This window comes from Actinoplanes sp. M2I2 (assembly GCF_023544445.1).
GTDB lineage: Bacteria > Actinomycetota > Actinomycetes > Mycobacteriales > Micromonosporaceae > Actinoplanes.
Genome location: NZ_JALPVJ010000013.1, coordinates 1 through 111067, shown reverse-complemented (window position 1 = coordinate 111067; position 111067 = coordinate 1). Strand labels below are relative to the sequence as shown.

The 111067-nt window shown below is 70.1% G+C and carries 113 protein-coding genes and 3 pseudogenes (1 of these 116 cut by a window edge); 50 read left to right on the top strand and 66 right to left on the bottom strand.

Annotated features, from left to right (window positions below; genetic code table 11):
• Both HJC40_RS26605 and HJC40_RS26600 read right to left on the bottom strand, forming a co-directional pair.
• Positions 1-681 carry the 5' portion of an epoxide hydrolase family protein gene (locus tag HJC40_RS26605; RefSeq protein ID WP_250004794.1) on the bottom strand. 450 nt of this gene lie to the left of the window's left edge, so 681 of the gene's 1131 nt are visible here — the first part of the coding sequence; the start codon lies at positions 679-681; its stop codon lies off the left edge, out of view.
• 293 nt (positions 682-974) lie between these two features.
• The gene (locus tag HJC40_RS26600; RefSeq protein WP_250004791.1) at positions 975-1946 is read right to left on the bottom strand and encodes an aldo/keto reductase; all 972 of its coding nucleotides are present in this window, start codon (positions 1944-1946) and stop codon (positions 975-977) included.
• A 126-nt stretch (positions 1947-2072) separates the two neighbouring features.
• Here HJC40_RS26600 and HJC40_RS26595 point away from each other — a divergent pair, with 126 nt between their 5' ends.
• The 3 genes from HJC40_RS26595 (at position 2073) to HJC40_RS26585 (ending at position 4373) form a co-directional block, all read left to right on the top strand.
• Positions 2073-2675 (top strand): TetR/AcrR family transcriptional regulator, encoded by a 603-nt coding sequence (locus tag HJC40_RS26595; RefSeq protein WP_250004789.1) that lies wholly within the window; start codon positions 2073-2075, stop codon positions 2673-2675.
• A gap of 56 nt (positions 2676-2731) precedes the next feature.
• Positions 2732-3841 carry a Gfo/Idh/MocA family oxidoreductase gene (locus HJC40_RS26590; protein WP_250004787.1) on the top strand — a complete coding sequence of 370 codons (1110 nt, stop codon included), beginning with the start codon at positions 2732-2734 and terminating at the stop codon, positions 3839-3841.
• A gap of 97 nt (positions 3842-3938) precedes the next feature.
• Entirely contained in the window at positions 3939-4373 is a 435-nt protein-coding gene (locus HJC40_RS26585; RefSeq protein WP_250004784.1) for an SRPBCC family protein, read from the top strand.
• A gap of 458 nt (positions 4374-4831) precedes the next feature.
• On the opposite strand, the gene HJC40_RS26580 is transcribed toward HJC40_RS26585, so the two are convergent.
• A complete protein-coding gene (locus tag HJC40_RS26580; RefSeq protein WP_250004783.1) occupies positions 4832-5530 on the bottom strand; it encodes an alpha/beta hydrolase in 699 nt (232 codons plus the stop codon).
• 144 nt (positions 5531-5674) lie between these two features.
• Between HJC40_RS26580 and HJC40_RS26575 the strand changes: the two genes are divergently transcribed.
• From HJC40_RS26575 to HJC40_RS26560, 4 genes are all read left to right on the top strand, one after another.
• A complete protein-coding gene (locus tag HJC40_RS26575; RefSeq protein ID WP_250004781.1) occupies positions 5675-6097 on the top strand; it encodes a MarR family winged helix-turn-helix transcriptional regulator in 423 nt (140 codons plus the stop codon).
• A gap of 49 nt (positions 6098-6146) precedes the next feature.
• Positions 6147-7130 (top strand): zinc-binding dehydrogenase, encoded by a 984-nt coding sequence (locus HJC40_RS26570; RefSeq protein ID WP_250004779.1) that lies wholly within the window; start codon positions 6147-6149, stop codon positions 7128-7130.
• Positions 7131-7189: 59 nt separating this feature from the next.
• Positions 7190-7369: a hypothetical protein gene (locus HJC40_RS26565; RefSeq protein ID WP_250004778.1), complete on the top strand. Its 180-nt coding sequence runs from the start codon at positions 7190-7192 to the stop codon at positions 7367-7369.
• A 122-nt stretch (positions 7370-7491) separates the two neighbouring features.
• Entirely contained in the window at positions 7492-7857 is a 366-nt protein-coding gene (locus HJC40_RS26560) for a MarR family winged helix-turn-helix transcriptional regulator (protein ID WP_250004777.1), read from the top strand.
• Between the two features lie 172 nt (positions 7858-8029).
• On the opposite strand, the gene HJC40_RS26555 is transcribed toward HJC40_RS26560, so the two are convergent.
• From HJC40_RS26555 to HJC40_RS26545, 3 genes are all read right to left on the bottom strand, one after another.
• A complete protein-coding gene (locus HJC40_RS26555; protein ID WP_250005139.1) occupies positions 8030-8362 on the bottom strand; it encodes a hypothetical protein in 333 nt (110 codons plus the stop codon).
• Between the two features lie 190 nt (positions 8363-8552).
• Positions 8553-9440, bottom strand: a complete 888-nt coding sequence (locus tag HJC40_RS26550) for a carbon-nitrogen hydrolase family protein (protein WP_250004776.1) — start codon at positions 9438-9440, stop codon at positions 8553-8555.
• 343 nt (positions 9441-9783) lie between these two features.
• A complete protein-coding gene (locus HJC40_RS26545) occupies positions 9784-11379 on the bottom strand; it encodes a heme peroxidase family protein (RefSeq protein WP_250004775.1) in 1596 nt (531 codons plus the stop codon).
• A 363-nt stretch (positions 11380-11742) separates the two neighbouring features.
• Between HJC40_RS26545 and HJC40_RS26540 the strand changes: the two genes are divergently transcribed.
• Positions 11743-12408, top strand: coding sequence for a hypothetical protein (locus HJC40_RS26540; RefSeq protein ID WP_250004774.1), 666 nt, complete (start codon positions 11743-11745; stop codon positions 12406-12408).
• A 150-nt stretch (positions 12409-12558) separates the two neighbouring features.
• Here the strand turns inward: HJC40_RS26540 and HJC40_RS26535 are convergent, their stop codons facing one another.
• The 5 genes from HJC40_RS26535 to HJC40_RS26515 form a co-directional block, all read right to left on the bottom strand.
• Entirely contained in the window at positions 12559-13986 is a 1428-nt protein-coding gene (locus tag HJC40_RS26535; RefSeq protein WP_250004772.1) for a carotenoid oxygenase family protein, read from the bottom strand.
• Positions 13987-14377: 391 nt separating this feature from the next.
• On the bottom strand, positions 14378-14884 hold the full coding sequence (locus HJC40_RS46250; RefSeq protein WP_308200952.1) for a helix-turn-helix domain-containing protein: 507 nt from the start codon (positions 14882-14884) through the stop codon (positions 14378-14380).
• 224 nt (positions 14885-15108) lie between these two features.
• Positions 15109-17772, bottom strand: coding sequence for a LuxR family transcriptional regulator (locus tag HJC40_RS26525; RefSeq protein WP_250004768.1), 2664 nt, complete (start codon positions 17770-17772; stop codon positions 15109-15111).
• A 70-nt stretch (positions 17773-17842) separates the two neighbouring features.
• On the bottom strand, positions 17843-18226 hold the full coding sequence (locus HJC40_RS26520) for a hypothetical protein (protein ID WP_250004767.1): 384 nt from the start codon (positions 18224-18226) through the stop codon (positions 17843-17845).
• Entirely contained in the window at positions 18223-18921 is a 699-nt protein-coding gene (locus tag HJC40_RS26515; RefSeq protein WP_250004764.1) for an SDR family NAD(P)-dependent oxidoreductase, read from the bottom strand. The genes HJC40_RS26520 and HJC40_RS26515 overlap by 4 nt, the downstream gene beginning before the upstream one ends.
• 100 nt (positions 18922-19021) lie before the next feature.
• Here HJC40_RS26515 and HJC40_RS26510 point away from each other — a divergent pair, with 100 nt between their 5' ends.
• Positions 19022-19936 (top strand): helix-turn-helix transcriptional regulator, encoded by a 915-nt coding sequence (locus tag HJC40_RS26510; protein ID WP_250004762.1) that lies wholly within the window; start codon positions 19022-19024, stop codon positions 19934-19936.
• 219 nt (positions 19937-20155) lie between these two features.
• Positions 20156-21118 (top strand): AraC family transcriptional regulator, encoded by a 963-nt coding sequence (locus HJC40_RS26505; RefSeq protein ID WP_250004759.1) that lies wholly within the window; start codon positions 20156-20158, stop codon positions 21116-21118.
• Positions 21119-21140: 22 nt separating this feature from the next.
• Here the strand turns inward: HJC40_RS26505 and HJC40_RS46245 are convergent, their stop codons facing one another.
• The 5 genes from HJC40_RS46245 to HJC40_RS26480 form a co-directional block, all read right to left on the bottom strand.
• Positions 21141-22646: a GGDEF domain-containing protein gene (locus HJC40_RS46245; protein WP_250004756.1), complete on the bottom strand. Its 1506-nt coding sequence runs from the start codon at positions 22644-22646 to the stop codon at positions 21141-21143.
• A 356-nt stretch (positions 22647-23002) separates the two neighbouring features.
• Positions 23003-24190, bottom strand: coding sequence for an ABC transporter permease (locus tag HJC40_RS26495; protein ID WP_250004754.1), 1188 nt, complete (start codon positions 24188-24190; stop codon positions 23003-23005).
• Complete coding sequence (locus tag HJC40_RS26490) at positions 24187-24843, bottom strand: ABC transporter ATP-binding protein (RefSeq protein ID WP_250004752.1); 657 nt, start codon at positions 24841-24843, stop codon at positions 24187-24189. The genes HJC40_RS26495 and HJC40_RS26490 overlap by 4 nt, the downstream gene beginning before the upstream one ends.
• Complete coding sequence (locus HJC40_RS26485) at positions 24840-25874, bottom strand: peptidoglycan-binding protein (RefSeq protein WP_250004750.1); 1035 nt, start codon at positions 25872-25874, stop codon at positions 24840-24842. Before HJC40_RS26485 ends, HJC40_RS26490 begins: the two co-directional genes overlap by 4 nt.
• Positions 25874-26401 carry a hypothetical protein gene (locus tag HJC40_RS26480; protein WP_250004747.1) on the bottom strand — a complete coding sequence of 176 codons (528 nt, stop codon included), beginning with the start codon at positions 26399-26401 and terminating at the stop codon, positions 25874-25876. The genes HJC40_RS26485 and HJC40_RS26480 overlap by 1 nt, the downstream gene beginning before the upstream one ends.
• Positions 26402-26489: 88 nt before the next feature.
• Here HJC40_RS26480 and HJC40_RS26475 point away from each other — a divergent pair, with 88 nt between their 5' ends.
• Positions 26490-27146, top strand: coding sequence for a response regulator transcription factor (locus HJC40_RS26475; protein ID WP_250004745.1), 657 nt, complete (start codon positions 26490-26492; stop codon positions 27144-27146).
• Positions 27143-28369 (top strand): HAMP domain-containing sensor histidine kinase, encoded by a 1227-nt coding sequence (locus tag HJC40_RS26470; protein ID WP_250004744.1) that lies wholly within the window; start codon positions 27143-27145, stop codon positions 28367-28369. The genes HJC40_RS26475 and HJC40_RS26470 overlap by 4 nt, the downstream gene beginning before the upstream one ends.
• A 36-nt stretch (positions 28370-28405) precedes the next feature.
• On the opposite strand, the gene HJC40_RS26465 is transcribed toward HJC40_RS26470, so the two are convergent.
• The 4 genes from HJC40_RS26465 to HJC40_RS26450 form a co-directional block, all read right to left on the bottom strand.
• Complete coding sequence (locus HJC40_RS26465; RefSeq protein WP_250004742.1) at positions 28406-28939, bottom strand: RICIN domain-containing protein; 534 nt, start codon at positions 28937-28939, stop codon at positions 28406-28408.
• Positions 28940-29076: 137 nt separating this feature from the next.
• Positions 29077-29814: a hypothetical protein gene (locus HJC40_RS26460; protein WP_250004740.1), complete on the bottom strand. Its 738-nt coding sequence runs from the start codon at positions 29812-29814 to the stop codon at positions 29077-29079.
• A gap of 292 nt (positions 29815-30106) precedes the next feature.
• A complete protein-coding gene (locus tag HJC40_RS26455; RefSeq protein ID WP_250004738.1) occupies positions 30107-31018 on the bottom strand; it encodes a 2-hydroxyacid dehydrogenase in 912 nt (303 codons plus the stop codon).
• Between the two features lie 115 nt (positions 31019-31133).
• A complete protein-coding gene (locus tag HJC40_RS26450; RefSeq protein ID WP_250004735.1) occupies positions 31134-32366 on the bottom strand; it encodes a low temperature requirement protein A in 1233 nt (410 codons plus the stop codon).
• Between the two features lie 151 nt (positions 32367-32517).
• On the opposite strand from HJC40_RS26450, the gene HJC40_RS26445 reads away from it, so the two are divergent.
• On the top strand, positions 32518-33534 hold the full coding sequence (locus tag HJC40_RS26445; RefSeq protein WP_250004734.1) for a hypothetical protein: 1017 nt from the start codon (positions 32518-32520) through the stop codon (positions 33532-33534).
• A gap of 14 nt (positions 33535-33548) precedes the next feature.
• Here HJC40_RS26445 and HJC40_RS26440 read toward each other — a convergent pair whose 3' ends face one another.
• Positions 33549-34484, bottom strand: coding sequence for a LysR family transcriptional regulator (locus tag HJC40_RS26440; RefSeq protein WP_250004732.1), 936 nt, complete (start codon positions 34482-34484; stop codon positions 33549-33551).
• Positions 34485-34891: 407 nt separating this feature from the next.
• Between HJC40_RS26440 and HJC40_RS26435 the strand changes: the two genes are divergently transcribed.
• Entirely contained in the window at positions 34892-36142 is a 1251-nt protein-coding gene (locus HJC40_RS26435) for an FAD-binding oxidoreductase (RefSeq protein ID WP_250004730.1), read from the top strand.
• A gap of 71 nt (positions 36143-36213) precedes the next feature.
• On the opposite strand, the gene HJC40_RS26430 is transcribed toward HJC40_RS26435, so the two are convergent.
• From HJC40_RS26430 to HJC40_RS26385, 10 genes are all read right to left on the bottom strand, one after another.
• Positions 36214-37467, bottom strand: a complete 1254-nt coding sequence (locus tag HJC40_RS26430; protein WP_250004728.1) for an FAD-binding oxidoreductase — start codon at positions 37465-37467, stop codon at positions 36214-36216.
• 83 nt (positions 37468-37550) lie between these two features.
• The gene (locus tag HJC40_RS26425) at positions 37551-37811 is read right to left on the bottom strand and encodes a hypothetical protein (RefSeq protein WP_250004725.1); all 261 of its coding nucleotides are present in this window, start codon (positions 37809-37811) and stop codon (positions 37551-37553) included.
• A 29-nt stretch (positions 37812-37840) separates the two neighbouring features.
• Positions 37841-38470 (bottom strand): response regulator transcription factor, encoded by a 630-nt coding sequence (locus HJC40_RS26420; RefSeq protein WP_250004722.1) that lies wholly within the window; start codon positions 38468-38470, stop codon positions 37841-37843.
• Between the two features lie 133 nt (positions 38471-38603).
• Entirely contained in the window at positions 38604-39227 is a 624-nt protein-coding gene (locus HJC40_RS26415) for a response regulator transcription factor (protein WP_250004719.1), read from the bottom strand.
• Between the two features lie 70 nt (positions 39228-39297).
• Positions 39298-39693 (bottom strand): RidA family protein, encoded by a 396-nt coding sequence (locus HJC40_RS26410; protein ID WP_250004716.1) that lies wholly within the window; start codon positions 39691-39693, stop codon positions 39298-39300.
• 36 nt (positions 39694-39729) lie between these two features.
• On the bottom strand, positions 39730-40164 hold the full coding sequence (locus HJC40_RS26405; protein WP_250004713.1) for a MarR family winged helix-turn-helix transcriptional regulator: 435 nt from the start codon (positions 40162-40164) through the stop codon (positions 39730-39732).
• A 102-nt stretch (positions 40165-40266) separates the two neighbouring features.
• Positions 40267-40881, bottom strand: coding sequence for a nitroreductase family protein (locus HJC40_RS26400; protein WP_250004710.1), 615 nt, complete (start codon positions 40879-40881; stop codon positions 40267-40269).
• 77 nt (positions 40882-40958) lie between these two features.
• Positions 40959-41747 carry an SDR family oxidoreductase gene (locus HJC40_RS26395; protein WP_250004707.1) on the bottom strand — a complete coding sequence of 263 codons (789 nt, stop codon included), beginning with the start codon at positions 41745-41747 and terminating at the stop codon, positions 40959-40961.
• Positions 41748-42144: 397 nt separating this feature from the next.
• Positions 42145-42498 carry a hypothetical protein gene (locus tag HJC40_RS26390; protein ID WP_250004704.1) on the bottom strand — a complete coding sequence of 118 codons (354 nt, stop codon included), beginning with the start codon at positions 42496-42498 and terminating at the stop codon, positions 42145-42147.
• A 187-nt stretch (positions 42499-42685) separates the two neighbouring features.
• Entirely contained in the window at positions 42686-45574 is a 2889-nt protein-coding gene (locus HJC40_RS26385) for a LuxR family transcriptional regulator (RefSeq protein WP_250004701.1), read from the bottom strand.
• On the opposite strand from HJC40_RS26385, the gene HJC40_RS26380 reads away from it, so the two are divergent.
• The 5 genes and pseudogenes from HJC40_RS26380 to HJC40_RS46670 form a co-directional block, all read left to right on the top strand.
• A complete protein-coding gene (locus HJC40_RS26380) occupies positions 45563-46909 on the top strand; it encodes an aminotransferase class I/II-fold pyridoxal phosphate-dependent enzyme (RefSeq protein WP_250004698.1) in 1347 nt (448 codons plus the stop codon). The genes HJC40_RS26385 and HJC40_RS26380 overlap by 12 nt on opposite strands.
• Before the next feature lie 215 nt (positions 46910-47124).
• A complete protein-coding gene (locus HJC40_RS45480; RefSeq protein ID WP_284043777.1) occupies positions 47125-47250 on the top strand; it encodes a hypothetical protein in 126 nt (41 codons plus the stop codon).
• Between the two features lie 148 nt (positions 47251-47398).
• Positions 47399-47845 (top strand): RidA family protein, encoded by a 447-nt coding sequence (locus HJC40_RS26375; protein WP_250004695.1) that lies wholly within the window; start codon positions 47399-47401, stop codon positions 47843-47845.
• Positions 47796-48872 carry a helix-turn-helix transcriptional regulator gene (locus HJC40_RS46240; protein WP_250004691.1) on the top strand — a complete coding sequence of 359 codons (1077 nt, stop codon included), beginning with the start codon at positions 47796-47798 and terminating at the stop codon, positions 48870-48872. The genes HJC40_RS26375 and HJC40_RS46240 overlap by 50 nt, the downstream gene beginning before the upstream one ends.
• A 12-nt stretch (positions 48873-48884) precedes the next feature.
• A pseudogene (locus HJC40_RS46670) lies at positions 48885-49343 on the top strand (ATP-NAD kinase family protein); the annotation flags it as partial.
• 258 nt (positions 49344-49601) lie between these two features.
• On the opposite strand, the gene HJC40_RS26365 reads toward HJC40_RS46670, so the two are convergent.
• Positions 49602-50144, bottom strand: a complete 543-nt coding sequence (locus HJC40_RS26365; RefSeq protein WP_250004688.1) for a DUF3455 domain-containing protein — start codon at positions 50142-50144, stop codon at positions 49602-49604.
• A gap of 96 nt (positions 50145-50240) precedes the next feature.
• Positions 50241-50771, bottom strand: a complete 531-nt coding sequence (locus tag HJC40_RS26360) for a lytic transglycosylase domain-containing protein (protein ID WP_250004685.1) — start codon at positions 50769-50771, stop codon at positions 50241-50243.
• A 239-nt stretch (positions 50772-51010) separates the two neighbouring features.
• Between HJC40_RS26360 and HJC40_RS26355 the strand changes: the two genes are divergently transcribed.
• A complete protein-coding gene (locus HJC40_RS26355) occupies positions 51011-52258 on the top strand; it encodes an FAD-binding oxidoreductase (RefSeq protein WP_250004682.1) in 1248 nt (415 codons plus the stop codon).
• A gap of 110 nt (positions 52259-52368) precedes the next feature.
• Complete coding sequence (locus HJC40_RS46235; protein ID WP_250004680.1) at positions 52369-53208, top strand: AraC family transcriptional regulator; 840 nt, start codon at positions 52369-52371, stop codon at positions 53206-53208.
• 115 nt (positions 53209-53323) lie between these two features.
• Here HJC40_RS46235 and HJC40_RS45465 read toward each other — a convergent pair whose 3' ends face one another.
• On the bottom strand, positions 53324-53746 hold the full coding sequence (locus HJC40_RS45465) for a hypothetical protein (RefSeq protein ID WP_284043776.1): 423 nt from the start codon (positions 53744-53746) through the stop codon (positions 53324-53326).
• Positions 53747-53824: 78 nt separating this feature from the next.
• Between HJC40_RS45465 and HJC40_RS26340 the strand changes: the two genes are divergently transcribed.
• Entirely contained in the window at positions 53825-54193 is a 369-nt protein-coding gene (locus HJC40_RS26340; protein ID WP_250004678.1) for a nuclear transport factor 2 family protein, read from the top strand.
• A 104-nt stretch (positions 54194-54297) separates the two neighbouring features.
• On the opposite strand, the gene HJC40_RS26335 is transcribed toward HJC40_RS26340, so the two are convergent.
• Positions 54298-56118, bottom strand: a complete 1821-nt coding sequence (locus tag HJC40_RS26335) for a carboxylesterase/lipase family protein (protein ID WP_250004676.1) — start codon at positions 56116-56118, stop codon at positions 54298-54300.
• Positions 56119-56227: 109 nt separating this feature from the next.
• Positions 56228-56827: a MarR family winged helix-turn-helix transcriptional regulator gene (locus HJC40_RS26330; protein WP_250004674.1), complete on the bottom strand. Its 600-nt coding sequence runs from the start codon at positions 56825-56827 to the stop codon at positions 56228-56230.
• A 92-nt stretch (positions 56828-56919) separates the two neighbouring features.
• Here HJC40_RS26330 and HJC40_RS26325 point away from each other — a divergent pair, with 92 nt between their 5' ends.
• From HJC40_RS26325 to HJC40_RS26300, 6 genes and pseudogenes are all read left to right on the top strand, one after another.
• Positions 56920-57891: an aldo/keto reductase gene (locus HJC40_RS26325; RefSeq protein WP_250004671.1), complete on the top strand. Its 972-nt coding sequence runs from the start codon at positions 56920-56922 to the stop codon at positions 57889-57891.
• 76 nt (positions 57892-57967) lie between these two features.
• The gene (locus tag HJC40_RS26320) at positions 57968-59059 is read left to right on the top strand and encodes a Gfo/Idh/MocA family protein (protein WP_250004668.1); all 1092 of its coding nucleotides are present in this window, start codon (positions 57968-57970) and stop codon (positions 59057-59059) included.
• A 22-nt stretch (positions 59060-59081) separates the two neighbouring features.
• Positions 59082-59836, top strand: a pseudogene (locus tag HJC40_RS26315) (SDR family NAD(P)-dependent oxidoreductase).
• A gap of 57 nt (positions 59837-59893) precedes the next feature.
• Entirely contained in the window at positions 59894-60757 is an 864-nt protein-coding gene (locus HJC40_RS26310) for an LLM class F420-dependent oxidoreductase (protein ID WP_250004667.1), read from the top strand.
• A 20-nt stretch (positions 60758-60777) separates the two neighbouring features.
• Positions 60778-61473 carry a GPP34 family phosphoprotein gene (locus HJC40_RS26305; RefSeq protein ID WP_284043775.1) on the top strand — a complete coding sequence of 232 codons (696 nt, stop codon included), beginning with the start codon at positions 60778-60780 and terminating at the stop codon, positions 61471-61473.
• Positions 61474-61570: 97 nt separating this feature from the next.
• Positions 61571-62428: an MBL fold metallo-hydrolase gene (locus tag HJC40_RS26300; RefSeq protein WP_250004660.1), complete on the top strand. Its 858-nt coding sequence runs from the start codon at positions 61571-61573 to the stop codon at positions 62426-62428.
• Positions 62429-62506: 78 nt separating this feature from the next.
• On the opposite strand, the gene HJC40_RS26295 is transcribed toward HJC40_RS26300, so the two are convergent.
• Entirely contained in the window at positions 62507-63454 is a 948-nt protein-coding gene (locus tag HJC40_RS26295; RefSeq protein WP_250004657.1) for an NADP-dependent oxidoreductase, read from the bottom strand.
• A gap of 91 nt (positions 63455-63545) precedes the next feature.
• Here HJC40_RS26295 and HJC40_RS26290 point away from each other — a divergent pair, with 91 nt between their 5' ends.
• Positions 63546-64109 (top strand): MarR family winged helix-turn-helix transcriptional regulator, encoded by a 564-nt coding sequence (locus HJC40_RS26290; protein ID WP_250004655.1) that lies wholly within the window; start codon positions 63546-63548, stop codon positions 64107-64109.
• Positions 64110-64378: 269 nt separating this feature from the next.
• Here the strand turns inward: HJC40_RS26290 and HJC40_RS26285 are convergent, their stop codons facing one another.
• The 8 genes from HJC40_RS26285 to HJC40_RS26250 all read right to left on the bottom strand — a co-directional run bounded on the left by HJC40_RS26285 (position 64379) and on the right by HJC40_RS26250 (position 71539).
• The gene (locus HJC40_RS26285) at positions 64379-64975 is read right to left on the bottom strand and encodes a hypothetical protein (protein WP_250004652.1); all 597 of its coding nucleotides are present in this window, start codon (positions 64973-64975) and stop codon (positions 64379-64381) included.
• 263 nt (positions 64976-65238) lie between these two features.
• Entirely contained in the window at positions 65239-66408 is a 1170-nt protein-coding gene (locus tag HJC40_RS26280) for an ABC transporter substrate-binding protein (RefSeq protein ID WP_250004649.1), read from the bottom strand.
• Positions 66409-66420: 12 nt separating this feature from the next.
• Entirely contained in the window at positions 66421-67164 is a 744-nt protein-coding gene (locus HJC40_RS26275; protein ID WP_250004647.1) for an ABC transporter ATP-binding protein, read from the bottom strand.
• Positions 67157-67870: an ABC transporter ATP-binding protein gene (locus HJC40_RS26270; protein WP_250004644.1), complete on the bottom strand. Its 714-nt coding sequence runs from the start codon at positions 67868-67870 to the stop codon at positions 67157-67159. Before HJC40_RS26270 ends, HJC40_RS26275 begins: the two co-directional genes overlap by 8 nt.
• Entirely contained in the window at positions 67867-68829 is a 963-nt protein-coding gene (locus tag HJC40_RS26265) for a branched-chain amino acid ABC transporter permease (RefSeq protein WP_250004641.1), read from the bottom strand. The genes HJC40_RS26270 and HJC40_RS26265 overlap by 4 nt, the downstream gene beginning before the upstream one ends.
• On the bottom strand, positions 68829-69701 hold the full coding sequence (locus HJC40_RS26260) for a branched-chain amino acid ABC transporter permease (RefSeq protein ID WP_250004638.1): 873 nt from the start codon (positions 69699-69701) through the stop codon (positions 68829-68831). The genes HJC40_RS26265 and HJC40_RS26260 overlap by 1 nt, the downstream gene beginning before the upstream one ends.
• Before the next feature lie 99 nt (positions 69702-69800).
• Positions 69801-70850: an ABC transporter permease gene (locus HJC40_RS26255; protein WP_250004635.1), complete on the bottom strand. Its 1050-nt coding sequence runs from the start codon at positions 70848-70850 to the stop codon at positions 69801-69803.
• Positions 70847-71539 (bottom strand): ABC transporter ATP-binding protein, encoded by a 693-nt coding sequence (locus tag HJC40_RS26250; RefSeq protein ID WP_250004632.1) that lies wholly within the window; start codon positions 71537-71539, stop codon positions 70847-70849. Before HJC40_RS26250 ends, HJC40_RS26255 begins: the two co-directional genes overlap by 4 nt.
• 88 nt (positions 71540-71627) lie before the next feature.
• On the opposite strand from HJC40_RS26250, the gene HJC40_RS26245 reads away from it, so the two are divergent.
• From HJC40_RS26245 to HJC40_RS26235, 3 genes are all read left to right on the top strand, one after another.
• Entirely contained in the window at positions 71628-72287 is a 660-nt protein-coding gene (locus HJC40_RS26245) for a response regulator transcription factor (protein ID WP_250004630.1), read from the top strand.
• Positions 72274-73233 carry a HAMP domain-containing sensor histidine kinase gene (locus HJC40_RS26240; protein WP_250004627.1) on the top strand — a complete coding sequence of 320 codons (960 nt, stop codon included), beginning with the start codon at positions 72274-72276 and terminating at the stop codon, positions 73231-73233. Before HJC40_RS26245 ends, HJC40_RS26240 begins: the two co-directional genes overlap by 14 nt.
• Before the next feature lie 93 nt (positions 73234-73326).
• On the top strand, positions 73327-74535 hold the full coding sequence (locus tag HJC40_RS26235) for a hypothetical protein (RefSeq protein ID WP_250004625.1): 1209 nt from the start codon (positions 73327-73329) through the stop codon (positions 74533-74535).
• Between the two features lie 22 nt (positions 74536-74557).
• On the opposite strand, the gene HJC40_RS26230 is transcribed toward HJC40_RS26235, so the two are convergent.
• From HJC40_RS26230 to HJC40_RS26210, 5 genes are all read right to left on the bottom strand, one after another.
• A complete protein-coding gene (locus HJC40_RS26230) occupies positions 74558-75436 on the bottom strand; it encodes an ABC transporter substrate-binding protein (RefSeq protein WP_250004623.1) in 879 nt (292 codons plus the stop codon).
• Entirely contained in the window at positions 75433-77331 is a 1899-nt protein-coding gene (locus tag HJC40_RS26225; RefSeq protein ID WP_250004621.1) for a bifunctional diguanylate cyclase/phosphodiesterase, read from the bottom strand. The genes HJC40_RS26230 and HJC40_RS26225 overlap by 4 nt, the downstream gene beginning before the upstream one ends.
• A 147-nt stretch (positions 77332-77478) precedes the next feature.
• Positions 77479-78309, bottom strand: coding sequence for an aldo/keto reductase (locus HJC40_RS26220; protein ID WP_250004619.1), 831 nt, complete (start codon positions 78307-78309; stop codon positions 77479-77481).
• A 75-nt stretch (positions 78310-78384) separates the two neighbouring features.
• A complete protein-coding gene (locus HJC40_RS26215) occupies positions 78385-79227 on the bottom strand; it encodes a HEAT repeat domain-containing protein (RefSeq protein ID WP_250004617.1) in 843 nt (280 codons plus the stop codon).
• Positions 79228-79289: 62 nt separating this feature from the next.
• The gene (locus HJC40_RS26210; RefSeq protein ID WP_250004615.1) at positions 79290-79775 is read right to left on the bottom strand and encodes a GtrA family protein; all 486 of its coding nucleotides are present in this window, start codon (positions 79773-79775) and stop codon (positions 79290-79292) included.
• Between the two features lie 197 nt (positions 79776-79972).
• Here HJC40_RS26210 and HJC40_RS26205 point away from each other — a divergent pair, with 197 nt between their 5' ends.
• The 4 genes from HJC40_RS26205 to HJC40_RS26190 all read left to right on the top strand — a co-directional run bounded on the left by HJC40_RS26205 (position 79973) and on the right by HJC40_RS26190 (position 83588).
• Positions 79973-80485 carry a SigE family RNA polymerase sigma factor gene (locus HJC40_RS26205; protein ID WP_250004613.1) on the top strand — a complete coding sequence of 171 codons (513 nt, stop codon included), beginning with the start codon at positions 79973-79975 and terminating at the stop codon, positions 80483-80485.
• A gap of 1 nt (position 80486) precedes the next feature.
• On the top strand, positions 80487-81470 hold the full coding sequence (locus tag HJC40_RS26200; protein WP_250004610.1) for a hypothetical protein: 984 nt from the start codon (positions 80487-80489) through the stop codon (positions 81468-81470).
• 225 nt (positions 81471-81695) lie between these two features.
• Entirely contained in the window at positions 81696-82622 is a 927-nt protein-coding gene (locus tag HJC40_RS26195; protein WP_250004607.1) for a zinc-binding dehydrogenase, read from the top strand.
• A gap of 468 nt (positions 82623-83090) precedes the next feature.
• Entirely contained in the window at positions 83091-83588 is a 498-nt protein-coding gene (locus HJC40_RS26190) for an NUDIX hydrolase (RefSeq protein ID WP_250004604.1), read from the top strand.
• Positions 83589-83615: 27 nt separating this feature from the next.
• Here HJC40_RS26190 and HJC40_RS26185 read toward each other — a convergent pair whose 3' ends face one another.
• On the bottom strand, positions 83616-84410 hold the full coding sequence (locus HJC40_RS26185) for a GNAT family N-acetyltransferase (RefSeq protein WP_250004601.1): 795 nt from the start codon (positions 84408-84410) through the stop codon (positions 83616-83618).
• 141 nt (positions 84411-84551) lie between these two features.
• Between HJC40_RS26185 and HJC40_RS26180 the strand changes: the two genes are divergently transcribed.
• Entirely contained in the window at positions 84552-85040 is a 489-nt protein-coding gene (locus HJC40_RS26180) for a cupin domain-containing protein (RefSeq protein ID WP_250004599.1), read from the top strand.
• Here HJC40_RS26180 and HJC40_RS26175 read toward each other — a convergent pair.
• On the bottom strand, positions 84969-86024 hold the full coding sequence (locus HJC40_RS26175) for a LysR family transcriptional regulator (RefSeq protein WP_250004596.1): 1056 nt from the start codon (positions 86022-86024) through the stop codon (positions 84969-84971). The genes HJC40_RS26180 and HJC40_RS26175 overlap by 72 nt on opposite strands.
• Before the next feature lie 26 nt (positions 86025-86050).
• The gene (locus tag HJC40_RS26170; RefSeq protein WP_250004592.1) at positions 86051-86686 is read right to left on the bottom strand and encodes a TetR/AcrR family transcriptional regulator; all 636 of its coding nucleotides are present in this window, start codon (positions 86684-86686) and stop codon (positions 86051-86053) included.
• Positions 86687-86760: 74 nt separating this feature from the next.
• Between HJC40_RS26170 and HJC40_RS26165 the strand changes: the two genes are divergently transcribed.
• From HJC40_RS26165 to HJC40_RS26155, 3 genes are all read left to right on the top strand, one after another.
• Entirely contained in the window at positions 86761-87483 is a 723-nt protein-coding gene (locus tag HJC40_RS26165) for an alpha/beta hydrolase (RefSeq protein ID WP_250004590.1), read from the top strand.
• The gene (locus tag HJC40_RS26160) at positions 87477-88508 is read left to right on the top strand and encodes an NADP-dependent oxidoreductase (protein WP_250004587.1); all 1032 of its coding nucleotides are present in this window, start codon (positions 87477-87479) and stop codon (positions 88506-88508) included. The genes HJC40_RS26165 and HJC40_RS26160 overlap by 7 nt, the downstream gene beginning before the upstream one ends.
• A 147-nt stretch (positions 88509-88655) precedes the next feature.
• Positions 88656-89216 carry a sigma-70 family RNA polymerase sigma factor gene (locus tag HJC40_RS26155; RefSeq protein ID WP_250004584.1) on the top strand — a complete coding sequence of 187 codons (561 nt, stop codon included), beginning with the start codon at positions 88656-88658 and terminating at the stop codon, positions 89214-89216.
• A gap of 222 nt (positions 89217-89438) precedes the next feature.
• Here HJC40_RS26155 and HJC40_RS26150 read toward each other — a convergent pair whose 3' ends face one another.
• Together HJC40_RS26150 and HJC40_RS26145 are read right to left on the bottom strand one after the other, a co-directional pair.
• On the bottom strand, positions 89439-91310 hold the full coding sequence (locus HJC40_RS26150; protein ID WP_250004582.1) for an AfsR/SARP family transcriptional regulator: 1872 nt from the start codon (positions 91308-91310) through the stop codon (positions 89439-89441).
• A 283-nt stretch (positions 91311-91593) separates the two neighbouring features.
• Positions 91594-93009: an FAD-binding oxidoreductase gene (locus HJC40_RS26145; protein WP_250004579.1), complete on the bottom strand. Its 1416-nt coding sequence runs from the start codon at positions 93007-93009 to the stop codon at positions 91594-91596.
• Between the two features lie 777 nt (positions 93010-93786).
• Here HJC40_RS26145 and HJC40_RS26140 point away from each other — a divergent pair.
• A complete protein-coding gene (locus HJC40_RS26140) occupies positions 93787-94296 on the top strand; it encodes a GNAT family N-acetyltransferase (protein ID WP_250004576.1) in 510 nt (169 codons plus the stop codon).
• 94 nt (positions 94297-94390) lie between these two features.
• Here the strand turns inward: HJC40_RS26140 and HJC40_RS26135 are convergent, their stop codons facing one another.
• The 4 genes from HJC40_RS26135 to HJC40_RS26120 all read right to left on the bottom strand — a co-directional run bounded on the left by HJC40_RS26135 (position 94391) and on the right by HJC40_RS26120 (position 97658).
• Positions 94391-95074, bottom strand: a complete 684-nt coding sequence (locus tag HJC40_RS26135) for a hypothetical protein (RefSeq protein WP_250004573.1) — start codon at positions 95072-95074, stop codon at positions 94391-94393.
• Between the two features lie 26 nt (positions 95075-95100).
• Positions 95101-95613, bottom strand: a complete 513-nt coding sequence (locus HJC40_RS26130) for a SigE family RNA polymerase sigma factor (protein ID WP_250004572.1) — start codon at positions 95611-95613, stop codon at positions 95101-95103.
• A 171-nt stretch (positions 95614-95784) separates the two neighbouring features.
• Positions 95785-96774, bottom strand: a complete 990-nt coding sequence (locus HJC40_RS26125) for an ABC transporter permease (RefSeq protein WP_250004569.1) — start codon at positions 96772-96774, stop codon at positions 95785-95787.
• A complete protein-coding gene (locus HJC40_RS26120; protein WP_250004566.1) occupies positions 96771-97658 on the bottom strand; it encodes an ABC transporter ATP-binding protein in 888 nt (295 codons plus the stop codon). The genes HJC40_RS26125 and HJC40_RS26120 overlap by 4 nt, the downstream gene beginning before the upstream one ends.
• 121 nt (positions 97659-97779) lie before the next feature.
• On the opposite strand from HJC40_RS26120, the gene HJC40_RS26115 reads away from it, so the two are divergent.
• Both HJC40_RS26115 and HJC40_RS26110 read left to right on the top strand, forming a co-directional pair.
• Entirely contained in the window at positions 97780-98442 is a 663-nt protein-coding gene (locus HJC40_RS26115) for a response regulator transcription factor (protein ID WP_250004563.1), read from the top strand.
• The gene (locus tag HJC40_RS26110) at positions 98442-99530 is read left to right on the top strand and encodes a cell wall metabolism sensor histidine kinase WalK (RefSeq protein WP_250004560.1); all 1089 of its coding nucleotides are present in this window, start codon (positions 98442-98444) and stop codon (positions 99528-99530) included. The genes HJC40_RS26115 and HJC40_RS26110 overlap by 1 nt, the downstream gene beginning before the upstream one ends.
• Before the next feature lie 42 nt (positions 99531-99572).
• Here the strand turns inward: HJC40_RS26110 and HJC40_RS26105 are convergent, their stop codons facing one another.
• Positions 99573-100715 (bottom strand): acyl-CoA dehydrogenase family protein, encoded by a 1143-nt coding sequence (locus HJC40_RS26105; protein ID WP_250004557.1) that lies wholly within the window; start codon positions 100713-100715, stop codon positions 99573-99575.
• 5 nt (positions 100716-100720) lie between these two features.
• Positions 100721-101161 carry an aldo/keto reductase gene (locus HJC40_RS26100; RefSeq protein ID WP_250004555.1) on the bottom strand — a complete coding sequence of 147 codons (441 nt, stop codon included), beginning with the start codon at positions 101159-101161 and terminating at the stop codon, positions 100721-100723.
• Positions 101162-101288: 127 nt separating this feature from the next.
• Between HJC40_RS26100 and HJC40_RS26095 the strand changes: the two genes are divergently transcribed.
• On the top strand, positions 101289-102107 hold the full coding sequence (locus tag HJC40_RS26095) for a helix-turn-helix transcriptional regulator (protein ID WP_250004552.1): 819 nt from the start codon (positions 101289-101291) through the stop codon (positions 102105-102107).
• 120 nt (positions 102108-102227) lie between these two features.
• Here the strand turns inward: HJC40_RS26095 and HJC40_RS26090 are convergent, their stop codons facing one another.
• Complete coding sequence (locus HJC40_RS26090; RefSeq protein ID WP_250004549.1) at positions 102228-102779, bottom strand: sigma-70 family RNA polymerase sigma factor; 552 nt, start codon at positions 102777-102779, stop codon at positions 102228-102230.
• 222 nt (positions 102780-103001) lie between these two features.
• On the opposite strand from HJC40_RS26090, the gene HJC40_RS26085 reads away from it, so the two are divergent.
• The 3 genes from HJC40_RS26085 (at position 103002) to HJC40_RS26075 (ending at position 105692) form a co-directional block, all read left to right on the top strand.
• The gene (locus HJC40_RS26085; RefSeq protein WP_250004547.1) at positions 103002-103928 is read left to right on the top strand and encodes a sigma-70 family RNA polymerase sigma factor; all 927 of its coding nucleotides are present in this window, start codon (positions 103002-103004) and stop codon (positions 103926-103928) included.
• Positions 103929-103989: 61 nt separating this feature from the next.
• Positions 103990-104820 (top strand): alpha/beta fold hydrolase, encoded by an 831-nt coding sequence (locus tag HJC40_RS26080; RefSeq protein WP_250004544.1) that lies wholly within the window; start codon positions 103990-103992, stop codon positions 104818-104820.
• 101 nt (positions 104821-104921) lie between these two features.
• Positions 104922-105692 (top strand): helix-turn-helix domain-containing protein, encoded by a 771-nt coding sequence (locus HJC40_RS26075; protein WP_250004541.1) that lies wholly within the window; start codon positions 104922-104924, stop codon positions 105690-105692.
• Between the two features lie 39 nt (positions 105693-105731).
• Here HJC40_RS26075 and lgt read toward each other — a convergent pair.
• From lgt to HJC40_RS26055, 4 genes and pseudogenes are all read right to left on the bottom strand, one after another.
• Positions 105732-106517, bottom strand: a pseudogene (gene lgt / locus HJC40_RS26070) (prolipoprotein diacylglyceryl transferase); the annotation flags it as partial.
• 1 nt (position 106518) lies between these two features.
• A complete protein-coding gene (locus HJC40_RS26065) occupies positions 106519-106917 on the bottom strand; it encodes a carboxymuconolactone decarboxylase family protein (RefSeq protein ID WP_250004539.1) in 399 nt (132 codons plus the stop codon).
• A gap of 16 nt (positions 106918-106933) precedes the next feature.
• A complete protein-coding gene (locus HJC40_RS26060) occupies positions 106934-107410 on the bottom strand; it encodes a MarR family winged helix-turn-helix transcriptional regulator (RefSeq protein ID WP_250004536.1) in 477 nt (158 codons plus the stop codon).
• Between the two features lie 17 nt (positions 107411-107427).
• The gene (locus HJC40_RS26055) at positions 107428-108291 is read right to left on the bottom strand and encodes an MBL fold metallo-hydrolase (protein WP_250004533.1); all 864 of its coding nucleotides are present in this window, start codon (positions 108289-108291) and stop codon (positions 107428-107430) included.
• 307 nt (positions 108292-108598) lie between these two features.
• Here HJC40_RS26055 and HJC40_RS26050 point away from each other — a divergent pair, with 307 nt between their 5' ends.
• The 3 genes from HJC40_RS26050 to HJC40_RS26040 all read left to right on the top strand — a co-directional run bounded on the left by HJC40_RS26050 (position 108599) and on the right by HJC40_RS26040 (position 110825).
• Positions 108599-109354: an SGNH/GDSL hydrolase family protein gene (locus HJC40_RS26050; protein WP_250004530.1), complete on the top strand. Its 756-nt coding sequence runs from the start codon at positions 108599-108601 to the stop codon at positions 109352-109354.
• A 157-nt stretch (positions 109355-109511) separates the two neighbouring features.
• Positions 109512-110483 (top strand): Gfo/Idh/MocA family protein, encoded by a 972-nt coding sequence (locus HJC40_RS26045; protein WP_250004528.1) that lies wholly within the window; start codon positions 109512-109514, stop codon positions 110481-110483.
• A gap of 81 nt (positions 110484-110564) precedes the next feature.
• Positions 110565-110825 (top strand): hypothetical protein, encoded by a 261-nt coding sequence (locus HJC40_RS26040; protein WP_250004526.1) that lies wholly within the window; start codon positions 110565-110567, stop codon positions 110823-110825.
• Positions 110826-111067: the final 242 nt, after the last annotated feature.

Sequence of the window (111067 nt, the reverse complement as noted above, 5' to 3'; positions counted from 1 at the left end):
CAGGAACAGGAACTGATCGCGCTGAGCCATCATCGCCTGCTCCCTGGGGTCGGCGCTCTGGCGATCCTCGGGAAGGGGGGATGCGACCGGCATCGTCAGGTGCAGGCCCACCAGACGCTCGGGCACCTGGGTGGCGAGCTCGATGGTGACGAAAGCGCCCCAGTCGCCGCCGTGCGCGGCGAACCGCGAGTAGCCCAGTTCGGTCATCAGCGTGGCCCAGGCCCGCGCGGTCCGGGCCAGTCCCCAACCGGTTTCGGCCGGCCGTCCGCTGAACCCGTACCCCGGCAGCGACGGGATCACCACGTGGAAGGCGTCTTCGGCCGAACCGCCGTGCGCGACCGGATCGGTCAGCGGACCGATCAGGTCCTCGAACTCCAGCACGGATCCGGGCCAGCCGTGGGTCAGCAGCAGCGGTACGGCCGACGGCTCGGGCGACCGCACGTGCCAGAACGCGATGTCCAGTCCGTCGAGGTGTGCCCGGTGGTGCCCGATCGCGTTGAACCGTTCTTCCAGCTTCCGCCAGTCGTGGCCGCGCCAGGCCTCGAGCAGTGTCCGCAACCGGTCCAGGGGGACGCCTTGCGAGGGATCGGTCTCGGGCTCCGGCAGCCTCACCCGGTCGAGGCGCTCGGTCAGATCCATCAGGTCGGCGTCGGGGATGCGGACGGGATAGGGCTCGATCATCCTCTCAGTGGAAACCGTGTCGTCACGACACAGTCAAGCCGGATGAGCCGCGACACCGCGCCACGCACAGAAGCGCTCAGGTCTTCGCGTGGGACGGGGAGCTGATCACCACGGTCTACGTGCACATCGCCGTGCAGGCACGCTTCCTCTGCCTGGTGCTCACCACAATCGCCCCGCCGCCTTGCGACGAGCGGCACCGCGTCGTCGACACTGTGGACGGTGAGCGCGCCACCGCTGATCAGCCCGGCTGGCTGGCGACCGGGGCGGTCAGCCGGGCAGAGGCGAAGTTTCCCTCAGCTGTCGATGGCGGCCATGGTCTCCGCATCGTAGCGCTGGCCGGAGGGCGCGGGCAGGTTGTTCAGGCGAGCGATGTGGCCGACCGTGAGCTCGATGCGGTCGGCGGCGGCGTTCTCCTCCAGCCGGGCGACGCGCTTGGTGCCGGGGATCGGCGCGATGTCGTCGCCTTGAGCGAGCAGCCAAGCCAGGGCGACCTGTGCGGGCGTGGCGTCGATCTCGGCGGCCACGGCCCGGACCTCGTCGACGATGCGCAGGTTGCGTTCGAGGTTGCCGCCGGCGAATCGATGGTTGGTGCGACGCCAGTCGTCGGCGTCGAGGTCGTCCAGGGAGCGGATGTCGCCGGTCAGGAAACCGCGGCCGAGCGGGGAGTACGGCACGAAGCCGATGCCCAGTTCGCGCAGGACGGGCAGGATCTCGGCCTCGGGATCGCGGGTCCACAGGGAGTACTCGGACTGGACCGCGGCCACCGGGTGCACGGCGTGGGCGCGGCGGATCGTGGCGGGGCCGGCCTCCGACAGACCGATGTGGCGGATCTTGCCCTCGGCCACCAGCTCTGCCAGCAGCCCCACGGTGTCTTCGATGGGCGTGCCGGGGTCCACGCGATGCTGGTAGTAGAGGTCGATGTAGTCGGTGCCCAGGCGCTTGAGGGATCCCTCGACGGCCGTCCGGATGTTGGCTGGGGTGCTGTCCGGAGCCGAGCCGCCGGTGTGCGAGATCAGTCCGAACTTGGTCGCCAGCACGACATCGGCCCGGCGCCCTCGCACCGCCCGGCCCACCAATTCCTCGTTGATGAAGGGGCCGTACCCCTCAGCGGTGTCGACATGGGTCACCCCGAGGTCCAGGGCCCGGTGGGTCGTACGGATCGACTCGCTCTCGAGCCGGCCGGCGCCGGTGTAGTAGGCCGACATTCCCATGGCTCCGAGACCGATGCGGGAGACCTCGAGGCCGCCGAGTGATGTGTTCTTCATGCTGGAACTCCCCTGCCCATAGTTAAGTACCGGTCGGTGCAGAACCGTAGCACATCAAGACCGACCGGTACCGAAGTCGGGCGGCGACGTTCCACCGACATCTGTACCGAGTGGTACTGTTGTGATATGAGCGAGACGGGCAAGGCCATGGGTCGCCCTCGGGAGTTCGACGTCGAGCAGGCACTGGAACGCGCCATGCGGGTGTTCTGGCGGCGAGGCTACGAGGGCTCCAGCCTCACTGATCTGACCGCCGCGATGGGAATCACCAAGACCAGCATGTACGCGGCCTTTGGCAACAAGGAGCAGCTGTTCCGCAAGGCCCTGCAGCGCTACGGCGCGGGGCCGGCTGCCTACGCGACGCATGCCCTCGAGGAACCGACCGCACGGGCGGTGGCCTTGGCGTTCCTCCGCGGAGCGGTCGGCACCACGACCCCTCCCGGTGGCCCTTGCGGGTGCCTGACCGTGCAGGGAGCGCTCGCGTCGAACGAGGAGAGCCGGCCCGTCCACGACCTGCTCGTCGACTGGCGCAACGACGCGGGGCTCCGCCTCGAGGAGCGCTTCCGGCGCGCTGTCGACCAGGGTGATCTTCCGCCCGACGCCGATCCCCGGCGCCTGGCCCGTTTCATCATGACGATGGGCTTCGGCATCGCGGTACAGGCCGCCAACGGCCTCGGTCCCGCTGAGCTCAATGAGATGGTCGACACCGCACTGGCCGGCTGGCCTACGTAGCGCCCGGCCCGGATCACGCGGCAACCACTCGGCTTTCCGGCGAAAGGAGCAGCTCCGTGTCTGATCTCCGCAGGCCGGTCGGCGTCGGCATCGTCGGCCTGAGCGCCAAGGGAGGCTGGGCGGCCGCGGCTCACCTGCCCGCGCTGGCGGCCGTCGACGGGATCGAGCTTCGCGCCCTGGCGGCGAGCTCCGAGACTTCGGCCCGGGCGGCGGGCGCGGCGTACGGCGTGCCCGCGTACGCATCGGTCGAAGAGCTCGCCGCTGACGAGAATGTCGACCTCGTGGTCGTCGCCGTCAAAGTGCCTGAGCATCGTGAGCTCGTGTTGCCCGTCCTGAAGGCGCAGGTGCCGGTGCTCACCGAGTGGCCGCTCGCGGTCGGCCTGCGCGAGGCCGAGGAGCTGGAGCGGGCCGCCGCGACGACGCGCGTCTTCGTCGGCCTCCAGGGACGCTCCTCGCCCACGTTCCGCTGGCTGAGAGACCTCGTGTCCGAAGGATTCGTGGGAGAGGTGCTGTCCGCCACCGTCGTGGCGTCCTCGACCGAGTGGGGCTCCCCGGTGTCGCAGCGCGCGATCTACACGCTCGACCGCGAGCTCGGCGCCACGATGCTGACCATCGCGTTCGGACACGCGATCGACCTCGTGTCGATGGTCGTCGGCGAGCTTCAGGAGGTGGTCGCCACGACCGCGACCCGGCGCCGGCAGGTCCCCCTCGGGCGCACCGGGCGGTTCGTTCCGATGACCGCCGAGGACCAGATCGCGATCTCGGGCACCGTGGCCGGCGGAGCGATCCTGTCCGTCCACCATCGCGGAGGGATGACCTCCGGCGCCGGCTTCTCGCTGGTTATCGACGGCACGGACGGACGTCTGGAGATCACCGCCGGCGAGTTCCCGCATCTCGGCCCGGCCACGGTGCGCGGCGCACGCGGCGGCGGCCGGCTTGCCGAGATGACACTGCCCGGCGGCTATGACGACTTCCCCGGCCTGTCCGGAACAGTGATCCACACGCTGGCGCACGCCTATGCGGCGATCCGGGACGACCTTGTCCACGACACCGCCGTCGCCCCCGACTTCACCCACGCCGTCAAGCGCCACCGGCTCCTCGACGCGATCGTGCGGTCCGCCGCCACGGGCCGACGAACTGCGCCCGGTCGTCAACCACCCTCCTGACCTTCGTCCACGACGTCCCCGCGTCATCCAAACGTTGATCGCGTCGGGGCATCCTCGAGGGCGCACAGAAGAGGAGCGGACCATTCTTGGTTACGACGTGAGTGCCCGGTCCGTCGCGGAGCCGGCAGTCGTTTATCGGCTGCTCGGCTCGATCGACACCTGGCCGCTCTGGCAACCGTTCATCTCGGCCACGCCCGTCGGCGGCGACGGCTCGGCGAAGGCAGGGACGACCCGCGAACCGGCGATCGGCGATGTCTGGGAACTTCGGGATCGCCTCGCGCTGACCGTCATCGAACTGGTCGAGGTGGTCCCGGACAGCAGGATCGGCTACATCACCCGGCGGCTCGTGGGCGCGCACGACTACCGGGCCGAGATCGAGGTCGCGGCCGCGCCGGGTGGCGGCTCGGTGATCCGCTGGCGTGGAAGTTACCGGCCCACGGTGGCCGGCCAAATCCTGCGATGGTGGCTGCCGCCGCACATGCGCAAGATCGTCAAGGGCCTGGCGCAGTACGCCGGTGATCTCCAGAAGTAGGCCGGCCTCCGTTTCCTCAGGCGGCCGAGCGCTCGGCGAGGGGACGACGGCGCACGCGAGCCGGCCGGCGCGACAGGCCGCGACTCTTGACCGGCGGGCGTGAGGGGAAGGTGGCCGGGTGCATGCCTGCCCGGGCACACACCCGGCCGCTGGAACCGGCGCAGCCGAGCGGCGACGACCCCAGCCGGCCGGATGCCTGCCTCAACGACACCCACCCGACCGCCGGAACCGCTCAGCCCCACGCTGCGACGGCCCCAGACGGTCGACGCGGCGGCCCGACGCGCATGCCGAACCGGCAATCTCCACCTCAGGACGAGCAAGAAGGTGTCGCGGTTCACAGAGCCGACTGCCGCGGCCGGGTTGCCCGGTTGCTTACCGTCGTTCGGCGTCCCCCCACCGGGGCAGCCGGGCGACCGGCGCCGTGAGACCTGCCCGGTTCCGGCCCGGTTCCGGCCCGGTCAGAGCAGGTCGGCGATGATGCCGGCGACGGTTTGCGGCTGCGACAGGAACGGGTGGTGGCCCGCCCGCACCTCGACCACCTTGTCGGCCCGGCGGGCGAACGTCCGTTGCGCCGCCGCCGGGGTCCCCCGGTCCTCGGTGCAGACCACGTACGTCGTGGGCAGGTCATGCCAGGCCACTGCCCGTACGGGCTGCTGCGTCACGGCCAGGGTCTGCCGGACCAGGAGGGCGGCCGAGTCGCGGACGACGTCCGGCGGGCAGTCCTGGACGAACGTCTCGGCGAACAGGTCGGGGCGGGCGCCGAACGTGCCGCCCTCGGCGTCGAAATCCAGGAACGGTGGCGGCACGGCCGGTCCGAACGTCGACAGCGACTCGCCGGGCTCGGGCAGGTAGCTCGAGACGAAGACCAGGTGGCGTACGTTCGCGACGCCCACAGCCGCCTCGGCCGCGACGATGCCGCCGTAGCTGTGTCCCACCACCACGGTCGGCTCCTCGCCCTCGGTCAGGACGGCGCGCACCGCGGCGACGTCCTCGGCCAGCCCGGGACCCTCCGGACCGGCCGGTCGTTCCCCCTCGCCGCAACTCGGCAGCGCCGGGGCGACGCTGCCGATGCCCCGCTCCTGCAGAGCCGCGGCGGCCCGGTGCCACCACCACGACCCGTCACGTACGCAGGCCCCGTGCACGAACACCACACGCATCTTCTTCTCCGTCCCGTCCGCGCGACCAGTCACTCGCAACGGTAGACGTACCGTTTGTTACGCGAAAAAGCGCCGATCGGCCACACCGGGCCGTGGTCGTACTCATGGAGAAACTCCGGGATCCAGCCGGGCTAAAGTGGGCCCATGGCGGTGGACGAGGTCGCGGCGACGTTGCTCTATCAGGTGATGGCGGTGGCCGGCCAGGTCACCGGCAGGATGCAGGAGGGCCTGGAGAGACTCGACCTGACCGGTCCGACGGCGAACCTGATCTGGACCCTGGATCCCCAAAGCGAGCCGCAGTCGCTGCGCAAGCTGGCCACTCTCCTGCACTGCGACCCCTCCAACATCACGCTGCTCAGCGCGAAGCTGGAAGAGCGCGGGCTCGCCGAGCGCCGGCCGCATCCCGGTGACGGACGCGTCCGGACGCTGGTGCTGACCGCCGAGGGCCGCAAGGTCCGCGAGCAACTGCTCACCATCGTGGCCAAGCGGTCCCCCTTCGCCGAGCTCGACGCCGAGGAGCAGCGGACGTTGCGCTCACTGCTGGGCAAGGCCCTCAGCAACGTCTAGCCCACCGGCGCCGTCGTAATTGCTTGAGAAACTCATGTACATTCTCAGCATGACAGCAGAAGCAGGCGCGCGACGCGTTCGGCTCACCTCCACCGGTGGCCCCGAGGTGCTCCGCGTGGAGCCCATGCCCGTGCCCGTGCCCGGTCCGGGACAGATCCTCATCACCATGGAGGCCGCTGGGGTGGCGTTCCACGACGTCACCACCCGGCAGGGCCTCACCCCGGGCGCTCGTCCCGAGGTGCAGGGGTTCGACGTGGTCGGGCACGTCGCGCGGGTCGGCGCCGGCGTCACGGAATTCGCCGCCGGGCAGCGGGTCGGCGCCCTGATCGGCCACGGCGGGTACGCCACCCACGTGCTCGCACCGGCCGGCCGGGCCGCCCCGCTGCCCGAGGGGCACCCGGCCGAGGAGCTCGACGCCCTGGTGCTCAACTACCTCACCGCCTGGCAGATGTTCCACCGGGTGGCCAAGCCGGCGTCCGGTCAGGCGGTGCTGGTGCTGGGCGCGGCCGGCGGGGTCGGCTCGGCGCTGGGCCAGATCGCCCACGCGGCCGGCGTCAGGGTCTACGGCACTTCCAGCCCGGGCCGGCGAGCCCGGGTCGAAGCGGGCGGCGCCACCTGGGTCCCGGATGCCGCAGCGGTGCCCGAACCGGTCTCGGCCACCTTCGACCCGGTGGGCGGCCCCTCGCTGGCCCGCTCCCGGCTGGCCACGAAACCCTCCGGCGTGGTGGTGTCCTACGGTTTCAGCTTCGCCACCGGGGCCGGATACTCCCGGATCGGCGCGCTGGCACGTACGGCCGGGGCACTTCTGCGAGCCAAGCTGACGCCCGGCGCGCGGGTGGTCGTGCACGCCGTGGAACGGATGGTCGACAAGGACCCGGCCGGCTTCCGGGCCGACCTGGCCGGCCTCGTCGAGCAGCTGGCCGCCGGCTCCATCAAGCCTGAGGTCGTCACGCTCCCCCTCGACCGGGCCGCCGAGGCACATCGCCGCCTGGAGAACCGCGAGGTCGAAGGAAAGCTCGTCCTGATCCCGTGATCAGCAACCGGTGCGGAAGCGGCCGGTTTGCCGCCGACCCCGGCGGGAACGATCAACACATGTCTTTCTGGAGCAAGCTACGCGGCAAGCGGCAGGCGCGGCTCGACGAGGTCCGGCGGGACGCGACCCTGAAAGCCGCAGCCGGTGGAGCGACGCCTGAGCAGGCCCGCAAGGCCGGGGAGCGAGCCGCCCGGCGGGGCAGCACCAACGCCGCCATCACCGGCTCGATCAACAGTTGACCCGATCGGCGACCGGCACACCCGCTTAGGGTCTCCGCGTCGCTCAGCCACCCGGGGCGATCAGATGCGCAGCCTCGCGCTCGGTCAGGGCGCTGCAGCGCGACACAAAGGCCGGGTCCGGTTTGTCGATCCCGGATTACCAGGTGCTGGCCGTGCTCAGCGAGAGCCCCGAGGGGCGGATGCGGGTCTCCGAGCTGGCCGGCCGCCTGCAATGGGAACGCAGCCGGCTGTCCCACCACGTCGTCCGGATGGAGAAGCGGGACCTGGTGTCCCGGCTCGGCTGCGCGGACGACGGGCGCGGCGCCTTCGTCCGCGTCACGGCGGCGGGGCAGGCGGCCATCGAGCGCGCCGCACCCGCGCATGTGCGGGCCGTGCGGCGGCTGGTCTTCGACTCCCTCACCGCCGACGAGGTGACCTTGCTCGGCGAGATCTTCCAGCGGCTGCGCTCCCGCGCCGCGGAGGCGGACGTCGGCGCAGACGCGCCTTAGGGCGTATCTGACCGATCACGTGGGAGTGAGGCGTGGTCCGTCAGATACGCCCTAACCACCGAGTCGGCCGATCAGCCTGACCGGCGACGGCCCGCGACCGCCGGTTGAGCAGCGGCGTCACACTGCGCGGGCCGTCCGGGGTGACGCCGTTACGGGTGCACGCCTTGTCCGCTCAAGCGGTCGGCGGGTCGATCGCCGACAGCTGCAGAATCGCGGGTAGCGGCGCGACGCCGGGCCCGCCGTCCTGAACCCACCGGGTGAGATCGTCGACGATGGCCGGCTCCCCGACCAGGCCGAACCACACCGGCCGGGCACCGGCCCGCCGCGCCGCCGGGGCCGGCTGCACCACGACGACATTGGCCTGCTCACACACGTCCAGGCAGAGACTCGTCCGGACCCGGTGCGGCCCGGGCAAGGCTTCCCGCAGCCGCCGGAGCTGGCCGTCGTGGTCGACGTGCGGATGTTTGGCGGCACTGCCGCAGCAGCAGTCCCGGCACACCGTCACCGTGCACCCCTGGGAAGAATCGATCACTTTTCACCCTCGCTCGGACGGACGTGATCAACACCGTAGCCACCGTCGCGGCGACGCTGGCAGGCCCCTCGGGGAGCCGTCCGGATGACGTGACCTGGCCCACCTCGAAGCCTGGAGCCGGTGTTGCCGGCCGGCCAGGCGCCGGCCGGCAACACCGGTCGGATCAGGGTCGGGTCCGGTCGAGGCTTCTGGGATCGTCGGGTGCCTGATGCCGGGCGTACAGGTCGCTTCGGGCGACCCGGCGCCACGGGCGGGCGTGGTTCTCGGCGGCGAGGTCCAGCTCGGCTGTCGTGATGGCGGCCGGGCCGGGCCGGCAACGGGTGATCCAGTCGCCGTTCGGGCTGATCACCCCGGACGGGGCGTTCGGGGCGTCCTGGCTGGTGCCGGCGTAGCTCACCCAGTAGCTGTTCGCGGCCGCGAGCGCCTGGGCCTGCAGGGCGAACGGTCCATTGTTGACCTGCGTTCCCGGGCCGTGGGTGGAGAACAGCACGCAGTCGACATCCAGGCGCTCGTACTCCAGGAAGATCTCGGGATAGGCGGCCTCCATGCCCAGCGCACAGCCGAAACGGACGCCGTCAACGGTGAACGTGACCGGCGCCGAGCCGGGCGTGTACATGTGGCTGACCTTGGTGTTGGACAGCATCCGCTCGTCGTAGCGGGTGGCGATCGCGCCGTCGTCGGAGATGACGTACAGGCTCATGTGCGGGCGCCGCGGCGGGGTCAACGGGTGGACCGACCCCAGAACCGTCCACAGCCGCAGTTGGGCGGCGAGCTCGGTGATCGCCTGGAGCTCCGCGGCCAGCGTCGCCCAGTCGGCCCGGCTCCAGTCGGCCGGCCCGACCGGGTCGGCACCGGAGACCGACATGATGGTCTTGTCGGGGCAGGTGAGCGCGCCCTCGGGCAGGTGCAGCAACCGCGCTCCGGCCGCGTGGGCGTCGCGCATGAGCCGGCGGATGAGCGCACCGCCGTCGCGCAGCGCCGCGGTGTCGCCCGGATCGGGCAGCACGGCGAGTTGGGCGACGGACAGTCGCATGGTCGTGTTCTTCGGCATCGATTCTCCTTGCGGAGCCGTGCGGAAGTGCCTCAGCGCAGCGGTGTAGGACTCGCCGGTCTTGGCGGCCCGGGCGCGTACCCGGCGTTTGAAATTCCTGTTGGCTGTCATCGGCCCTCCGCTGTCCCGTGCGCCGATCCCCCGCGCGATCAAGACGTCCGAGACAACGAACGAGGACAGCGACCCGAGATGACGATCCCTTTGCCTCCGTCGAGGACCGCGCAGCGGGGACGGTCACAGGAGGTTGGGCGTGGGCCACGCCTGCACGCACGCTAGCAGCAGCGGACCGACGCCGCCACCACGCCCTCGGCGTGGCCCGAGCTCACCGTGTTCCCGGCGGGGGCTAGCGGAGCCCCTGGGCGAAAGTGATCAGATCCCCCATGAGGAACGTGCCCTTGGTGGTCGCGATGGGCTGCGCCGGGACGAAGTCCGGTCGCGCGTGCAGGTACGAGGCCTTGTCGGCGTCCAGGATGCCCAGGATGACCTCGGCGACCAGACGGCCGCCGACCGCGCCCAGACGTTCCCCGTTGGCCTGCAGCTCGGATTCGCGCAGGATGTAGAACCACAGCGGCGCCTTGCCGGACCAGCCGGGATTCGCGGGGTCGGGCAGGCCGAGCTGGGTGTTGGTCAGGGCGGTGACGCCCATCCTGGTTGCGACGTCCTGGCCGGCGGGCAGCCCGAGACGCTTACCGCGGAGCAGGTTGCGTTCGGCGAGCGACGTCATGGCGTCCGCCACGACCGTTGCCGGCAGGTCGAACAGCGGACGCGAGAGCTTCGTGTCGATGCGGCGGGCCTGATTACGGGGACCGGCCGGGCGGCCGGGCACGTCGAAGAAGTGCTGCCAGTCGATTTCCAGGCGGGCGGGCAACGGTCGCGAACCACGCAGGTCGGCGCCTTCGGCACCGAAGATCGGGGCCACCACGGGCGGTGTGGTGCGAGCGTTCATCAAGTAGGCCGCCCGGACCATGCTGTGCCCGAACCGGTAGGCGGCCACCGAGTACTCGATCGGCATCATCGGCCGGTGCGGGTTCTTCGGCTTGTAGAACTCCCGCTTGACCTTCCCGCGCCCGTCCAGGAAACGGGCGACCACGTCGGCGCCGACCAGGCGCTCGAGGAAGTCGTGCACGATGATCCACTGGAAGTGCCAGCGGGTGAGTCGCTGCGCGTCGGCCAGGGTGCGCGCGACGCCCGTGTCCAGGCACCGGTTGTGGAACTTCGCGAAGAGCAGATGCAGCTGACTGATGATGAGGTTCTCGTCGTTGCGGTGGTCGCCGACGAGCGCGGTGCCGTCCGCCTGTCGCGGGAGGTCGTCGACGCCGTGCTCGTTGCGGACCACGCGCATACGCCCGGTGCCACCCGGCTCGTACAGGCCCGGGTCCCGGTCGGGGCCGCGGCCGTAGAGAGATCCCAGGTCGAACAGCGGGGTGTCGAAGTTGGTCAGCGCCAGCGGGTCGACCTCCTGGTCCGGCACGGGTGTGCGGTCGAGGGTCATGTCGTGGTCGATGAACTGACCCAGGAACGTGAAACCGGCCGGGACACGCGGGTTGTCCAGGTCGAAGGGGTTCTGACTGTCCGGCTCCCCCATCTGCGCGGCCAGCTTCGTGAGCAGGTCGTCCGGCGGAGCGAAGCCCTGGGCGTCCTTGAACATCACGCCGAAGCGACCCTCCTTGTCGCGCCCGGCCCGCACCGCCACGTCGCTGCCGCGCAGGACTCCCGCCGCGTGGGCCCACCGCTTGGCCGGTCCGGCTGCTTCGGCCGGGGACGCGGCACCAGCAACCGCGCCGGCCTCGGAACTCAGCGCCAAGCCACCCACCGACGCCACCACAGCGCCCGTGGCTCCCGCCAGCAGCGCCCGCCGCCGTACGCCGTCGGTCCCCATCGGACACTGCGACAGTGCCGTCTCGTCGGGCTGAGGAGTCTGATCGGTCTGCTCGTCCATCTCGCGTCTCCCGTAGTCACATCAGCGGCAGCGCCGCCGCCGGCATTGGCGCCGTAGGGAGGAACGTGATGACCCATAACCGGACACGGCAGACAAAACACATGTACGGGAGTTCCCCCGACTGGGGACGGCTGTCCGGCCGACATCCGGCGCCGTTACGACGACGAGTGCAGGATGCAACGGCAGCCGGGGCTGCCCGCCGAGGCCGCAACGCCGCCACAGCAGCGGGGAAGGCACCATCAGGAACGCCCGGGCGGCGGCAGATTGTTCGCCCCGCCGAAGGCAACCGGACGGCAACCGGCGTCGCACCCGATCGGCAACCGCCGGCCGAGAGGGTGGACTCCCCCACCAAGGAGACCGCCCGTGCATATGCGCCGTACCTTCGTTGCCGTCGCTCTGGCCGCCGTCGCAGCCGTTCCGGCCGTGTCGATCGTCTCCGCGCCGGCTCTCGCGGGGCCCGCTGCGGCCAAACCCGCGACCTCCGCCAAGCCCACCAAACCCGCCAAGCCCGCGGTCAAGCCGACCAAGCCCGCCGCCAGGCCGACCAAGCCGGCGGTCAAGCCGACCAAGCCCGCCGCCAAGCCGACGAAGCCCGCCAAGCCTGCCAAGGTCGCGTTCGCCGCCAACGGATCGGTCACCGCCGTCGACGCCGGTGGCGGCACGATCACGGTCGCGGTCAAGAGCGGGACGAAGGACGTGAAAGGCCGGACGGTGACCATCAGCGTGCCGTCAGGCGCCCGGGTCGTCGTGAACGGCGGGGGCAAGAGCCTCAGCGCCGTCGCCGCCGGTTACCGCGTCACTGTCACCGGCACCCGCGTCGGCTCGCTCTACACGGCGGCGAAGGTCCAGGCCCAAGGCGTACGCCCGCAGCCGACGCCCACGGCCGGCCCGACGCCCAGCCCCAGCCCGAGCCCGACGACCAGCCCCAGCCCGACGACCAGCCCGAGCCCGACGTCCAGCCCCAGCCCGGTGGAGACCGAGGACCCGGCGACCCAGCCGACCAGCGACCCGGACGAAGCCGGACAGTAGCCGGGGACTCGAGAGCCGGGGCGGCTGAGAACTCATCCACTGTGCCGGTACGAGCTCCACCGGCGACGCACCACGTCGCCGGTGGAGTCTCGGACTGCAGACCGAGGTCGTCGCGTCAGGTGGACGCGATCCTCATCGTCACCGGCCTGATCAGGGCCGCTCGAGCTCCTGGTCGGTGATCCAGGAACCGTGGAAGCCGGCCGGGACTCGCCGGGGCAGGGTGACGGATGCGACCGGCTTGCCGCCGACGTCGGTGGCATCGAGCACGAGCAGCTTGGAGCCACCGCCGTCACGGCGGCTGGCGATGCTGAGCAGCCAGCCGTCGTCCTCGGCCCGGCCCGGGCTGGCGGACGGGACGAACACCGCTTCGCTGGCCACCACGTCGGGACCCAGGTCGTGTTCGGCGACGACCCCGGCATCGGCGTCGAGTTTGACGATCGCCGTGGCGAGCGGGCCGCCGCCGGAGACGGCGTACCGGTAGCGGGCGAGGCGACCGACTCTGTCGTCGTCGATGGTGGGGAACTCGATTCCCCGGTCATCCAGCGTCGTTTCCGTCACCGTGCCGGTGGTCGGATCGAGCACCCAGCGGTGCAGGCGCGCCAGGCCCGTGTTGGCGGCCGCGGCGGCCGGGCCCTCCGGGTCCGGATGCCCGGGAATCCCGGTCCCGGCGATCGGATTGCCGACGCCTTTCCACGCCCGGGCCACGTCGTCGCCCGCATAGCGTGCGCCGTCGAGAATCACTCGCCCGGCGGCGTCGGTGTGGGCGTTGCCGACGTGGAACACGAAGGACGGTTCGACCTCGTACCACCGAACCTGCCCCGGGCTCTCCAGCGGCATGACACCGATCCGGGCGCCGTAAGACTCGTCCCAGTCGTAAGGGAGCACCTCGTCGGCCCGATTCATATTCAAAGTCAACGGAAGGTCGAGGAACACGGCGTGCTTCTCGGTGATCGCGAAATCGTGCATCATGGTCGGACCGGGGACCTCGATCGCCGCACTGGTCACCAGCTCTCCCGAGGCCGAAAGCTTGTGGTAAGTCAAGAACGGCGGTCGCACCCCATAGCCAAAGAAGTGCAGTTCGCCGGTGACCGGATCGACCTTGGGGTGTGCGGTCATCGAGGTCGTGAGCCGGCCGCCGAAGTCGCTGACGCCCACGGTCTCCAGTTCCGGGGTCATCACATGCGGCAGACCTGACTCGATCAACGTGAAAATCTTGCCGGCGTGCGCGATGACGCTGGTGTTCGCCTCGACGGCGGCCCGGTCGATGTCGCCGTCAGGGCCATATGTCGTCTCCCCGGTCGTCTTCTTGGCGAACGCCTTCGTGCGTACCCAACGGTTGCGGTACCACGTCGCCCGGCCACCCTCCAGCCGGATGCCGTGCACCATTCCGTGGCCTACGAGCCAGTGCTTGGAGGGCTCGCCGGGCAGCGGATTGGGACCGTTACGCAACAGGCGACCGACCAGCTCGGGCGGCAGTGCGCCCTCGACCGGCAGGTCGGCGGCGTCGATCTCGTCCGGGACCGGGGCAAGGTGGCCGGTCACGTGAAGGGGAGCCCCGGAGGTGTACAGGCCTGCCATGGCGGAATCGCCGGTTCGCAGATCTTGAGTCATGGTTCCTCTCTCGGTCCGGTTCTGCGGTGCAGAAGATGTCCCGGGTCGTCCAGCGCCCGGAAAGGTCGAGGTGAAAAGCAGCTCGTCGTGGCTGCTTCGCTGCCATACCGATGGGAGCAGCGCACCAGCGTGATGATGAAGGGCGGAACCAGCCAGGACGGGGGGCAGTTCGGACAACCGGCCTTCGGTGTCAGCCGGCCGGGCCCCGGCTTCCCAGATTTCTCCCGACCCGGCGAGTGCTGCGGATTGATGTCTTCAGCCTCGGACACCGGCGAACCGGGTGACCCCGGGTAACACACGGGTGAAGCCCCGTGTGACCGCACGGGAGGGTGCCGGAGGTGACACTCCCCGGCACGGCTCATCCTGCGGATCTGCGCGCCTCCGTGGGCGTTCGTCCACTCCACCGGACGTACGCCCGGCGGAACTCACGACCGTCGGTGAAGCCGACCTCGGCGGCCACGTCTTCCACCGGCATGGTCGTCCGCTGCAGCAACGAGGTGGCGTGATGCTCGCGGGCACGATCGCGGATCCCGCTGAAACGCTCCCCGGAATCGGCCAGCCGGCGGCGCAGCGTCCGTTCTGTGATGTACAGCCTGTCCGCGACTTCCCGCATCGAGGGCGGTTGCCGTAGATTGCCGCTCACCAGCGTCTCGACCGACGTCACGATATCGGGCCGGGCTTGCTCCGAGGCCAGATATCGGCGGCACACCTCCAGGGCCAATTGCCGGGTGGCCACGTGTTGCGTCGGCAACGGGCGATCGAGCAGTTCTTTCGGGAACACCATGCGGTTGGCGTCGGCCGAGAACTGGACCGGGCATCGGAACGTACGACGATAGCGTGACGCGTAGGTAGAGAAGCGCCGGATCGAGTCCCGTACCGGAGAACCAGGAGCTCACGGACCGACCCGCGCGCCGTCCGAGATCGAGCACTCCCGCCAGCAACGTCGGCAGGATGGCGGCATCACGATCCCCGGGTGGGCGGTCACCGGCCGACGCTGACTCCGTCACCATCGCCTTCCGTTCCAGGACCCCGTCCACTGTGCCACCCACCGTATCCGGCCGGACCATGCACGAACCCGCATGGGCCTTGTCAGGCCGGTCTGGGGAGCGCGTCCCGAAGAGCCCGCCGAGTGGTGATGCCGAGCTTGCCCAGGACTTTCGACATGTGCCATTCCACTGTGCGCGGGCTGATGAACAGCCGGGCTCCGATCTCGGGGTTGGTGTAGCCGTCGCGCGCCAGCGTGGCCACCTGCAATTCCTGGGAGGTGAGCGTTGCGGCGGAATCGCTGGTGGTCTCGCGCGCGACGCCGTCCGCAGCCTCGAGCTCCCGGGCCGCTCGACCGGCGAAGCCCTCGACTCCCATCGCCTTGAACATGTCGAGGGCGATCTGCAGTTGCTCGATCGCCTCCCGAAAGAGCGCTTCGGCGTGCGCACCCTCGCTGAGCAGCGCGCGCGACCGGGCCTCCACGCCGAGCGCCCAGTCGGTGCCGCTGGCTCGGGCGTCCTCGGCGAGCTGCCGCAGGGCCTCGGCCGCGACGGGACGGGATGCCGTCCGGATGCCCGCCTCGACGACTTCCGGCAGGGCCCAGTTGGACGCGCCCAGGTCCGCCGGATGGGCACCGGCGAGCAAGGCCGCGTCCAGCGCTTCGGCATGGTGTCCGGTGCCGTTGCCCAGCACCGCGCTCGCATACGCGACCGCGAAGATGCCGAGCCCCTCTCCCCTGGACCGTTCCTGCGCGGCCGCCGTGTCGATCATAGGACGGGCGTGCCCGTAGCGCCCTTGGATCGCGGCGTAGTGACATCCCGGATAGGAGATGTATTGGCTCCGCATCGCGTCGGTGGCCGCTTCGGCCTCGGCGATCAGAGATTCGGCTTCGGCAAGCTCACCCGCCAGGACGTGCACGTAGACCCGGGCGGCGAGCGCGATCGGGAGCATGCTGAAAGCCCCTGAAGCGCGGACGAGGCGGAGCTGGCGGTCAGCCAGCTCGTGCCAGCTCTCGTCGTCCCAGAGGTCGATCGCGGTCCAGGAGGCCAGATGCATCCAGCGCAAATCTTCCTCGTGGTCCGGCGGCCTCTCGCAATACACCCGGAGGGCCCGCTTGAGGATCGGCGCCGCAGCCGCATAACCGTCGATCAGACGCGTTGCCAGACCTTCCAGCAACAGGCGTACCGCGGGCGGATGGTCGCCGACGCGGACGGCCTCCCGGGCGGCGATCGCCACTTCCCGTTGCATCCCCGGCGCCCCGAGCCGGCCCGCGAACAAGGTGACCGACAACGCCTCCAGATAGGTCTTGCCGGCCAGCGAGGAGTCCAGCGGCTCGAGCCTTCGCGCGGCCTTCAACAACAGCGGAAGAGCGTCCCGGCGGCTCGAAGCGAAGGCGATCTGGCCGCGAAGCAGATCCGACTTCGCCTGGCCCAATGCGCTCATCGGGCCGGCCTCGGCCGAGCTGAGCAGGCTCAATGCGGCCTCGGCGGCTCCCGCCAAATTCTTGACCTGCGCCGCCGCCAACGCGCGCTGGGCCCGTCGGGCCGGATCCGGGGTCAGCGTGCTGGCATGGTCCAGAAACGCGGCGGCGGCGGCGAGACCACCCCGCGCCTGGGCCCGGTCCGCGGACTTCTCCAGTTCGACGGCGACGTCCTCGTCAGCGGACGTCGCGGCCTCCGCGCGGTGCCAGGCGCGCCGGTCCGGATCGGACGCGGCATCAGTCTCCTCCGCCAGCACCCGGTGCACTGCCCGCCGCTCGGCCACGTCGGCCTCGCGATAGACCACCGAACGCAGCAACGGATGCGCGAACCGCACGCGCGCATCGATCTCCACCAGCCCGTCGGCGACCGCGGGCGCTGCCGCCTCGGCACCGATCCCCAGCCGCGACGCCGCACGCCACAACAACGGCACCTGACCGACCGGCTCAGCCGCGGCGATCAGCAGCAGGAGCCGGGTCTGGGCCGGCACCTGGGCCAGCCGCCGCCGATAGCTCCGCTCGATCCGGCTGACCACGGCACCCGCCTCCGGGGTGCGGAAGCCGCCCGCCAGTTCGACCTGGCTGAGCCCGCGGGGAAGCTCCAGCAACGCCAGCGGCACCCCGCGGCTCTCGGCGACGATCCGGTCCCGTACCCGCTGATCTATCCGCCCCGGAAGCACGGTCGTCAGCAACGCATGCGCGGCATTGTCACCGAGCCCGCCCACCTGCAAGGCCGGCAACCCGTCGAGCTCGGGCTGGTTCGTCGGGTCACGGACCCCGAACACCAACGCCACCGGTTCGGCCTGCAAGCGACGCGCCACGAACGCCAGCGTCTCCACCGACGCCCGGTCCAGCCATTGGGCGTCGTCGACCAGGACCAGCAACGGCCGGGACTCCGCCGCCGCGGCCATCAGGCTCAGCACCGCCAGCCCGACCAGGAAACGATCCGGCGGGTGGCCCGGAGCCAAGCCCAGAACAACCCGAAGGGCATCCCGCTGCGGATCCGGCAACTGACCCACCAGAGACTGCATCGGCGCGCAGATCATCTGCAACCCGGCGTACGCCAGCTCCTGCTCCGACTCGGCCCCGGAGGCATGCGTCACCGTACAGCCCGAAGCGAACTCCTCCACGTAGGTCAGGAGCCGGGACTTACCCACACCGATCGCTCCCCGAACGACCAGAACCGCCCGGTGACCCCCGCGCGCCGTGTTCACCACCGAACGCAACACCTGGCACTCACGATCGCGCCCCAGAGGCGGAACCGCAGCACGACCGCCCCCGGAAACCTGCATGATTCACTACACCGTACGAGGTGTTCTGACAACCCGATCAAGCGCCGTGACCTGCGTCGGGCGGCGCAGATCACCCAGGCCGACGAGGCGACGCCGTGCAGCGGCGCAGGGCGTCGATGGTGGTTTCCGGTGAAGTGTTGAAGCAGAGGACGACACCGGGGACGAGCGTGGTGAGAACGTTGATCGCGCGTTCGAACAGCAGCGTGTGTTCCGGCGCGGTGCGCAGGCCGGCGCCGATCATCGCGCCGCCGATCGGGTGGGTGGCCACGCGCTCGCGGATGAGCGTCTCGGCCGCGGCCGGGTCGGCCGGCACCTGGCACGACACGATGTCGAAGCCGGCCGCTCGGACGGCCGCCTCGCCGGCCGCGATTCGAGCAGTGAGCGCGACCTCGTCCAGGCCGGGGTGCCGGGTGTAGTCGATCGCGGACGGGTGCAGGCCCAAGGTCAGGATCACCACGGCACGTCCCCGGCCCGGTCGAAGAATCCCGCGGTCGGGCCGGACGGTCCGATGGTGGCGAGCCGGATGATCACGTCGGTCCCCTCGGTCACGGTCTGGTGTCCGCGATGGCCGGTCAGATCGGTAGCGGTGAATCCGGGCTCGACCGCGTTCACCTGGATTCCGTCGAGCGCACGGGCGTACTGGACGGTGATCATGTTCAGCGCGGCCTTGGCGGCAGGGTATCCGAGCTGCGGCGGAACCGCGGCCCGCACGTGGGGGCGACCGGTGAAGTCGATCGATCCGAGCGTGCTGGACACCATCACGATGCGGGGATGCTCGGCGGCGCGCAGCAGCGGAAGGAACGCGTTCGTCACCCGGACCGGGCCGAGCACGTTGACATCCAGGACTGCCCGCAGGTCCGCGGCCCGGGTGTCGCCGACCGCGATGTCGGGCGTGCCGATGCCGGCGTTGTTGATGAGCACGTCGAGCCGGCCGGCCTGCCGCCGCACGGTGTCCGCGGCGGCCGCGACCGAGGCGTCGGAGGTCACGTCGAGTGGGGCGAACCGCACGTCGAGCTCGGCGGCGGCCGCGCTGCCCCGGGCCTCGTCGCGGGCGGTCAGGTACACGTCCCAGCCGAGCGCGGCCAGGCGCCGTACCGTCTCCCGCCCGAGTCCTTTGTTTGCTCCTGTCACCAGTGCGATCGTCGTCATGGCGACAGCCTGGCGGTGCACGCTCACGGCCGCCAGGACCGGACCCGCATGGGATCAGCGGTACCACCCCGGGGCGTCGGCGAACCGGCACAATGCCCTGATGGACAAAGCGCAACTCGCGGCCGTGCTGCGCGCCGCCCGGGCCCGGATCACCCCGGCCGACGTGGGGCTGCCGGCGGGGTCGCGCCGCCAGGTGCCGGGTCTGCGGCGCGAGGAGGTCGCTCAGCTGGCCGGGCTCGGGATCGACTACGTCGTCCGGCTGGAGCAGGGCCGCGGCCCGGTGCCGTCGGCGCAGGTGCTCGGCGCGCTGGCGCGGGCGCTGCGGCTCGGCGACGACGACCGGAGCACACTGTTCCGCCTCGCCGGGTCCGCTCCCCCGGCGGCGGTTCGGGTACCGACACTGGTTCCCGCCTCCACGCAGGGCCTGCTGGATCGGATCACCGGGCTCCCCGCACTCGTGCTGTCCGCGAAGTCCGACGTCCTGGCCTGGAACCCGCTGGCCGCGGCTCTGCTCGGGGACTTCTCGGCATCCCCTCCGGCGCGGCGAAATCTGATCCGGCAGCGGTTCCTGAACGCAGGGTCCGGAGGTGTGACGGTGGATTCCGGCGCCGACAGCGATGCGGCCGCGGACTGTGCCGGGTGCCTCCGGACCGCTCAGGCCCGCTATCCCGCCGATCCGGACCTGGCCCGCCTCATCGCCGATCTGCGCGCCGGCAGCACGACGTTCGACCGGCTCTGGCGGGCCGGCCGGTCCGGCCGGCAACGCTCCACCAGCATCACGATCGTTCACCCGGGCCTCGGCCGGCTGACGCTCGACTGCGAGGTGCTGCTGGTCCCGGAGGTAGATCAGAGCCTCCTGGTCTACTCCGCGGCGCCGGGAACGCCCGGGGCGTCGGCGCTGGAGCTGCTCCGGGTCACCGGCCTTCAGCGGTTCGGCACCGCGCCGGACGGCGCCGGGCTGTCCGGAGACGGCGGAGAGGAGCGGCGCGGACGCGGTGTTCGGTGGGGCGTCTGAGCACTTAAGGCCGGTGGCTTCAGCATGGATGGCCCAGCCGAAAGGGTGTTCAGCAGGTGCGGCCAGCGCCCTATGCCGGTGCCCTCCCGGAATCGGATGTGCCCATTCAACCCATCCGAGCGTCCAGAGGTGGCGTCGTCACGCCTATCGGCCGGAACCGGTCGTGCGGCCCGCGCCCGATAGCTCCCCGGGCACGGTTCTGTCAGTCAAGCTGTGATGATGCTGTTCCTGACCGAAAGCACGGGCGACCTCGACGAGGCCCGGTCGATCATCGCCCGGCACTTCTACACCAACTTCGTCGACACCCTCTCCGGGCGGCGTGGCTGGCGAGCACGCTTCGGCATCGCCCCGGCAGGCTCGGTCACGCTGGGGGATCTGAGCTTCGGCACTGACATCCGCATGCAGTTCGGCGAGCTGGGCGCCTATCACGTCGATGTACCCCTGACCGGAGCCATGACCTGGCGTCAAGGCAACGGTCCCTCCCACACCGCCACCACCAGCAAGGCGGCCGTGTTCCAGCCGGTCGGCGGGACGACCCTGGAACGGTGGAGCGGCGACTGCCGCCTGCTGGCAATCAAGATCGACAAGCAGGCGTTGGAGAACCACCTGGCCGCCCTGCTGGACGCGCCGGTACCCGGGCCGGTCCAGCTCAGGCCGACCCTGGACCTGTCCGGCGCGGCCGGTGCGAGCTGGCTGAACCTGCTCCGGCTGGTCGCCGCCGAGTCGGCCCGCAGCGGTGGCCTTTTGCATCATCCGGTGCTGGGCGCCCGGCTCCGGGAGGACCTGATCACCGGGCTGCTCCTGGCCGCGGACCACCCGTACCGGGAGGCGTTGCACCGGCCCCGGCCGGTTCTGGCCGCACCGCGCTCGGTCCGCAGGGTCGTCGAAGTCATGCGCGCCGAGCCGTCGCGGCCCTACACGGTCGTCGAACTGGCCCGCATCGCCGGCGTCAGCCCGCGGTCGCTGCAGCTGAGCTTCCGCCGCTACCTCGACATGCCGCCGCTCTCGTACCTCCGGGAGCTACGTCTCGGCGTGGCCCATGAGCAGCTCGTCCAGGCCGACCCGTCGCAAACGACGGTGGCCGACATTGCCTATCAGGCCGGATTCCCCCACCCGAGCCGGTTCGCCGCCGCCTATCGCCATCGGTACGGCGTCTATCCCAGCGAGACGCTGCGAAGCTGAATCGAACCTCGGCCTTCGCACGCTACGGGCTTCCGGGTACCACCTCACCGGCCGCGATCGGCTGATGGCGGCGCACCTGGCCTTTACCGGCGGCCTTGGCCGCGTACAGCGCGAGGTCGGCTTCGTGCAGGAGACAGTCGAGATCATGGCCGGGTCCGGCGGCGGCCGTGACGCCCACGCTGGCGCACGCCCGGATGTGACGGCCGGCGATGCTGATCGGCTCGGCCAGCTGCTCGAGGATGCGGTTGCCGACGGCCACGGCGTCGTCGGGTCCGGCGATGCCGGGGACGACGGCGGCGAACTCGTCGCCGCCGAGCCGGGCCACGGTGTCGCCCTCGCGCAGGGCGGCGGTGAGCCGTTCGGCGACGCCGACGAGCAGCGCGTCGCCGGCCGCGTGCCCCAGCGTGTCGTTGACCTGCTTGAAGCCGTCCAGGTCGAGCAGCAGCACCGCGGTGCTGCTGCTCGGCTGCGCCCGGTCGAGCGCTTCACGCGCGCGGTCGTAGAAGGCGCCGCGGTTGGGCAGCCCCGTCAAGGTGTCGTGGTGGGCCAGCCGGTCCAGGCGGCGCCGCTGCTCGTTCAGGTCGGCCAGCAGGCTACGGACCACCAGAAGGTTGAGGAACTGGCGGAACATGGCCAGCCCGACCGTTGCCAGCAGGGACCAGACCAGCACGGGGCTGAGGGTGCCGCTGCGCCCGTACGCGACGCCCACCGAGGCCAGGGCGACGGCGACCGGGAGATAGGGCAGCGTGCTCCAGGAGCCGGCGGGCAGCTCGGCGGTGGCGGTGTCACCGGGCAGGACGGCGGTCCAGCTGCCCAGCGCGATGGTGAGCCCGGCGATCAGATAGACCGCGCCCAGCCCGCCGGTGTACCAGGGAACGTCCTCGGTGTGGTTGCGGACGCTGATGAGAGCGGCCAGCGCGAACGTGCCCATGCCGGCCGCCATCACCCGCATGGATCGGTACTGTTCGGCGCCCGGGCGCGACATCAGCATGAGGGCGAGCGCAGCCGCGACGATCTCGGGCAGCATGGTGACCAGGAAGACGACGCGATCGTCGGGTGCGAGGCGGACAAGCGTGGGCGCGAGCACGAACTGCCACGCAGTGGCGAAGATCGCGCCGGCGACGGTGACCACGTCGATGGCGTACGTCGCCCGGGCCACCCGGTAGCCGAACGGCGGCACAGCCACCAGAATCGCCGGCACCGTCACCGCGGCGGCCAGGATGCCCAGGCCGCCGGCCGCGTCGTCGAGCACCGTGCCGTCGCGGACGACAGCGCCCACGGTGTAGAGCGCGTACGCGCCGCCGAGCAGCGCGGCCGACACGGCGCCGAGAAGCAGCCCCAGACGCTGCCGGCCACGCCGATCCCGCGCTTGCCGCCGGAATCCGGCGCAGGCACAGAATCCGGCGATCGCGATGGGACTGCTGGAGACGATGAGGCCGGCTCTCAGCGACAGGTACGGCAGCGCAAGCTGGAGCAGGAGCCCGGCCAACCCGACGAGGGCGTACTGCGGCGCCGTCCCTACTCTCACGCCATGGTCATCGGCAGCCTGCCCGGTGACTGAGGGCACCGCTATCCGGATACCGAAGACCGGTCCCGCTCGCGTAAGAACTTTTGCCGAGGCCACGTGACCTTCGTGCCGGCCCTCAGCCGTCGTCGCGGCGGAGCCGATGGCTGGTTCGTCAGACCCGATCACCTGGTCGGAGCATACGACAGCCGGAGGCGACCAGTGCGGAACTGGTCCGTACGGTGGAAGATCAGCAGTCTGGTGCTGCTGAGCGTTGTGCTGGCCGGCACGGTGGGGGGCGACGGCGCTGCTCAGCCGACGTGGTGGACCGCTTCCGCATCGACGCCACCGCTGAGGCTCCACCGCGTGAGGCGTCGCTCTCAATGCGCCAGCGCTTCGGTCGGGGCCAGCCGCGCGGCGCGGACGGCGGGGTAGAGGCCCGCTGTCACCCCCACCAGCAGGGTGGCCAGGAACCCGCCCACGGGCGCCCACAGCGGGATCGTCACCGGCCAGGCCTGCCACCAGGACCCGCCCGCGGTGACCAGCGCACCCATCGCCGCGCCGGCGATCCCGCCCATCGTGGACAGCAGCAGTGACTCCGTCAGGAACTGCTGGCACACGTGCAGCCCGGTGGCGCCGAGGGCGCGCCGCAGGCCGATCTCGCCGCGGCGTTCCAGCACCGAGATGACCATGGTGTTGGCGACGCCGACCCCGCCGACCAGCAGGGCGACCGCGCCCAGGCCGAGCAGCAGGCCGTTCAGCGCGGTGTCCGCCGCCCGGGCCGCGGACAGCGCGTCCGAGGGGCGGGACACCCGCACCTCGGACGGCGCGGCCGGGTTGACGGTGGCGCCGAGCACCCGCCGGACGTCCTCCACGGCCGCCTCGTCGGAGCGGGTGTACACCGTCGTCGGCGAGCCGTCGAAATCGAGCAGTTCCGTGGCCGTCGACCACTCGACCAGGGCGGCCGAGTCGAGCTCGGGCGCCAGCGGGGCGGGCGCCAGGATGCCCACCACCGAGAACCACTGCCCGCCCAGCCAGACGCGGATGCCGGGGGCGTGGACGCCGAGCCGTGCGGCGGCGCCGGAGCCGAGCACCACCGCCGGTGTGCCCGGCACGGTCGTGGTGAGCCAGCGTCCCTTGGCGGTCCGCACCTGGAGGGTCCCGAGCAGATCCGGCCGGGCGGCGAGCACGGTGATGCTCCCGTTCTGGGCGGCTGGGATGTACTCGTTGCGGTAGACCTTGGCGGTGAGCCGGCCGGTGGCGCTGACCGACCGGATCGGGCCGATCCGCCGGACCATCGCCGGCGAGTCGGGCGCGAGCTTCGCGTCCTCGCCGGTCAGGGTCTGCCCGGGGGTGGCGGTGAGCAGGTTGGTGCCCAGCTCGGCCAGGGCGCGGTCCAGCCCGGCGCGGCTGGAGGCGGAGATGCCGACCACCGCGAGCATCGCCGCGATGCCGATCGCGATGCCGGCCGCGGACAGGATCATGCGCAGGGGCCGGGCCCGCAGCCCGGCGGCGCCGAGCCGCAGCACGTCGGAGCCGGCCAGGCGGGCCGGACGGAGCGCGGTCACCCGGTCACCATCCGTCCGTCACGCAGCTCGATCCGGCGGGGCAGGGCGGCGGCGATGTCCCGGTCGTGCGTGATGACCACCATCGTGGTCCCGGCCCGGTGCAGGTCGTGCAGCAGGCTCATCACGGCCGACCCGGACGCGGAGTCCAGGTTCCCGGTCGGCTCGTCGGCGAGCAGCAGGGCCGGGTCGCCGACGACCGCGCGGGCGATCGCGACCCGCTGCCGCTCGCCGCCGGACAGCTCGTGCGGCCGGTGGTGGGCGCGATGCCCCAGGCCGACCTGCTCCAGCGCGCGGGCGGCCCGGGACCGGCGCTCGCGGCGGCGTACCCCGGTGTAGAGCAGGCCGTCGGCCACGTTGTCCAGGGCGGACACCCCGGCGGCCAGGTGGAACTGCTGGAAGACGAAGCCGATCGTGCGGGCCCGCAGGGTGGACAGCGACCGGTCGGACAGCGTGGCGACGTCGTGGCCGCCGATGCGTACCGTGCCGGCCGACGGACGATCCAGCGCGCCGAGCAGGTGCAGCATCGTCGACTTGCCGGAACCGGACGGGCCGACCACGGCGAGCATCTCGCCCGCGCCGACCGTCAGCGACACGTCGTCGAGCGCGGCGACCCCGCCCGGATACGCCTTGTGGACGTTCGTCAGCATGATCACGACGGCATCCCGACGATCAGGCCCTCGGCGAGCCCGGCACCGCGTACCTCCACCAGTCCGTCGGCGAAGAGCCCGACCTCGACCGGCAGGAAACGGCCGGCACCGTCACCGGCCGTCTCGAGCCCGTACCCGCCCTCGGCCAGCGCGACCAGCGCCGCGACCGGCACGGTGAGGACGTTCTCGCGCCGCTCGCCGACGTACGTGGTCTTGACCGGCCCCTCCCGCAGCTTGCCGAGCGGCGGGCGCGCGCCCAGCGTCACGGTGACGGGAATGGTCGGCTCCTGGCCCTCCCCCTCGGGCTCCGCCTTGGTGCCGATCGCCGTGACGGTGCCCGGCGTCTTCTTGCCGTTCGGCAGGGTGACGGTGACCTTGACGCCGGCCCGCGCCCAGCCGCCGTCGCCGGCCTCCACGTTCACGATGACCACCGACTCCGCACCCGTGTAGGTGAGCACTTCCCCGGTCGCCGCCGCGCCCAGGCGGGCGCCGTGCCCCGCGACCCGGATCGTGCCGTTGGCCACGACCAGCCAGGACGGGTCGGCCACCCCGGTCTCCGGCCGGCCGAGATCCTCCTGCCAGCGCCGCACCGCGCTCGCGGTCAGCGCCGTGTACTCGTCGTCGACGGTGAAACCCCCGTAGCCGAGGTCGCGCAGGTTGCGTTCCAGCAGCACGACGTCCGGGCCCCGCACGCCGGGGCGGATCTCCCGGTAGAGCGGCAGCGTGCCGTACAGCAGGACGACCGGGAGGTTGTCGGCGCGCAGCAACGCGTCACCCCGCCCGACGGTGGCGCCGATCTTCGGCAGCCAGGTCACCGTGCCGGTCGCCTTCGAGATGATCGGCACCGTCTCGCCGTACCCCAGCTCTCCATCGACCGTGACCGCCCCGGACAGGGTCTGGCGCACCACCTTGGTCGTGGCCGGTGGGGGCGCAGCGGCCGGCGCGCCGGGAGAGCGGCGTGCGACGACGGCCGCCGCACCCGCTCCCACCAGCACGACGGCGACCGTGGTGATGCCGAGGGCGGCTCGCCGTCCCATCAGTCGGCCTTCTTGATGCGGACAGCGCCCGGCCCGACGCCCCGGCACTTCTCGGCGGCCTTGCCCATCGCCTCGCCGCTGATGCTCTCCTCGGTCAGGGCGACCTCGCCGGTCTCCGGGTCGGGGTCCGGGTAGTCGGCCATCCCGTTCTCCCGCATGCACTTCGACAGCGCCCGCATCTTCGTCAGGTCCTCGGCCGACATCTTGGCCGCCCGGCCGGTGTCGGCCGGGAGCAACGACCGGCACTTCTCCACGGCCGCGTCCAGCTTCGAGGTGTCGGAGCCGACCTCCTGCCCGGGCAGGCCGGAGACACCGTCGGCGTTCGGGTCGGGCATGTCGATGCCGTTGTCCCGCATGCATTTCGCGTATTCGCGCATCTGCGCGATCGTGTCGACGGCAGCCGCCGACGGCGAGGGCCCGCCGCCGGCGGACGCGACCTTGGCGGGCCCCTCCGCGTCGGCGCACCCACTCAGGGCGATGGTGACGAAGAGCAACGATACGAGCGCAGTGAGCCGTGATCTGGTCATGCCCGGAAGCACACCGCATCGCCGATAAGATCAGCATCAGCGCCGGGGCTTACAGGTTTCTTATATCTCGTCCGGTAACCATGGGCGCATGCGTGTATTGATCGCCGAGGACGAGGTCGTGCTGGCGGAGGCGATCGCCGAGGGTCTCCGCCTCCAGGCCCTCGCCGTGGACACGGTCCACAACGGCGATGCCGCCCTGCAGCGGCTCGCCGTCAACACCTACGACGTGCTCGTGCTCGACCGGGATCTGCCCCGGGTGCACGGCGACGACGTCTGCCGGGCCGTCGTCGCGAGTGACGCCGACGTGCGCATCCTCATGCTCACCGCGGCCGGCGAGCTCACCGACCGGGTGTACGGCCTGGGTCTGGGCGCCGACGACTATCTGGCCAAGCCGTTCGCGTTCGCCGAGCTGGTCGCCCGTGTCCGCGCCCTCGGCCGGCGGGCCCGTCCGGCGGCGCCGCCGGTGCTGGAACGGGCTGGGCTGCGCCTGGACGCCACGCACCGGGAGGCGTACCGGGACGGCCGCTACGTCGGGCTGGCCCGCAAGGAGTTCGCGGTGCTCGAGGAGCTGCTCCGGGCGGACGGCGCCGTGGTCACCACCGAGCAACTGCTGGAACGGGCCTGGGACGAGCACACCGACCCGTTCAGCAACGTCGTCCGGGTCGTGGTGATGACGTTGCGCCGCAAGCTCGGGCCGCCGCAGGTGGTCGACACGGTCACCGGAGTGGGGTATCAGATCCGATGAGTGACCGATGGACCGTGCGGCTGCGGCTGACCGCGATGTACGGCGCCCTGTTCCTGCTGGCCGGCGCCGCCCTGCTCGCGATCACCTATCTGCTGCTGGCCCGGGCCCTGGCCGACCAGCCGATCGACGGTACGGCGGTGCGGATGTCGGTCGGACTGTCCGAGGGCATCGAGGTCCGGCAGGCCGTCCCGGCATACCAGCTGGGTCCCGAGGAAACGACCGAGCTGACCAGCCGCTGGCAACTGGCGGCCAAGCTGCAGGACGACTTCCGGGCGGCGACGATGAGCTCCCTGCTGAAGCAGGGCGGGCTGGCGCTGGCCGGCGTCGGCGTGGCCGGGGTCTGGCTGGCCTGGCTGGCGGCCGGGCGCACCCTGCGCCCCCTGAACGAGATCACCGCGACCGCCCGCCGGGTCGCCGGTCGCAACCTGCACGAGCGCATCGGCCTGACCGGCCCCCGCGACGAGCTCCGCAAACTCGCGGACACCTTCGACGACATGCTGGGCCGGCTCGACGCCGCCTTCGCCGCCCAGCGCCGCTTCGCCGCGAACGCCTCGCACGAACTGCGTACCCCGCTGGCGATCAACCGCACGCTGATCGAGGTCGCGCTGAGCCACCCGGACCCGTCCGACGACGTCCGCCGCCTCGGCGACACCCTGCTGGTGATCAACGCCCGGCACGAACGGCTGATCGACGGCCTGCTGCTGCTCGCCCGGGGCGACCAGGAACTCACCGACCCGGTGCCGGCCGACCTCGGCGAGATGACCGCACACCTGGCCGAGGCCGCCCGCGACCGCGCCGAGGCGGCGGGACTCCATCTCACCGTGACCACCGAGCCGTCCCCGGTGAACGGCGACCCGGTGCTGCTGGAACGGCTGGTGCAGAACCTGGTGGACAACGCGATCGCGTACAACACCGCGGCCGGCGACATAGCGGTGACCTGCACGCCCGGTCGGCTGACCGTGACCAACAGCGGCCCGGTCATCGCCGAGTACGAGGTGCCCCGCCTGTTCGAACCGTTCCAGCGCCTCACCGACCGGGTCGGCTCGGCGGACGGCACCGGTCTGGGACTCTCGATCGTCGCCGCGGTGGCCCGAGCCCACGGCGGCACAGCGACCGCGGCACCCGGCCCGGCCGGTGGGCTGACGGTGACCGTGGACTGGCCGGTGCCTGCCGTGCCGGCCCGACCTCATGAACATCGAGCCGGGCGGCCGGCGCTCAGCTAGGCATCTGATGATGACACCGGCCGGCAGATCGGTTCGCTACCAGCGGGTCCAACGGAACCGTGCGGTGTTGCCATGGGGCACGCACGGGGCCACGTACACCTTGGTCGTCTCGATGGCGTGCTGACCCATGCACAGGACGTCGGGGCGACGGGCGTTCTCGATGACGATGCGTTGAGCGGCGCCCGGGGGCGTGACCACCAGCGGCTTCCATTTCTGCTTGGCCGGCAGGTCGGCTCGGCAGTACTCCGCGTACACCCGGTTGGGGTCGGCCGCTCCCTCGGGCGCGGACAGGCACCAGCGTAGGCCGGTCGCGGGGTCCCAGCGGTTGTTGACCACGCGGTACCAGCCGTTCCCGACGCCTTCCCAGGCCCAGTTCTGGTTGCCCTCGTTGTGGCACGAGCTCCAGGCGTAGACGGTGATGGTGGCGGCGCCGGCCGCGTTGAAGTGCTGATCGACGCAGGCGCCGGTCGGGACGTTCTGGATGTGTTGAGCGCCGGCGGCGAGCGCCGGTGACGCTGTGGTGAGACTGCCCGCCAGGATCAGGACGACCACGGCCAGGACTCTTGACATGCGGTGCATGGAGATACCTCCCCCGTATCTGGTGTCTCCGTCGTAGCAGGAGACGGTGCCGCGAGGGTGGCCTCTGTCGTTGATCGGGCAGTGCCGGTGTGCTGCGCTCGAGTGTGGACTGCCCTGGTGCCCGTCGCTCAGGACACCCGGCCGCCGGTGATCTCGACCCGGTCGATCGACTGCTTGAATCCGCCGGTCAACGGCTCGCCACCGGTGACCAGACGCGGCCCGAGCAGCAGGCTCATCGGGTCGGTCGGGATGACCGTACGATCCGTGATGGTCTCCAGGTGGCGGCCGTCGAGGGAGAACGAGACACGCTCGGAGTCGTACTCCAGCGTCGCCGTGTGCCACTCGCTGTCGTACAGGTCCACTCCGGTGTCGACGCGCATCGACGTGATTTTGCCCAGCTTGGCGCTCTCGACGTACAACTGGGTGTCGGAGAAAGGCTCATCGGTGGTGTAGCCGAAGTTGACTTCGTTGAACTGGCTGCCGTCCTCGGCCGGGCCGTCGTCCCACAGCGCGACTCCCCACCACACCGGCCGCCCCTCCGGCCGATCGGTGAGCGCGAATCGCACGGTGATGCGGGCCGCGGTGAACCGGGCGGGCTGGTAGACGAGCTTGGACCAGGAGCCGGGTTTGTCCGGTGCGACGTCGGGGTTCAGCCGGAACCGGGCCTCACCCTCCTCGATCGCCGGGCAGCTGTACTCGCAGCGCCAGGCCTGCTTGTCGAGGGTGTCGAAATTGTCGACGGCGCTGTAGACGGCGGGCGCCTTGTCGCCGGTCACGTCGCCACGATTCTGGGACGCCACGATGATTCCGGCCGACAGAAGCGCCAGCACCGAGCCGCCGGCGACACCCCACACTTTCGGATTCATCCCAGCCTCTCCATGCTCCGAGGCACAAGCATGTCAGATCAACTCCAGGCCGCTGGAGGCATGCCCGGCCGGACCCTTACTTCCCTGTTCGGCGGCACGCCCGGTCATTGTTGACGCGCTTTTCACGCGCCCGGGCGGCGCCGATGGGGGCAGGCCGAGCATTCTGGGGCCATGGACGGATGGTTGCACTTGCTGGCAGGCGTGCTCGGGGTGGTCGCCTTGTTCGCGGCCGCTGCGCTCGGCGCCTATGTTCTGGTGTCCACCTCGGTCCGCCCGCCGCCTGAGTGAGGCGCTAGCGGGCGAGGCGGTTGTCCAGCGGCTCCCCGGCGAGCCAGCGGTCGACCTGCCGGCGGACCAAGCGGTAGACCCGCTCCGGCAGCTTCTCGGTCACCGCGCCGGCGTGCGGCGTGATCAGAGCGCCCGGCTGCGACCAGAGCGGATGCCCGGCCGGCAGCGGCTCGGGGTCGGTCACGTCCAGCGCGGCGCGCAGCCGGCGCTGCTCGAGCTCGGTCAGCAGCGCCGCGGTGTCGACCACCGGGCCGCGCGAGGCGTTCACCAGCAGCGCCCCGTCGGGCAGAGCGGCCAGGAACTCCCGCCCGGCCAGACCCCGGGTCGCCTCGGTCAACGGGACCGCCAGGATCACCACATCGGCGTACGGGAGCAGGCCGGGCAGCTCGGCGATCGACCGGATACCTTCGGCCGGCCGGGCCGAGCGCGCCACGACGGTCAGCTCGACGTCGAAGGGCTGCAGGCGCCGGGCGACGGCCGCGCCCACCGAGCCCGCGCCGATGAGCAGCACTCGCTGTCCGGCCAGGTCGAGACCCGGACTCGGCGTCCACGCGCCGGCGAGCTGGGCCGAGCGGAAGAACGGGAATTCGCGCAGCTGGGCGAGCACGGCCGCCACCACCCATTCAGCCGTGGCGGCACTGTGCAGCCCGCGGGCGTCACAGATGACGGTGGTCGGCGGCGGCAGGTGCGTCCACCCGTCGGAGCCGGCGCTCGGCAGCTGCAGGACCTCCAGCGAGCGCATGCGCGGCACGACGTCGCGGATCTGCGGCTGGTCGAGAAAGGTCGGCACGAGGAAGCCGACGGATCCCGGGTCCGAGGGCAGGGCCGCCGGGTCGTCCGCGACCTCGATCTCGACGTCGCCCGGCAGATCGTGCAGGTAGGTCAGGCCGAGCTTGTGGGGTACCCAGATCTTCACATGCGCCTCCATCACGGATGGCCCACGATCCGAGCCACCCGTACATGGCGACGGCACAGCTGTCCCCGGGTTCGCCCCTGCAGCGCGAGTCACACCGGACGGCGGGGCGCGTGCCCTATACCTTGGCGGTTCGTACCTCACCGGCACGGTGCAGCTGGAAACCGGCGAGGACACCGGCGACCAGGACCGCGGCGAGAAGGCCGACCGTGGCTGCCGGGGAGAGGTCGAGCAGGACGACCACCAGCACCAGGGGGACGCCGGCGCCCGGCCAGACCAGGGCTCCGCGTACGCGCCGGCCCAGATGTGCCTGCATGAGGGCGGCGCTGAGCAGATAGCCCGCGGTGGCGATGCCGAGCACCCAGCGGGTCCCCGCGGTCAGGTGCGGGTCGGCACCGTGCAGCACGGCGTGCTCCAACCCGACCGCCACCGCGGCCAGCGACACCGCCAACGGCAGATGGATGTACACATAGAAGTCGTGCACGCCGTGCTTGGTGACCTCGTCACCCTCCTTGGCCAGCCGGCGCTTCGCCGCACCGCCGGACAGGTCGAAGTAGATCCACCAGAGCGCCGCAGCCACGATGAAGGCCGGCGCGGCCGTGACCACCACGGACCCCTTCCACCCGCCGTCGTGCACCCCGGTCACCACCGCGGCGACCGACTCCCCCAGCACCAGGATGACGAACAGCCCGAAGCGCTCCGGCAGATGTTCCAGATGGAGCGGGACGGCATCTTTCAGCCGGGCCGCAGCAGTCGGCCACACCACGTCCACCAGCACGCCGACGCCCCACAGCCAGTACCGGTCCGGCGTGGGGACAGCCAGCGACACCAGCCAGATCGCCGCCCCGAGACCGTGCCCGATGAGATAGAGCCGGGCGGTCGAGCGCGCCTCCGGCACATGCCGCCACGCCCGCGCGTAACCGGCGATCAACGCGAGGCGGATCACGACGTAGCCCAGGGCGAACCATCGTCCGACGCCTCCGTCGATCTTGTCGACAGCGGCCGCCATCACCACCACGCCGGCCATCGCGGCCAACGTGAGCAGCCGGAAGACCGCGTCGTCGGTGTCGAACCGATTGGCGTACAGGGTCGTGCTGGCCCACGCCCACCAGCCGATCGTCAGGACAGCGGCGAACACCAGCCCGCCGTGCCAGCTCTCGTCCTTCGCCAGCACGTCGGCGCAGCGCGCCACGAACAGCACGAACGCCAGGTCGAAGAACAGTTCCAGACGGGTGGCCGAACGATTCGACTCCTGATTCAGGTCGGGCGGCCGGACCGCTTCGACCTGCTCGGCCTCCTCGTCGTCGAGTTCCCGGTCTCCGTCGCCGAGCCGATCATGGGCGTGGGTCATCATGCCTCCGATCGACCGCAGCGAGCTGAACAAGCCGATTACCCGGACAGCGACGGTTCACACGGCGACCTGCCCGGAGCCGACTTTGGTAGGGGCGGCGACCGACCTTGGGCTGATGCGCCGTAGGGACTGGCGCTGAGAGATTGACGTCATGACGACCGACGATGGCAAAGCCGGACGACTGCGACGAGTCATCACCAGCCCGGTGTTGCTCATCCTCGTCCTCGCGCCGTTCTTCGGTGAGGGCCTGTCGGGCTCCAGCCCACCCCTGGACCTGCTGCTGCCGTGGAACCTCGCCTTCATGATGGCCCTCTACGGCTGCGGGGCACTCGTCTGCCGCGAGGTCGCCCATCGGTTCAGCCTGGGGTTCACCGGCCTGGTTCTGCTCGGCGCCGCTTACGCCGTATGGGAAGAAGCGATCGTCGACCGATACTGGTTCTTCCCCCAGTTCTGGGCCGAGTCGGGCATCGGCGTTTACAGCGTCGTGTGGCACACCAACGTGCTCGTCGCGAGTCACCTGACGGTCTTTCACATGGCGATCAGCATCTGCGCATCGATCCTCGTCGTCGAGTGGCTCGTGCCACGGGCGAGGAACCGTCCTTGGGTGAACCGGCCGGGACTTGTTCTGGCGGGTTCGGTGCTGGCTGTGACACCGATCGTCTACGGCGAGTTCGACCAGCGCCCGCCGGCCGCCGTCCTGCTCGCCGCCGGGGCCTTGCTCGCCGCGATCGTGGTGACGGCGTTCAGAGCGGGCCGCAGGCCGCGTCCGGTTCCGTCGCTGTCCGCCGACCGCGGGCGCCGGCCCCGGCCAGGGCTGGGAATACTGGCTCTGGCCTGCATATCCGCGCACTGGGCTCTGACTTACACGGTTGCGGGCACCGGGCCGGCCTGGCCCCTGGGTGTAGCGCTGTCACTGCTCCCGGTTGCCGCCGGCCTTCTCCTGATCCCGCGTCTGGCTTTGACCGGTCCGTACGGAAGCGACGGCGTCCGCGTGGTCGTCAGTCTGCTCACCTTCTTCGTGCTCCTCGACCTGCTGGTGGCGCTGCTCGGCCGCTACGACATGATCCTCAGCGCGATCTTCACCGCCTGGCTCGCGCGACGGCTGTACACCCGGCGAGCCTCAATCGGGTTCGAGCAACCAGACGCGCGTCCGGCGAAGCTTGCATGACAGCGGCACGGGTGTCAGTTGTGCGCACACGACTCGTGTGGGCACGGGATGTCCAGCGCCGACGGGGTCGGGAGTGCCTGGTCGGCGACGGTCAGCACTGCCCGCAAGGCTGCCGAGGGGTTGTTCGCCCGCCACGCCAGCGCGGCCTGCAACCAGACGGCACGGCCACGCAGCGGCAGGTAGACCAGGCCGCCCTGGCAGACATGCTCCGCCGATCCCACGGTCAGCGTGACCCCCACGCCGGCCGAGACCAGAGCCAGCACGGTGGTCGAGTCGGGCGCTTCCTGGACCACCTTGGGCGTGAAACCCGCGTTCTCGCACGCGCGCATCATCGCGTCCCTCAGGGTCGACCCCGCGTTCGCGGGCAGGCTGACGAACGGGTCGTAGGCGAGATCGGCCAGGTCGATCTCGTCCTTGCCGGCCAGCGGATGGTCCGCCGGCAGCGCACAGACGAGCTCGTCGTTGCCGATGACCCGGGTGCGCAGGCCGGGCCGGCCGACCGGCATCCGGACGAAACCCAGGTCGACTGTCCCGTCCGCCACCGCTTCCAGCACAGCGCCGGCGTAGCTCCGCACCGTCAGGCACAGCTCGAGCCCGGAGTGGGCTCGGCGAACGGACTGTGACAGGCGGGACAGTGCGGCGTGACTCGAGGCGCCGCTGAAACCGATGGTGATCCGCCCGTACTCCCCCGCCCTCGCACCCATCGCCGCCCGCTTGGCCGTGTCCACGTCCTCTAGCACCCGGCGGGCGGGCTCGAGGAACGTCTGACCCGCACTGGTCAGACGCACGACCCGCGTGCTCCGCTCGAACAGCTGGACACCGAGTTCCTTCTCCAACTGCCGGATCATCTGGCTCAGGGGCGGCTGCGTCATCCGCAAGCGGCGAGCAGCCCGGCCGAAATGCAGCTCCTCGGCTACGGCAACGAAGGCGGCGACGTAACGAAGCTCCATGACCGCAACCTTGTTCCGGATCGACAGCTCGGCGCCAGCTCCCGGACCTCGCTGACCCGGATGGGTCATCGAGCGAGAGCACAAGGGGCAGCAGAGCGACCACGAACGCCCGGGCGGCCGCGCACACGGGCAAGATGTCTTACGCGACGAGATCTCGCGACTGTGCCGCTGCACCAAAAGGCAATGAACATTACCCGTCAAGATATGTCTGCGGCTTATCGCCCAATGTGCAAGTAGCCTTCGTGGCTGAGTCGGCGGATTCTTATTCGCTGCCATTCGTACGCCCCGTGCCAGCACATTGAATCGGTGATTTCGTCTCTCGATCTCGCCCCTTCCGAAGCAATTCAGTAGGGCTGCGGCAACGCGGTGATTCCTACGCCGGCATCGATGAACCAGGAGATCTCAGCATGAAGGTATGGAACCCGGCGGTCGACCACCAACCGGCGGAAGTGCTCGTCAGCGCCTCCGTCGACGACGTCCGAGCGGGCCTGGCCAAGGCGGCGGCGTCGGGACTCGGCGTGTCCGTCCTCAGCGGCGGGCACGACTGGCTGGGCCGCTCCGTACGGGACGGCGGTCTGGTCCTCGACCTGTCGGCGATGCGCACGGTCACGGTCTCGGAGAACATCGTCGTCGCCGGCGGGGGTGCCCGCTCCCTGGACGTGGCGATCGTCGCCGAGAAAGCGGGCGTCTCGGTGGTCGCGGGAACAGTGGGCTCGGTGGGCGTCGCCAGCTTCACCACCGGCGGTGGGTACGGATTCCTGAACAGCCTCGTGGGAACCGGATCCGACAACCTGATCGCCGCCGACGTGGTCCTCGCCGACGGCAATCTCGTGCATGCCAGCGAGCAGGACGAGCCGGACCTGCTTTGGGCGCTCCGCGGCGGCGGCGGCAACTTCGGCGTCGTGACCGCGCTGCACCTTCGTGCGCACCCCCTCACCACGGCCCTGACCGGCACGGTGGCCTTCAGCTGGGACCAGGCGGCCGCCGTCCTGCGCGGCTTCGGCGAGCTCTGCGCGGAAGCGCCCGACGAGTTCAGTGCCCGGGCGGGCGTCGTCACGCTGCCCGACGGGCCGACGGTCGTCTATGTCGCCCCGGCCTGGATGGGTGATCCGGCGAAGGGCGAGCAGTGGATGGAACGGGTCACCGGACTGGGCACCCCGATGTTCGCCGACCTTCGGATCAAGCCGTTCAGCGACGTGCTGCGCGAAGGCGAAGCCATGCTGACCGGCGACGACCACCACCACAGCATGGCCACCCGCAACATCGCGTCCCTCACCCCCGATGCCGTGGCCACGATCATCGCGGCCGGCGAGGCTCGCACGTCGCCGGCCAGTGTGATCGAGATCGTCCAGTTCCACGGCGCCGCCACCCGGGTGCCCGTCGAGGCGACCGCTTTCGCCCAGCGCAGCCCGCACTTCCTGATCCAGCTGATCGGCTCGTGGAACGCCGGTGAGGGCGTAGCCAACCAGACGTGGGCTCGCGACTCGTCGCGCCGGCTCGCCCCGTACGCGCTGCCCGGTGGTTACCCGAACGTGCTCGGCCCCGAGGACAAGGAGCAGGTGGCCCACTCCTACGGCCCGAACACCGAGCGTCTGCTGGACCTCAAGCGCCGGTACGACCCGAAGTCTGTCTTCTCCGCCACGCCTTTGCCCCACTGACCCGATGGGTGGCCCGCCCCGCGCCGAACGGCGGGGGCGGGTCATCGCCTGAAGACAAGCGGGGACAGCGGTCAGGGCAGCGGCGTCGCGGAGAACACCCCGTCAGGGTCGTACCTCTGCTTGATGCTCAGCAGCCGCGGAGCGTTGGGACCGTACGCGTCGGCGGCCTGCTGCTGCCGGTCCGGGCCGATCATGTTCGGGTAGCCGCCCGGCAACGCGTACGGGTCCAGCAGCCGTTCGGTGTCCTCGGCCCACGACTCGTGCGGCGCCGCGTCGCCCTCGTTCCAGCTGGCGATGATCTCCACCATCAGATGTTGACGCCGGTTCGCGAACGCCGTGCTGTCCGCCGGCACCCGGACGCCCGCGCCGTGCAGGTGGTGCATGTTGATGGCCGACAGCGGAGATGAACGAGTTGCCGCGGCCTTGGCCAGGGCCGCCACGGCAGCGCTGGTCAGCTCCGGCATCGGCAGGCTCCGGGTACGGATCACGTAGCTGCGGTCGCTCAGCCCGTACATCTGATCCCCGGTCCGCAGTCCCTCGGTCAGCGGCGCCTGTGCCGCCTGCGACAACAGCGGTTCGCCCAGGCTTTCCAGTCGGCCGAAATACGCCGCGCCCTCGGCCGGATCGCCGGCCCAGGTCGGAACGAGATACACCACGGGTGTGCCGTCCGGGCCGGTTGCCAGTCCGGGCCGGACGTTCAGCTCGTCCGGCAGGGTGGGCGCCATGTCGATCCAGTCGCCCAGCACATCGATGGCCTGATCGGCGTGGAACATGATGGTGCCGGTGTACACGGTCGGGATCGACAGCAGTTCCACCCGTAGGGCGGTGACGACACCGAAGTTCCCGCCACCGCCCCGCAGCGCCCAGAACAGGTCGGGCTCATGGGAATCGTCGACGGTGACGATGCTCCCGTCGGCCAGCACCACTTCGGCCCCGACGATGGTGTCGGAGGCCAGGCCGCCCACCCCGGCCATCGGCCCGTAACCGCCCCCCAGAGCCAAGCCGGTGGCCCCGACACTGCCCTGGGTCCCGGTCACCAGCGAACAGCCCGAGTCGACCGCGGCCTCCATCACGTCGAGTGCCCGCGCCCCGCCATCGAAGACGGCGATCCCGTCGCCGACCACCACGGTTCGCATGCCCGACATGTCGATGACCAAGGCTCCGGGTCGAACGGATCGCCCGGCCCAGTCGTGACCACCGCCGAGAACGGACAACGGCAGGCCACTCCTCCGGGCCTGGCGGACCGCGGCACTGACTTCGCGAGCGGACCGGACACGGACGACCTCCGCCGGCTGCGCGGAATAGGCGGCGTTCCAGATTCTCATGGGAGCTCCTTGCGTACGGGTGCTGATCGCGCGATGAACCGCCCTACCCGGCGGTGGCCGGCCGCAAGGCGGTCCCTCGCCGTTCAAGCACCGGGTGAGGGCGGCGGCTCGCTGACCATCCGGCCGGAGCCGGCGGTGAAAGGTTCGGCCGACCCGTCGGTCGCCCGCTCGGTGATGACCGACGAGAAGATATAGACCACGTTGAACGCGAGGAACACGAAAACGGTGGCCGGCAGAGTCAGCGTGACGCGGATGTCCTTAAGCGGGGCCAGGCGTGCGGAGAACGGCGCCGGCGGGCTGATCGGAACGCCGCGCAGGAAGATCGCTTTGACGACGGCCAGCATCGGCCGACCGGACCGCGGTTGTCCGGACATCAGATGATGCCCGTACGGAGCGCGTAGGCCACCGCGTGCGAGCGGTTGCGCAGGTCGAGACGGCGGGTCATGCCGTAGACGATGTTCTTCACGGTCCGTTCCGAGACGGACAGCTTGCCGGCGATCTCGACGGTGTCGAAGCCATCCGCCATCAGCCTCAGCACCTCGATCTCCCGGTCGTTCAGCCCGGAGGCGTTCAGGCCGTTGGTCGCAAGGACGCTCTTGTGCAGTCGTTCGATGTGCTTGAGCAGACTGCCGACCAGGCTCGGCGCCATGACGGCACCGCCCTCGGCGGCCGCTTTGACGCTGTACGCCAAGCGGTCGGCGGTGACGGTCGAGCGGGGCAGGACGGCCACCACCCGGCACTCGACCGCGACCAGCAGATCCGACTCATCGAGAGCGGCGGTCACCAGGATGACCGGCACGCCGACCTCCTTCGCCGACCGGCGCAACATGGCGACGACGTCGACGGTGAGCCGCTCGATGCCGACGACGAAGACCTGCGCCTGGTCGGGGCGGCCACCGGGGACAACCACGAGCTCGGGCCAGGGTTGCAGGAACGCGACAAGGCCCGCCTGGCTCAGGGGGTCGGCGCCCTGGACGGCGACCCGAATCTGTTCAACAGCCATTCCACCGGTCCTTTCGCTGGTGCGGCAGCCGGTTGTGAATTCACCCTGAGCCAGCCGCCCGGAGCGCGACCCCGGGTATCCCACGGGCGGAGCCCCGTGTGATCGCCCGGGCATCCCTGGACCGTCGAAAGCTTCAGATCATGCCGGAGCGCAGGGCGTACGCCACGGCGTGGGATCGGTTCCGCAAGTTGAGCCGGCGGGTCAGGCCGTGGACGACGTTCTTGACCGTCCGCTCGGAGTAGGACAGTTTGCCGGCGATCTCGGCGGTGTCGAAGCCCTCCGCCGTCAGGCGGAGCACGTCTATCTCCCGCGAAGTCAACCCGGAAGTGCCGAGACCGTTCGGAGCAAGCACGTCGTTCTGCAGCCGCTCGATGTGCCTGAGCAAGGTGCCGATGAGGTTGGGGGGCATCACGGCACCCCCGGCGACGGCGGACCTGACGCTGTGCGCCAGAAGCTCGGCCGTGATCGTCGAGCGCGGAAGGATCGCGACCACCCGGCACTCGACCGCGACGAGCAGCTCCGCCTCGGTCAGTTCGTTGATCACCAGAACGACGGGCACGCCGACGGCGGCGGCCGAGCGGCGCAGCTTGGCGGCCACGTCGACGCTGAACCGTTCGGTGCTCACCACGGTGACCTGCGCCTCATCCGGGCGGTCACCGGGGAGGACCACGAAGTCGGGCCGACTCTGCAGAAAACTGGTCAGGCCTTCGTGGCTCAGCGGGTCGGCGCCCTGGACAGCAATGCGAAACTGCTCCACAGCGGTTCCTTCTGTCGTTCGCCCGGTGCGGGCGACGTCTGGCGTTCGCGTACGCATGCGGGCGGTCTGCTCAGAGAGCGGCGACGATATCGATCTCCACCAGGAACTCGGGCGCGAAGAGCGCGGCCACGCCGACCATGGTCTGAGCCGGCGGAGGCGTCGCGGTTCCTTGGCGCAGCGCGGCCATGATGGGCGCCACGATGTCCGGGCGATAGTCGGCGATATAGATCGTCTCCTTGACCACCCGGGACCGATCGGTGCCCACGGCGGCGAGCGCCGTATCGATATTGCGGACGATCTGCTCGGCCTGTTTGCCGTGATCACCGGCTCCGACCAGGTCACCGGCCTCGTTCCAGGCGATCTGCCCCGACAGGTAGACCAGGCCGGCCTTCTCGACGACGACGGCGTGACTCAGGACGCCGGGAACGGGATGCAGACCCCGGGGATCCTCATGGCGCAAAGACATTGTCGGTTCAACTCCATGGTGAGTAGCAACAAGGTGTCAGGACGGCCGCGAGAGAGCTCGAGCCGGATCCCCGAGACCGGCGAGTACCCGAGCGGCAGCCGTCACCGTCCGCACAGTGTCCGGGTCCAGCAGGCTTGTGGTGTGCCGACGGACGCTCGAGGCGTACGACTGCTTCCCGGACGTGAGCCAGTCGATTCCGGTATCGGTGGCGATCACGTTCCAGCCGCGCCGGTCGTCGATCACGAGCTCCCGGCGTACGAGACCCCGCTTCGCCAATCTCTCGACGACCCGGCTCGTCCAGCTGACCGAGAGATGGGTGGCCGCGGCCAGCTCGCTGATGCGCATACGACGCACCGGCGCACCGGCGAGCTGCCGCAGCGTGGTGTATTCGATCAGGTTGCCGTGGTGCTCCGAGAGGTCGGCATTGATGTTGCGCTGCACCGTGATGGCCGCATTCAGGAAGGTCTTCAAGAAGTCTTCCTCCTCCACCGACAACGTCGCGTCAGCCGAGGGCAAGCTTGAGGGTCGAGTCTCCATGTCCACGTCCTTCACGGTCTGCGGCTTGCGGTCGGATCAGATCAGATCCAGAATCTGCGCCGGCTCACGTCGCGGCTTCTGCCGCCAGTTCTCCGGCTTGGCGAAACCGACCGACAGAAGCATCACCGGGAACTCGTCCGCGGCCAGCTCGAACTCCTCGGAGACGGCTTCGGCCTCGAACCCGATCATCGGCGCGGACGACAGGCCCATCGCCTCGGCGGCGAACATCAACGTGCTGGCGCCGAAGGTCGCGGAGCGGATCGCCTCGTCACGCTGACGCTGCGGCTGCTCGAAATAGAGCGCCTTCCCCGCGCCTTCCCAGGCCGTGGCCACGGACTGGGGCATGAGCTCCGACTCGACCGCCGGCCGCAGCCGCTCGGCGATCAGCTGGTGGTCGGCCAGCTGACCGACGACGACGAAGGTCACCGCCGCCTCCGTGATCTTCGGCTGGTCCCAGCCGATCTTGCGCAGCCGGGACTTCGCCTCAGGGGTGCGAACGGCGATGAAACGCCAGTTCTGCAGGTTGAAGGACGAGGGCGCCTTCGTCCCCAGGCGAACCAGCTCGTGGATCGCCTCGTCGCTGATGGTCCGCGTGGGGTCGAACAGGTTGGTCGTCTGACGCTCTTCGATCGTCTTGATGATCGGGTGCATGGTGGTTCCCTTCGGGTGCACACTTGCCTGCCGACGGTTGCCGGCAGTGGAAAGTCGATTACTTCGCCGACGGTCGGTCAGGCGATCGTGTCGACCACGCCACCGTCGACCCGGAGCGCCGCCCCGGTGGTCGCGGAGGCCTGCTTCGAGCTGACGTAAACGACCATGTTCGCCACTTCATCTACAGTGGAGGCACGCTGGATGATCGATGAGCTACGGTGCGCGGCGATGAAGTCGGCCGCCACCTTCTCGACGCTGTTCCCGGTGCGGTCGACCTCGGTCTGCAGCATGCCGGCCATCCCCTCGGACAGGGTGGGGCCGGGAAGCACCGCGTTGACCGTCACGCCGGTTCCGGCGAGCCGCTTGGCCAGGCCCCGCGAGATCGCCAGCTGAGCCGTCTTCGTGAAGCCGTAGTGGATCATGTCCACGGGGATGTTGAGGGCGGATTCCGAGGCGACGAAGACGACGCGTCCCCATCCCCGTTCGGCCATGCCCTGGGCGTACGCCCGGGTCAGCCGGACGCCGGACATGACGTTGGTCTGGAAGAAACGGTCCCATTCGCTGTCGGGAATGTCGAAGAAGTCCTGCGGCCCGTAGACGCCCACGTTGTTGACGATGATGTCGAAACTCGGGTGCTCGGCGATCAGGCGCGAACAGGCCGCCTCGGTGCCCAGATCCCCGGCGAAACCCGTCACCGACCCCGGCGGACCATCCATCTTCGACAATGCGGCGGAGACGCTCCCGTCGCTGAGCCCGTTGACGACGACGTCGGCACCCGCCTTCACGAAGCCCTGAGCGATGGCGAACCCGATGCCGCTGGTCGACCCGGTGACGAGGGCCCGGAGGCCGGTGAGATCGATAATCACGTTGCGACCCTGCCTGTTCGAAAACGATGATGAGCATCACTTTGTAAAATTTTGAAATACAGTGGCAGACCGCACCCATGAAAAAGCGGAATGTGTTCCGGTGACACGCCCGCCGCATTAGTGGCCGGTACAGTTTGGGATGGCGCTGACCGTCGGCGACGCCCTGCCGTCACTTCGGCAATCGCATGACCGGGTCGGGAAAGTCTCTTTCGTTGCCGCCGAAACCTTGTTGCCACGACCATCGTGGCACGACGATATCGGAGCGTCCAATACTGAATAGCTCTTGCGGTGAGAGCGTTTCGCTCATAATCCCGCGGGAGGCCCGGCTCGAGCCGGCGCCATCCGAGTCCGGGTCACCGGCCGGCGCATCCCGAACCGCATTCCCGAGTGATGCAGATCAGAAGTGTCGTATCGGCCGGCTGAGTCCGGGAGAGCGCGCTCGCCGCAACGCCTCGATGTACTTGGGGATCTCCACAGCCGCCTGTTCCAGTCGGCCGGGGGCGACCTGATCGGCGAACAACGCCCCCACCACGAACCGCACGAGCTGGTCGGGCAGGTCGTCGGTCCGCGGAACCGGCTCCTGCCGCCAGACCCGGATCACCCGCAGCCGGGACTCGATCTGGGCCAGGGTGCGCTCCAGCCCGGCGATCGCCTGGTCGGCCTGCGCCGCGTCGACGACGAATCGCCCCTCGTCGGCCAGGCGAAGGAAGAGCTCCCCGCGGAAGGGGAGGGACGATCCGTTCCCGTTCAAGTGTGCTCCTCGACCCGAGGTTCGTCCGGCGCACGCCCGAGCGTCGCCGGCGATCGATGTCGAGTTCACCGCAGCGACCGGGATCAGATACCTCCGGGCGGACGGAACTGCCCCGAGAACGGGTGAACGCTGCCCCGGCGTCCGGGCAAAAGGCACAGCCTGGTGCCGTGACCGTTGCGGACGGGACTTATCCGACCGGTTCGGGAAGCGCGTCGCGAAGGGCTCGCCGCGTGGTGATACCCAGCTTGGCGAAAACCTTGGACAGGTGCCATTCCACCGTGCGGGGACTGATGAACAGCCGGGTCCCGATCTCGGGGTTGGTGTATCCGTCGCGGGCCATTGTGGCCACCTGAAGTTCCTGGGAGGTCAGATTTCCCGCCGGGTCGGCGGTGGTCTCTCGCACGACGCCGTCGGCCGCCTCCAGCTCGCGTGCCGCTCGCGTGGCGAAGCCTTCGACTCGCATGGCCGTGAACATGTCGTGCGCGGTTTGCAGTTGCTCACGTGCCTCGCGCCGCCGGTCGCCGCGGCGCAGCCATTCTCCGTAGAGCAAGTGAGCGCGCGCGAGGTCCACCTTCATCCGGGTACGCCCGAGCCGGTCGATCGCCTCCGCGAAGAGCGTCTCGGCCTCCGGCCCCGCGCTCAGCAGTGCCCGGGACCGGGCCTCCACCCCGGTTGCCCAGTCGGTGCCGGCGGCGCGGGCGTGCTCACTGAGCTGCCGCAGCGCTTCGACAGCGGCGGGGCGGGACACGCCCCGGGTGCCCGCCTCGATCGCTTCCGGCAGAGCCCAGTCGGAGACTCCCAGGTCAGCCGGGCGGGCGCCGGCGAGCAGCGCCGCGTCCAACGCCTCGGCGTAGCGTCCGGCGCTGTTGGCCAGCACAGCGCTCGCCACCGCCGTCGCTGTGACACCGTTTCCCTCTCCCCTGGACCGTTGGTGGGCCGTCGCCGCGTCGATCACCCGGCGAGCGTGGACGTAGCGTCCTTGAAGCGCGGCGTGGTGACATCCCGGAAGGGGGTCGGACTGACTTTGCATCGCCGCGGTGGCGGCTTCGGACTCGGCGATCAGGGCCTCGCCCTCGGTGAGCTCGCCCGCCAGGATGTGCAGGTAGCTCCGCAGGCAGAGTGCGATCGGGAGGACGCTGATCGTCCCCGTCTCGCGCACGCGGCGGAGCTGGCGGTCGGCCAGCTCGTGCCAGCTCTCGTCGTCCCAGAGATCCATCGCGGCCCAGCTGGCCAGGTAGAGCCAGCGGAGATCCTCATCGCGATCAGCCGTCAGCTCGCGGTACGCCCGCAGCGCGCGCTTGAGGATCGGCGCCCCGGCCGCATAGCCGTCGATCAGCCGTGTGGCCAGGCCTTCGAGCAACAGGCGTACCGCGGGCGGGTGGTCGGCCGTGCGAACGGCATTCCGGGCGGCCACTGCCACTTCGCGTTGCACCCCTGTGACCCCGAGCCGGCCCGCGAAAAGCGTGGCGGACAAGGTTTCCAGGTAGGTCTTGCCGGCCAGGGACGAGTCGAACGGTTCGAGGTCCTTCGCGGCCCGCAACAGCAACGGAAGGGCTTCCCGGGCACGGCTCGACGCGAAAGCGATCTGGCCGCGGAGCAGATCCGATTTCGCCCGGTCCAGGGCGCTCAACGGGCCGATCTCGGCCACGCTGAGCAGACTCAACGCCTCTGCGGGGGCACCCGCGAGATTCTTCGCCCGCGCGGCCGACAACGCCCGTCGGGCCCGGCACGCCGGATCGGGTGTCAGCATGCTGGCACGCTCGAGAAACGCCGCTGCCGCGGCGACGCCACCCTGCCTCCGGGCACGGCCGGCGGACTTCTCCAACTCGGCGGCGACGTCCTCGTCCGGAGCCGGAGCGGCCTGCGCGCGATGCCAGGCACGCCGGTCCGGATCGGACGAGGCGTCGGTCGCCTCGGCGAGAATCCGGTGCACCCGTCGCCGCTCGTCCGCGCCGGCCTGGCGATAGACGACCGAGCGCAGAAGCGGGTGTGCGAATCGTACGTGTGCGTCGATCTCCAGCAGGCCGTCGGCAACCGCGGGGGCCGCGGCGTCGGCGCTGATTCCCAGCCGGGACGCGGCGCGCCACAGCAGCGGCACCTGCCCGACCGGCTCGGCCGAGGCGAGCAGCAGCAGAAGCCGGGTGTCAGCCGGCAGGAGCCCGACTCGCCGCTGATAGCTGCTTTCGATGCGGCTGACCAGTCCACCGACGGGAGGCGTACGGAAGCCACCCGCCAGTTCGGCCTGGCTGAGCCCCCGGGGAAGCTCGAGCAGCGCCAGCGGGTTCCCTCGGCTCTCGGCGATGATCCGGTCCCGTACCCGCTGATCCATCCGTCCCGGCAGAGCGGTCGTCAGCAACGCGTGCGCATCGTCGTCGGAGAGCCCGCCGACGTGCAGCGCCGGCAATCCGTCGAGCTCCGACATGGTCAGCGGGTCGCGGAGCCCGAACACCAGCGCCACCCGCTCGGCCCGCAACCGGCGCGCGACGAACGCCAGCGTCTCGATCGATGCCCGGTCCAGCCATTGGGCGTCGTCGACCACACACACCAACGGCCGGACCTCCGCGGCGGCAGCCATCAGGCTCAGAACTGCCATGCCGACCAGAAACCGATCCGGCGCACGACCGGTGGCCAGACCGAGGGCGACCCGCAAGGCATCGCGCTGCGGGGCCGGCAACTGATCCGCCTTCGCCTGCATCGGGGCGCAGATCAACTGCAGGCCGGCGTATGTCAGTTCCTTCTCCGACTCGGCGCCGGAGGCACGCGTCACGACCAGACCCGACGCGCTCTCCTCGAGATGGGCCAGCAATCGGGTCTTTCCCACGCCGATCGGCCCGCGAACGACCAGGGCGGCGTGGTGGCCTCCGCGCACTGCATCCAGGACGCCCTGGAGCACCCGGCGCTCTCGATGGCGCCCCAGAAGCCGGCCCGCCCCACGAGCACCCTCGGACACCCGCCTGACTCCTGCACGTCCAGCCGTGGAGACGTCGGTCATCGGCCATCCTCCTGTCCGAGCGGGAACGCGGTCAGCTTGCCACCACGTTTGTGATAGTACAAGATAGTCACTGTGGCAGAACAATTCCGGATCAGTGGTTCGAGCGCCGCCGAGATCTCCACCAGCATCGAGTGCGGCGTCCGGCTGGGCGAGATCGACCCGGGTGCGGTGCTTCCACCCGTGCGGGTGCTCGCGTCGGAGCTGCATGTCAGCCCGGCCACGGTCGCCAAGGCGTATTCCGAACTGCGCCGGCGCGGGATCGTCGAGGCTGACGGTCGTCGCGGCACCCGGGTGCGATCCCGCCCTCCGGTCGCCGACCCGCGGTCGACCCTGCGTGTGCCGGTTCCGACCGGCATCCTCGATCTGTCCACCGGTGAACCCGACATGAGCCTGCTGCCGCCTCTCGGGCCTGCTCTGGTCCAGGTCGCCGACAAGCTGGGACCGCCGATCGGCTATGCGAAGGCCGGGGCGATGCCCGAGCTCGTCGAGGCCACGCGGCTGCGGCTGGCATCGGACGGCATCCCGGTCGACGAGGCGTCGATCACCGTCACGGCCGGGACCCTGGACGCGATCGAGCGTCTGCTCACCGTCCATCTGCGGCCGGGCGACTCGGTGGCCGTCGAGGATCCGGGGTGGGCCAATCTGTACGACCTGCTGGCCGCTCTCAACGTGCGTGCCGTCCCGATGGCCGTCGACGAGGAGGGCCCGCTGCCCGAGGCGCTGTCCGAGGCCCTCAGGTCGGGCGTCGGCGCCGTCATCGTGACCACACGCGCGCAGAATCCGACCGGTTCGACGGTGAGCGCTCGGCGCGCCGACCAGCTGCGCCACCTGCTCCGAGGGCACGCGGACGTCCTGGTGATCGAGGACGACAATGCCGCCGACCTGGTCGATGTTCTGCCGAACTGCCTGGGGCCGGTCACCGGCCGGTGGGCCTACGTACGTTCGGCGTCCAAGCCCTTCGGGCCTGATCTACGGATCGCGCTGCTCACCGGCGACGAGGCCACCATCGCCCGCGTCGTCGGCCGGATGTGGACCGGCCTCGGCTGGGTGTCCACCATCCTGCAGCGCCTGCTCCTGCGGCTCTGGCAGGACCCGCAGGTCACGACGCAGATCGCGACTGCGGCGACCAGCTACGATCACCGGCGGCTCGGCCTGGTCCGCGAGTTGTCCGCCCGCGGTCAGCCGGCCCAGGGCTCGACCGGCCTCAACGTCTGGGTACGGGTACCGGACGAGACACGAGCGGTCAGTGTGCTGCGCGACGCCGGGTACGCGGTCTCTCCCGGCTCGCTGTTCCGCATCGCCTCGCCGCCGGGCATCAGAATCACCGTGAGCGCGCTCACCGACCGCGACATCGAGCCGTTGTCCGCGGCCATCCTCGCCGCGGCCAACCCCGCCGCGACCGCCACACCCTCACGATGACCCACCCGTCCGCGCCCTAGCTGCCGCCGGCGTCAACGCCAGGACCCATGGTGCAGGGCCGGGAAGCAGCATCTGACGTATGTGCCCGCCAGCTGCGGGTGGAAAGCTGAGTCGGTTCGCCGATCTCCCTGGCCGCCTGCGGACAACGGCGCTTCAGCGGAGGCGGTCGGCTGGGATGCGGTCACAGTGGCACGGTCATCGCGCAGGAGGAAGCCATGACAACCGTCGAGCTGACCCGATTTCGAGTCGACCCCCGCCGATCCACCGAGCTCCGCGCCTTCTTCGACGTCATAGCCGAGCTCGTCAGCAGCGAGGAGGGCACTGAACCGGCGACCACGTAGCCGTCGCCCGGACGCCCGGGGCCTTTCCCCGTGAGTTACCCGGGGTCGCGGCCCGGCCCGTCGGCCGAGGGTGAACCCACCGACGCGAGTGTCGGTATGGGTGCGTCTCCGCGGGAGTTGGCACCGTCCTTTGTGTGAGGAGCGGGTCATGACTGTCTTCCTGTCCAATCCTGACGGGCACGTCGAGGTGCCGATCTACCACCACGTCGCGGTCGCCATCGGCACCAGGCAGATTCATATCGCCGGTCAGGTCTCCTGGGACGAGAACGGCGACCTCGTGGCGCCGGGAGACCTCGCCGGTCAGGTCGCCCAGGTGTATCGCAACGTCGCCAAGGCACTGCATTCCGCCGGTGCGACCTTCCACGATGTCGTCCGCATCACCTGGTACGCCGCGGGGTGGAAGAAGGAGATGTACGACGACTTCATCGCCGGCACCCGGCAGGCCGCCCGGGAGTTCGATCTGCCCATGCCACCGGTTGCAGGAAAGCCCACCCTCCTTGGTCGCGTTCGTCCCTCCCGACGGCCATCGGTCATCGAGTGTCGGCGTGATCCGCGAGTCCACGGATTCGGCGCCCAGCGACGGGCCGGCTCGTGAACTGATGAACGAGGCGCTGGTGAGAGGTGGCAACGCCTTCTGCGCGACCGAGAACGCGATCCACGCCGTCGTGGCCTTGTGCGTCGACGATCTGGTCACCGGCGAATGGGATGAGGCCCTCCGGCTGGCCGACACGGGCTTGGACCTGTGTGAACTGCACGGTTACCGCGAGCTCCGATGGCCGCTCTGGGTGGTCACCGCCGCGATCGCCGCCCTTCGCGGTGACGACCAGCAGGCCGCGGAGTTCGCCGGCAAACTCGCGGACTGGGCCCGCCGCCGCGGATCCGCCACTGTTCAGCTTTACACGCTCTACGTGCAGTGCCTGCTCGCACAGTCCCGAGGTGATTTCGAGCAGGCCTTCCAGCGCATCTCGGGACTTGCGGTGCCCGCCACCTTCACCGCGAACCTCCCGCTCGCATTGGCCGCGTCGTTGGATTTCGTGGAGTGCGCCGTGCGTACCGACCGCACCGACGCCGCCCGCGCCTACGTGACCCTGCTGCAGACAGCTGACCTGAGGATCTTCTCACCGCGGTTGAAACTGCTGACCGCATGCGCCACGGCCCTGGCGCACCCGGGCGACGCCGGCCAGATCGAGCGCTCACTCGCCGCCTCCGGCACCGCCAACCTGCCTTACGACCGGGCACGGGTTCAATTGGCGTACGCCGAGCGGCTGCGCCGCACCCGATCGCTTCGCACTGCGCGCGGTCACTTGACTGACGCTCTGTGCGCCTTCCGCGAGCTGGGTGCCATGCCTTGGCAAGCACGTGCGGAACGGCAGTTGCGGAGTGCCGGGATCGTTGCGAACGGGCCGGCCACCGTCCCCGTCGAGGCACTCACCCCGCAGGAACGGGCCATTGCCGAACTGGCCGCCTCGGGACTCACCAACAAGCAGATCGGCACGAGGATCTACCTGTCGCACCGGACTGTGAGCACGCATCTGTCCCGGGTTTTCGACAAGCTCGGCATATCGACCCGGGCAGGACTGCGGGATGCCCTCGGCCGGACTACGGCCGACCCATCACGATGAGCCGGACAGCTGATGGCGCAACGCTCGGCCTCATCATCAACCCCGGTAGCCGGGATGGGCGGCAGTGTCGGCCTCAAAGGCACCGACGGCGAGGACGTCCTTCAAGAGGCCTGGCGCCGTGGCGCACGCCCGGTCGCCGAGCAACGCGCTCGCATCGCGGTGGCTCGGCTGGCCGATTCGGTGACGCTGTTGCGTGTTCTCACCGGCTCGGGTGAATTGGGCGAGGACGTCGCGCGCGCAGCCGGGCTCGATGTGGAGGTGGTGCACCCATCGGCACCCGGGCCCACCACGTCGGCCGACACCCAGGCTGCGGCTCAGACCATGGCGGCACGCTCGGTGGATCTTCTGCTGTTCGTCGGCGGGGACGGGACGGCGCGCGACGTCCTTGCGGCGGTGGGCGATGCCGTGCCCGTGCTCGGCGTCCCGGCCGGCGTGAAGATGCTCCGACTCGGAACATGTCAAAACGTCGCCGCACAAACAAGCTGTCCACCGCCTGAAGCCCGGCGTCACCGAAGACCCGGACACCAGGGCCATGACATGGCGCGCCTACCAGCGGAAGACCGGTCGCCAGTCGTAGACCGTCGAACGGGCCGTCGGCCGGGCCACCTCCCGTTCAGGTCTGAGGATGCGATCCGACAGGTTCCTTCGAGCACGTCCGCGCCGACCGCCTGCCGGCCGGCCGACGCGGACGTGCTTTACCTGAAGCTGTGCCGCAGAATTACCCGGACGTCAGTTGCCCCAGAAGATGTAGTTGGCGTTGTAGGGAACGCTGGTCTTCTGTCCGTCGGTGCATGCGGTGGACGGAGCCACTCCGCCGAAGGTGTTCATCCGCTGGATGTGGGTGACGGTACTGAGGAAACCTTGGCCGGTACGGGTCTTGACCTCGAGCAACAGCTCCGGGATCGCGCCGGGAACCGGCGAGTTGGCCACCGGCGCGGCAGTGATCAGGGAGCCGTCCGACTCGGACTGCCAGCTCGGCCCGCCGAAGTGGTGGATCCTCCGGTTGGCGCCGTCGAAGAGTCCCGCCTCGGGCACCGAGGGGCCGGTGAACCTGCCGCCGGAGCAGGTGTAGGTCTGCGTGCCGTTGCCGACCACGAACTGGCCGAGGATGGTGAGACCGGCCGGTGGCTGCAGGGACGGGCTCTCCGCCGCGGATGCCTGATAACTGACGGCAGAGATGCCTGCCGCGACCACGGCGGCCGCGGTGAAGGCGATCTTTCGCTTGAATGAAGCCATGCCAGTGGATACGTACCACCGACTGCTGTCGATCACCTATCGCCCCTTGGAACAGAGAACGTGGCCCGAAGGGGCGCTCGGCTTCTTGCGACGGCTCGGCGCCACCGTACGATGACGCCGAGCCGGCAGATCTCACGGCCGATACTTGGGGACCAGTTCATTGAGGATGCGGCGCGCGTAGTTGTCCGCCTCGGCATTGGGCGGCCGGCCGTTCGCGATCTCGGTCGCGAGCGGGCCCGCGTTGTACGCCCACAGCATGGCGACGACCCGGTCAACCGGGACCGTCTGCAAGTCGGCGGCAAGAACACACATGTAGTGGCCCTGGGAAAGGATGGCATCTTCGGGCTCGAAGGGATTCTTCTGCCCGTTCTGGTTCCCGTCCAGACCGTATTTCGCCCAGGTGGCCGGCTTGAACTGCGAGATGCCCTGTGCGCCGGCGGACGAGACGGCGAGCGGGTTCCAGTTCGACTCCTGCTCGATCTGCGCGGCCAGGAGCGGTCCATTGACCTGCTCGCAGAGGCCGGCCGCGAGGCGGATCCAGGGTACGTAGGGTGCCGCCACGTTCTTGACATCGGGCGGACCCGCGTGGGCGCTGGTCACCCCCACCCCGGAGAGGGCGAATCCGACCACGAGCACTGCCCAGGCCTTGACGATCAACTTCATGGCGCCTCCCTTGACCTTTTGCATCCGGACGCCAGGAGCATAATGAACAATTTTCCTCTTTAAGGCAGCTGTCACTATAGGGCGTATTTACCTGCCCCCTGGGGCAATCCGTACTAATCGCTATCGTGGATCGCAATATTCACAACGTTTCCGCGCAATGTGCCGGACGCCCCCGAGTCGTGCCGCGAGCAGTGTGGAACCGCCTCAGCCACACGCGTCGATGACCCCAGGAGACCGGTATGAACCTTTGGAACCCGGCGGTGGACCACCAGCCGGCCGAAGTGATGCGCTGCGTCACGGCCGACGACGTCCGGGCCGGCCTGGCCAGGGCTGCGGACTCCGGGCTCGGCGTCTCCGTGCTGAGCGGAGGACATGACTGGCTCGGGCGTTCCGTACGGCCGGGTGGCCTGGTCCTCGACCTGTCGGCGATGCGGACGGTCTCGGTCATCGGGGACGTGGTCATCGCCGGTGGCGGCGCCCGGTCCCTGGACGTGATGACCGCGGCTGAGGAGTCGGGGTCCTCGGTCGTCGCGGGGACCGTCGGCTCCGTGGGCATCACCGGCTTCACCCTCGGCGGCGGGTACGGGCCGCTCAACGGGCTCGTGGGGACCGGGGCCGACAACCTGCTCGCCGCCGAGGTGGTCCTCGCCGACGGCCGGCTCGCCCACGCCAGCGAGCGGAGCGACCCCGATCTGCTGTGGGCGCTTCGCGGCGGCGGTGGCAACTTCGGTGTCGTGACCGCGTTGCACCTGCGCGCCTTCCCGATCGCCTCCGTACTCGCCGGCATCGTCACCTTCGGATGGGACGAAGCCGCCCGGGTCCTGCAGAGCTACGGCGACATCTGTGCGGAGGCTCCCGACGAGCTCACCGTCCGAGCCGGTGTCACCACCCTGCCGAACGGTCGCGCGGTGGCTTTCGTCGCCCCTGCCTGGGTGGGCGAGCCGGCGGCCGGCCGGCAGTGGATGAAGCGGATCACCGGTCTGGGCCGGCCGCTCACGGTGGACATCCGGTCCAAGTCGTTCAATGATGTCCTGCGCGAAGGCGATGCCATGTTCGCGGGTGCCGGGTTGCACCACGACATGGCCATGCGGAATGTGGCGGCGCTGACAACCGACGTGGTGGCCACCGTCATCGAAGCCGCGGAAGCACGCTCGTCGCCGTTCAGCGCGATCGAGATCTTCCCGTTTCACGGTGCCGCGACCCGCTTGCCGGTCGAGTCCACCGCCTTCGCCCAGCGCGATGGGCACTTCCTGATCGAACTGATCGGTTCGTGGAACCCTGACGAGAGGTCCGACCAGCACTGGGCGCGCGACACGTCTCGCAAGCTCGCGCCCTATGCTCTGCCCGGCGGCTATCCGAACCTTCTCGGACCTCACGACGACGAGCAGGTGGCTCACGCCTACGGCCCGAACACCGAGCGTCTGCTCGCGCTCAAGCGTCGCTTCGACCCGGGGTCCGTCTTCTCCGCCACCCCGTTGCCCCACTGACCGGACAGAGCCTGTCCGGTCGCCGGCGGCGGGAGAGGCCCACGTTCTCACTCCAGCAGCCGGATCGCCCGATCCGAGGCTGTGACACGACGAAAGGTGTGGCGACTGTTGTGGCTGCCGCTCATGACGACCTCCCGAAGGTTCCTTCCCAGCGGCTGGAGTCCAGCACCGGCCTGGGGTGGCGAACGGTCGAGGCCGCGGTCTACGCGGATCCGCCGGCCATCGGAGAGTTTCGCGTCGAGCCGGACCGGCTGATGATCGTCCTGGCCACCAGCGGGCATTACCAGCTCGAACACCGCAAGCGCGGAAGGTGGCACAGCGACGAACGCCGGCCCGGTTCGATCTGCATCGTCACCCCCGGCCAGCAGAACCTCATTCGCTGGCGCAGCACCTCCAACGTTCCGATGCGTTCGGTGCACCTGCTGCTCGACCCCACCGCCGCCGGCGATGTCTCGGTCTTCGACGAGTCGAACGACCACGACCCGTTCGTCACCGCGAGCACCTGGACGCTGTCGAACGCACTGGACAAGGGCGCCCCGGCGCTCTACGCCGATTCGATCGCCCAGGCGTTGCTCGCTCATCTCGCCTGGCGGGCGAGGCGACCCCAGCGCCATGGCGCCGAGCAGCCCCCGTCGTTGAGCCGGCATCAGGTCGACCAGGTCACCGATTACATGCGGGCCAGGCTCGCCGAGAACATCATGCTCGAGGAGCTCGCCGCGGTCGCCAACGTCAGCAAGTTTCACTTCATCCGGACGTTCAACGCCACGACCGGACTCACCCCGTTCCGGTATCTCCGCAGGATGCGCTTGCAAAGGGCAGCGGAGCTGTTGCGCGGCACCGCCTACTCCGTCGTCCAGATCGCGCCCATGTGCGGATACCGCAGTGCTCGCCAGTTCGCCACCGCGTTCCGCGCTGAGTTCGGCGTTTCTCCTACCGCTTTCCGCCGATAACGACGGCCCCGATCGACGTGCCGCCCAGGGTCCTGTGATGCCCGCGGAGGCGCACGTGGTGGACACCCGGGTGGCTTCCCGTGGCTTACCCGGGGTCGTACCTGTTCCGCTTGACTCACGGTGAACTCATCGATCCACGAGCACGGACAGGTTGCTTCCCCGGCGCCCCTTGGATCAATCGGTCTTCACAGATAGGAAGCGAATGTCGACCAGCTCCCTTGCCACTCCACTCAAGGGACGAATCGCCCTGGTGACAGGAGCCGGCCGGCCGCGCGGGATCGGACGAGGCATCGCCCTGGCACTCGCCGATGCGGGCGCCGACGTGGTGGTGACCGACGTCGGCGCCGTTGGCGCCGGCCTTCAGGTCGGAGGCGTCGGGCTCGGCGACAACCCGAAGGACCTCGAGGAATCCGCCGAACTCGTCCGTGAGCGCGGTCGGCGTTCCCTGGCGCTCCCCCTCGACATCACCGATAACGCGGCTGTCGCCGCCGTGCTCGGGCGACAATGCGGGCTTCATCAACGGCGTCGTCCTGCCCATTTCCGGAGGACAACCCGCAGGGCTGAACTGACGAATCGAGAGCTCATCCAGCCGTCAGGTTGAGGAGGGGAGGACCCGATGAACCAGCTGCGCGACTACATCACCGCATGGCAACGCCACGACTCGGCCGGCGTCTTGGCCACACTGACCGACGACTGCGTGATCACCGAATCCTACGGCCCGGTCTACCGAGGCAAGCAGCGAGTCGAGCAATGGATGCGAACCTGGCTCGACGACGGCTCGGTCGACAGCTGGGAAATCACCACGCACACGGTTGCCGGCAACGTCCTGATCGCCGAGTGGCTGTTTTCCTTCACCTGGCAGGGAAAGCCAGGCACCTTGGAGGGGGCCACGGTCGCGAGACTCACCGGCGACAAGATCTCCTACCTCCGGGAGTACGCGACCAATGCGCCCCTCTACGACTGGACGGGCGCTTGGCGCGAATGACAACGACACCACGCACGGCACTGGGCCCAGGCCGGTCGGCATTGCTCGGAATCAGCGAGGTTTCCTGCGGTGGCGGACAGCGAAGGCGATGCCGGCCCTGAGGGTCAGGGGATCGGCCCCTCGTAGCTCATCCAGAAGTCGACGGCGGCCGCCCGCGGGCGGGGCGCCAGCACGGTCCGGTCCCCGAATTCCATGACCTGCTCGGGCGACTGCTCGACCGTGGTCCAGTACGGCAGACCGGCCGAGTTGGGGTCGCCGTTCGAGACGAAATTGATCCAGTAGGCGCTCATCCGGTCGCGCAGCCCGAAGTCGACCGGCCCGTAGTCGGGGCTGCCGTCCTTGCCCAGGTTGTCGTAGGCGTACATGACCTCAGCGCCGTGGTAAGCGCCGAACTTCTCAAGGCCCTTTTCCGGCGGAGTGCGCGTGAAGAAGTAGAGGTAGGCCGCGGACTCGCCGGACCGTGTCTGCAGCCGGGCCCAACGGTGCATGGCTCGCGTCATGACCTTGTCGGTTTCGGCCCGCAGAAGTGACTCGAGCACTCGCTCCGGCGACCCGCCCGGGTACAGGCGAAGGAAGGCGGCGGCATCCGGCCCGTACGTGTCGCGTACCGACGCCTCGTAGGCGGCGGCATCAGTGTCGGGTGGGTCCGCCAGGGCGAGCGAGGCCTCGTCGGCGTTGCTGCCGACAAGGATCGGGACATCGAGTTGCTCTCCGGCCGCGTAGACGTCGGCGGGCGGCCTGGTCAGCACGTGGCCGTCGACCGACGGTCTCCAGTGCGCATCGAGCGACTCCGCCGCCTGCCGGATTCGTTCGGCCGGCATCGCGCGCATCGCGTCGACCGTCGCACCGCCCAACTGCCCGCTCAGCCGCCGGCCGGCGTCCTCCGCCACGGCTCGGGTATCGGCCTGGTCTTCGTTCCCGGTGTCCCCGGTGGTGCCCATGCACGCGCCGCTGCCGGCGATGATGCCGTCCACCAGATCCCGGGCCAGCGGCGTCGCCCCCAGAAGGCAGACGCTCTCCCCACCGGCGGACTCCCCCGCGATCGTCACCCGGTCGGGATCACCGCCGAAGGCCGCGATGTTGTCGCGGACCCACCGCAGCGCGGCGATCTGATCCATGATCCCGTAATTTCCCGACACCCCCTCGTCCGACTCCGCGGCGAGCCCGGGGTGGGAGAGGAAGCCGAACACTCCCAAGCGGTAGTTGAACGTGATGCTGATGATCCCCCGGGATGCCAAGGCCTCACCGTCGTAGATCGGCAGGGCGCCCGAGCCGGTCGCGAACCCTCCGCCGGCGATATAGACCAGAACCGGCAGCTTCGCCGAACCGGGCTTACGCCAGATGTTGAGGGACAAGCTGTCCTCACTGGACGGATAGGGGTTGAGGAAGGTGCCCTCCAGCGGGACTCGGACGACGCGTGACAGGGCCCGGCTGGAAAAGGTGGACGTCGGCTGCAGGGGAACATCGGAGAACCGATCGGCGGTGAACACCCGGCCGCGCTGAGCCGGCGGCTGAGGAGGACGCCATCGCAGTTCGCCCACCGGCGGTCTCGCGTAGGGGATTCCAGCGAAGATCTCGACCGTGCGGTCGTCGTTGTAGACCCCCGTGACCGCCCCTTCCCGGGTCGGCACCGGAGCAGTCGGGCGAGGCTCCTCGCCGCCGGCGGCCCGGTTCTGCGGCGGCGGATGGGCGACGACAGCCGTGGCGCACACGAGAAACGCGGCCAGCAACCATGCCGCCACGCGGAGCACGACCGGCCCCCGCAACCACCAGCGGGCAGTGACAGCGAGCCCGGCCAGCAGCGCCGCGACGAGCACCCACCCCCACCACGGGCCCCGATTCAGCCACACCAGGGCGCAAGCGGTCACACCCAGCGCCAGAAGACCTGCCCACTGCCGGCGGAGCTCGTGACGAACACCCACCATGTCCTCCATATCACCGACGACGTCATCAACCCGGACGTCGGCGTACGGAAGACTCCCTCGCACCGTGTCAGCGGCTTGCTCCATGCGACACCGTGTCCCTGGAACACAGTCAACTATCCGTACGGGATCCAGGCGCTTCCTCCGGATGGGCCTCACGCCGGCGGTTGATGGCGGCATTGACAGCGGTGCCGATGCGACGCAGGGTCGCCAGTTCGTGCGGCTCGAGTTCGTCTATCAGATATTCGCGGACCGCAGCGACATGCTTCGGTGCGGCCGCCACGACCTCCTGGTAGCCGGCCTCGGTCAGCGTCGCGACGGTGCGCCGGCCCGCGCCGGGAACCCGGGCCCGCGCCATCAGCCCACGCTTCTCCAGGCGTCCGACGACGTGCGACAAACGCGACAGCGATGCTGACGTCCGGGTAGCCAGATCGCTCATCTGCAGTGTGCGTTCCGGCTGTTCGGACAGGACCGACAGCACCATGTACTCGAAGAACGTCAGTGGCGTCTCGCGCTGCATCCGGGCGTCCAGGGCGGCCGGCAGGCTGATCATGAGCGCGGAGTTCGCCCACCACGCGGCCAGCTCGTCCTCGTTCAGCCAACGCGTTCCGGTGACCGACTCCGGTTCAGTGGTCCCCTGCGTCGCCGACGCCTCGCTGGTGGCCTCCGGTCCCGTACGGGCACGCCTGCCGCTCGCCGTGGTCTTCGCCATGCCGGCAACCCTACCGCACGTTGTTGACGGATCAAGTTCGGGCGTGCTCTGATGTTGATGCATCAAGTTCTCGTCTCGGGAAGGGCCCCACCATGCAGATCACCCATCTAGGCGGGCTCGAGGTATCGCGTATCGGCCTCGGCGCCATGGGGATGTCGGCGTTCTACACCGGCGCCGGCCGCGACGACAGCGAGTCGATCCGCACCATCCATCGCGCTCTGGAACTGGGTGTCACACATCTGGACACCGCCGAGGTGTACGGGCCCTATGTCAACGAGGAACTGGTCGGGCGAGCCATCCGGGGTCGCCGGGACGACGTTGTCCTGGCCACCAAGTTCGGCCTCGTCTCGCACACCGGCCGGCCGGGCATGGACGGCACACCCGCCAACATCCGGGCCGCGATCGACGGGTCACTGCGACGGCTCGGCACCGATCACATCGACCTGTACTACCAGCACCGGATCGACCCGGGCACACCCGTCGAGGAAACGGTGGGAGCCCTCAGCGAGTTGGTGGCCGAGGGCAAGGTGCGCCACATCGGACTGTCCGAGGCAGGCGCGGCGACGATCCGGCGGGCTCACGCGATCCATCCGCTGGCCGCCGTGCAGACCGAGTACTCCCTGTGGACGCGCGATCCGGAGGCCGACATCCTGCCGACACTGCGTGAGCTGGGAATCGGTCTGGTCGCCTACTCCCCTCTCGGGCACGGCTTCCTCACCGGCACCATCCGCACCCTCCACGGCCTGGACGCGGGCGACTGGCGTCGCACCAATCCCCGGTTCACCGGTGACAACCTCAGCGGCAACCTGCGAATCGTCGACGAAGTGCGCGAAGTCGCCGCCGAGGCCGGCGCCACACCCGCACAGGTCGCTCTGGCTTGGCTGCTCGCTCAGGGAGACGGAATCGTGCCGATCCCGGGCACCAGGCGGGCCGACCGGCTCGAGGAGAACGCCGCCGCCGACGGCATCCGGCTCACCGCCGGCCAGATCGCCCGTCTCGACCACCTGGCCCCGGCATCCGGCGACCGCCACGCCGAGGCCGACATGGCCGATATCGACCATTGACACCCCGCCGTACATCGACCGAGCGGCACGGAACGGTCGTGTCGCCACCGCAACAAGACAAACGGAGATCAATGTCATGTCAAGCACAGTGATTCGCGTAGGCATCATCGGAGCGGACACCAAGGCGAGCTGGGCCGGGGCCGCACACATCCCCGCGCTGGCGGCACAGCCGCAGTACACCCTGGCCGCCGTGGCGACCCGCCACGAGGAAAGCGCCCGCGGCGCCGCCGCGGCCTTCGGCGCCGAGCGCTGGTTCTCCGATCCCCTGGAGCTCATCCGTGACCCGTCGATCGACCTCGTCACCGTGGCCGTCAAGGTGCCGGCCCACCGCGACCTCGTGCTCGCGGCTCTGGCCGCGAACAAAGCCGTCTATTCGGAATCCCCGCTCGGTGCGAGCGTCGCGCAGACGGAAGAAATGGCTGCCGCGGTGGGCTCGTCGCCTACGGCGATCGGCCTGCAGGGCCGGCTGAACCCCTCGGTGCGCCGCGCGGCGGAGATCATCGCGGGGGGCCGGCTCGGACGGCTGCTGTCGGCACGGGTTACTGCGACGACCTTCGGCAACGGCCCGGAATCGATGAGCGCCTACGAGTACTTCGACAAGGCGGCGTCCGGAGCCGGGTTGCTGACGATCGCCGCAGGCCACGTCCTGGACGTGGTCGAAGCAGTCCTCGGTGACATCACCGACATCGACGCCCGCACGGAGATCCTCTGGCCGGAAGTGAAGCTGGCCGACACCGGCGCGACCACTGTCCGGGAGGTCCCGGATCATCTCGACGCCATCGTCAAGACCGCCTCGGGCGCTCCCGCGGGGATCCAGGTCCTGGCCGGCGTTCCCCTGCCCGATGCCCGGTTCAGCCTCGAAGTCCGCGGATCGGACGGCTGGCTGACCCTGACCGGCAACCACCCCGCGGGCGTTCAGGTCGGCGACCTGACGCTGTCGTCAAGCGTGGACTTCGACGCGCCCGACCGCCCCGTCGCCACCGGCGCCGGCCCGACCGCCGCCGACATCTGGACCGGAGCATCCATCAACGTGGGCGAGGTCTACGCCAGTCTGGCCCGCGACATCGCGAACGGGACCCACCACACCCCGGGCTTCCGCCACGCCGCCCACAACAGCCGGCTCATGGCCCGCGTCGAACAGGCTGCCCGCACCGGAACCCGGCAGTGAAGGCGTGTCCGAGGTCGATCCGATGGAAGGACAGAGCGTGTTGAACCTCCTGGACAAGCGAGTTCTGGTGACGGGCGGTTCCCGGGGCATCGGCGCGGCGATCGCCGTGACACTCGCCAAGCACGGTGCCGACGTCGCCATCAGCTACGAACGGTCCGCCGACCAGGCTCAGGAAATCGTCCGCAGGATCGAGAACGAGAAACGGCGCGGTGTCGCCATTCAAGCAGACAGCGCCGATCCCGAGGCGAACGAGAAGCTGGTGGAACGCGTCGTCGGCAGCCTGGGCGCTTGGACATTCTCATCAACAACGCCGGCACGATCCGTCATGGCACCATCACCGATCTCAGCCCCGACGACATCAGTGACGTTCTGCACGTCAACGTCCGGGGCACCGTGCTGACCACTCGAGCTGCCATCCCCCATCTGACGAACGGGGGCCGCATCATCACCATCGGCTCGACTCATGGGGATCGCGTCCCCTTCCCGGGCGTGACGCTCTACGCGCTGACCAAGTCCGCGCACCACTCCTTCACCCGGGGCCTGGCCCGCGAACTCGGACCCGCCGACATCACCGTCAACCTGGTGCAGCCCGGCCCTATCGACACCGCTCTGAACCCGGCCGACGGGGACGACGCGGACTACCTCCGCAGCCTGGTGCCACTCGGGCGATATGGCACCACCGACGAGGTGGCCGCCGTCGTGGCCTTTCTGGCCGGCCCGGCCGCGTCCTACATGACGGGCTCCATCATCACCATCGACGGTGGCTTGAACGCCTGACCGGGCCGGCCCGGCCGGACCCGGCAAGCCAACACTGCAGAAGAACAGGACCTCATCATGGAAATCGGCCTCCACATCGCGGACTACGCATGGAGCGGTGGCTCCGCCGCCCTCGGCCCCCGACTCGCACAGCACGCCCGGGAGGCCGAGGACGTCGGCGTCACGCGCATCACCGTCATGGATCACGTCTGGCAGATGAACGCCTACGACCTCGGCCCGTACGAGAGCGACATGCTCGAGGCGTACAGCGTTCTGAACTTCCTGGCCGCAGTGACAAGCACCGTCCGGCTGCACACGCTCGTCACGGCCGTCGCTTTCCGGCAGCCGGGATTGCTGGCCAAGCAGGTGTCCGCCCTCGACGTCCTGTCCGGTGGACGCGCCGGGCTCGGCATCGGGGCCGGCGCTTCCGTCGACGAGTCGGCGGGGCTGGGTCTGCCCGTCCCGTCCACGCGGGAACGCTTCGAGCTGCTGGAGGAGGCTGTCCAGATCTGTCTGCAGATGTGGTCGGACTCCGACGCGCCCTTCACCGGACGACACCACCGGCTCGAGCGGACCCTGAACGTGCCGCAGTCGCTGCAGCGCCCCCACCCCTACCTCTTGATCGGCGGCGAGGGCGAGAAGCACACCCTGCGCCTGGTCGCCAAGTACGCCGACGCGTGCAACATCGGCGGTGGAGACCAGACCGTGCACAAGCTCGACGTGCTCAAGGCGCACTGCGAAGCGGTGGGACGCGACTACGACGCGATCGAGAAGACCACTTTGTTCTCGATCAACCCCGAGACGACGACGGACGACATCCTCCGCATGGCCGAGCCGATGCGGGATCTCGGCTTCTCGACGGCGTACATCTTCGCCCAGCGGATGCCCGAGCCCGGCAAGATCATCGACGTGATCGCACCGGCCGTCGCCGGACTGCGCTGAGCGGGAAGACGAGAGAATCGATGAGCGACGCTTCTTCCGAGCAGCCTGGTGACGACCCGTTGTTGGTAGCCGACGTGTTGCTCCTGCTCTTCCAGCCGTCCTCCGGCACGATCGCCGGTGAGAACTTCCTGTTCTATGTGCTGGGCGGTGCCGTGGTCACCGACCTGACTCTCCGCAATCTCGCCGCAGCACAGGAAGCGGGCCGGTTCGTCCATCGCGTCGAAGCACGGGGCGAGGCGCCGGATGACGACATTCTCCGCTCAGCGTGGGACTACCTCGCGACGAGACCACGCGATGCTCAGACGGTCATCGCGGCGATCGGCCCCGAGCTTCGCAGCAAGGTGCTCGACAGGCTCGTCGACGACGGGCACCTACGGCGCGAGCGCACCAAGATGTTCGGCTTCATCCCGACGGAGTCCTTGGAGCTGGCAAGCGTACGACGCACGGAGCTCCTCGCTCGCGTGCGCGCGACGCTCGTCGACGGGGTTGCGCCCGACCCGAGGACTGCCGCGATCACGGCGCTGCTGTCGGCGAGCGCCAACCTGCACCGGTTCGACCCCGACATCCCGTGGACATCGTCGGTCATCCACCGCGCGAAGGAGTTCGAGAACGGCAGCTGGGGTGCGGCGGCCGCCGGAGAGGCCGTGACGGTGGCGACGATCGCCGTCATCAGCGCTGCCCTGATCGCCTCGACCGCCGGGAGTGGGGCCGGCTGATCAATCCGTTTCGCCCTCTGGGTCCTTCGACCCCATTCCGCACCGGATCACCGCAGTAATTCATCTCATCATTCTGAGCAGCACGGGAGGCGCTCCCATGAATGGCAGCGAACAGACCGATGATCGCGGGCGGCTGACGGCAGAGCACGGCGCGCTTCGGCGTACCGTCTCCGTGGCGGGAATTGTCGCGGCGGTCGTCTTGAGCGCCGCCTGCTCGAGCGCCGCAGACGTTGTGCAGTCGCCTCGAGTGTCCGGCGATGTGCGGGCGTCTCAGAGCCCTGATGCCGATTTCCTCTCCGAGGACGGCCGTATGTCCGTCAGCCAGGTGAGACAGATGGGCGTGATCATCGAGACGCCGGCGGCCGTCATCTACACGGACCCGACCGGCGGCGGCCACGCCTACGCCGGGCACCCCGCGCCTGACATCGTCCTGGTGTCACACGAGCATCGCGAGAACTACGACATCGAGACGCTGGGAGATCTCGTCGGGCCGGACACCCTGCTCGTCGTGCCCCCGCTCGTCCTCGACAGTCTCCCCGAGCGCTTACGGGAGAGCGCCGTCCCCCTCGCGAACGGCGAGCGGTCCGAGTCCGCCGGAATCACCATCGAGGCGATTCCGGCGTACGGACTCGGCGGGGAAGCCGAGCGCTGGCATCCACGAGGAAACGGGAACGGATACGTGCTGACGATCGGCGACCGCAGGGTATACGTCGCCGGTTCGACCGAGGCCATTCCCGAGATGCTGGCGCTGGATGACATCTATCTCGCACTCCTACCCCTCTATCCGCCGTACGCACTGGGACCTGAGGAAGCCGTGAGAGCAGTGTCAACGGTACGACCTCAATACACATACATCTATCAGTACAACAGCGAAGGGACCCGAGACGACTTCGTGAAAGCCATGGACGGAGCCCCGACGGAAATGGCGATAGTAGCGCCCCAAATCAGCTCCTGAGCCGTTCCCTCGGAGGGTGGGCAGGGCTCAGCCACGCCTTGGATCAGGCCGTTCAGGCGATACGCGCGCCGCCGTCGCTCAGGTGAGGGTGATGACGACCTTGCCGTGGCTCTTGCCGGCGGAGAGGTCGTCCAGGCCTTCGACGGCTTCGTCCAGGGGAAGCACTCGAGAAACGTCGCTCTGGAGCTTGCCCACGGCCGCGTCCTGGGCCAGTGCGGCGATGGTGTCGCGGTCCGGGCTGGCGATGGTGATCCCACCCCCGAGTAGTCCGAGCGACGCGGCGGTGTCGGCGTCGGGGGCGGACGTGATGGTCGACACGGTGCCGCCGGACCGGAGCGCGGCGAGCGGGACGTCCTCGACGGTGTTGGCCCAGAGGTTCACCAGAACGTCGACGCCGTCCGGGTAGGCCGCCCGGACCTGCTCGGCGACCGGTCCGGCGGTGTAGTCGACAACGGTGTCGGCACCCAGTTCCCGCAGCCGACCGGCGCTGGCCGCGGTTCCGGTGGCCACGACCGTGGCCCCGCGTTGGGCGGCCAGCTGCACGGCGTACCGGCCGACACCGCCCGACGCCCCACTGATCAGCACCGTCTGCCCGGACCGCACGCCGGCGGCCTCGAGCGCGGCCAGCGCCGCACCGCCGGCGAGGGGGAGCGCAGCGGCGGCGGCGTAGTCCAGCGACGGCGGCTTCGCCGTCACCGCGGAGGCGGCCAGGGTGGCGAACTCGGCGAGCGTGCCCGCCTGGAACGGCGCCGCGAATCCGATGTGCCCGATCACCTCGTCGCCGATCGACACCTCGGTCACGCCGTCGCCGACGGCCTCGACCACGCCGGCCACATCGCGGCCGAGAACCAGCGGATAGCGATGTTCCATCGCCTCGGCCAGTCCCCCGGAAGCCAGCACGTTGTCCATCGGGTTGAGTGCGGCGGCGCGGACCCGGAGCAGAACCTGGCCGGCCCCGGGGGCAGGCGTCGGCAGCTCGGCAACCTCAGGTCGCTGACCGGCGGCGAGAACAACTAGAGCACGCATGATGTCTGACTCCTCGACGATTCGAACTTAACGCTTTAAGAAGCTACCTCGTACTTAACGCGTGAACAAGTCGATGTCCTAGACTGTCGAGATGTCGTCCATCACGCCGCGCGAGACCGCCCCGCCACACCGAGCCGGTCCGGAAACGTCGGCGGTGCCGACCCGCTGGCTCGACGACGAGCAGCAGAACGCCTGGCGGGCCAACGCGGCGATCATGATCAGGCTGCCGGCGGCGCTCGATGCCCGGATGCAAACCGAGGCCGGCCTGACCTACTTCGAGTACATGGTGTTGTCGTCGCTGTCCGAGGCCGAGGACCACACGATGCGGATGAGCGCCCTCGCCGCCCGCACGTCGTCCTCCCTGCCGCGCCTCTTGCAAGTCGCCGGCCGGCTGGAGAAACGGGGACTTCTCCAGCGAAGTCGCGTGCCCGGCTCCGGCCGGCGCACCAACGCCACCCTGACCGACGCCGGCTACGCCAAGGTCGTGGAGGCAGCACCGCGACACGTCGTCGCCGTCCGCGAATACTTCATCGACGTGCTCGAACCGGGCGACCTGGCGGCCCTGGGACGGATCGGCGCCGCCGTCGGAGTGGCCATCGACCAGAACACCCCCGGACTCGGCGCCGCCGATCCCCCTGCTCCGGCCTCTGATTGAAGACCTGGGTGCGGCAGGACGCGGGCGGACGTATACCGGTGAAGTACAGCCGGGGTGTCCCGGATCGCTGATCGGCGATCCGGAACACCCCGCACGGGTCTCCGTTATCTACTTGGCTTCTCGGGTGCATGGAGCCGAACAGCGGCACACCCCTGGCTGGGTCACCACGGCGGTCCCGACGTCGGTTCCCTGAACGACAGCCTCTTCGTTGTCATACACCGGGATGACAATATTCTGCTCCCTGCTCTTTTCTCGAGTGAGGACGGAAATTACGGTTTAATAGGAAGCTCTTCGCCTCTGAGAAGCTTTTTCCCGGCCTCGACCTTGGCCTCGTACGGCGACGGCGTCTTCCACAAAGCGGCCAGTCGCTGAGCATCGCGGAAATCGTAACCCTCGGCGAAGAACGCATCGACCATGATCGCCGATTCCTGCGTCTGGCCGTCATGAGCCTGCGACGTCGGGGGGAACGGGAGAGGCCGCTTGTCGAGAAGCTGCTCGCCCGCCGCGATCTTGGCCGCGGTGATATCCGGGGTCTTCCAGAGAAGTGCCAGTTTGGCGGCGTCATCGTAGTCATAGCCGGCGGCGAGGAATCTGGTGATCGCCGTGCGCTCAGCCGAACTCAATTGCTCCGAGGGCGTAGCCTGCGCACCCGCCGCCAGCACCGGCTGCTCCGTCTGGCCGTAGATGTGCGCGGCGCCGACGAAAAGGCTGGCGCTGATCACCACACCGGCCGTTGATTGCCGGAGCAACCGACGCTGCCGATACCTCTTGGCCAGGGCCTCGACATTGGCATGAACCACGAGCAGGTCATGGTCGGTGTGGTCGTGCTCGGCCATGGCCTCGCTGAGCGGGTGGTCGTGCTCCACTGCTTCTCCTCAATAGTCACCTGTCCGTCTCAACATGGTGGACGGGTGCGCTCGAACCGCCGCCGGCCCACAGCGGCCAGGCTCACGAGCGCTACATCTCTATGACTTATGCCGGGCAGTGGTTGTGCACCAGGAATGGCGATATGTTGCCGGTCCGATGATGGCAGGTCTTCCGAGCAGAAACGCCCCTGGACCCGAGCGTCGGCTCGTCGGTCCAGGGGCGCTCCGGGTCACCGAGGTGTACTACCTCGGCCCGGCGGCGGTCAGTCGGCCAGGACCCAGCGGTTCTCCCGTACGGTGAGGATGCCGAGCGCGGCCGGCTGCAGGCCGGAGTGCTCCTCGGCGCTGAACTTGAGCGGTCCGCTGACCCCGTCGATCTGCTCGTTCTCGAGCTCGTCGCGGATCCCCTGCGGGTCGGCGGCCTTCGCCCGGCTGACCGCATCGACGATCGACTGGAGGGCGTCGGCGGCGAAGGACGCGAAGCCCGAGTAGTCGCCGTTGGCCTTCTGGTACGCGTCGACCCAGGCCTTACGATCCTTGCCGGCCGGCGTGGCGGTGTCGATGTCGTCGGTGGCCAGCACCTTGGGGAACACCATGTTGGTGCCCTCGGCGGCGGCTCCGGCGCCCTTGATGAACAGTTCGGCGCCCGCGCCGGCGTCCAGGTAGATCTGGCCGCCGTACCGGGCGTCGCGCAGCGCCTTGACCACCGTGCCGGCGGCGGGTGACACAGCCCAGACCACCACCGCCTGCGGCTTGGCCGCCACGACCTTCGAGACCTGGACCGTCACGCTCGTGTCGGCCTGACCGAACTGCTCGGCCGCCCCGACGCTGATCCCGGCCTTCCCGGCCGCCTCGGTGACCGACTTCTGGCCGTCCTGGCCGTAGACGTTGTTGACCGAGATGAGCCCGATCTTGCTGACCTGTTTGCGCTTGAGCTCCGAGACGATGACGGTGGCGTCCTGCGCGGGATTCGGCGAGATCTTGAAGACGTACGCCCGCTCGGCGACCGGGTTCGTCAGGGCGCTGGCCGACGCGAGCGCGATGGCCGGCACCTTGTTCTCGGTGATCGTGGTCAGGGCGGCCAGGCCACAGGCGCTGCACCCGCCCAGGATCAGGGCGTCCGCGCCCTCGTTCTTGATGAGCGCGTTGACGTTGGTGACCGACGTGTTGTTGTCCGTGCGGTTGTCGCGGACGACCACCTTCAGCTTGCGGCCGCCGAGCGTCCCTCCTTCGTTGAGCTGAGCGGCCTTGAGTTCGAGCGCCTTCTGATAGGCGGTGCCGATCGACGCCGTGGGCCCGGACAGCTCCAGGCTCGCGCCGACGACGATCTCGTCCGTACCGGAACCGGCCTGCTCCTCGTCCGCGGCGCAGCCGGCCATGGCGGCCAGGACGGCGGCGGTCAGAGTGAGCGGCAGAACGCCTCGTAGTCGCACTTGTTGCTTCTCCTAGCGGTGTAGTTCACCCGTGGCCGGATCGGCCCCGAGATAGGCCGAACGCACACGTGCGTCACCGCGGAGCGTCGCGCTCGGCCCGGATGTGGTGATGCGCCCGCGTTCCATCAGGTAGCCGCGACTGGCGACCCGGAAGGCGACCGCGGCGTTCTGCTCGACGAGCAGGACGCCGGCCTCCGCACCGGCCAGCCCGGCGATGATGTCCTCGACCTCGGTCACGACGAGCGGGGCCAGCCCGAGCGACGGTTCGTCGAGCAGGATGACCGTCGGCGCGGACATCAGGGCCCGGCCGATCGCCAGCATCTGCTGCTCGCCGCCGCTCAACGTGCCGGCGGTCTGCCGCCGCCGCTCGGCCAGGCGGGGAAAACGGGCGTAGACCTCGGCGAGAGCGGCGGTGATCGCCCGGCGCGACCGGCCGTATCCGCCGAGGAGCAGGTTGTCGTGCACCGACAGGGGAGCGAAGACGCGACGGCCTTCGGGCACGAGGGATACGCCCGCCCTGGTCCGCCACGGCACCGAGCGGCCGGTGATGTCCTGGCCGCGCAGCCGCACCTGTCCCGCGGTGGACCGGATCAGACCGGCCACCGTTTTGAGCAGCGTGGTCTTGCCGGCGCCGTTGCGTCCGATGAGGCACACCACCTCACCCGCGCCGACGGCGAGGTCGACGCCGTGCAGGGCCTCGATCCGGCCGTAGCCGGCGACCAGACCGGACAGTCGCAGCAGGCCGGCGTCAGTCATCGCCGTCCCCCAGGTAGGCGCGCCGGACCCCCGGGTCGGCAGCCACCGCGGCCGGTGGGCCGTCGGCCAGCAGCCGGCCGCGGTCGAGCACCAGGACGCGATCGCTGATCCGCAGGACGCTCGGCACGTCGTGCTCGACGAGCAGCAGGGTGGTTCCGCTGTCGCGCAGCCGGGAGAACAGATCCAGCATCTCGTCGCTCTCGCTGCCGGGCAGCCCGGCGAGCGGCTCGTCCAGCAGAATGACGCGCGGTTCGAGGGCCAGGGCCCGGGCCAGCTCGAGGCGGCGTTGCTCGCCGTAGGAGAGCTCCCCCGGGTACCGCTCCCCCGTGCCGGTCAGGCCGACGTCGGCCAGCAACGCGAGCGCCGCCTTCCGGCCGCGCCGCCGGGCCCCGTACGGGGTCAGCAGGTGTTCGAGCGCAGTGAGCGAGCCGAACAGTCGCAGGTTCTGGAACGTGCGGGCCAGCCCGGCGCGGGCGATCCGGTGCGCCGGCAGTGTGGTCAGCTCGTACCCGTCGAGCCGGGCCCGCCCGTGAGCGGGGCGGACGATCCCCGAGAGCACGTTGACGAAGGTGGTCTTGCCCGCGCCGTTGGCGCCGAGCAACCCGACCACCCCGCCGCTGTCGTGTCGCAGCGACACCCCGTCGATCGCCGTCACGCCGCCGAAGCGCACGGTGAGGTCGTTCAGTTCCAGCCGGGCGTGGGTCATCGGGCGCCTGCCCGGCGGCGCAGAGCGGCCGGCAGCCCGGCGAGCCCGCGCGGCAACACCAGCAGGCTGAGAACCAGGACGATCCCGTACGCGGTGAGCTCGGCTTCCGCCCCCGAGCCGGGCAGTCGTCCCCGCACCACTTCGGTCAGCGTGACCACGGTGAACGCCCCGAGCGGGGCTCCCCACACGCTTTCCCGGCCGCCGACGGTGATGATGATCAACAGCTGCACCGAGTTGAGCAGCCCCAGCATGCTGGGGTCCACATAGCGGAACCAGTGGGCATACCCGCTGCCGGCCACCGACGCGAGCACAGCCGACACCACGAACGCGGTACGCCGCAGGGCGGCGATGTCGATGCCGGCGGCCGCGGCGGCCACCGGGCTGTCCCCGGCCGCGGTGAGCGCGGAGCCGAGCTGTGAACGGACCAGCAGGTGCACGGCCACCGTGCCGATCAGCAGCAGGCCGGCGCCGAGCCAGTAGATCGGCAGATCGCCGGTGAGGCTGACGCCGAACACGTGCAGGGGCGGCAGCCCGCTGAGGCCGGCGTTGCGGCCGGTGGCCGGAAGCTCGTTGACCACCGCGGCCAGGGCCAGTCCGAAGGCGAGCGTGGCCAGCGACAGATAGTGGCCCTGGGCCCGGAAGATGACCGTGCCGAGCGACCACGCCACCGCGGCGGCCAGCGCGGCACCGGCGAGCAAACCCCACCACGGGTCGAGGCCGGCCCGGGTGCTGAGCAGGGCCGACGTGTAGCCGCCGATGCCGTAGAACGCGGCCTGCCCGATGGACACCTGCCGGGCCAGGCCGGTCAGCGGGACCAGACCGAGGGCGCCGATGGCCAGCAGCACCATCAGCACCGCGGTCGACATCGTGTAGAACGGCACCCGGGTGAAGACGGCCGGCACCAGCAGCAGCCCGGCGGCGAGGACCAGATAGCCGGCGAACGGGCGGAGGCGGGCCATCACACGCGTTCCCGGACAGCGGCGACCAGCAGGCCGCCGGGGCGGACCAGCAGCACCGCGACGAGCAGCCCGTACACGACGGCATCGCGGTAGCCGCTGCTGACCAGCCCGGTCACCACGGCTTCGACCACTCCCACCAGCAGGCCACCGGCGATCGCGCCCAGCGGAGAGGTCAGCCCGCCCAGCACGGCCGCGGTGAAGCCCTTGAGTCCCAGGGGCACCCCGGCCGTGGCGTCCGGCGGCTGGATGGGCGCCAGCACGATGCCGCCGATGGCCGCGAGCACAGCCGCGATCACCAGGGCGATCAGACCGGTCCGCAGCGGCGCGATGCCCATGAGCCGGGCGGTCTCGCGGTCGGCCGCGAGAGCTCGCATGGCCCGGCCCGACTGCGACCGGGTCAGCAGCGCCCACACGGCGGTGGCGGCCGCGGCCGCCACCGCCGCGCACCACAGGTACTGCGCCGAGATGCTGATCCCGAACGCCTGGAACTGGTGCTCGCCGCCGAAGGAACCGGCGAAGTGCTGGTCGGCGCCGAAGACGAGCAGGGCCAGACCCTGGATCAGGATCGAGGCGCCGATGGTCAGCACGATGAGCCGGTCGTGCCCGGCATCGCGGGCCGGGGAGAGCACGAACAGGTGCAGGGCCGCGCCGCAGCCGGCGGTCACGGTGAGGGCGATCGCGGCCGCCGCCACGGGGTGCGCCCCCGACTCCGCAGCGACCGCGTAGGTGAGCCCACCCAGCATGACGAAGTCACCCTGAGCGAAGTTGATGATGCCGCTGACCTGATAGACGAGCGCGATCCCCAGCCCGATCACGGCGTAGGTGCTGCCGGTGGCCAGGCCGACCACCACGTACCCCAGCAGTTGTTCCACCGTCCACCTCCCGTCCGCCCGGCTCTGTCACCGGGGCAGACGCCAGAGGGACGGAGGTGTTCACGCAACGTGACGCTGCTCTCCGCTTCGGCGGCTTGGTCACCCGCCGCTGAACCGCCGGACGCGATAACCGGCGCAGGCAACGAGCACCGCGGCCAGCGCCACGAACACCGCCAGCTCCCACCACTGGAACGTCCAGTACCGGTCGCCGGACTGGAAGGTGACCACCTCGTGATACCTCTCGCCGATCCGGACGACGCAGTCGTGCATCTCCTGCCGGACCGCCTCCGTCACCGGGCGGGCCGGGCCGCCGCCGCTCTCCTGGCCGATCGTCGGGCAGGATGCCTTGAGCACCTGGTCGGTGAGTGGCGTGCCGGCGGCGTCGACGATGTCGGTCGACTGGATCCACGCGTCCGGGATGTCCGGCGGCTCGGGGTCGAGCCTGCTCTCCCCGATGCCGAGCAGGATGTTGCCGCCCGATCCGTACCCGGTGGTGTCGGGGTCCAGCGGCCGGTCCATCACCCGGGGCGCCACCACCAGCGGCCGGACCCACTCGGTGACCATGATCCGCACGGTCAGCAGCCCGGCCAGGGTGATCGCCATGGCCGGCAGCGTCCGGCGGGTGACCAGCCCGGCGACCACACCGAGGGCCAGCGCGAACAGGGCGTACCCGATCGGCACGAGGTCACGGGCGTCGAACGTCCCGTACACGGCCGCCGCCGAGTCGTCGAGCGGCGCCGCCCACCACGTGACGAGCATGCTGAGCAGCGTGGTGGCCGCCACGGTGGCCGTACCGACCACCGCCAGCCTGACCGCCAGCCAGCGCCCACGGCTGATGCTCTGCGCCCAGACCAGCCGATGGGTCCCGGCCTCGAACTCCCGGGCGATCAGCGGCGCACCCCAGAACGCGCCGATCAGCGCGGGCACGACGATCACCAGCAGACCGGCCACCGTACGGGAGCCCGTGTTGTCGAGGACGAACGAGACCAGAGCGGGGCACCGGGCGTCCGATCCGCAGTCCCGCCGGGCCGCCGCCGCGGCTTCGGTCAGGTGCGGCCGAGTCGCCAGAACCACGGCGACCAGGGAAATCAGTCCGGCCAGGGCGGTCCAGGCCGAGTCCCGGAACTGGCGTACCGCGAGCCGGATCATGCCGCCCGGCCCAACTCGTCCAGGACCACCCGTTCCAGTCCGGCCGGGTCGGTGATCGCCTCGGCCAGGCGGACCCGCCCGGCCGCGATGACGACGACGTGGGTGCACGTCCGGGCCAGATCCGCCACCAGATGCGTGGAGAGCACCACCGCGCTGCCCGCGTCGGTCGCGGCGGCCACCGTCTCGTCCAGGAACGCGCGCCGCGCGAGCGGGTCGAGGCCGGCCACCGGCTCGTCCAGGACCAACAGGTCCGGGCGCTTGGACAGGGCGATGGTGAGCGCCAGCTGGGCCCGCTGCCCGCCGGAGAGCCGGCCGGCCCGCTGCCCGGGGGCCAGCCCGAGCCGTTCGGTGCGCTCCCGGGCCGCGGCCGCGTCCCAGCGGTGCGGGTTGAGCCCCGCGCCGAGTTGCAGATGGTCGGCCACGGTCAGCCCGGCGTACGTCGGTGCGTCCTGTGCGACGAACCCGACCCGGCCCGACCGCATCGCCGCGTCCGGGGTGCCGCCGAGTACGCGAACCGTGCCGCCCGTCGGCGCCAGCAACCCCACGATCAGCTGCAGGAAGGTGCTCTTACCGGCGCCGTTGGGCCCGACCAGCCCGACGATCGCCCCGTCGGGAATGGACACCGTGCCATCGAGCAGGGCCCACCGTCGCCGGTATCGCTTGGCCAGCGCTTCAGTCTCGAGGATCATGCCGCCGATTTCTACGCGGGCCGCGGTGACAGCCCGGTGACGAACGACTGTCACCGAGCTGTCACCACCGGGCTGGCATGCTGGGGCGATGCGCGTGCTGGTCGTCGAAGATCACGAGTTGCTGGCCCGGACGATCGGCGCCGGGCTGCGCCGGGAAGGTATGGCCGTGGATGTCGTCACCGACGGCGGCGAGGCGCTGGCCGGTCTCGACCTCGTGCCCTACGACGTGCTGGTGCTCGACCGCGACCTGCCGGTCGTCTCCGGCGACGAGGTGTGCCGCCGCGTCGGCGAGCTCGGTCTGCCCACCCGGGTACTGATGCTGACCGCTGCGGGCACCCTGGCCGACCGGGTGGACGGGCTCGACCTGGGCGCCGACGACTATCTGACCAAGCCGTTCGACTTCCCCGAGCTGGCCGCGCGGGTGCGGGCGCTCGGCCGTCGCTCCGGCTCGCCCGTGCCGCCGGTGCTTCGCTGCGCCGACGTCACGCTGGACCCGGCCCGCCGCACCGTCACCCGCGCGGGCCGGCCGGTGCCGCTGGCCCCCAAGGAGTTCGCCGTGCTGGCCCACCTGCTCGCTCGCCCCGGCCTGGTGGTCTCGGCCGAGGAACTGCTCGACCACGTCTGGGACGAGGCGGCCAACCCGTTCACCACGACCGTCAAGACCACCCTGGGCCGGCTCCGGGCCAAGCTCGGCGAGCCACCGATCATCACGACCGTCCGGGAGGGCGGCTATCGTGCCGGCCGCTGAGCTGCCCCGGCTGCGCGCCCGCCTCGCGCTGTTCTACGCGACGGCGACAATCGTCCTGGGCAGCGTGCCGACCGTCGTCGCCGGCCTCGGCGCCTGGTCGGGCGGGTCCACTCAGGAGTTCGGAGCCGTCACCGGGGTGCGCGAGACCAGCAACACCGGGGAGGTGCTGACCGGCGTCGCCCTGGGCCTGATCATCGTGGCGCTGGCGGCGGTGCCGATCGGCTGGGCGCTGGCCGGGCGGGCGGTTCGGCCGCTGGCCACGGCCTACGCCGCGCAACGCCGTTTCGTGGCCGACGCCTCGCACGAGCTGCGGACCCCGCTCACCGTCCAGCGGACGCTGATCCAGGTGACGCTGGCCGATCCGGACGCCGACGCGGAGACGTTGCGTGCCCTGTGCGCCGAGTTGCTGCGCATCGGGGACCAGCAGGAGCGGTTGGTCGCCGCCCTGCTGGCGTTGGCGCAGGGTCAGCAGGGCGTGACGCCGACCGAGCCGGTCGACCTGGCTGCCCTTGTCGCCGAGGCGGTGACGGAACGCGAGCCGGCGACGGCCGACCTCACGGTGCGTACGGCTGTCCGGCCGGCCGTCGTGGCCCGCGCCGACCCGGCGCTGATGGCCAGCCTGATCGGCAACCTGCTGGACAACGCGATCCGCCACAACGTCGCCGGCGGGCGCGTCGAGGTCGCCGTACACACGCATGACGATCTTGTGACCTTGACCGTCGGCAACACCGGCCCCGAAGTGCCGGCCGACGCGATCGACCAGATCCTGCAACCGTTCCAGCGACTGACCACGCCCCGGACGCAGAGCGAAAGCAACGGTCTGGGCCTGGCCATCGTGCAAGCCATTGCCGACAGTCACCAGGCCGAATTGCGAGTGACGCCCAACCCGGCCGGCGGCTTGACGGTCACCGTCATCTTCGCCTCGGCCCTCGACAGATCCAGGTGAGAAGCCGACTTCGTCGTTTCGCCGCCCGCGTACCCGGCGCCGATCATGCTTTCAGCTGGAGGGTCTGACTGCGGTACGGGGTGGAGGCGCCGGATGTCGACGTTCGAAGGCCATGCGTGGATAGACGTCGCCGACCGCGCCGGCGTCGATGCGGTTCTGGCCGTGGTCGACGACGAACGGGTGTGGAGGGCGCCGCAGAGGCTCCGGGCCGCCTTCTACGACACCGGGCAGGGTTGGCGGATAGCTGCGTTCAGCCGCGACCAGGGCCACGCGTACCTGCCCGACTTCGTCGCTCACCTGATGACCCGCACCGGAGTGATCGTCCGGGCTTTCGTCGCTCTCGATCATGATGAGTACGGAGCCGAGCACATCGTTCTCGGATTCCAGGAGGGCCAGGTCACCCTGGTGCACCACCGCTACATCTATCCGAAGTTCGCGGGTTGGCCCCAGCGTGAAGGTAGCCCGTGGCAGACCGATCTGCCGACCATCGGCCCGGTCCGCGGAAGCTTCACGGGACGGCTGGTCGACAGCGCGGATGCCCGATCGGCGCTGGCCGACCTCTACCACGTGCCCCTGCGCCGGATCCGCCGAGCCGGCCGGCGGGCTCTGCGGTCCAACAGCGGGCTGGGGGTCACCTACGAACCCTTCACGCCATGGTTCCAAGCCCTCGGTATCGACATCGAGGAACCGGTCGGCGAAGAGATGGTGCTGGTGCGTGACCGGCCGGTCTGGCGAGAGGCGTTCCTCAGGTACGCGCTACCGGAGCTCCCGGGCGGATGGCAGGTCCTCGACGATGCCGCGCTGCTCACCCCGGTGGACCTGATCGCCTGCGGGGTCCAGCGCGGAATCCCGGCCGGCTTGCGGGTCGTGCTGCAGCCTCTGTACCAGGAAATCGACTCCTGGCTGTTGCTCAGCCATCCCGCCGAGGCCGGAACCCGCTGGTGGGGAAGCTACGAACGGGTCGAGGACGCGGAGGACTACATGCGTGACGCAGTGGCGACCATCCGAAACGACGTGCTGCCGATGCTCGAGACGTACGGTTCCTTGGACGGCTACCGCCGCTTCTGCGCCGAGCGGGCCGACGACGTGAACAATCCGCGAGCGCTCTATCTCCTGGCCGCGACCGAGATCGTTCTGGAACGCTACGACGACGCGAACGCGGCCCTCGACCAGGCGCGGGCGAAAGTCCAGCACCAACCCGATCCCTGGCATCCCGGCCCGGCCACCCCGCAGACCCGCGCGCTGCTTCTCGCCCGGGCCGCCGAGCAACGTCGGCGGCTCAGCCTGCCCGAGTCCTCGTAGGGCGCGCTCGTGCGTGCGGACTTCAGTCCTGCGTGGCGCCGTTGATGGATACGGCCTTGACCGCGCCGCTGCTCAGGTTCCAGCGCTGCAGCAGATCGGCGTAGGTGCCGTTGGCGACCACCTGGTCCAGCGCACCCTTCACCGCGTCCCGGAGCTGACTGTTGCCCTTGGCGAACGGGATGCCGATCAGGCCCGGACTGTACTGGGCGGCCGAGGCCAGCTCGAAGTAGTCCTTGGTACGCGAGTCGGTGGCCAGGTACGTCGCCGCCGGGAAGTCGTTGAGGACCGCGACCGCGCGCCCGGTCCGCAGCTGCAGCAGCGCGTCGGCGTTCGTCTTGTATTCGCTGATCTTCATCGGCCGGCCGGCGCACCCACTCTGCGAGCGGTGCAGGAGATCGGCCTGGATGGTGCCCTTCTCGATGGCGACCACGTTGCCGCACAGGCCGGTCAGATCGGTGATGCGGTGCGGGTTGCCGCGCTGCACGATGATCGACGATCCGGCCGAGAGGTAGTCGACGAAGTCGGCCTTCTTCTGGCGCTCGGCGGTGTCGGTCATCGCCGACAGCACACCCTCGTAGGTGCCGTCGGCCACCTTGTCCAGGGCGGTCTGGAAGGGACCGGTCACAATCTGGATCTTGATGCCGAGAACCTGACCGATGGCGTCGGCGAGATCCGGCTCGAACCCCACGATCGTCCGGCCGTCCGCTGCGAACGACTCCATCGGCGCGTAGCTGGCGTCGGTGACGAAGCGGATGTAGCCGCGGTCGCGCACTGCCTGCGGGAGCGAGTCGTGCAGCGCTTGGTCGAAGGAAACGGTGATCTGCTCGGTCGTCTCGTCGGCCTTGGTGCCGCATCCCGCGAGGAGGACGAGCGCGAGCGTCGAGATCAGCAGTTTCTTCATCGGATCGCCTCCGGGATCGGTACGGAAATCTGTGCCCACGGCATCGGCCGCGAGTAGTGATAGCCCTGCGCCTCGTCACAGCCGGCCGCAGCGAGCCAGTCGGCGATCTCAGCCGTCTCCACACCCTCGGCGGTGACGCGGCACCCGAGCCCCTGGGACAGGGCGATGACCGCGTGGACGATCGCCTGGTTCTCCTTCTCCTCGAGCACCGTCGCCACGAAGGTCCGGTCGATCTTGAGCTCGACCAGGGGCATCCCGCGCAGCCGTTCCAGGCTGGTGTAGCCGGTGCCGAAGTCGTCCATCGAGAAGCCGATCCCCCGGCCGGCGAGCCGATGGATCGCGGCCATCGAGGTCGCCCGGTCGTCGACCATCGCGGTCTCGGTGACCTCGATGACCAGCTGGTCCGGCGCGGTGCCGAACTCGGCCAGCAACGCCTCCACCATCCCGGCGAAGTCGGCGGCCTCGAGGTTGCGGGCCGAGACGTTCACCGAGACCGTCCAGTCGCGGCCGGCTGCCGCCCACGCCACCTGGTCGGCCAGCGCCCGCCGCAGCACCCAGGCGGTCAGCGGCTCGATCAGTCCGGACTGCTCGGCCGCCGGGAGGAACTCCGACGGCGGCAGCAGCCCGCGTTCCGGGTGCTGCCAGCGCACCAGCGCCTCCACCCCGCAGATCGTGCCGTCGCGCAGGCTCACCTTCGGCTGGTAGAACAACACCAGCTCGTCCCGGTCCAGGGCGTGTCGCAGCTCCGCCTGCACCACCAGCCACTGGGTGGGATGGCGGGTTCGCTCGCCGCCCCAGACGACGATGTCGGCCGTTCCCCGCTTGCCCTGATACATGGCCGCGTCGGCGTGCCGCAGCAGCTCCTCGACCTCGGTACCGTGCGCGGGGTAGAGCGCGATCCCGAAGCTCGCCTCGATCGTGAGCGGCACGCCGTCCAGGATCACCTCGCCGGTGAGCACCGTCCGCAGCGACTCGAGCATCACCCGTACCTCGGTGGCGTCCGCCCCCGGCACGATGAGGGCGAACTCGTCCCCGCCCAGCCGGGCCACCGTGTCCTGCTGCCGCACGCCGCCGCGCAACCGCGCGGTGATCACCTTCAGCAGCTCGTCGCCGGCGTGGTGGCCGAGCGTGTCGTTGACCTCCTTGAAGCGGTTGAGGTCCACGACGACCACCGCGCCGCCCTTCTCCTCGCGGAGAGCGGCCGTGGCCCGCTGCCGGAACGCCTCCCGGTTCGGCAGCCCGGTCAGCCCGTCGTGCAGCGCCTCGTGCTCCTGCCGGGCGGCGTAGCGCCGCAACGACCGGGTCGTCGACCAGGAGATCAGGCCCAGCGCCAGGTAGAGCACGCCAAGGCCACCGCCGAGCCGCCAGTAGGTGACCGCCATCTGTTCGTGCAGCCGCTGGTCGATCTTGTCGTACGGCAGGTAGAGCTCGAGCACTCCGATCGCCTCACCGGAGGCTCGCGCGAACACCGGTTGCAGCACCCGGATGACCTTGCCGGAGCCTTCGGTGGCGTCCGCGATCATGGTCGCCCCGGCCACCCCCACGGTCGCCGAGTGGAACGCCGGATCGGCGACCGGCACCCCGCCCGAGGTGGATCCGTCGTCGGAGTAGACGACCTGACCGGTGAAGGTGCGCAGCCGCATGCGCAGCACCGAGCCGTGGAACAGCGCGAGATCGGTCGCCTTGGCCAGCGAGTCGCGCTCGCCCTCGGTCAGTCCCCGGCTCAGGTCCGCGGCGTCGAGCGCCGGCGCCACCGCCATCTCGGCGATGACGGCCGCCTGTGCGACTCCCTGATCCCGCCCCTGCTTGGCCGCGTCTTCCTGGACGCCGTTGAGCAACACCGTGGCCAGCGCCCCGATCGGCAGCAGGCTGGCCCCGAGGTACGTCGCGAACAACCGCGAACCGGATCGCGCCGCTCGCCGTCTTCCTCCGGGTGTCCACACGGCCGCATCATCGGCCGGGTCGCCGGTTAGCTGAGGAAACCGACCTCAGGACCACGGCGAGTCACCACTACCCCCTGCAGTAACAGCAAGGAGTGGTGCTCACCACCACAGCCGCTCCAGGGCACGGTCGGTGCCGCCGGTGCCGTCCAAGCCGTCCAGCGCATCCATGTCGGCGGAGGTCAGCTCGAAGTCGAAGACCTGCGCGTTCTGCTCGATCCGCTCGCGGTGGGTGGACTTGGGCAGCACGATGAGACCGCGCTGCAGCGCCCAGCGGATCAACACCTGAGCCGGCGTACGGCCCAGCCGCTCAGCGATCTCGGCCACCTGCGGATCGCGCAGGTGCCGGCCCGTCCCCAACGGGCTGTAGGCCTCCAGGGCCAGTCCGCGCGCCTCGCAGGCGGCCAGCAGACCGCGGCGGAACTCGAACGGGCTGAACTGCACCTGGTTGACGACCGGGGCCACCTCGGCCACCTTGAGCAGGTCGTCGACCTCGGACGCGCTGAAGTTGGAGATGCCGATCGAGCGCGCGTAGCCGCGCTCGCGCGCACGCTGCATGCCGTCCCAGGCCCAGGTCGGCCCGCCCTGCGGCCAGTGCACGATGTAAAGGTCGAGGGAGTCCACGCCGAGGCGCTCGAGGCTGCGCTGCGCTTCGGCTTCAGGGTCACGCGAACCCGGGTTGAACTTCGTCGTGATGAAGACGTCTTCGCGGGCCACGCCGCTGTCCCGCAGCGCCCGCCCCACGCTGGCCTCGTTGCCGTACGCCTGGGCTGTGTCGATGTGGCGATAGCCGGCTTCCAACGCCCAGCGCACCGCGTTCTCGCACTCGGGCCCGTCCGGCACCTGCCAGACACCCAGCGCGAGCAGCGGAATCTGTTTGCCGTCGGCGAGCACACGGGCCCGTCCGTTGTCGGTCAGCTCTCCTGCAGCCATCGCCGTCTCTCCCTTTTCTGTGACCAGCACCTGCCGGCACTCTTGGTGACTGCCCCGCCTGGCGCCGGGAAAACTTCAGGGAGCCTCGACGGGCGCTTCGACGGGCGCTTCGACGCTGTCCCGTTCGGCGATGGCGGCTTGGATTCGCCGGAGCGTACGCAGGCCTTTCTTCGCCGCGGCGCGGACTTCTCCGTCGAAGACGGTCACGCCGCGGTCGCCGGCCATCAGCCGCTCCAACGTCGGGATGACCCGGTCGTCGCCGGTCGACCCGAGCGCGACGGCAGCCCAGTACCGCTGATCCGGATCGGTGCTGTCGGCCGCGGCCAGCAGCCGGGGCACCACCTCGGGCGTGAACAGGGCGAGCGTGCTGGCGACATAGCCGATCCGCGGAAACCGCCGATGCTCGAACTCGTGCCAGAGCGCTTCCAGGGCCGCGTCGCCGCCGATCCGGGCCAGGGCGTCGGCGGTTCGCTGGCGTAGCCAGTCGGCCGGGTCGCCGAGCAGCGGACGCAGCGCGGGAACGACCGAGGCGTCGCCGAGGCGGCCGAGCGCGATCACCGATTCGTCCCGGACCATCGGCTGCGGATGGTCGAGCAGGGCGATGAGTTGCGGCACCGCGGCCCGGACGTCCATTGCCGCGCAGCCCATCGCGGCCCAGGCCTGGCAGTTGTACCGGGTGTCGCCGAGCGCCGCGAGCAACGGCTCCCCCAGCCCGGCGTCGGCGAAGACGGCCGCCTGGTTCATCGCCCGGGTATAGATCGACCGGTGGAAATCGCGGTAGTCGCGGACGAGCACGTGCAGCGCAGCGATGGCTGATTCGTCGCTGTCAGCCCGGGCGCGGTCGAGCAGTTGGTGCACGTGCGCTTCGCGGGTCTCGAGGGCACCGGATTGCAGGCCCTGCAGGTCAGCGGGATTCACCGCACGACCATACGCGCCGCCGTCCACGCCTGATTCACCACTGCACCGCCTGGCTCTCGCGTTCACACCGGCGCGCGATCGCCGGCGAAGACCCACAGGCGCAGCAGAACGAATCGCGTCAGCCCGACCATAGCGTTGACCCCGGCGATCAGGAGCATCCCGGATCGCCAGTCGTCGCCGACCACGTCCCCCAGCAACGCCAGCGCCAGACTGGACGCCGCCAACGCAGCGGCGGACAGCCCGCCGCCTTCCCACTGTGCGGTCGACCAGGAGATGCGGCCGCCGGCACGGAAGGTGAGCCGACGGTGCATCTCGTTGGCCAGCATCGACGACAGGACGACGCCGGCCAGGTTCGCGACCTGCTCACCGACCCCGAAGAGCAGGAAGAAGACGCCGAATTGGAGGAGAGACGTGATGCCGCCCGTCGCAGCGAACCGCAGGAGCTGGGCCATCACCGCGTCCGAGCGCAACCACGCCGTCGAAACGGGTCGGTCACCGGGCCTGGCGCCGGGAGCGCTCAGGGCGGGGAGGACAGCGGTTGCGGTCATGACGTTCGCCTCCAGCGGTGTCGACGGATGCGCTGTTTCGTAACACCCGTTAGCTAACGCGTGTAAATCTAGCGGGCGCTCGTCGGATGTCAAGAGAGCTCGTACGCTCCAGCCGCCGTTCGCGTCAGGAAAAAGTTTTCGTGGTTGCTGACAACGTCTTCGTCGGCAGGCGGGTCTTACCCGGTGTGACGACCGTTATGAATCACCGAGCGTCCGGGACGCAGGGCGTGGAGCAGGAGTTCCGCGTCTTCGTCCAGGGCATCGCCGACTCGCTGCACCGAACCGCTTACCTGCTGTGCGGGGACTGGTATCTGGCCGATGACCTTGTCCAGGAGGCTCTGGCCAAGGCCTACAGCAACTGGCGCAAGGTTCAGCGGGCCGACAGCCCGTCCGCGTACGTGCGTCGCATCCTGATCAACGAGTCGCGGCGCGGCTGGCGCCGGAACCGCAAACACACGCTGGAGTCCGGCACCCGGGCGCTGGATCCGGCGGTCTCCGACATGGCCGACAGCGTCGTGAACCGGACCGAGCTGCTGCAGGCGTTGCAGTCGCTCCCGGCGCGACAGCGGGCCACCGTCGTCCTGCGGTTCCTCGAGGGCCTGAGCGAACGGGAGACCGCCGCCACTCTCGGGTGCAGCGAGGGCACCGTCAAGAGCCAGACGAGCCGCGCACTGACCAAGCTGAAGTCCCTCCTGAAGGAAGATCACTGATATGTCTCACGACACCGAGGATCGCCTCACCACGGCGCTGCAGAGCTTCCGTTCCGACCCGTCGTACTCGCCGGAGATCGACGAGATCCTGGCCCGCGGCAAGAAGATGAGCCGTCGCCGGATCGCCTGGCGCGCCACGGCCGGTGGCACCTTCGCCGTCGCCGCGGTCACGGCGGTGGCTCTCGCCGCCGGTGGCACCGGCGGCCCGGCCCCGGCACCGGCGCCCAACCTCGCCGCCCCGGGCTCGTCCGCGACCGCCGAGCAGCCTCCGGTGGTGCGCCTGGTCGGTCGCCTCACCACGCTCAAGCAGACCGAGGGCGATGCCACGCTGATCGAGCGCAGCCAGGCCTACACCGACGGCAAAAAGATCGTCGTCTGGGACCTGCACGCCGACAACGGCGACTACTTCTTCGCCAAGACCCGCGCCGGACTCCCGGCCCGGGTCGAGAAGGGCCGGTCCCAGATGGACAAGGCCGACGAGGCCGGCCGCAAGCGGGCGGTCGCCGCGGCGAAGCTGGCCGCCAAGGGTGACCTGAACGAGGCGCGCAAGCGGATGGCGCGGGCCTTCTACACCGGCAAGAACCCTGTGCCGATCGAGGCTCCGGGCGCCGTCAAGCCCCTCTCGGAAGGCGACAAGATCAAGGCGAAGGCCACCGGCACCAAGGCGGTCGCGGGCAACTACACCGACAACTGGGTGTGGAACACCTCGATCGACGCGCTGCGCGACGGCGCCGGCGACCCTGCCGTCCGCGCCGGTGTGCTGCGGCTGCTCGACCAGATGCCCGAGATCTCGATCAAGGAGGGCACCCTCGACGGCCGGAAGGTCCTCACCCTGACCGCCGGCGCCCCGGCCGTCGACAGCCCCGAGAGCGTGGCCGTCGACGCCGAGACCGGCATGCCCCTCAAGTACACCAACACCTTCGTCACCGTCACCTTCACGGTGACCCGGGTGACACTCGCGGAGGTCGCCACCGGCAAGTTCTGACCACCGCGAGGGTCAGGAGACGCATCAACGCCGGGCCAGGGCGGAGCAGGGTTCCTGCTCCGCCCTGGTGCATCGAGGTGCCTTCACGACCAGGGCCCCGCGCGGTCGGCGTTCTCACCGGCGCAGTTCGCCGGCACAGCCGCGTTACAGTCGATCTCCTGCTGGGTCGCACGGTCCAGACGACGGCGACGGCGGCAAGCGATCCGACAAACTCGGGAGGACCTGATGCGCGCCTTGGTCATCGACCATGACCGGACCTCGGGGTTCAGGCTGGGGACCGCGGCGCAACCGGCGCCTCGCCCGGATGAGGCTCTGGTCGAAGTCGGGGCGTTCGCGTTGAACGCCGGCGACCTGGCCACGGCCGGCGGGCTGGACGACGGCAGCGTCCCTGGCTGGGAGGCGGCCGGACACATCGTCGAGGCGGCCCGCGACGGTTCCGGGCCCGCTGTCGGCACTGCGGTGACCACCTTCGGAAACGGCGGAGGATGGGCCGAATATCGCGCTGTCAGCACCGCCATGCTGGGCACCGCGCCCACGGACGCCGACCTGGCCGCCATCAGCACTGTCCCCGTGGCAGCCAACAGCGCGCTGCGCGCTCTTCGCCGCAGCGGGCCGGTCCTGGGCCGACGCATCATGATCACCGGCGCGACCGGTGGCGTCGGACGGTACGCGGTTCAACTCGCACATCTGGGCGGTGCCCAGCCGATCGCCGTGACGCGATCGCCCGAGCGGTTCGGCTCGGAACTGCGGAGCCTCGGTGCCGACGACGTCGTCGCCGACCCGGCCGACTATCCCGGCACCGTCCACACCGTGATCGACACTGTCGGAGGCTCCATCCTCGTACGAGCCTTCGACCGGTTGGAAAGCGGCGGCGTACTGATAGCTCTGGGGCACCTGGCCACCGAGGTAGAAAGCTTCCCTCCCGGTGCGCTCATGGCCACCCCGGACGTCAACAACCGCGCCATCGTCAGCTTCCACCAGTTCGACGGCACTCCCCTGCCGCCCGACTTCACGTGGCTCAGCGGGCAACTGGCCAAGGGATCACTGAAGCCCTCCATCGCGTGGCGCAAGTCGTGGCACCACGTGGAAGAGGCAATCACCGCTCTGCGCAACGGCACCCTGCACGGCAAGGCCGTCGCCGACGTCGACTGACCGACTCGACCTTGTGCCGCCGAAGTCGTCAAGCGCGCGAAGCCTGGCCGCTCTCAATTGCGGACCGGCGGCCAACCCCCGGCCGCGAATCGTTGGCGGACGAGGGCGGTCGCCCCGGGTCAGCCGGTCGGCCGGGAAGCCGGTCTGGGTCAGGATGGTTTCCACCGTCGTGACCAGATCGGCTTGAGCGACCTGTTTCGGCGACAGGTTCACCGACAAGCGCAGTGACCCGGCCTGAGCACCTCCCGAGGCCGGCGATCAGCCAGGCCGGAGCCTAATTACAGCGCTGTTCTTTGATCGTTGATATTGCAGCTGCGCTGGGCAGACGCGATCGTGGAGGGGTCGGCGGACGCTCGGTCACACGGAAGCAATGAGTCACTGAAGGTCATACTCACCCGTGTGCCGAGGTCCGCCGTTTCATCGACCGGCGGATGGCCGATCGGTCGCGCCGGATCTAGCATGATCTCCATGAGCGATGTCAACGCCGGTGAGCTGCCCGAGCTGGCGTTCGTACTCCCGACCGTCCCGGCCTCCGCCGGAGCTCTGGTACGGGGCCGCAAGGGCCGATTGCTCATCCTGAAGCCGACGTACAAGGGCGGCTGGACGATCCCGGGTGGGGTCGTCGAGATCGGCGAATCACCCTGGGATGCGTGTCGCCGCGAAACCAAGGAGGAGTGCGGCCTCGACGTCACCACGGGGCGGCTGGTGTGCGTCGACTTCCTGCGCCCACGGCCGGACCGTCCGGGTGGTATGCGCTTCCTGTTCGACTGTGGCGCCTTCGACGACGCCGTCCTGGACACGGTGGTGCTCCAGCCGTTGGAGATCGCCGAAAGCCGGATCCTGCCGATCGACGCGGCGCTGCCTCTGCTCAGCGGACCGGTCCGGCGTCGGGTACGCGCCGGCTGGAAGGCGAAACAGGTGCGCTACCTCGAGGACGGCCGCCCGGTGGAGGGCGTCAGCCCTTGAGGCGCGAATCGGGGCGGGAGCGACGGATCAGAGTTTGAAGAGGCGGTACTCACTGACGTTCTGGAAGCCCAGCCGCTGGTAGATGCGCGCTCCGCGCGGACTGGCCGTCAGCGTGACGACCGGGATTCCTTGCTCGTGGGCTTCGGCGAGCAGTTCGGCGGCCAGTGCGGCCGCGATCCCGCGGCGCTCGTACTCGGCGACGGTGGCCATGTTGTAGATGCCGGCCACGCCGTTGCTGATGGACAGCGCTCCGCAACTGACCGGCACATCACCGAGCCAGGCGACGTACCGGAGCTGGAGTTCGTGCCGGCCGTTCCGGGCAAGTTCGACGGCCGTTGTGGCGTCTACGTCAGCCGTGGTCATGCCGTTCGGCACCGGATAGATGCTCGCGAACGCCTTCAGGGCCGAAGCCGTCCGTGCCTGTTCGATCCGCACACCCTGCGGCAGCGGCACCACGGGTTTTCCCCGGAGCCGGGCCGCCATGATCGGGACGGTTCCGACCTCGACGGCCCCCCGCTCGAGGAGTTCGTCCGCGACGCCCGGGTCACTGTCAGCCGGGTTGTACCACCAGAGCCAGCTCGTACCGTCGAGGGCGGCACGTGCTCGCTGGATGGCGGTGTCGATGTTCACGTCGCGTGCCCGCAGCACCCCGTTCAACATCCCTTGCGGAAGACCGCTGCGATAGATCGGTAGGTCGGAGAGGACGTCGTCGTCACTGCCCCACCCGAGCCAATAGGCACGGTTGTTCGCCAGCTGCGGCGGCAGATCGTTGATGAGTTCGGTGTCGAGAGACGAGGAAGTCATACGAGGACGACGCTCCAAGGCATGGGAAGTTCATTCTGGTGTCTCCCCTCACAGCTGAGACAACGGGACGAGGCTGCGACAAGGCCTCATGCCGGCGGCGCATCGGGCGATCGACGTCCGGCCTTGGACGCCCGGCTCCGCCCACGCTGTGATCACTGCATGACCTACGTAACCGGCTCCTTCGCCAAACCCGTGATCACCGATCCCGCCACCCAGCAGATGGTGAGTTTCCTCGGCGGTCTGGTCCGCACCCGGCTCGGCGCCGGCGACACCGACGGCGGCTTCTCGATCCTGGAGCACACCGGCGACCGCGGATACTGCTCCCCGCTGCACCTGCACGACAACGACGAGGAGACGTTCCTCGTGCTCGACGGGACGCTGCGCGTCGAGGTCGGCGCCGAGGTGCTCAGCGTCGGCTCCGGCGGGCTGGCCCTGCTGCCACGTGGGCTGGCTCACGGCTTCGTCGTCACCTCACCCGAGGCGCGGTTCCTCACCGTGCACACCCCGTCCGGCTTCGATCGCTTCGTCGACGAGATCGGCGTCCCGCCCGAGACGGCAGCAGGTCAGACCCCGCTGTCACCGCAGGAGCTCACCCGGATCGCGGCCGGCCACGGGATCCAGATCGTCGGCCCGCCGCTGCTGCCCTGAGATCGACGGGGTGGGGCCGGCGGCGGTCCAGATGTCGGGGCGGCGTTCGGCGAGTTCGCCGGCCGCGGCCCGGCAGGCGGCGAGCAGCGCCAGCACCGCGGGCGCCGACTCGTCACGCCGCCACAGGAGGCTCATCCGACCGCTCAGCCCCGGGCCGGGCAACGGGACGAAGGCCAGGCCGGGCAGCTGAGAAAGACGAAACGAGGCCGGTACGACCGAGACACCGAGGCCGTCGGCGACGAGATCGGCCACGGCGCCCGGCGCGGTCGGGATCGGGGCGAGAGACACGTACGCGGCCTCGGCCACAGCGGTCAGGCGGGACCAGCAGTGCCGGCGCTCCTGCACGGGGAACAGCAGAGACTCGCCGGCCAGCGCCTCCAGCGACAGCTCTCCGGCCGACACGGCCGGGTGGCCCGCGGGGAGGGCCGCCACCCAGCGTTCCTCGACCAACGGCCGGGACGTCACGTCCGGGCGGTTGGCGCCGCCCCAGGTCAGAGCGACGTCGACGCTGCCGGCGGCGAGGGCGGCGCTCTGCTCCTCGTCCTTGATGTCGGTCACCGTCACGCGCACACCCGGCTGCTCGGTGCGCAACCGGCGGATCGCCTCGGCGAGCAGGCCCCCGGGCGGGCTGGGAAGCGGCGCGGCAACGACGACCGTACGGGATCCCTGGGCCCCGTAAGCCCGCGCCGCGTTCAGCACTCGCCGGTTCTGGGCCAGGGCGCGCTTCGCCTCGGGAAGCACCGCCCGGCCCGCGCCGGTCAGGGTCGCCCCCTGCGACGTACGGTCGAACAGGCTCACGCCGAGCACCCGCTCGAGTTGCTGGATGCGGCGGCTCAGCGCCGGCTGGGCCAGGCCCAGCCGCTGCGCCGCCCGACCGAAGTGCCCCTCCCCCGCCACCGCGACCAGCGCCCGCAGCAGGCGCGGCTCGACCTCCGACTGCCCCACCGCGTCCGGAGCCGCCTCCGGCGCACTGTCTAGATCCATCACCCGGCAAGTGTAGGAGCGTCTTGTCACCCGCCAGGCCGGTCCTCAGCGGGCCGCCGGAAACTCCCGTACCACTGCAGCGAGACGAGTTCCCGCGCCACCGCCGCGTCCTGGGCCTGGTCACCGGTCAGGACCTGGTTGGCGATGACCTGGATGCCGCCCCAGACGAACACCCGGCTCGCCGTCTCCGGCTCCAGCTCCGGCGCCGTGCGGCCGGCCTGCTGCTCGACCCGCAACCACGCGGCGGCGCGCTCGGTGAACAGCTGCAGCTCGGCCTCCCACGCCGCCCGGGCCGCCGGGTCGTACGCCGCGACCTCGAGCACCGCGGCCAGCAGATGCCGCCGTTCCCGGTAATAGCGGATCACCGCACCCATCGCCTGCTCCATGCTCTCCCGGCCACTCTCCGGAGGGGCGGCGCTGATCAGGTCGAGTGCGGGGGCGGTGAGGGTGGCGGTCAGCCGCAGCAGCAGCTCGGTCTTGTCGCGGAAGTGGAGGTAGAACGTCGATCGCGCCACCCCCGCCTCGGCCGCGAGCCGTTGGATCCCCAGCTCGGTGAAGCGCTCACCCCCGGCGAGCAGCTGCTCCGCCGCGGCCAGGATCTGCGCCTCGGCGACAGCCCGGCGGTCAGCGCCGGCCGAGGCCCGGCGGGTGGTGGAAGCCATAGCCCGATCCTAGGCACCCCGTGATAAACATTGTGTCGGACATGCTGTCCGACACAATGTCCGAGGAGTTAACCGTGAATGTTCCCTCCCGCTCCACCACCCTGCTGCTCGTACACGGCGCCTGGCATGGCCCTGCAGTCTTCGACGCGTTGCGTCGCGAGCTGTCCGCGCTCGGGTACCCGAGCAGCACCGTCAAACTGCCGACCTCAGGCCCCGACCCCCGGGGTGGCCTGCGCGACGACGCCGGCGCCGTCCGCGACGCCATCACGGCCATCGACGGGCCCCTCGCTGTGGTCGCCCACTCCTACGGAGGCGTCCCCGTCACCGAAGCGGCAGCCCTGCCCGGGGTCGAACACCTCGTCTATCTGGCCGCTTACCAGCTGGACCGGGGCGAGTCGGTGGGCAGCTTCCACGGCATGCCCGAGCCGGCCGACACCAGCGGCCTGTCCCCGATCATCGCCGATCCGAGGACGTCTCTGTACGCGGACGTACCCGACGATGCGGCCGGTCTTGCCGTCAGCCGGCTGGTCGAACAGCGGACGCAGTCGTTCACCGACCGCGTCGGCGAGCCCGCCTGGCACACGATCCCGTCGACCTACATCCTCTGCGAACAGGATCAGGCGCTGCCCGCGTCCGAACAGGAACGCATGGCGGTCCGGGCCAAGTCCGTACGCCGCCTGGCGACCAGCCACTCGCCGTTCCTGTCCCGGCCGGCCGAGCTCGCCGCCCTGCTCGCCGAGATCGTCACACCCGCCTCCGACAGCCTTCCCGACCGGTCGGAGGGTTCGACATGCTAGCCACCCAGATCGTCATGAGCCGGCGCCCGTCCGGCCCGCTGACGAAGGAGCATTTCCGGACCGAGACCGTTGTCGTGCCGCCGCCGCCGACCGACCATGTCCTGCTGCGCAACGTCCTCGTCTCGGTCGCGCCGGCGGCCCGCGCTGTCATGCAAGGGCCCACCTATCGACCACAGCTTCAGCCCGGAGAACCCGTTCCCTCCTCCGTACTGGGTCAGGTCGTCGCCGGGCCACCCGGGGGTCCGGCGATCGGCAGCATCGTGGGAGCGGCCGCCGCCTGGCAGGAGTACTCCACCGTTCCGGCGGACGAGATCTGGCCGGTCGAGCGGGTGGGCCGGTTGTCGCATCACCTCGGCCCGCTGGGCCGTAACGGCTTGACCGCGTTCTTCGGGGTCAGAGACGTCGGACAGGTCCACGAAGGACAAACCGTGTTGGTGTCGGGCGCCGCGGGCGGGGTCGGGCACCTCGCCGGTCAATTGGCCCGAGCCGCCGGAGCACGAACTGTCGGCATCACCGGCTCGGCGGAGAAAGGCGAGTTCCTCCAGCGGCGGCTCGGCTATGCCGCAGCGCTCGACCGGCGGTCACCGACGTTCGCCGACGACCTGAGGGCAGCGTGTCCCGGCGGGGTCTCCGTCTATTTCGACACCGTCGGCGGCCCCCTTCTCGGTCAGGTGCTGCCGGCGCTCACGCAGCACGGAAGAATCGTGTGCTGCGGGGTGACGGCTCAGTACGACTCCGATCAGCCGCCACCCGGGCCGCCGGAGCTCGCCGTCACCCTCATCGCCAAGAGTCTGCGCATGCAGGGCTTCCTTGTCGCGGATTTCCGGCCTCGGTGGTCCGAGGCCCAGCGCATCCTGCATGGCCTCGAGCAGAGTGGTGCCCTCACCTTCATCGAGGACATCCGGCAGGGCCTGGACGCCGCTCCCGCCGCGCTCATCGAGATGCTCGACGGGGGAAACATCGGCCAGCTCGCGGTCCGGCTCACCCCCGATCCCGCCGAGTGGTCCGCCGGGACCGGCTCCTGACGCGTCGCTGAGCCAACCCGCGGATTCACCCCTGCCCCCGCACCGGCCGTCCGTGTGCGCCGCCGGGCAAGGACCGAGCGCCGGACGAGAAGAACAGGCCGGCCGGCGCGGACAAGCTTGCTTCGAAGGAGAAGCAGTGGTGGAGCAATGGAGAAGGACCTTATGACGGCGTCGTGCCATTCTTCTGTTCAGTTCGGCTCGGCGCGGCAGCGGTTGGATGCGGAGCGGCGGCTCGCGGAGGTGCATGCGGCTCACGCGGGACCTCTGTTGCGGTTCCTGCGCGGCCTGACTCGGGAGCCGCACGCGGCTGAGGATCTGTTGCAGGAGACGATGCTGCGGGTGTGGCGGCGCTGGGATCTGTTGCCTGACGGTGAGGAGAACGTTCGGCGGTGGTTGTACACCATCGGCCGGCGGGTGTCGATCGATGCGGCGCGGGTGCGGCGGGTGCGGCCCCAGGAGGTGGAGTTGCTTGATGTCTTCGCGAACGCTTCCGTTGAGGACACCGCGGACGTCGCGCTTGCTCGCGAGGCGTTGAATGGCGCCTTCCGCCGGTTGAGTGCCGGTCATGGCCGGGTCCTCCAGGAGATCTATTTTCACGGGTCGACGGTGGAGGAGGCCGCTCGCCGGCTGGATATCCCGGTCGGCACCGTCAAGTCCCGGGCGCACTACGCCGTGCGGTTTCTGCGATCCGCGGTCATGAAGGAGTGAGCGGTCCGGCGACCGGCGCGATCTCGGTCGCCAAGGGCGCCGCCGCCGAGTGACGCGGCGACGCCGGGGACTGTGCTGCTCAGAGGCCGGCCCGGATCTGCGACATCGCGGCGGCCACGCCGGCCGGCGGCACGAGCGTGGGCAGCTAGCCGTCGGCGCGCCCGGCGATGCGGCTGAGCACCTTCGGGCCGTTGCCGGCGTCGATACCGGGGTGTTCGCACGTCACCGGCCGGCGGCGGCGAGCACCCTTTCGGCGGCGAGGCGGCTGCGGGCCAGCTGGCAGCGCTCGGCCCCCTCGACCTCGACCGCGCGCCGCCGGGAGTAGGCCTGGATCAGGTCGGGGAACCGATAGGAGTCCGCGTCGACCGGCTCGATCAGGTGCGCGTCGACGAGGTCCTCGAGCAGGCCCCGAGCGGTGCCGTGCGACACGTCGAGCATCGTGGCCAGTTCGTCCACCGTACGGACGGGTTCGTCCGGCAGCGATCCGAGACGCAACGCCGTCCCGGCCGCCGGTTGCAGCCTCTTCTCGGCGAGCCGGAACGGGGCGTCGACGACCGCGCAATCCTCGTGCATGACGGCGGGCTTGAGCATGTCTTCGGCCAGTTGCGCCAGGATGCGCTCGATGGACCAGAGCGGCCGGTCGAGCAGGCGCGCGGCGGCTACGCGTACCGCCAGAGGCTGATACGAGCAGGCGGCCACCAGCCTCGCCGCGGCCGTCGGCTCGGCGTCGACGCGGGCGCGCCCGGCAAGGACGCCGAGCAGGTCCAGGGCTTCGGGCTCGGGCATGGCGCCCAGCCGCATCCAGCGCGCCGCTGGCAGGTCCACCATCCGGCGCCAGGCCGTGACGATGACCGCCGACGCGGAACCGGCCGGCAGCAACGGCGTGATGCCGGCGCTGTCCGCCGCGTCGTCCAGCACGACCAGGATGCGCCGGCGGGCGGTCAGGGTGCGCCACAGCGCGATCCGCTCGTCCAGCGACGGGGGGATCGCCTCGGCGCCCACCCCGAGCGAGCGGAGGAAACCGCCGAGGACCTGGTGCGGATGCGCCGGTTGCTCGTTGCGGGCGCCCAGGTCGATGAAGAACCGGCCGTCGGGGAACTCACTTCCCAGCCCCTGCGCCAGCCGGACAGCCAGCGTCGTCTTGCCGGAGCCACCGAGGCCGGTGAGCCCCAGAACACGGGAGCCGGCGGCGGTCAGCAGACTTGTCGCCCTGCGCATCTCCACGGCCCGTCCGACGAAGTCGGGTGGATCGGCGGGTAGCTGCACCGGCGCTTCCAGGGGGCGCGCGCTGATCGTTGCGGGCGAGGAATCATCACCGGCCGAGTACGGAGTGGACGGTGCCAGGATCGCCGGGTCATCCGTGAGGATCCTTCGATGCAACTGTTCGAGTGCCGCGCTGGGCGGCATGCCCAGCTCCTCGTGCAGACGCGCCCGCGTACGCCGGAAGGCCGCCAACGCCTCGGCCGACCGCCCGCCGCGATGCAGGGACAGCATGAGCAGCTCGGCGAACCGGCCGTCCAGTGGGTATCGCGCGGCCGCGGCCGCGATCTCGTCGGCCACCTCACCGTGCCGGCCGAGACTCAGCTCCAGCTCGAACAGCAGTTCCCGGGCGTTGCGTTCGGCCTCCAGCAGCCGGGTCCGCTGCGCCGCGACGAAGTCGCCGTGAGCGCCGGTGAGCGGCGGGCCGGACCAGAGACCCAGCCCGCGTCGCAGTGCCGCCACCGCCTGCTGCGGGTCGCTGTGCCGGGTGAGTCTCGCCTGGGCCGTCTCCGCGTGGAAGGCGGTGGTGTCGGCCGGCGCCAGCTCGGTGTCGAGCAGGTAGCCCGATCCGGCGCGGCGCAGGACCGGCGCTTGGTCCACGGTGAGTATCCGGCGCAGACGCGCCACGTAGGTCCGTACCGTGCCCCGGGCGGAGACGGGAGGCTGTGTGCCCCACAACGCCGATACTGCCTCGTCGACGTCGACGGGTGTACCCCGCAACGCCATCAAAGCCAGCAGCCCGCGCTGCTGGGGCGAGCCGAGCGAGAGGTCGGCAGCCGCGCGCGCGACCCGTACGCTGCCCAGCAGCGACACCTCAAGACGCTGGATCGTCACAGACCCGTCCTCTCCCCGTCACTGATCGACGCCGGTGGCACCGGCGTACAGGTAGCAGACGGAGAAGAGGCCACGGAGTTCATCGCAAGCCACAGCAAAGGATGTGAGGGTGGCCACGGGTGGAGGGCCTCCGGCTCACCGGAGGCCCTCCCCGGGATCAGGGGTACGCGGGTGTCACTCGTCACCGATCCCGAGGCTGGCCGCGTAGCGGTGCAGGCTGCCGGTGATCTCGGCACGGTCCCGCAGGTGCGCGAGATCGATATCGAGGTGGGTGTCTGTCAGGTCAGTCGAGCGGGGCGATGTTGTGGTTCAGCCGGAACAGGTTGGCCGGGTCGTAAGCCTTCTTTGTGTGCTGGAGCCGGCGGTAGGTGTCCGGCGAATAGGCCGCGCGCACGGCGTCCGGCTCGAGGTCCTCGCCGGCCATGAAGTTGAGGTACTTGCCGGCCCGCGTCCACGGCGCCAGGTCGTCGAACAACGTCTCCGACCACTGCATCGCCGGCGCGGTGCCGACCGGATCGCCGATGGCCACGACCCACAGGATGAACTCGGCATCGCGGATACCGGCCGCGCCGGCGTCGGAAGGCGTACGGGCGAGGGCGCCGCCGACGTGCCGCAGCTCGACGAAGTTCGCCGGGACGTCGGCCTCCGGACCGGCGGTGGCGATGAGCTTGTGCACGAGCTCGGGCTGGAGCGGCCCGAGGGCCAGGGTGCGCTCGGCGAACGGCGCCGGGTCCACCGGGTCGTTGTAGATGGCGGCGAAGTTCTCGTACGGCATGTCGGCGACCGTGTCCACGATGGCCGGCGCGGCCGCCCGCAGCGGGGCCAGCAGCTTCTCGCCGTCGGCGCTGTCGCCGATGAAGGAGAACCGGACGTGGACGGTGAACGTACCGCGCAACGGCTCGGGGAAGACGGGCAGCGGGGGCAGCCGCATGAACGAGATCGACGTCGTCAGCTCGTCGGGGGCGTTCGCGGTCAGGTCGGCGTAGGCGCTCAGCACGGCCTCGGCATGCTCACCGGTGAAGATGAGCGCCCCGGCGAACAGCGTCCGGACCGGGAACAGGTCGAACTCCATCGCGGTGACAACGCCGAGGTTGCTCTTGGAGCCCCGGACGGCCCAGAACAGATCCGCGTCCGACTCGGCGTCGGCGTGGTGCAGCTCGCCGTCGGCCGTGACGACGTCGATGCCCCGCACGTGGTCGCTCGCCCAGCCGAAGGCCCGGGCCATGGTGGCGCTCAAGCCGCCGCCCAGCGTGTAACCGACCACGCCGACCAGCGGCGACGAACCGTTCAGCGGGGCCAGTCCGTGCGGCGTGGCCGCGTCCACCACCTGCTGCCAGCGGACGCCGGCGCCGACCCGGGCCCGCCGCTGGTGCGGGTCGATGGTCACCTCGTCCATCCGCCGGGTAGTGATCATGACAGTGCCCTCGCCGGGCACCACGGGAGTGTGACCGGTGCTCAGCACCGCGACCGGCCGTCCGTGGGCGGCGGCGAAGCGGACGGCGGCCTGCACGTCGGCCGGGCCGGCCGCGCCGACCACCAGCGCCGGCGCGTTCGGCACCGCGAAGTTGTAGGTGGCGACCTCGGCCGCGTACCCGTCCTGGCCGGGCTGCAGGACGACACCTGTCACCTCGGCCGTCAGAGCCTCGACGGCCGCGGCCGACAGAGCATCGCCGGCTGAATTCTGATCGGAAATCGTCATGACCTTCTCCTCGACGGCTGGGACAGGGGGTGCAGGCGATCCTGTGCCGGCGGCCGTCACCGCACCGGCGGTCGATGACCGGATCGCTTCTCGAGTTCACCGCGCCGGCGCCGACGCAGTGCCGACAAAACGTTGACGGCGGCCGACTGTGGCCGTTGCCACCCCGGCGGTGGGTCGCCACCTGCACCGGGCTCTCGAGGCGTAGCAACTCCTCGACCGCTGCGGGGACCAGCGCCGGATCCGCCTGCAAGGCCTGCCACCGCGTACGGTCCTCCAGCAACCGCCAGACCGCGGTGCCGATGAGGTTGGCCGTGGTGTCATAGCCGGCCAGCAGCAACAGGTAGACCGTGGAGACCAGCTCGTCCTCACTGAGCCGGTCGCCGTCGTCGCTGACCGTGATGAGCGCGGACAGCAGGTCGGGCCCGGGCTCGAGGCGCTTGACGGCGACGCTGTGCCGGATCTGCTCCACCAGCGCCGTGGTGGCCGCCGGCAGTTCGGCCATGCGGGCCGCACCGCCGTGCCGACTGGACCAGGCGGCGCAGGCGCGTGTGGTCGGGCGGGTCCACAGACGTACGGAAGACCGCGAAGTTCACCTCCGGCGGTGGGCTGGTTCTGTTCGTAAGTTCCGGGCTCTGTCCCGTGCAGAGTCTTGATCGACTGCGAGAACCACCGCGTCCTCGATCTGGTTGAGGGACGCGACGCGCTCTTCTGGCCTGATGCCACGAAAGCTTCAAATATCACTGTTGTGCACTGCCGGCGGCTCCCTATGGTCCTCGCATGAGGATCACGCTGCGAGCTCTGACAGACGAGGACATTGAGGCGCACAACGCCGGTGAGGACGAGCACACCGTTCGCTGGCTGAACGGCGCCCCCGGCACCGCCGGGATGACGGCCGCCCACTTCAGCAAGCTGGCCGACAACGCTCGCGCGGGGCGCGGCAAGCGAGGCTTCGGCGTGTGCCTCGATGACCGCCTCGCCGGATATGTCGACTGCGACCCCGATGTCGTCGACGGCCTGGAGCCCGGAGACGTCAACATCAGCTACGCCGTCCACCCGTGGGCCCGCGGGCGCGGAGTCGCAGGTGAAGCCGTACGCCTCATCCTCGAGTACATGCGTGAGAACCGGATCGGAACACGTGCCGCCATCCGAGTCGACCCCGAAAACATCGCATCTGTCCGCGTCGCCGAGAAGAGCGGCTTCGTCTACGTCCACGACTTCACGTCCGGCACCGACAAGCAAGCAGATGGCCGCCCGGCAACGATGCGGCTCTACGTGCACGACGTGTAGGTACCCGGCTGCCTCAACCACCCCCCTGACCGCGGCTCCACATACGTCCGGGAGCGTCGCACCGTCGAGGTGGGACGCTCCCGGGTGCCGCTGATCAGCCGCCGATCTCCAGCGCCTGATCGGTCACGGTGATCCCCTCGGCAAAGGCCACGAGCTGGTCGTCGGGGAGGTTCGCCGAGGCGGGGATCTGGACGAGCACCCGACGGCCGGAGGGGTCGGTAAACATCAGCCAGCGCATGTCGGAGGCCTTGCCCTCGGACTCCTGCGCGAAGCCGAGCCGGCCCTGCTCGCCGTTGATGTCGACGGTCCGCACCTTGTGGTCCGCGCCGAACCTGCTCAGCCCCTGCAGGGACACCGCGATCCGGTCCACCACGCTGAACGCCTGCCCGGGCTGCGGCTCGGTCACCCCTTGGCCGGGTGGCGCGACGACGAACGACGACGCGTCATCGGAGATCACCCGCCAGCCGTCCGGCACGGATCGCACCGTGAACCCCTTGGGCTGCTCGCCCGTCCAGGCCACCAGCCTCATCGGGGTCGCCTGCGCCGTCACGACGCCGGCACCGGTGTCGGTGGCCGGGCCGCCGGGCAGCTGGGCGGCGCCGACGGTCACGGCGGCGACCACGGCGACGGCCGCGCCGGACAACGTCAGGTGACGGCGGCGCCGCCGGGTCACGGCGTGCCGGCCGCGCGCCACGTCGGCGGCCACGATGTCCGGGCCGGCGGGGGCGGTGCCGACGGCCTGCGGCAGGTTGCGCAGGACGTCCATCAGGTCGGTCATGTGGGTGCCTTCCTCTCGGGGGTGGGTCAGGAGAAGTGGTGTGCTCGTACGGGGAATCGGGTGCGCAGGCGCTCCAGGCCTCGCGCGCTCTGGCTCTTGACGTTGCCCTCGCTGCAGCCCATCGCGTCGGCGGCCTCGGCGATGCTGAGCCCTTCGACGTAGCGCAACACCACCGCGGCGCGCATGCTGGGCGGCAGCGTCGCCAGCAGCGCCAGCACCGCCTCCTTGTCGGTGCCGGCGTGCTCGACGGCCACCTCGGGCACCTCGGCCCAGGTCTGCTCCCGCCGGCGGAAGAGACTGCGACGCTCGTCGATCGCCGAGTTGACGACGCACCGCCGCGCATACGCGTCAAGGCTCTCCGGCCGCACCTTGGGCCACGCCGTGTAGAGCCTGACCAGGGCGGTCTGCACCGCGTCCTCGGCCCTGGCGACATCACCGGAAACCAGCAACGCGGCCGTCCGCACCAGCGCGGGACGCCGCGCCGTCACGAACTCGGTGAACTCGCGGTCCCGCTCGGAACGCCGTCTCATCTGGGCCATCGGCCTTCCCTCGTCATGTTCGGAATCGGATGCCTCTTCTACGGCATCGGCTCACCGGACGTTGCATGCCGGCCGAGGTTTGTTGTCGGTGACGGGTTCGACAGGCGAGAAGGGCTGCGGTGGCGAGGTAGGTGAATCCGCGCATGGGGCCTCCCGGGGACGGCTTCGCGGTCATGCGGCGCGGCGGACGCGGCGGATGGCGAGGTAGAGCAGCAGGGCCGCGACGGCGATGAAGATGCCGGTCTCGATGCCCTGGAACAGCCAGTACCGGCTGCCGGGTTGGTAGAGCTGCCAGTTGTAGTTGCCGGAGGTGATGCCGATGTCAGCGCCGCAGGCGGCGCCGGGTCCGGTGGCGTCGGGCGCGCAGGCGATCTGCGCGTTGGCCGTGATCATCTTGCCGGTGGCGTCGCGGATGCCGTAGGACAGGATCCAGTCGCCGGCGGCCGGGTTGGTCTGCTCGGTGGCGTCCTCGATCGGGAAGGTCAGGACGTGGGCGGGCAGGTAGTGCGGCCGGGCGAGCGTCGTCAGGGCGATGCGCAGCGCGAGGAACCCGACGAGCGTGGCGGACATCGCCGGCAGCACTTTGGGCCAGACGGTGCCGGCGAAGATGCCGAGCGCGACTGCGAAGATCGTGTAGCCGATCGGGGCCGTGCCCTGCATGTCGAAGAAGAAGAGGTTGAAGCGGCCGTGCTGACCGGCCTGGCTCATCGGGGTCAGCCACCACGAGACGCCCAGTCCGTACACCAGCGAGGCGACGAGCGCGACGGCGCCGGCGACGCCGAACTTGACCAGCGCCCAGTGTCCCCGGCTGACGCCCTGGGTCCAGACCATGCGGTGGGTGCCCTGCTCGATCTCGCGGGCGACCAGCGGCGCACCCCAGAACAGCCCGGCCAGTAGCGGCAGGACGAGGAAGAGAACTCCGATCAGGGTCATCACGCCGTACTGGCTGTTGAATTGGGTGGACGCCTTGCCGCAGGTGTCGGCGGCGGCCGGGATCATCGAGGCGGTACCCAGCGCGCCGACGCAGTCGTCCAGGCCCAGGCCGGCGAAGGTGTGCCGCATGGCCAGACCGGTGGGGACCATCAGCGCGGCGAGGAGCGCGAGGCCGATCGCGGTGAACAGTGCCTGCTTGCGGTGCTGCCGCCAGGCGAGCCAGATCATGCCGGCACCTCCCACGCGGCGCGCGGCCGGGAGTCGCCGTCGGCGAGGTAGGCGAGGATGAGGTCTTCCACAGTCACGTCGTACGCCTTCCAGGCCGGATCCCGCAGCGCAGCGTTCATGCGGGCCAGCAGCGTGGACTGACGATCGGTGTGTTCGGCCCGCACCACCTGCACGACCCCGGCGGGCAGCGGACCCCCGTCTCCGGGGCCGACCAGCCGCCGGTGCTCGGCGAGCAGGGCGCTGACGTCACCGACGAGCCTCACCTGTGCGGCGTGCAGCACGATGAGGTAGTCGCAGGTGCGTTCGAGGTCCGCCAGGATGTGCGAGGACAGCAGCACCGTGGTGCCTGTCTCGGCGGCCACGCCCATCAACGCCTCCAGAAATTCCCGCCGGGCCAGCGGGTCGATGCTGGCGACCGGTTCGTCGAGCAGCAGCAGCCGTGGGCGCTTGCCCATCGCCAGGGCGAGGGCAACCTGGGCCCGCTGACCTCCGGACAGCTTCCCGACCGGCTTGCCGCGCGGGATGCCGATCTGAGCCAGCCGGCGGTGCGCCAGCGCCGTGTCGAAGCGCCGGTTCAGCTTGGCACCCATGGTGAACAGCTCCTCCGCCGTGAAGTCGCGGTACAGCGGCGTGTCCTGGGCCACGAAGCCGACCTCGGACAGAACGGCGACGTCGTCGTACGGTGTCCGGTCGAAGACCCGTACGGAACCGGCGTCCGGCCGCAGCAAACCGACCGCCAGGTGCAGCAGGGTGCTCTTGCCCGCCCCGTTGGGTCCGACCAGCGCGGCCACCCTGCCGGTCGGAAGGCGCAGCGAACAGTCTCGCAGCGCCCACGTTTTGCCGTACTTCTTCCCGAGCTGGTCGGTTTCGAGAACGATTTCCATCCGTATCCCTTCCCTCCTGCTGACGCGCATTGCCGGTTTCGGTTCTACGTGGACGCTGGTGTCGGGACGGTGCCGCCGGGTGACACCGTCCTGACACCGGCGCCGTGGCATGGTGGGGATCATGCGCGTGCTGGTGGTCGAGGATTTCGAGGTGCTGGCCCGCACGCTCGGTGCCGGGTTGCGCCGTGAGGGCATGGCGGTCGACGTGGTCCTCGACGGCGACGCGGCCCTCGACCACCTGGCCGTGACCCGCTACGACGTGGTGGTGCTCGACCGCGACCTGCCGGGCGTGCCGGGTGACCAGGTGTGCCGGCGAATCGTGGACGAGCACTCGGCGACCCGGGTGCTGATGCTGACCGCGGCCTCGTCGGTGAAACAGCGTGTCGACGGCCTGGGGCTGGGCGCCGACGACTACCTCGCCAAGCCCTTCGACTTCGCCGAGCTGGTCGCGCGGGTGCGGGCCCTCGGCCGGCGGCCGGGCACGGCCGTGCCGCCGATCCTGGAGTACGGGGACCTCACGCTTGACCCGGGCCGGCGGGTCGCGACCCGTGAAGGACGCCGGCTGGAGCTGAGCCCGAAGGAGTTCGCCGTCCTGGAATGCCTGCTCGCCGCGCACGGCCGTCTCGTGTCGGCGGAGGATCTGCTCGAACGGGTCTGGGACGAGGCGGCGGACCCGTTCACCACGGCGGTGAAAACCACCATCCGCCGGCTACGGACCAAGCTGGGCGACCCTGCGATCATCCACACCGTTCGCGAGGGCGGCTACCGGATCGGCGAACCGTGATGCGCGTCCGCATTCCCCGGCGAAGTCTGCACGTCCAGCTCACGCTGCTCTACGCCGTACCCTTTCTGATATCCGGCGTCGTGCTGCTCGCGATCCCGCTGCTGGGCAACCGGCAGGCCATCCCGGCCGGCCCGGTCACGGGTCCAGCCGTCGTGCCCGACGACGGCGGTCAGCTGGACCGGCAGATCACCACCTCGGCGTGGGCCTTGATCGGCATGGTGGTGGTCTCCCTGCTGCTCGGCTGGTTCGTCGCCGGCCGGTTCCTGCGCCCACTACGCACCATCACCGCCACCGCCCGCGAGATCTCCGTCGGCGACCTGCACCGCAGACTCGGCCCGACCGGGCTGCACAACGAATTCACCGACCTGGCCGAGACGCTCGACAACCTGTTCCAGCGGCTGCAGACCGCTTTCGCATCGCAGCGGCACTTCGTCGCCAACGCCTCGCACGAACTGCGCACCCCGCTCACCGCCGAGCGGACCGTGCTGCAGGTGGCGCTGGCCGACCCGGACGCCACCGCCGAGACGCTGCGGTCGGCGTGCCACGAGGTCCTCGCGCTCAACGACCAACAGGAACGCCTCGTCGAGGCGCTGCTCACCCTGGCTGACGGCGAACAGGGACTGCAGCTGCACACCCGGCTCGACGTCGCCGACACCGCCGCCGCGGTGATCGCGACCCGCCGGCCGGACGCCGCCTCGCGAGGCATCCGGCTACACACCTCCCTCGACCGGGCACCGGCAACCGGCGACCCCGACCTGATCGAGCGCTTGATCGACAACCTGATCGACAACGCCATGCGGCACAACGCGCCAGGCGGGTGGGTCGAGATCAGCACGACGACCACCGCGACCGGCGGCGCCGTCCGGGTCAGCAACTCCGGCCCGGTGGTGCCGCCCGGCGAACTCGATGCGCTGTTCCAACCGTTCCGGCAGGTCGGCAACCGCCGGACCAGACATCCCGACGGACACGGGCACGGACTCGGTCTGGCCATCGTCCGCGCGATCGCCGACGCGCACGGGGCCGCCATCAACGCCCGGACGCGGACCGCCGGCGGTCTCGACATCGAGTTACGGTTCCCGGAAATGTGAGCTGCGTCAGCCCCGGAAGTCGCGAACGAAGCCAGTGGGCCGTCAGAACAACGGTGTGATCTGTTCCTCGATGCCGAGCAGGGCCCGCCCGTACACCTCGCGCGACACGTCCGACGCCACCATCTGATGCCGGGTCGCGACCTCGACATCGCGCCAGATGCGCTGCAACGGTTGCCCGGAGGCGAACACGCTGGCCCCGTTCACGTCGAGCAGAAGCTGGATCGCGCCGCGCACCGCCGTCACCGTGGCTGCGGTGTCCATCCGGATCCGGGCCCGGCCCGCGACCGGCAGGGATCCACCGCTCGGTTGTGCCGCCGTGACGTCCCGCACCGCCCGGTCGGTGTGCAGCCGGGCGGTGTCGAGCCGCGAGGCCGCGTCGGCGACACCGAGCCGGACGGCCGGCGAGTCGGTGGCGTTCCGGTAGACGGTCCCACCGATCGCCTTGCCGCGGGCCAGCCGGTCCAGCGTGGTGGTCAGCGCGGCCTGCGCCATCCCCAGCACCGGGCCCAGCATCGCCACCGACAGCAGCGAGATCGGCATCGCCTGGTACAGCGGCTCGCCCGGATGGTCCGCGGCGTAACCACCCGCGAACATCCGCGACGTCGACAGCACCCGATGGGCCGGCACGAAGACGTCCCGGACCGTCAGGGTGTGGCTTCCGGTGCCGCGCATGCCGGCCACCTGCCAGGTCTGTTCGATCTCGCCGTCCGCGACCGGAAGCAGCACCATGCCGTGCTCGGGAACCGCGACCATGGCCCACTGGGCGTCCTGCACCCCGGACAGTGGCTGCCAGCGGCCGCTCACCGTGAAGCCACCGGGCACCGGCTGCGCGGTTCCGGTGGGACCGAAGCCCCCGCACACCATGGCCTGCGGGTCGTCGCCCCACACGTCCGCCCGGGCCTCGTCGCCCAGCAGGGCAGCCAGGTAGGAGCCGCCCGAGGCCAGCATGGCCACCCACGCCGTCGAGCCGCACCCGCGCCCCAGCCGCTCGAAGACGTCGACGGCGGTGGCCAGGCCCGCCTGGTGGCCACCGAGCGCGGCCGGTGCGAACAGGTTCAGGAAGCCGGCCTCACGCACCGCCCGCAGTGCGGGGGCGGCCGGCCGACCGGCCGCTTCGGTCTCGGCCGCGTGCTCACTCAGCAACGGGATCAGCTTCTCAGCGGTCGTCGTCAGGTCGTCGGTCATCGCACTCACTCCTGGATGTCAACGTCGAAGGGCGATCGGCGGTCACCGGCGGCGATGCCGGCCGGGAAGGTGCCGGCGATCGCCCGCATGGTCTCGGAGCTCAGCTGTACGCCCGCTGCCGTGACGTTCTCGGCGAGGTGCCGGGAACGGCGGGTACCGGGCACGGCCACGACGTCGGGCTCGACGGTCAGCAGCCAGGCCAGGGCGAGCTGGGCTGTAGTGAGCTCGACCGAGGCCGCGATGGTGGCCAGTCCCGTCACCAGGCGTCGGTTGTGCTCGGTATTGCCGGGTGCGAATCGCGGCATCGACGAGCGCACGTCGTCCGGTCCGGCCGCGGGGTGACGACCGCGCCGCCCCCGGTGAGCATCCCGCGGCCCGACCGCCTCGGCGAGGGCGCCGAGCGCCGAGCCGGCCAGGCCGCCGGAACCAATGGTGCGAGTCTTCATGTCGATGTCCCAGTTCCTGTTTCTCGTGACGTGAGCGATGAGACGAGCCAAACACCGGCTGCTGTCGCGGAGAAGGCAGAGTGCTGCCTAGGAACGCGATGCCCACCCTCGCGCGTACGCTTCTGTGATGATCCGCAATGAAGCGCTGGCCGACTTTCTGCGCGACCGGCGGGGCCGGATCGAGCCCGGGCGGCTCGGGTTGCCGCACGACCGCCGGCGACGGGTTTCCGGCCTGCGCCGGGAAGAGGTCGCCCAGCACGCCGGTCTGAGCGTCGACTACTACGCCCGGCTGGAGCAGGGGCGGCAACGCACCGCCTCACCCGGTGTCCTGCGCAGCCTCGCCCGTACCTTGGGTCTGAACGACGACGAACGCACGCACCTGTTCACCCTCGCGCACGTCGCCGGCGAGCCGGCAGCGCCGCCCGCCGGGAACCTCGGCGCCGACCGGGTACGCCAGCTGGTCACGCTGCTCGGCGACACCCCCGCCATGGTGGTCGATCCGCTGCTGGACGTGGTGCATGCCAACGCCGGCGCGGTCTTCCTGTTCGCCGACTTCGCGGCGATGCCGGTCGACCGGCGCAACGCCGTCCGCTGGATGATGCTCGCCCCCGAGGCGCGCGAGCGCTACGGCCCGGAGTGGGCCGACGGCGCCGCCGACCTGGTCGGCATGCTGCGCCTGCACGCGGGCCGGCAGCCCGACGACCCCCGCCTGACCGAGCTCGTCGCCGGTCTGTCGCCGAGCAGCGAGGACTTCCGGCGGCTGTGGCAGAACCAGACCGTGTCCACCTGGCGCCGGCCCGCCAAGACGTTGCGACATCCCGGATTCGGTGAGATGTCGTTCACCAACGACATCGTCGCGGTCCAGGGTGCGCCCGAGCTGACCCTGGTCATCATGGCCCCGGCCGAACCCGAGCGGTTCTCCGCCGCGCTGGCCGCTCGGATGTGAGGCCGCCACCTACGCTGTCTGACCTGCTCAGGTCGTTGCCGGACGCGGTGTCGCCGGTCTCGGCGCTGACCGGGTCGGTGATCTTGAAGCCGTTCGCGGCGAGCGCGACGACGCGACGCGTCAGTCCTCGGAGGAGATGACCGCGGATCGCAGGAATCGCACGGCGTAGTGCGCCCGCGACTTGACGGTGCCGACCGGAATATCCAGCCGACGAGCCACCTCTTCCAGGGAAAGCCCGTTGAAGTAGAGCTCCCGCAGAACCTGGCCATGGCCGGCACTCAACCGGTGGAAGGCGCCGCTCAGCGCCTCATGAGCGACCGCGATGTCGGCGGTGTCCTCGCCGGAGTCCTTCGCGAAGACATCAAGCAACTCCACCTCCTGGGGCCGCACCCGCCGCACCCGCGCCGCATCGATCGACACCCGCCGGCCGATGGTGTACAACCACCGCCGAACGTTCTCCTCACCGTCAGGCAACAGATCCCAGCGCCGCCACACCCGCAGCATCGTCTCCTGCAACAGATCCTCAGCCGCGTGCGGCTCCCGCGTCAGGCCGCGCAGGAACCGCAACAGAGGCCCTGCGTGAGCCGCATGCACCTCCGCGAGCCGCCTTTCGGCATCGCACCGCTGCCGCGCCGAGTCGAACTGAACAGAGGGATGGGACAACGTCGTCATAAAATTCCTCCTCGATTCCTGCGGCGTCACACCGGACGAACCGCCGACGCGCGTACGGGGACTCGATGCGCCGCCGTGCGGAAAAGTTCGTTCGGTCTTCTGTGAGCCGGGCCACGCGCGGGGAGGGTCCCGGGGGAACGTGACCGCGACGGCGAGCCCGCTGTGAGCAGGCTCCTGTCTGTTCGTGTCGGCAAGACGCTGGTTCCTCCGTAACCTTGCGGCGTGGCCATAAATGACTCCGAGCTGGTTCAACGCGCTCAGAACGGGGACGCCACCGCGCTGGGCCTGCTGCTGGAGCGGCACGAGGCCGGCATGCGCGCGGTGGCGCTGAGCCTGCTGGGCCACGGGCCGGACGCCGAGGACGCCGTACAGGACGCGATGGTCACCGCCATCCGCCGGGTCGGGGAGATTCGCGACCGGGACGCGGCGGGCGCGTGGCTGCGGGCCGTGGTGCGCAACAACTGCCGGATGCGGTTCCGGGCCACCCGGCCGACGCCCGTGGCCGATCCTGAGCCTTTCCTTCCACCGGCGGCCACCCCGGGGCCCGAAGAGCTGATCGAGCAGACGGCGATGCGCGACTGGGTGTGGCACGCCATCGGTGAGCTGTCGGAGACCGATCGGCTGGTCCTGATGCTGCGCCACTTCAGCGGCGTCACCTCGTACGATCAGATCGCGGCCCTGTGTGCCCTGCCCGTCGGCACCGTCCGCAGCCGGTTGAACCACGCCCGCCAGAAAATGGTGATGTCGCTGCGGGCGACCGCCGACCTGGCCCATCCGGACAGCTCGGCCCGGGCCGCTTCCCGGCAGCGCGAGGCGGCCGACGCCGTGGCCACGGCGATGCGCGGCGACTTCCATCAGGTCGTCGGCGAGCTGTGGCGGCCCGACGCCTCGTTCCTCATCCGTTCATCCGGCCTGCACGGGGGGACCGACCGGGTGGTGCACACCATGGAAGGCGACCTGCAGGCCGGGGTAAGCCAGCGGCTCGTCTCCGTGGTCGCCGGTGACGACGTGCTCATCTGGGAGACCGAAGTGATCAGCCCGTCCTCGGATCCGGGTCACTGCCCGCCCAGCGCGGTGTGGTTGCACTCGCTCGAGGGCGGCCGAGTGCGCTCGATGACGCTGTTCCATCCCGAGATTTCCGCGAACTGAGCGAACTTCCGGGCTCCCCGCGCATCTGGTCCGGTAGGCACGACGCGGATCGGAGAAACCCTTGAGCACCACCATCACACCCGGCACTCACACCATCACCGTAGGCGGCGTCCGGCAGGTGTATCACGTCGCCGGCCAAGGCCCGGTGTGCGTTGCGCATTCCGGCGGGCCGGGCATCGACTCGGCGTACCTGCGGATGCCGCTGCTCGAGCAGCACTACACCATGGTCTACCTGGAGCCGGTGGGCACCGGCGATTCCGGTCGTCTCGACCTGTACGGCCTGAGCACGTACGTGTCCTTTCTCGACGCCGTGGTCGACGATCTCGCCCTGCCGCGAGTCCACCTCCTCGGCCACTCGCACGGCGGTTTCGTGGTCCAGCAATACACGCTCGACCACCCCGGCCGCGTCGCGGGAATCATCCTGTACGACACGTCGCCGGTCACCGGACCGCAGTTCTGGGAGTCGGCGATGGCGGGCGTCACCGCGTACGCCGCCGTCGACCCGCACCTTCCCGCCGCGTTTCAGCGCGCGGTGACCGCCACCGACGACGAGGCGATGAGCTCGGCGCTGCGCGAGGCGGCGCCGGTGTACTTCGCCGACTTCCCCACCCGGCGTACGGAATTCGAGGACTTCGTAGCCGCCATCCGCGCGTGGACGGTCCCGCAGGACTCCGAGCCCTTCGACGTACGCCCACGGCTGGGCGAGATCACCGCGCCGACCGTCGTCATCGTGGGAGCACACGACTTCATCTGCGGACCGGGATGGGCCGCCCTGCTGCACGACGGCATCGCCGGCTCCCGGCTGGTCGAGCTGAAAGCCAGCGGTCACTTCGGCCACATCGAGGAGCCGGTCGCGTTCGCCGACGCCGCCGCCGGGTTGCTCGACCAGTGACGGTGCCCGCAGGCCTACCGCGCCAGCCGTTGATCGTCGAGCCGCCGCGGTGGCTCAGTGACCTCGGTCGATAGTCTGGCGGCATGGGCCCTATCGGCTTGATGGCAACTTTCGCGGGCGCCGGCCTGGTGCTGGTAGGCCTGCTGCTCACGGGCAAGTGGCTGGTGGACCGCCGGCTGCGCGAGCGCTACATGCGGGCCGCGCCGTGGGAGCCGACGCCGCGGGACGGGTGCCTCGTGGTGTTGCCCGGACGGGTCGACGGGGCTCAGCACCGGCCGCGGGAGCGTGGCACCTGCGACTGCCTGGTGGCCGGCGTCCTGCCCGACGGCACGCGGCTCATGCTCGGGGTGTCACCGTCCGCCTTCCATGCCTGGGACTCGAGCGGCAGGTCCGCCGGGGCGGTGCCGCTGGGCCGGCTCCGGTCGATCATGCTGATCCAGCGTGCCTACGGCATCCTCACTCTGCGAGGTAGCCAGTACATCGTGGACGTGGACAACCAGTCCATGCCGGAGGGGCGGCACCACCGGCTGCGGATCATGTTCACCGACCAGTCGTACGCGGAGGTCGCCGTGCGGGCTCATCAGGATGTACGCCGCTTCGTCGAGATCTTCGACCGGATCCACGACGACCTGCAGCTACGGGTGCTCGGCGGCCTGACTCCCGGCACCCCCGAGAACCTGACCGTGCTCGCCGGAACCTTGGCGGTCACGCCGGACACACTCACCCGCCGGCTGAGGTTGATGACGGCTGCGGGGCTGGTACAGCGCCCGTCGAAGAAGACGGTCGTCATCACCGAGGCCGGCGTCCGGGCCCTCGCTGAGCAGACCCGTTACATCGCCGACTGGTCCCGCGTCATCGTGCCGCGCGTCTAGGAAGTATCAACGGGCGTCAGCCGTCACCGGGCCGGGGATGCGTGCGGGTCGGGTGGTGAAGAAGTAGAGCGCTGCGCCGAGGAACGCCGCGATCGCGGTGAACACGTTGAGCCGTACGCCGAAGAAGGTGGTGGCCTCGTCGATGCGCAGCGTCTCTATCCACACCCGACCGGCGGCATAGCCCATCACGTACAGGGCGAAGGCTCGTCCACGCCGGAAAGCAAGGCGGCGGTCGGCGCCCCAGACCAGCGCGGCCACGCCGAGATTCCAGAGCGCCTCGTACGCGAAGGTGGGGTGATACAGCCCGGGCAGCAGCTCCCCGGTTCGCATGTCGTGCACTTGCAGGCCCCACGGCAGCGTGGTGACCCTGCCGTAGACCTCGTTGTTGAACCAGTTGCCGATCCGCCCGATCGCCTGCGCCACGGGCAGCCCGGGGGCGAGCGCGTCGGCCACGACACTCAGCGACAGGTCGCGGCGCCGTACGGCGATCCAGACGCCGAGCGCACCGCCGGCCAGGCCGCCCCAGATGCTCAGGCCGCCCTCCCAGATCGCGAAGGCGCGCAGCGGGTCACCGCCGGCGCCGAAGTAGCCCTGCGGCGAGGTGATCAGGTGGTAGACCCGCGCGCCGAGAATGCCGGAAGGCACCGCCCAGGCACCGATGTCCAGGGCTGTTCCAGCCTCGACGCCGCGCGCCCGCAGACGCCTTTCCATGATGAGGGCCGCAACGACGATGCCGGCGAGGATGCAGAGCGCGTAGGCCCGGATCGGCAGCGGGCCCAGATGCCACACGGAGGTTGCCGGGCTGGGGATGGCAGCGAGTGACACCTCACTGCTCCGCGCGGGCCGAACGCAGCACGGCTTCGGCCCCCAGCGAGGTGTGCGGCTGCCCGAGGTACGCGCTGAGCAGCACCATCAACGCGATGAGCCCCTCGGTGCCGACACCGTTGCGGCGGGCCAGGGACAGGTAGGTCGCGAGCCGGTCGTCGGTGACGCCCTGGCTGACGAGCGCGGCGATCACGGCGACGCTGCGGTCCCGGTCGGTCAGGACGTCGCTCTGCCAGCCGGGGCCGCCGGCCGCCTCGTACGCTTCCCGGGTGAAGGCGGGACCGGCGCGCGCAATCATGCGCCGTTCGGCCTCCGCGGGCGACACCCCGAAATTGCGGGCGTAGACCTCCCGGCCGGCGACGGCGCGCTCACTCAGGTCGTACGGGGGAAGGGTCGGCATGCTCTCTCCTGGTGTCTCATAGGCAGGATCCCCGGTCCTCGACGTCACCGATGATGGTGAAAAGCATCCGGCGCAGGCTCTGGGTCTCGTCCGGGTCGAGGCCGGTCAGGGCCGAGGTCTCGACGGTGTCGCAGGCCGCGGCGACCTTCGCGCGCAGGGCCTCGCCGTCCTCGGTGATCACGGGGATACGCAGGCGGCGGTCGCGCGGGTCGCTGTGCCGCACGACCAGACCGGTGCGCTCGAGCCGGTCGAGCTGGCTCATCAGGGTGGTCTTGTCGAGTCCCAGCGTCTTGCCGAGCTCGCCCTGGGTGAGGCCCGGGCTCTTGTCGAGGGCGCTGAGCACGATGTATTCGCGCATCGTCAGCCCGTGCTTCTCGGCTATCTCCCCGGTCGCGGCGCGCATGCGCTGGGCCGCGCGGTGCAGCAGCCAGGTGATCTCGGAGTCGATGGTGGGCCGCGGGCCGGCGGCCTCAGACGGTTGCGGGCTCTGCATGCGAGAACCGTACGTCCTCAGCGGGACCGCTTCGCTTCCTCGGGGGTCAGCAGCGGAATGCCGTCGTAGGAGCCGAGGTCGTGCGCGGGGACGATCCGCACCAGGCCGTCCAGGGCGATCATGCGGCCGAGATCCTGGCGCAGCTGCCCCCGGTCGCTGTCGGCGAGCTTGCTCAGCAGCCACGGCCGTTCGACCCGCCGACGGATGCCGTCGATCTGCCAGGTCAGGTCGCCGATGAACGCGTACCGGTCGCCGGTCGGCGCGGTCACGAAGACGATGACGGAGCCGGAGGTGTGGCCGGCGGCCGGAACGATGACCACCGAGCCGTCGCCGTGAACGTCGTAGCTCGACGGGAACCCGAGATACGGCCCGTCCGCGAAGGCGTACTCGTGAATCTGGTAGCCCTGGGACACCTGGCGGAACACCTTGCCGTCGGGATCCTTGGCGGCGTACTGCCGCTCCTCCGCGTTCATCCAGAGCGGCGTGCCCCGCAGGCTGTCGAGGCCACTCGTGTGATCCCAGTGGGAGTGGGTCAGCAGCACCCCGAGCAACCGGCTGCGGTCGTAGCCGGCGGCGTCGAGCTGCTCGCTGACCGTCCGGCCGACCTGATAGGGGGCACGCACGAAGACCGGCAGCAGGCGGATGTGCCCGGCTACGCCGGCGCCGAAGCCGGCGTCGATCAGCAGGTCCCCCTGGGGGTGCTTGATCAGAATCGCGGATGCGGCGAAGGGGCGCTTGTCGCGGAACGAGCCGCCCTGCACGGCGAAAGCCGCCCGAGTCTCGTATGTGCCGGTGGGCAGGTGGTAGACGGCCATGTCCGCGGGCGGATGGGCCTCGGGCAGAGGCGCGGACCAGGCGGCAGGTTCCGGAAGCGGTGACATGACAAGATCGTACGAATCAGGAACGTCCGAGGCAAGACTTTCTTGCCTCAGACTTTCTCGACTCGTACGACTTGAGGGACTTGGCCACGGGGGCATCCATCGCGGACCCAAGGTTCCAGGATGATCGCGGCACATATCCATCGATGCTTCGCGACTTGTACCGTCCGTGGCTGTCCCGGACATGCTGAGCCCTTCGTCAGCACGCCGGTGTGCACTCTCCATCCTCAGAAAGGCGAGGTGCCACACACCTATGCGTAGATCCCTGTCCGCCTTGGTCTCCGCGGTCGTGATAGCCACCGTGTCCCTCGTGGCGTCCGGAACTGCCCGGGCCACGACCACGTCCGGCGAGTACGTCGCACTCGGTGACTCGTACGCGTCCGGAGTCGGGGCGTACCCCTATGACGCGGCGAGCGGTGACTGCAAGCGAAGCCCGGACAGCTACCCGCGGACGTACGCGAAGAACCACCCCGCTGTTGCCTTCAAGGACCTGACCTGCAGCGGGGCCAAGATCACTGATGTACGGGCCAACCAGCTGAGCGCTCTGAGCGCGGCCACCACGCTCGTCTCGATCACCGTCGGCGGCAACGACGACGGTTTCACCAGCACCGTGACGGCCTGCCTGACCGGCACCGAGGCGGAGTGCAAGTACGCAACCGACCTGGGGGCGTACTACGCACGGACCAAGCTGACGGACGACCTCACGGCGCTCTACACCGAGGTCAGGAAGCGAGCCCCGAACGCCCGCGTCCTGGTTCTCGGCTACCCGCGCCTGGTCGCCGAGGGAACCGGCAGCTGCGGCGCGCTCAGCCCGAGCGCGGCCAACCGCAAGCAGCTCACCCACAACGCCGACCACGTCGCCGCGGGCATCGCGACCGCGAGCGAGCGGGCCGGCGTGAAGTTCATCGAGATGCGCCTGCCGTTCCTCGGTCACGAGGCCTGCAGCGCGGACCCGTGGATCAACGGAGTGGACGCCGGCCATCTCACCGAGATCTTCCACCCCAACCGGTACGGCTACACCTCCACCTACGCGTTCATGTTGACGGCGCACGCCGACCAGCGCTGAACGACGGTGGCGTGACACGACAAGCTCGGCGGCCGGTCCTGGGTCGCCGAGCTTGGTCCCGGTTCTCGAGGGCCGGCAAGCTTGACGCCCGCCCGGGACAGACCCACGGTAGTACGATGTCGCCCAACAGATCATCAACTGTCGAAGAGGGATCTTGGTGACCGCACTGCGCGTCGGCATCATCGGTAGCGGCAAGCTTGCTCAGGTAAGAGGCGATGCCCTGGCCGCTCAGGACGGCGTCGAGGTGGTGGCTGTCGCCTCGCGGCGGCTGGGTAACGCGGAACGGCTGGCCGGCCGGTGGAACGCCCGGGCCACGGCCGACCACACCGAGCTCACCGGCCGGGACGGCATCGATGCGGTTCTGGTGGCGGTGCCGCACAGGGTCCAGGACGACATGGTCGGCTGGGCGCTGGCCGAAAGGTTGCACACCCTCGCCGGCGGCCCGCTGGCCACCACCAGTGAACGCGGCCGGCAACTCACCGACCTTGCGGCACGCCACGACCTCATTCTCGAAGCCGGATACGAGGCACGCTACAAGTCGGTCTGGCACTCGACCCGGGAGCTGCTCGGTCGGATCGGTGCTCCGGTCAGCGTGCAGACTGTTGCGCTGTTCGACCAGGATCCGCAGTCCTGGTACTACGACCAGCAAGCCAGCGGCGGCATGCTGGTCACTCATCTCACGTACGCGTTCCTCAACCCGTTGCGGTGGCTGCTCGGCCGCCCCCGCGTGGCCGCTGCTCTGGGTAACACCAAGCGTGTCGACCGTCCCGGCTCGATCCGCCCCGAAACGTGCACCGTGTTGCTGGACTTCCCTTCCGACATCGCCTGTTCGATGACGGCGTCGTACGTCAAACCCGGCAATCTCGACGGCTGGCAGGTCACCATCGTCGGCACCGAGGGCGGTATCGAACTGTTCCCCGGCGACCTGGACGGCGGCCACCTGGTCTACACGCCACGCGTGGGCGATCCGGTACGGGTGGAGGGTGCGCCGGACGGTTTCGACCGCCAGGTTGCCGCCTTCCGCGCCGCGGCGCGGACCGGCACCGCCGTCGGCACCGCGCTGCTCAATCCCGCCGGGGACGCTTTGGAGGACCTGCTCATCTGCGACGAGATCGAGCTGATGCTCTGAGCGGAGCTGTCCGGCCGCTGACCCTGGCTCTCACGCATGCGCAACGAGGTCGAGGCCGCGTCCGAGCGGCGGTAAAACCTGGTGCGCAAGGGGACGTTGCGGGACCTGCGCGCGGAGATCGCCCGCCGGCAGTTCGCGGCGTCCAACCTGTTCGAGTACGTGGCTCTGCAGTACCAGATCGCCATGTACGACGGGACCGGCTCGCTGCAGGACGTCCGGAACGCCGACTACCCGGACGTGGTGCCCACCTCGGTGGCCGCATACCTGGCGGGCCCGGGCGTCGCGCACTTCACGGCGCCCGAGACGAGCCAGAAGCAGGAGGACTGGCCCACCACGGCCTGACGAAGAACCGCCCTCCGGCCGCCTGGTCCCCCTGCAGAGGCACGTCCTCTCCGGGAGGACCAGGCGGCCGTTGTCCGTAGTGACGACCATGGTCTGCCACAACGCGGTCACGGTGGCCGTGGTGGAGGGTGGGATTGGTGTGTCCAGGCAAAGCTTGCACTGCCTGACCGCTCGGTGGTGGTGCCACGGTGGGCATCAGAGATCCGATCGAGGAGGAAGCAGTGCTCAGGCAACGCAAATCC

What these genes read in the sequence shown, in the direction of transcription:
- HJC40_RS26450 (WP_250004735.1), bottom strand. Translation starts at nt 32,366, where the DNA reads ATGACCCACGCCCATGATCGGCTCGGCGACGGAGACCGGGAACTCGAC.
- HJC40_RS26410 (WP_250004716.1), bottom strand. Translation starts at nt 39,693, where the DNA reads ATGTCTTTGCGCCATGAGGATCCCCGGGGTCTGCATCCCGTTCCCGGC.
- HJC40_RS45465 (WP_284043776.1), bottom strand. Translation starts at nt 53,746, where the DNA reads ATGGGCAGGACGACGCCGTTGATGAAGCCCGCATTGTCGCCCGAGCAC.
- HJC40_RS26075 (WP_250004541.1), top strand. Translation starts at nt 104,922, where the DNA reads ATGGCAACTTTCGCGGGCGCCGGCCTGGTGCTGGTAGGCCTGCTGCTC.
- HJC40_RS26060 (WP_250004536.1), bottom strand. Translation starts at nt 107,410, where the DNA reads ATGCAGAGCCCGCAACCGTCTGAGGCCGCCGGCCCGCGGCCCACCATC.
- HJC40_RS26470 (WP_250004744.1), top strand. Translation starts at nt 27,143, where the DNA reads ATGAGTGACCGATGGACCGTGCGGCTGCGGCTGACCGCGATGTACGGC.
- HJC40_RS26595 (WP_250004789.1), top strand. Translation starts at nt 2,073, where the DNA reads ATGAGCGAGACGGGCAAGGCCATGGGTCGCCCTCGGGAGTTCGACGTC.
- HJC40_RS26275 (WP_250004647.1), bottom strand. Translation starts at nt 67,164, where the DNA reads ATGACTGACGCCGGCCTGCTGCGACTGTCCGGTCTGGTCGCCGGCTAC.
- HJC40_RS26095 (WP_250004552.1), top strand. Translation starts at nt 101,289, where the DNA reads ATGATCCGCAATGAAGCGCTGGCCGACTTTCTGCGCGACCGGCGGGGC.
- HJC40_RS26435 (WP_250004730.1), top strand. Translation starts at nt 34,892, where the DNA reads ATGAAGGTATGGAACCCGGCGGTCGACCACCAACCGGCGGAAGTGCTC.
- HJC40_RS26375 (WP_250004695.1), top strand. Translation starts at nt 47,399, where the DNA reads ATGACTGTCTTCCTGTCCAATCCTGACGGGCACGTCGAGGTGCCGATC.
- HJC40_RS26330 (WP_250004674.1), bottom strand. Translation starts at nt 56,827, where the DNA reads ATGGCGAAGACCACGGCGAGCGGCAGGCGTGCCCGTACGGGACCGGAG.
- HJC40_RS26125 (WP_250004569.1), bottom strand. Translation starts at nt 96,774, where the DNA reads ATGATCTGGCTCGCCTGGCGGCAGCACCGCAAGCAGGCACTGTTCACC.
- HJC40_RS26510 (WP_250004762.1), top strand. Translation starts at nt 19,022, where the DNA reads ATGGACAAAGCGCAACTCGCGGCCGTGCTGCGCGCCGCCCGGGCCCGG.
- HJC40_RS26210 (WP_250004615.1), bottom strand. Translation starts at nt 79,775, where the DNA reads ATGACCGCAACCGCTGTCCTCCCCGCCCTGAGCGCTCCCGGCGCCAGG.
- HJC40_RS26305 (WP_284043775.1), top strand. Translation starts at nt 60,778, where the DNA reads ATGAGCGACGCTTCTTCCGAGCAGCCTGGTGACGACCCGTTGTTGGTA.
- HJC40_RS26335 (WP_250004676.1), bottom strand. Translation starts at nt 56,118, where the DNA reads ATGGTGGGTGTTCGTCACGAGCTCCGCCGGCAGTGGGCAGGTCTTCTG.
- HJC40_RS26140 (WP_250004576.1), top strand. Translation starts at nt 93,787, where the DNA reads ATGAGGATCACGCTGCGAGCTCTGACAGACGAGGACATTGAGGCGCAC.
- HJC40_RS26250 (WP_250004632.1), bottom strand. Translation starts at nt 71,539, where the DNA reads ATGATCCTCGAGACTGAAGCGCTGGCCAAGCGATACCGGCGACGGTGG.
- HJC40_RS26480 (WP_250004747.1), bottom strand. Translation starts at nt 26,401, where the DNA reads ATGACCAGATCACGGCTCACTGCGCTCGTATCGTTGCTCTTCGTCACC.
- HJC40_RS26565 (WP_250004778.1), top strand. Translation starts at nt 7,190, where the DNA reads ATGTCTTTCTGGAGCAAGCTACGCGGCAAGCGGCAGGCGCGGCTCGAC.
- HJC40_RS26190 (WP_250004604.1), top strand. Translation starts at nt 83,091, where the DNA reads ATGAGCGATGTCAACGCCGGTGAGCTGCCCGAGCTGGCGTTCGTACTC.
- HJC40_RS26235 (WP_250004625.1), top strand. Translation starts at nt 73,327, where the DNA reads ATGTCGACGTTCGAAGGCCATGCGTGGATAGACGTCGCCGACCGCGCC.
- HJC40_RS26255 (WP_250004635.1), bottom strand. Translation starts at nt 70,850, where the DNA reads ATGATCCGGCTCGCGGTACGCCAGTTCCGGGACTCGGCCTGGACCGCC.
- HJC40_RS26475 (WP_250004745.1), top strand. Translation starts at nt 26,490, where the DNA reads ATGCGTGTATTGATCGCCGAGGACGAGGTCGTGCTGGCGGAGGCGATC.
- HJC40_RS26135 (WP_250004573.1), bottom strand. Translation starts at nt 95,074, where the DNA reads ATGACCGACCTGATGGACGTCCTGCGCAACCTGCCGCAGGCCGTCGGC.
- HJC40_RS26535 (WP_250004772.1), bottom strand. Translation starts at nt 13,986, where the DNA reads ATGGCAGGCCTGTACACCTCCGGGGCTCCCCTTCACGTGACCGGCCAC.
- HJC40_RS26170 (WP_250004592.1), bottom strand. Translation starts at nt 86,686, where the DNA reads ATGGCTTCCACCACCCGCCGGGCCTCGGCCGGCGCTGACCGCCGGGCT.
- HJC40_RS26355 (WP_250004682.1), top strand. Translation starts at nt 51,011, where the DNA reads ATGAACCTTTGGAACCCGGCGGTGGACCACCAGCCGGCCGAAGTGATG.
- HJC40_RS26195 (WP_250004607.1), top strand. Translation starts at nt 81,696, where the DNA reads ATGCGCGCCTTGGTCATCGACCATGACCGGACCTCGGGGTTCAGGCTG.
- HJC40_RS26130 (WP_250004572.1), bottom strand. Translation starts at nt 95,613, where the DNA reads ATGGCCCAGATGAGACGGCGTTCCGAGCGGGACCGCGAGTTCACCGAG.
- HJC40_RS26465 (WP_250004742.1), bottom strand. Translation starts at nt 28,939, where the DNA reads ATGTCAAGAGTCCTGGCCGTGGTCGTCCTGATCCTGGCGGGCAGTCTC.
- HJC40_RS26310 (WP_250004667.1), top strand. Translation starts at nt 59,894, where the DNA reads ATGGAAATCGGCCTCCACATCGCGGACTACGCATGGAGCGGTGGCTCC.
- HJC40_RS26320 (WP_250004668.1), top strand. Translation starts at nt 57,968, where the DNA reads ATGTCAAGCACAGTGATTCGCGTAGGCATCATCGGAGCGGACACCAAG.
- HJC40_RS26205 (WP_250004613.1), top strand. Translation starts at nt 79,973, where the DNA reads ATGAATCACCGAGCGTCCGGGACGCAGGGCGTGGAGCAGGAGTTCCGC.
- HJC40_RS26270 (WP_250004644.1), bottom strand. Translation starts at nt 67,870, where the DNA reads ATGACCCACGCCCGGCTGGAACTGAACGACCTCACCGTGCGCTTCGGC.
- HJC40_RS26400 (WP_250004710.1), bottom strand. Translation starts at nt 40,881, where the DNA reads ATGCACCCGATCATCAAGACGATCGAAGAGCGTCAGACGACCAACCTG.
- HJC40_RS26485 (WP_250004750.1), bottom strand. Translation starts at nt 25,874, where the DNA reads ATGGGACGGCGAGCCGCCCTCGGCATCACCACGGTCGCCGTCGTGCTG.
- HJC40_RS26180 (WP_250004599.1), top strand. Translation starts at nt 84,552, where the DNA reads ATGACCTACGTAACCGGCTCCTTCGCCAAACCCGTGATCACCGATCCC.
- HJC40_RS26105 (WP_250004557.1), bottom strand. Translation starts at nt 100,715, where the DNA reads ATGACCGACGACCTGACGACGACCGCTGAGAAGCTGATCCCGTTGCTG.
- HJC40_RS26290 (WP_250004655.1), top strand. Translation starts at nt 63,546, where the DNA reads ATGTCGTCCATCACGCCGCGCGAGACCGCCCCGCCACACCGAGCCGGT.
- HJC40_RS26155 (WP_250004584.1), top strand. Translation starts at nt 88,656, where the DNA reads ATGGAGAAGGACCTTATGACGGCGTCGTGCCATTCTTCTGTTCAGTTC.
- HJC40_RS26230 (WP_250004623.1), bottom strand. Translation starts at nt 75,436, where the DNA reads ATGAAGAAACTGCTGATCTCGACGCTCGCGCTCGTCCTCCTCGCGGGA.
- HJC40_RS26545 (WP_250004775.1), bottom strand. Translation starts at nt 11,379, where the DNA reads ATGGACGAGCAGACCGATCAGACTCCTCAGCCCGACGAGACGGCACTG.
- HJC40_RS26445 (WP_250004734.1), top strand. Translation starts at nt 32,518, where the DNA reads ATGACGACCGACGATGGCAAAGCCGGACGACTGCGACGAGTCATCACC.
- HJC40_RS26580 (WP_250004783.1), bottom strand. Translation starts at nt 5,530, where the DNA reads ATGCGTGTGGTGTTCGTGCACGGGGCCTGCGTACGTGACGGGTCGTGG.
- HJC40_RS26200 (WP_250004610.1), top strand. Translation starts at nt 80,487, where the DNA reads ATGTCTCACGACACCGAGGATCGCCTCACCACGGCGCTGCAGAGCTTC.
- HJC40_RS26145 (WP_250004579.1), bottom strand. Translation starts at nt 93,009, where the DNA reads ATGACGATTTCCGATCAGAATTCAGCCGGCGATGCTCTGTCGGCCGCG.
- HJC40_RS26550 (WP_250004776.1), bottom strand. Translation starts at nt 9,440, where the DNA reads ATGCCGAAGAACACGACCATGCGACTGTCCGTCGCCCAACTCGCCGTG.
- HJC40_RS26220 (WP_250004619.1), bottom strand. Translation starts at nt 78,309, where the DNA reads ATGGCTGCAGGAGAGCTGACCGACAACGGACGGGCCCGTGTGCTCGCC.
- HJC40_RS26425 (WP_250004725.1), bottom strand. Translation starts at nt 37,811, where the DNA reads ATGCTGGCCGTCGTCAAAGCGATCTTCCTGCGCGGCGTTCCGATCAGC.
- HJC40_RS26325 (WP_250004671.1), top strand. Translation starts at nt 56,920, where the DNA reads ATGCAGATCACCCATCTAGGCGGGCTCGAGGTATCGCGTATCGGCCTC.
- HJC40_RS26505 (WP_250004759.1), top strand. Translation starts at nt 20,156, where the DNA reads ATGCTGTTCCTGACCGAAAGCACGGGCGACCTCGACGAGGCCCGGTCG.
- HJC40_RS26525 (WP_250004768.1), bottom strand. Translation starts at nt 17,772, where the DNA reads ATGCAGGTTTCCGGGGGCGGTCGTGCTGCGGTTCCGCCTCTGGGGCGC.
- HJC40_RS26120 (WP_250004566.1), bottom strand. Translation starts at nt 97,658, where the DNA reads ATGGAAATCGTTCTCGAAACCGACCAGCTCGGGAAGAAGTACGGCAAA.
- HJC40_RS26440 (WP_250004732.1), bottom strand. Translation starts at nt 34,484, where the DNA reads ATGGAGCTTCGTTACGTCGCCGCCTTCGTTGCCGTAGCCGAGGAGCTG.
- HJC40_RS26300 (WP_250004660.1), top strand. Translation starts at nt 61,571, where the DNA reads ATGAATGGCAGCGAACAGACCGATGATCGCGGGCGGCTGACGGCAGAG.
- HJC40_RS26055 (WP_250004533.1), bottom strand. Translation starts at nt 108,291, where the DNA reads ATGTCACCGCTTCCGGAACCTGCCGCCTGGTCCGCGCCTCTGCCCGAG.
- HJC40_RS26160 (WP_250004587.1), top strand. Translation starts at nt 87,477, where the DNA reads ATGCTAGCCACCCAGATCGTCATGAGCCGGCGCCCGTCCGGCCCGCTG.
- HJC40_RS26360 (WP_250004685.1), bottom strand. Translation starts at nt 50,771, where the DNA reads ATGAAGTTGATCGTCAAGGCCTGGGCAGTGCTCGTGGTCGGATTCGCC.
- HJC40_RS26090 (WP_250004549.1), bottom strand. Translation starts at nt 102,779, where the DNA reads ATGACGACGTTGTCCCATCCCTCTGTTCAGTTCGACTCGGCGCGGCAG.
- HJC40_RS26295 (WP_250004657.1), bottom strand. Translation starts at nt 63,454, where the DNA reads ATGCGTGCTCTAGTTGTTCTCGCCGCCGGTCAGCGACCTGAGGTTGCC.
- HJC40_RS26570 (WP_250004779.1), top strand. Translation starts at nt 6,147, where the DNA reads ATGACAGCAGAAGCAGGCGCGCGACGCGTTCGGCTCACCTCCACCGGT.
- HJC40_RS26430 (WP_250004728.1), bottom strand. Translation starts at nt 37,467, where the DNA reads ATGAGAATCTGGAACGCCGCCTATTCCGCGCAGCCGGCGGAGGTCGTC.
- HJC40_RS26600 (WP_250004791.1), bottom strand. Translation starts at nt 1,946, where the DNA reads ATGAAGAACACATCACTCGGCGGCCTCGAGGTCTCCCGCATCGGTCTC.
- HJC40_RS26175 (WP_250004596.1), bottom strand. Translation starts at nt 86,024, where the DNA reads ATGGATCTAGACAGTGCGCCGGAGGCGGCTCCGGACGCGGTGGGGCAG.
- HJC40_RS26115 (WP_250004563.1), top strand. Translation starts at nt 97,780, where the DNA reads ATGCGCGTGCTGGTGGTCGAGGATTTCGAGGTGCTGGCCCGCACGCTC.
- HJC40_RS26515 (WP_250004764.1), bottom strand. Translation starts at nt 18,921, where the DNA reads ATGACGACGATCGCACTGGTGACAGGAGCAAACAAAGGACTCGGGCGG.
- HJC40_RS45480 (WP_284043777.1), top strand. Translation starts at nt 47,125, where the DNA reads ATGACAACCGTCGAGCTGACCCGATTTCGAGTCGACCCCCGCCGATCC.
- HJC40_RS26265 (WP_250004641.1), bottom strand. Translation starts at nt 68,829, where the DNA reads ATGGCCCGCCTCCGCCCGTTCGCCGGCTATCTGGTCCTCGCCGCCGGG.
- HJC40_RS26575 (WP_250004781.1), top strand. Translation starts at nt 5,675, where the DNA reads ATGGCGGTGGACGAGGTCGCGGCGACGTTGCTCTATCAGGTGATGGCG.
- HJC40_RS26340 (WP_250004678.1), top strand. Translation starts at nt 53,825, where the DNA reads ATGAACCAGCTGCGCGACTACATCACCGCATGGCAACGCCACGACTCG.
- HJC40_RS26100 (WP_250004555.1), bottom strand. Translation starts at nt 101,161, where the DNA reads ATGAAGACTCGCACCATTGGTTCCGGCGGCCTGGCCGGCTCGGCGCTC.
- HJC40_RS26420 (WP_250004722.1), bottom strand. Translation starts at nt 38,470, where the DNA reads ATGGCTGTTGAACAGATTCGGGTCGCCGTCCAGGGCGCCGACCCCCTG.
- HJC40_RS26110 (WP_250004560.1), top strand. Translation starts at nt 98,442, where the DNA reads ATGCGCGTCCGCATTCCCCGGCGAAGTCTGCACGTCCAGCTCACGCTG.
- HJC40_RS26245 (WP_250004630.1), top strand. Translation starts at nt 71,628, where the DNA reads ATGCGCGTGCTGGTCGTCGAAGATCACGAGTTGCTGGCCCGGACGATC.
- HJC40_RS26065 (WP_250004539.1), bottom strand. Translation starts at nt 106,917, where the DNA reads ATGCCGACCCTTCCCCCGTACGACCTGAGTGAGCGCGCCGTCGCCGGC.
- HJC40_RS26460 (WP_250004740.1), bottom strand. Translation starts at nt 29,814, where the DNA reads ATGAATCCGAAAGTGTGGGGTGTCGCCGGCGGCTCGGTGCTGGCGCTT.